This window comes from Acinetobacter sp. 251-1 (assembly GCF_030329305.1).
Lineage (GTDB): Bacteria > Pseudomonadota > Gammaproteobacteria > Pseudomonadales > Moraxellaceae > Acinetobacter > Acinetobacter piscicola_A.
In genome coordinates this window covers 1-115,343 of the sequence record NZ_JACANS010000012.1, presented here as the reverse complement: position 1 = coordinate 115,343, position 115,343 = coordinate 1, and the positions used below count along the sequence as shown (strand labels likewise).

Below are 115,343 nucleotides of genomic sequence, written 5' to 3'. Positions count from 1 at the left end.
CTTGAAGCAGCAATCACAGACAAAACTCGTTTAGTGGTATTGAACAGCCCTTCAAACCCAACAGGTATGATCTACACTAAAGCTGAATTAGAAGCTTTGGCTGAAGTGCTTCGTAAATACCCTGAAGTTATGGTTGCGTCTGATGATATGTATGAACCAATCCGTTGGGATGATGAGTTCTATAACATTGCAACTGTTGCACCAGACCTTTACGACCGCGTGATCGTGCTTAACGGTGTATCTAAAGCATATGCAATGACAGGCTGGCGTATTGGTTATGCAGCAGGCCCTGCTAAGCTCATCGGTGCGATGAAAAAAATCCAATCACAATCAACTTCAAACCCAACTTCAATTTCACAAGTTGCTGCTGAAGCTGCATTAAATGGTCCTCAAGACGTTCTTGAGCCAATGATTGAAGCATTCAAACGTCGTCATGACTTAGTGGTTAAAGGCTTAAACGACATCAACGGTATTACTTGCCTTCCTGCTGACGGTGCATTCTATGCCTATGCAAACATCCGTCCATTGATTCGTGCCAAAGGTTTAAAATCTTGCACAGAATTCTCTGCGTGGTTGTTGGAAGAAACTGGTGTTGCCGTTGTTCCGGGTGATGCATTCGGTTTAGGTGGTTACATGCGTATTTCTTATGCAACTGCTGACGAAGTGTTAGTTGATGCACTTGCGCGTATCAAAAAAGCCGCTGACTCAATCGAAGGCGTAGACGCTGCGATTGCTTCAATTGCTGCTGAAAAAGCTGCAAAATAATTTAAAGATTCAAGTAAAAAATCCGTCAACGTTGGCGGATTTTTTTATTGCATAAAGAACATTCATTCAAAATTATTTTAGCTGTTCAAAAATCAAAAATACCACTCAACAGCTAATGAGATAAAAATTTCAATCTCTTTTTAATGAGATCATTTGCTCCAGTCATTGTCTAATATTTTTAAATAGCTGACGGGTACATGCTCAGTCAACCAAACACCATTTTCAGCTTGATAAAATTTGAAGCCATCTTGATGCATTTGAATGCTATCAACTTGAAAAATCACCACTTTGCCATGTCGTTGACCGACTTTCCTAGCAGTGACTAAATCTGCTGATAAATGCACATGATGCCGGGTACCTGCGATTAAACCCTGTTGTAAAATGCACTCAACAAAGCGCGTTGCTGTGCCGTGGTAAAGCACATCGGACGGAGTAATAGGGTTGTAATCACGTTGTACTTGTGCAGAAGAGTGTCCCTGCACTGCGCGAATTTTTTGACCATCTGCGGAAAATTGAAAGCGCTTTTTATCATTATTTTCTACAATATCAAGTAATTCACCAAAACTCATTTTTTGCCGATGCTTACTCATTTGACTGAGGAGAATTTGGATGTCTGTCCAACCTTCGCGATCGAGTTGTATACCAATACTTGCAGGCTGATGACGCAGGACAAGGCTTAAAAATTTACTGCGTTGTCGAATTGCTTTTTCATTCGGTTTCATTTTTGTTTTCTATTTTTTAAAATATAGTGTTATTATGACACATTATTAGTTAAGTAAACAGTCTAAAGTGATCAACTATCACGTCATAAATTCGAACATTAAAGATTTCAAATTTTATATATAAAATTTAAAATATCAATTTTCTACCCACAAAAAAGATTTAATTAGCACCGAAAAGCATCTTTTCTGCAAAAGTCTAATGCAGAGCAACAATGATCGTGCTAAAATAAGAGAAATCGGGTGTGCTCCCGATTTTTTTATGCGGATTACTTCCGCGCTGACAGGATTTAGGTTTACAACATGCCCATTTCAGAGACATGGTTATTACCTGATGGTGTAGCTGATGTATTACCAGAGCAAGCGCAAGTAATTGAAACTTTGCGCCGTAGCGCTTTAGATTTCCTCGCTTCTCGAGGTTATCAATTGGTGTACACGCCGTTTATCGAATACATCGAATCTCTCTCTTCTCTTTCAGAATCGAATCAAGATTTAGACTTAGCCACTTTTAAAGTCATCGACCAACTCTCAGGTCGTTTACTTGGTGTGCGTGCCGATATGACACCACAAGTGGCTCGTATTGATGCGCATGTACATCCAGTAGAAGGTGTGGCTCGTTACTGCTATGCAGGAACAGTACTTCATACTAAACCACAGGGTTTTAATACCACACGTGCCCCACTTCAGTTGGGTGCAGAGTTATTTGGTTCGGACAGCATTGACGCGGACGTTGAAATGATCGATGTCATGCTCAGTTTGATCGAAACCGCAAATTTAGTTGAAGGTGTTCATCTCGATTTAGGGCATGTCGGTTTATTCCGCAGTTTAGTAAAACATGCCAATTTGAGCAAAACCACTGAGCGTCAACTTTCAGATTTATATCAACGTAAAGCACTCCCAGAACTTGCCGAATTTACCCAAGCATTAAAATTCGGTTCAGATTTTTATGCTTTAGGTCGTTATGCAAGTGATTTAACTGCATTACAAAGCAATTTAAGTGCTGAAATTTTACAAGACGAAGCATTTAAGCAAGCCTTCAATGCACTCGCAACCACACAAGCAGAAATTCAAGCACGCTGGCCAAATCTTCACATCGGCATCGATGTTGTTGAGTTACGCTCATATCATTATCACACAGGCTTAATGTATGCCGTGTATGCACCAAATCGTGCTGCACCATTAGCACAGGGCGGTCGTTATGATGGTATTGGCGAGCACTTTGGTCGTGCACGCCCTGCAACAGGTTTCTCGTGTGACTTATATGCACTCAGCGCAGGTCAATTCCAAGCAATGAAGCAAGTTGTTGCACCTAAAGGCACAGACACTGCTCTACTTGCCGCAATTGCACAAGTACGTCACAACGGTCTAAGCGTAATCCAGTTATTAGGTGAAGATGACTTAACATCAGTTCCCAATGCAACACATCAGTTAGTGAATGTTGCAGGTGAATGGAAAGTCGAACAAATTTAATCGCTTCACACCAATGTTCATGTCATTGGTGTGTGGTTTTCAATTTTAACAGCATGATGTAATGAGGCTATTATGGGCAAGAATGTTGTGGTACTTGGTACCCAATGGGGCGACGAAGGTAAAGGTAAAATCGTTGACCTGCTCACAGATCAGGCGGCTGCGGTTGTTCGTTATCAAGGTGGACATAACGCAGGTCATACGCTCGTCGTAGGTGGTAAGAAAACAGTTCTTCACCTCATTCCATCTGGTATTTTACGTGAAAACGTACTGTGCTTAATTGGGAATGGTGTTGTACTTTCTCCTGAAGCTTTGATCAAAGAAATGGACATTCTTGAAAAAGAAGGTGTTCCTGTTCGTGAGCGTTTACGTATTTCTCCAAACTGTCCTTTGATTCTTCCGCATCACATTGCGTTAGACCAAGCACGCGAGAAAAAACGTGGTAATGCGAAAATCGGTACGACAGGTCGTGGTATTGGTCCTGCGTATGAAGATAAAGTTGCTCGTCGTGCGATCCGTGTTGCAGATTTAGTCCGTGGTGGCGAACATCTTAAAGCACAACTTGAAGAGTTACTTGAGTACCATAACTTCCAGTTAACTCAATTCTTTGGTGTTGAAGCAGTTAAAGTTGAAGACGTAATTGCACTTTGTGACCAATGGCGTGAAGTGGTTGCTCCGTTAGTGATTGATGTCACAACTGAATTACATAATTACCGCAAAAATGGTCAAAACGTGATGTTTGAAGGTGCTCAAGGCTCACTTCTTGACGTGGATCACGGTACATATCCATATGTAACTTCATCAAATACAACTGCGGGTGGTGTAAGCTCGGGTTCTGGTTTAGGTCCTTTGCACCTTGACTATGTATTGGGTATTACTAAAGCTTACACAACACGTGTTGGTTCAGGTCCATTCCCAACAGAATTGGTTTATGACGCTGCGAACGATGTGGGCGATGCAATTGGTAAACACCTCGGTACTGTAGGTGCTGAGTTTGGTGCTTCTACAGGTCGTCAACGTCGTTGTGGTTGGTTTGACGCTGAAATCTTACGCCGTTCAGTTGATGTAAACTCACTTTCTGGTATTTGCTTAACTAAACTTGACGTTTTAGATGGTTTAGAAGAAGTAAAAATCTGTGTAGGTTATGAAGCTGCTGACTCTGGTTGTGTGGGTTCTTCTGATGCGCTTGCATTTGAAACTTTAAAACCAATTTATGAAACAATGCCAGGTTGGTCTGAATCTACTTTCGGTGCAAAATCACTTGATCAATTGCCTGAAAATGCAATCAACTATATCAAACGTATTGAACAATTGATCGAATGTCCAATCGACATCGTATCAACTGGTCCTGACCGTGATGAAACAATCGTATTACGTCATCCATTTGATGCTTAATACAGATCAGTTTTTAAAAAGAGCCTCTCTATGAGGCTCTTTTTTTGCCTTAATAAAAATATGTGAAAATTCAAGACTAAAGTTAGACGCTTTATGCCTTATATCCTGTGCATGAGCTTGTTACAATAAATCTTAAATCTGATTTTTCCCTACTAAAATTTTGAGAATATGGAATGCAAAAAAATATTTCAGGAACCATTTTTTATTCATCCCTCTTTGCCATCGGGGGGGCACCAACACTGGCGATGTTAATCATCCAAGCACAAACCAATAACCCTGAAATTATTCAAAATGTTCTGTTAAGTTTAACAATTTCATTAGCATGCCTTTTGATTCCGATTATTCTCATTCAAAACAGCATCATCTTTTTTCATCGCAACAAGCCCAATCTAAATGAAAAAATTAAACCCCTATGCACATTCTATTTCGTCCTTGATGCCCTATGCCTAGTGTATTGGTTAATAATTCAGTTTTTATAAGTGAAATTTACACAAATACTATGATTATGAAGCAATTTTACATACTCGTTCACAGCTAAAATCAATATAATCATACTTATTACTTTATATTTGTTGGAGCACATTATAATGAATAATAAACTCATGATGGGCATTTGTGCAGCAGGTTTAATTTCGCTTTCTGGCTGTACCACCATGGCTGATATGGCAGGTGCCGATAGCGCAACACTCAATGTTGCAGCAACGCAAGGTTTTAATAAAACTGTGCAAGAAGCACGCAGCAATAAGACATTGGATACATCATCCTCGACCTACAAACGTATCAATGCAGTATTTTTACGTTTAAAACCTTATGCAGATCAAATGAACCAAACAGGGACAAAATTTGATTGGCAATTGGCTGTACTCAAATCAGACCAAGTCAATGCTTATGTTGCCCCAGGGGGTAAAGTTGTATTTTATACAGGCATTGTCAATAAATTAGCACTCACCGATGCTGAAATTGCAGCTGTCATGGGACATGAAATGATTCATGCCTTAGAAGAACATGCAAAAAGTAAAATTGGTGCGCAAGCATTGACTGATTTAGCCTTACAAATTGGCTTAAGTGCAGCAGGTGATCGTGTAGGTCAACTTGGTACAGCTGCAGCACAATTAGGCTCACAAGTTGGCGTGGGTTTACCTTATTCACGTAGCTTAGAGAGTCGTGCCGACCAAGGTGGTTTAATGCTGATGGCAAAAGCAGGCTATAACCCGCAAGCTGCCATTACACTTTGGGAAAAAATGAATAAATTAGAAGGTGCAGGTGGTGCATCATTCTTATCTACCCACCCATCTAACGCTCAACGTATCGCTGCAATGCGTGAAAACCTACCTGCGGCACAAGCAATTTACAATAAACGTTAACGATCCACTCAAGATAGAAACTTTGCTTTTTACAAAAACCGAGCCTCTTTTGCTCGGTTTTTTAATGAGGATTTTGCACATAAATTGATGTAATCAGCTCATTATTATCTTTCAATACAGCTTCATGAGAATTAATACCATTGGACATGGACTAAAAAATGATTTTTTATCGCATCAAAAAATTACAACACTTATTTTAGATAATTTCTTTTTAAAAAATTGTGCATTTAATATACAAAAATGATTCTATTTTGCGATTTCCACTATTTAGATTTTAAATAGTTGTGATACTTAATATCATAATAAATAATACTAATACCATTTCTTATATAATTATGAGCTATTTTTTTAAGTAATATCACTTTAAACTTACCGAGATTCTTGACATAAAATGCCTATTTATTAAACAAAAAAATACCTCAAAAAGTTAATTTTCACACTCAAATTAATAGAAATTTTATATTATAAAATTGATCATTTTAATCAAAAAAGCTGAATTTACATTCAGCTTTTTCCACCTAAAACAACCATAAAATTGTATTTTATTTAAACAATTCTACGTTTCAAACCTGTCATCTGTAAAATACGCGTCGAGATTTCTTCGATTGACATTTCTGATACATTTAAGTATTTAATTCCTTCAGAAATGTAAATTCCTTCAACTGCACGTAGTTCCATTTGACATTGTGAAAAACTTGCATAGCGACTATTTGCCTTACGTTCAGTACGAATTGCAACCAAACGTTCAGCATCAATCATCAATCCAAACAACTTATGTTTATGCTCTTTCAGCACTGCTGGCAAGCGATTATCATCCAAATCTTCTTCCGTAAGTGGATAATTTGCAACACGAATTCCAAATTGTAATGACAAATAAATTGAGGTTGGAGTTTTACCTGAACGGGATACACCGATCAAGATTAAATCTGCTTTATCATAGTGGCGAGTGCGGGCGCCATCATCATTATCCAAAGCAAAATGCACAGCATCAATACGCGCCTTATAGGACTCAGAATCGGTCACCGCATGGGTTTGTCCGACTAAAGTTGTAGGTTGTGTACCCAAAACATCTGACAACTTACTAATAAGTCCTTCAAAAACATCAAGATTTACAGCATTTGCAGTATTAATAATATCTCGCACATAAGGGTCAACTAAGGTATCAAAAACTAAAGGTTGTTGACCGTCCTTTTCTGCGCGAATATTGATTTCCTCTACCACATTCATGGCTGCTTCTTCAGAGCTAATATATGGAATAATATGTATATCAAACTTGACATGAGGAAATTGTGCTAACAATGAGTGCCCAAGGGTTTCAGCAGTAATCGCAGTACCATCAGAAATAAAAAAAACGCTACGCTTTATTTGGTTACTTTCTGACATTAAAAATCTCCTCAAACATTTGTCTTAGCGATGTATAATCTTTATAGTAATGCCCATCTTACATGACTATGACTTAGTTGAATCAAAAAGCTGAGTTTTTTGTTATAATTTCACGCCAAGATAGTGATTAATACTGCATAAGTGGAGTAACAACTTTGGAAGCACGCGTAATCGGTCTAGAAAAACTAGGGAAACACGACGTTGAGATCGTGGGTGGTAAAAACTCTTCACTTGGAGAAATGATCAGTCATTTAGCAAATGCTGGTGTATCCGTACCTGGTGGATTTGCAACAACTGCTGACGCTTATCGTGAATTCCTAGAGCAAAGCGGTCTTAATGCTAAAATTAATGCTGAACTTGCAACATTAAATGTTGACGATGTAAACGCACTTGCTGAAACAGGCGCAAAAATTCGTCAATGGATTGTAGATACTCCACTTACAGCAGGACTTGAACAAGAAGTCCGTGAAGCTTTCACTGCACTTTCAAATGGTAATCCAAACATTGCCGTTGCTGTACGTTCTTCTGCAACTGCCGAAGACTTGCCTGATGCCTCATTCGCAGGTCAACAAGAAACGTTCTTAAACATCCGTGGAATCGACAACGTTCTGATCGCGATCAAAGAAGTATTTGCATCACTTTATAATGACCGTGCGATTGCTTACCGTGTACACCAAAACTTTGCACATGACATTGTTGCATTATCTGCAGGTGTTCAGCGCATGGTACGTTCTGAAACAGGTGCTGCAGGTGTCATGTTTACACTGGATACAGAGTCTGGTTTCCGTGAAGCTGTATTTATCACAGCTTCTTATGGCTTGGGTGAAATGGTAGTACAAGGTGCAGTCAACCCTGACGAATTCTATATTTCTAAACCACTTCTACGTGCAGGTAAACATTCAGTAATCCGTCGTAACCTTGGCTCTAAACACCAAAAAATGATTTATGGTGAAGAAGGTGCTGCAGGTAAATCTGTTGTTGTGGTCGACGTTGAAAAAGCTGAACGTCAACAATTTGCTTTAAATGATCTAGAACTTCAAGAATTGGCTAAACAAGCCCTCATTATTGAAGAGCATTATAAAGCGCCAATGGACATCGAATGGGCGAAAGACGGTGATGACGGTCAAATCTATATCGTTCAAGCGCGTCCTGAAACAGTAAAAAGCCGTGAAAATGTTGGCACAATGGAACGCTACCTACTTAAACAAAAAGGTACAGTGCTTTGTGAAGGTCGTTCAATCGGTCAACGTATCGGTTCTGGTAAAGTGCGTATTGTTACGTCTATTAAAGAAATGGACAAAGTACAACCAGGTGACGTTCTTGTATCTGACATGACTGACCCAGACTGGGAACCAGTGATGAAGCGTGCTGCTGCAATCGTAACGAATCGTGGTGGTCGTACTTGTCACGCTGCAATTATTGCACGTGAATTAGGTGTTCCTGCGATTGTAGGCTGTGGTAACGCAACTGAAGTCCTCACTGATGGTCAAGAAGTGACTGTTTCTTGTGCCGAAGGTGATACTGGCTTTATCTATGAAGGTGCATTAGATTTTGAAATTCAACGTAACTCAATTGAGTCTATGCCTGCACTTCCATTTAAAGTAATGATGAACGTCGGTAACCCTGACCGTGCATTTGACTTTGCACAAATTCCAAACGCAGGTATTGGTCTAGCGCGTTTAGAATTCATCATCAACCGTATGATCGGTGTGCATCCTAAAGCGTTGTTGAACATTGACAGCTTACCTCGTGAAACTCGCGCTGCTGTTATGGCACGTACTGCGGGCTACTCTTCACCGATCGAATTTTATGTTGAAAAATTAGTTGAAGGTATTTCTACACTTGCTGCTGCATTTGCTGACAAACCTGTCATTGTTCGTATGTCAGATTTTAAATCTAACGAATATGCGAACTTGATCGGCGGTAAATTGTACGAACCTGAAGAAGAAAACCCAATGTTAGGCTTCCGTGGTGCAAGCCGTTATGTATCAGACAACTTCCGTGACTGTTTTGAGCTTGAATGCCGTGCGTTGAAAAAAGCACGTGACGAAATGGGCTTAACCAACATTCAAATCATGATTCCTTTCGTTCGTACAGTAAACGAAGCGAAACGTGTGATTGAATTATTGGCTGCAAATGGCTTAAAACGTGGTGAAAATGGTCTTAAAGTGATCATGATGTGTGAATTACCAACCAATGCATTATTGGCTGAACAATTCCTTGAACACTTTGATGGTTTCTCAATCGGTTCTAATGACTTAACTCAGTTAACACTTGGTCTAGACCGTGACTCTGGTATCGTATCTCACTTGTTTGATGAGCGTGATGCTGCTGTGAAAGTATTACTTTCTATGGCAATCCATGCATGTCGTAAAGCAGGTAAATATGTAGGGATCTGTGGTCAAGGTCCTTCCGATCACCCAGATCTTGCAAAATGGCTCATGGAACAAGGTATTGAATCAGTTTCATTGAACCCTGACTCAGTGCTCGACACTTGGTTCTTCCTTGCTGAAGAAAAATCTAAAGCTTAATTAAGCGCAATAAAAAGACCCTCTCGTAGGGTCTTTTTTTATGTGTAAACATAAATAATAAGTTCTAGTAAATTTTTTTATTTTTCATCGATATTTTAAATTTGATGTAAATTTAATTTTCATCAGATGAAAAATCGAGTATACATAAGGGTTCAAAAAAGTAGATGGGTTAATTTAATGCTACGATATACCTATTTATCTACAATTTTTACGTTTTAGATTTTTTGAGAATGACGCTTTATGCAAATTTACTTGGCGAGAAATAATCAACAGGCTGGACCATATACACTAGAGCAAGTCAACCAAATGCTTGCCGACCAACAAATCTTACTCACCGATTTGGCTTGGCATCAAGGAATGACGGAATGGAAAGCTTTGGGTGAACTTACGCAAGGTAAACTTGTTTATGAACCTGTAGGTTATACGGCTCCTATTTCATTGAATAAAACTGAGCCTTTTTCAAATACGTCTACACCAACCCAATCTAGCAAAACACAGCAAAATGTTGAACTTGCACCATTGCATTCTCGTTTTTTTGCCAAAATTATTGACCTTTTACTTTGGTTACCCACATCAATTATTTTAGGCTTATTTTTAAACACCACCGAAATTCAAAAGCTTACTAGTTTGCAAGACCAAATGCTGAGCAAAGCACAAAGCAATGATGTCAATCAAGTTTTGGAAATCCAATCGCAAATGCTTGCACTCTTCCCTGATCAAGCATGGATTGCAATGTTTGGTTATATTTTTATCATGTTAGCAGTACAAGCTTATTTTCTTTCAAAATCCGGACAAAGCATTGGTAAAAAAGCATTAAAAATTAAAATTGTCGATGAAGAAAGCAATGAAAAGGTCAGCTTTTTACGCGTGTTCGTTTTACGTTCGATTTTGTTTATTGTGATTTATCGCTTTTTAGGTTTATTTGCGATTGTCGATTTGTTATTCGCATTCAGTAAAAAACGACAAACTTTACATGATAAGTTAGTTAAGACCAAAGTCATTAAGCAATAATTTTTTAGTTTTTTTTAAGGGATGCAAATGCATCCTTTTTTAATGCTATAGCTTTGATTTGAAAATACAAAATACTAGATAAACAAATAAATCCGAGTAAAAAAATTGGTTTTTGTTACAGTTATTTAAAGCCTTTTTACATATAGCTAAGTTTGTTGATATGAGGCATAATGCCCTACAACGTCTGGGTGTCAGATCATTGAGAATGTTTACTATTTGTAATTAATAGTCATTTTCAATCATGCGACACTTTAATCGCTATCCCATATTTAATAGGGAATGGGACTCTTCACCGAGGTTGTAAAATGAGACAAACGATTTTAGCTGTATTGTCTTTATCTACGATTGCCGCACTTTTAACAGGGTGTGGTGGTGATATGGTACTTCTAAACTCTAAAGGTCCAGTTGCTGAAGGTCAAAGTAACCTGATGATGACTGCGATCTATTTAATGCTATTGGTTGTAATTCCTTCGATCATTATGGCATTGTGGTTTGGTTGGAAATATCGCGCATCGAATAAAGACGCAGACTATAAACCTACATGGGCACATTCAACTGCAATTGAGATTGTAGTATGGGGTGTTCCTGTAATTATTATTGGTATTCTTGCGTATTTAACATGGTGGGGTTCACATAAATATGACCCATACCGTCCGCTCGAATCTGACAAAGCGCCTGTAACTATTCAAGTTATTGCTGAACAGTTTAAATGGATCTTTATCTATCCTGAACAACAAATTGCAACTGTTAACGAAATTCGTTTCCCTGAAAAAACGCCAGTTAACTTTAGAATTACCTCTAACTTTACAATGAACTCTTTCTTCATTCCTAAGTTAGCAGGTCAAATTTATGCAATGGCAGGTATGCAAACTCAGTTACACGTATTAGCTGATGAAACTGGCGTATATCGTGGTTTCTCTTCTAACTATAGTGGTTATGGTTTCACACAAATGCGCTTCTTGGCTCATTCTGTTACTGAACCAGAATTCAACAGCTGGGTAGAAGCAGTTAAAACAGGTCAAGGAACTTCAATTAATCCTGAAGCTCAACAAAAAACTGTTTTAGATGCAGCAGAGTTTGCAGCGCTTAAAGATGGTGACCGTTCAAAACATCAGATTGAGAACATGGTCAAAAATGCGCATACTCCAGAAGAAAAAGCACTTGCAGAAGAAGCTGAACGTAAAGGTCCATTCCCTACTAAGCCGTATCCTGTAACTTACTATTCTTCAGTTGAGCCTAATTTGTTCGAAAGCATTATCAATAAATACATGAGCAACTACCACGGTGCAGATCATTCTGCGCAAGCGGGCGCTGAACATGTTAATGCTGAACATGCAACTGCTTCAGTAGAGGAATAAGACATGTCTGTATTATTCGGTAAACTCAACTGGGACTCGATCCCTTATCAAGAGCCTATCGTACTGGTGACCATGATCATCATGGCAATCGGTGCTGCTGCGCTTCTTGGTGGTATCACCTATTTTAAAAAATGGGGCTACTTGTGGAATACTTGGTTCACTTCTGTAGACCATAAAAAAATTGGTATCATGTATATTATCGTATCTGTTGTCATGCTTGTGCGTGGTTTCGCGGATGCGATCATGATGCGTCTTCAACTGTTCCTTGCAAAAGGTGGCGGTGAAGGTTACTTACATCCTGACCATTACGACCAGATCTTTACCGCGCATGGCGTGATCATGATCTTCTTCGTAGCAATGGGTCTTGTTGTTGGTATGATGAACATCACTGTACCTTTACAAATTGGTGCACGTGACGTTGCATTCCCATTATTGAACTCTTTAAGCTTCTGGTTATTTGCTGGTGCTGCGGGTCTGATGATGGCATCACTTGTATTGGGTGAATTTGCTGCAACAGGTTGGATGGCTTATCCTCCTCTTTCAGGTATTCAATATTCTCCTGGTGTTGGGGTTGACTACTATATCTGGGCACTTCAGGTTTCAGGTTTAGGTACGCTTTTAACAGGTGTTAACTTCTTTGTTACCATCATCAAAATGCGTGCACCTGGCATGGGTCTTATGGATATGCCGATCTTTACTTGGACTGCACTTTGTACAGCAGTATTGATCATTGCATCTTTCCCTGTGTTAACTGCAACAATTGCAATGTTAACGCTTGACCGTTACTTCGATTTCCATTTCTTCACCAATGAGCTTGGCGGTAGCCCAATGCTATATGTGAACTTGATTTGGACTTGGGGTCACCCAGAAGTATATATTCTGATCCTACCTGCTTTTGGTATTTACTCAGAAATCGTTTCAACATTCTCTCGCAAAACATTGTTTGGTTACAAATCAATGGTATATGCGACTATCGCGATCACAGTTCTTGCGTTCGTGGTATGGTTACACCACTTCTTTACGATGGGTGCTGGTGCCAACGTTAACGCGTTCTTCGGTATCATGACCATGATTATTGCGATCCCTACAGGTGTGAAAATCTTCTCTTGGTTATTCACCATGTATAAAGGTCGTATTACATTTACATCACCAATGTACTGGACACTTGGCTTCCTTGTGACTTTCGGTATCGGTGGTTTAACTGGTGTATTAATGGCTGTTCCACCAGCTGACTTCTTAGTACACAACTCATTATTCTTGATTGCTCACTTCCATAACGTAATTATTGGTGGTGTGGTATTCGGTATGTTCGCAGGGATCACTTTCTACTGGCCAAAAATGTTTGGTTGGAAGTTAAATGAAACTTGGGGCAAAGCTTCTTTCTGGTTCTGGTTCTTCGGTTTCTATTTTGCATTCATGCCACTTTATATCCTTGGTTTCATGGGTATGACTCGTCGTCTGAATACATATGACAACCCTGAATGGGATCCATACCTTGCAATTGCATTCTTTGGTTCTATCCTTGTTGCAATTGGTATCTTCTGCTTCGTTATGCAAATTGTTGTGGGCTTCTTACAACGCGAAAACAACATGGACCACACAGGTGACCCATGGGATGGTCGTGTTCTTGAATGGTCTACTTCATCACCTGCGCCATTCTATAACTTTGCGCAACTTCCTAAGATCAATGGTATTGATACTTTCTGGAATGACAAAGAAAATGGTGTAGCATATGCACGTCCTACGAAATATGAAGATATTCATATGCCAACTGACCGAGCTGCTGGCTTTGTGATAGCAATGTTCATCACAGTAATGGGCTTAGCTTTGGTATGGCACATCTGGTGGCTTGTTATTGCAACTTTCTTAGGTGCCGTAATCAGTTTCATCGTAAGTTCATTTACGAAAAAAGTGGATTACTATGTACCTGCTGCTGAAGTAGAACGTATCGAAAATGAACGTTATGCTTTACTTGAAAAACACTTGAAGAAGGACTAAGACAATGGCTGAAGTACTTCATCACGATAACCATGGACATGATGAACATCATCACCACGATGATACCGACATCACTGTCTTTGGTTTTTGGACCTACTTGATGAGTGACTTGATTTTATTCGGTACACTCTTCATCGCGTTCGCTGTATTAAGCAGTCATATTCCACCTGGAACACCAAGTCCAAAAGATTTATTTGGTGAGTCTTTAGGTTTCGTTTTAACTGAAACTTTTGCTCTCTTGATCTCTTCTGTGACTTTTGGTTTTGCAGTACTTGCTTCATACAAGAAAAATGTAGGTCAAGTTTTAACTTGGCTAGCAATTACTTGGGTATTTGGTGCATCTTTTATCGGTATGGAACTTTATGAGTTTAATCATTTAGTTCATGCTGGTCATGGTCCAAGCACGAGTGCGTTCTTATCTGCGTTCTTTACTCTAGTGGGTACGCATGGTATTCACGTGACTTCTGGTTTGGTATGGATGCTCGTGTTAATGATTCAAATCAAGAAAAATGGTTTGACTCTACCAAATACACGTCGTCTTGCTTGCTTAAGCTTGTTCTGGCACTTCCTTGACATCGTTTGGATCTGTGTATTCAGCGTCGTTTACTTAATGGGAGTTATCTAATGAGTCACGATCATAATTCTGCAGGTGCTTCACATGGTAATGTGAAACAATATACGATTGGTTTTATTGTTTCTGTATTACTGACCATTGTTCCATTCTATATGGCAATGCATCCAGCTGACTTCGGTCGTGGTGCAATTGTAGCGACCATTGCGATTACAGCTGTAGCACAGGTTCTTGTTCAATTAGTCTTCTTCTTGCACATGAACTCTTCATCAGAACAACGTTGGAACGTAATTGCATTCATTTACACAATCTTGTGTATCGCAGTTCTTCTGATTGGTTCTGTATGGATCATGAACTACTTACATTCAAACATGATGCTCTAGGGTGTCATGTTGAAGAAGTATTTATTCCTGACTAAGCCAGGAATTCTCTTCGGTAACTTCGTTACCACTTTGGGCGGCTTTTTCTTAGCCGCTCAAGGTTCTGTAGATTTCCTCTTACTTCTCATTACATTACTCGGTACAACACTGGTGGTTGCATCAGGTTGTGTAGTGAATAATGTCATTGACCAAGACATTGACCAAAAAATGCAACGCACGATGAACCGTGCTTTAGTCAAAAAAACCATTAGCCCACAAATTGCTTTAATCTTTTCAGCAGTTTTAGGTCTTTTAGGCTTTGGCTTGTTGTGGTTTTTTGTCAACGCCTACGCATTTGGCTTTGCGGTATTGGGCTTTGTCGTTTATGTGATTTTTTATAGTCTTTGGACAAAACGTACAACCATTCACCAAACTGTGATTGGCAGTATTTCTGGTGCAAGTCCTCCTGTAATCGGTTATACCGCTGTTTCAAATGAATTTGATGTTGCTGCGCTACTGGTTTTCTTAGCTTATGCGCTTTGGCAAATGCCACATTCATGGGGAATTGCAGTTTACCGTTTTGATGACTATAAAAATGCAGGTGTTCCCATCCTTCCTGTGGCACGTTCAATTTATCGCACTAAAGTTGAAAGTTTGATTTATGTGATTTTGTTTGCTGCGGTGTTGAATGGTTTATATTGTTTTGGCTATACCAATATTTTCTTCTTGATTATCTTTAATGCGATGTCTGCATATTGGGTCTATCTGTCGATTATTGGCTTCAAAGCTGAAAATGACCAAGTTTGGGCAAAACGTTATTTCTTATATTCAGTAATTTTGATTACGGCTTTAAGTTTTAGCTTTAGTTTTACTTACACCTCCCCTGCACCACATTTACCCCTGTTTTAAAAAGATAGAGGTCACTCTATCTTTTTTATCAATGTAATCTCTTACCAAAAGAAACTCAGCCTTTCTTTTTTATCAATTCAAATACATCAATAAATCACACTTGAAAATAACTTCCAAAGCCCCCCTAAGTCTTTTAGTTTATATAAACACTGGAAAATAAAATATCAATAAAATGAGAGGATCAATCCAATGTCACAAAACCAGATCAAAGTCATTGCTTTCGATGTTTTTGGCACACTCGCTAGAATAAAACAGAAAATATCCCCTTATAAAAAATTCATTCAATGGTTACACAGGCAAGGACATACATCACAAATAAGCGATGCTGTCACCGTCATGTCTATAAATGGTGATTTTCAAGACATTGCGACACATTTAGGTTATCAAATTCCACCAGCATTTTTAGATGAACTCAATACTGAACTTCAGACAGAATTAGCGCAAATTGAACTTTTTGCAGATACCCTTCCCACCTTAAACCAGCTAAAAGAAAATGGTTATAAAATCGTGCTGTGTTCCAATTCAGCAACTCCTTATGGGATTCACATTCGTTCATTGATTACAGAGATTGACATATATGCATGGAGTTATGAAGTCCATGCTTGCAAACCAGATCCTGCCATTTATCAATATTTTATAGATCAACTTCAATGCACAGCTGAAGAGGTTTTATTTGTTGGTGATACACCACTGGCGGATATTCAAGGTCCAACAGCCTTTGGGATGTCTGCCAAATTAATTGACCGTAAAAATGGTCAAACGTTACATGATGTTTTAAACGACTATTTATAAAACCTAAGGAAAAGACATTAACTTATATTTTCTCCACTTCAATACGATGTATTGATAAATATTTCACGATTTATTTGTATTTAATAGCAAACTTTCCTATAATGAGCCCTCGCAAATTTTGCGACACAACCTGTCTGTTTACAGTTCAGTTGTGACTCCTTGCTTCATTCATATTTGGATGGGGCTGCATAAACCGTAAGGAGCTGACAATGCGTCACTACGAAATCGTAATTCTGGTACACCCAGACCAAAGCGATCAAGTGGTAGGTATGGTAGAACGCTATATCTCTCACATTAAAGATGCTGAAGGTCAAATTCACCGTCTTGAAGATTGGGGCCGTCGCCAATTGGCTTACCCAATTAACAAAATTCACAAAGCGCACTACATTTTAATGAACGTTGAATGTAATCAAACTACGCTTAACGAATTGGAAGAATTATTCCGTTACAACGATGCTATTCTTCGTAACGTTATTATTCGTCGTGAAAACGCTATCACTGAAGAGTCTTTATTGGCTAAGAGTGCTGAAGAAAAACGTGCGCGTAAAGCTCAACGTGAAGAAGCACAACAAGCTCAAGACTCTGCTGAAGCATAAGGAGAACACACATGGCACGTTTTTACCGTCGTCGCAAGTTCTGCCGCTTTACAGCTGAGAACGTTACGTACATCGACTACAAAGATATCGACACTTTAAAACAGTACATCACTGAAAATGGCAAGATCGTTCCTAGCCGTATTACAGGTACTAAAGCTCGTTACCAACGTCAATTAGCGCTTGCGATTAAACAAGCTCGCTACTTAGCGTTGATTCCTTACACTGACAATCATAAGTGAGGTTGAGCTGTGGATATTATCTTATTACAACGTATTAAAAATCTTGGTAAATTAGGCGATAAAGTATCAGTTAAAGCTGGTTACGGCCGTAACTACTTGATCCCTCAAGGTAAAGCAGTTGCTGCGACTGAAGCAAATACTGCTGCTTTTGAAGCACGTCGTGCTGAACTTGAGAAACAAGAAGCTGAAGTATTAGCTGCTGCTCAAGCTCGTGCTGACCAATTGAACGAAGTAAATATCGTAATCACTGCGAAAGCGGGTGACGAAGGTAAATTATTCGGTTCAATCGGTACGCGCGACATCGCTGATGCGTTAACAAATGCTGGTCTTGAAGTTGACCGTGCAGAAGTTCGTTTACCAAACGGTGCACTTCGTAACACTGGTGAATTCAACATCGCAATCCAATTGCATCACGATGTTGTTGCAGAAGTTCTCGTTACTATCGTATCTGAGTAATTTCGTACCAAAAAAAAGAGCATACTTTAGTATGCTCTTTTTTTATCTACACGTTTTAACCTCTTTTTTATTTCGTAGTTTATATCCCATTTATGACCCTATTTAGGTTATGCTCTTAGCCTATTTTGAATAAATACAGTCAAACTGACTAATCATTTGACCAAAGGTTCTCACGCTATGTCTCAGGCACCAGCCAAAGCTTCTGCAACTCCTTTTAACAAAGATGCAAAATCTACCGAGGCATCACAACAACTCAAAGAATTTCGCACGCCTCCGCATAATTTAGCCATTGAACAAGCGGTACTTGCGGCACTCATGACCGTTGCTGAGTCGTTTGAACAAGTCAGTGATGTTTTACATGAAAATGACTTTTATGCATCTCGCCATAAATATATTTTTCGTGCCATTGAACAACTTAACAAAGATGGTTCACCCTATGATGCCGTTTTGGTCAATGACTGGCTAATCAAACAAAATCTCCTCGAAGCGATTGGTGGTGAAGAATATCTTGTTCAATTAATGGCAGACTCTCCTGCAAGTTTCTATAACTTAGAAACTTATGCCACTAAAATTCGTGAATTTGCGACTTTAAGAAATATGATTAAAGTGGGCAATGAAATTTTACAAAATGCTTATGACACCAAAGGTCGTGAAGTCAGTGAAATTTTAGATTTAGCTGAAACTAATATTTTCTCGATTGCTGAACAACATAATAACAATGCCAAAGCACAAGGTCCAAAGCCGATTACTTCGGTTGTAGCAGATGTATTTGACAAACTCAATGAACTTTCTCAACTCGAAGGTAATATCACGGGTTTAACGACAGGCTTTGTTGAACTTGATAATAAAACTTCGGGCATGCAAGCAGGTGACATGATCATCGTGGCAGCACGTCCATCGATGGGTAAAACCACGTTTGCCATGAATTTGGTCGAAAGTGTTCTCTTTAACTGTGATTTACCCGCCCTCGTTTTTTCAATGGAAATGCCTGCCGACTCCATCGCCATGCGTTTGATTTCCTCATACGGTAAAGTCCACCAAGGTCATTTACGTGCAGGTAAACTCGATGGTGATGAATGGTCAAAAGTCACAGGAACCATTTTACAACTGCAAGAAAAGCATCTGTATATCGATGACTCTTCTGCCCTACCCCCAACAGAAATGCGCGCACGTGCACGACGTATTGCCAAACAACATGGCGGTAAGCTTGGCTGTATCATGGTCGATTATCTTCAGCTGATGAAAGTGCCTGGCATGGGTGATAACCGTGTGGGTGAGATCGGTGAAATTTCACGAAGCTTAAAAGCACTGGCGAAAGAAATGCAATGTCCAGTGATCGCATTGTCACAGCTCAACCGTTCTTTAGAGAACCGTCCAAACAAACGTCCTGTCATGTCAGACTTACGTGAGTCAGGTGCGATTGAGCAGGATGCCGATTTGATTATGTTTATTTATCGTGATGAGGTTTATAACAAAGAATCAAAAGAAGCAGGCACAGCGGAAATTATTATTGGTAAACAACGTAATGGCCCTATTGGTTCTGTTCGTTTAGCTTTCGAAGGTCAATATACCCGTTTTAGTAATTTATCACCTGAATATTACGCACAATATGATGATGAAGAGTAAAAATGAAGCATAAATCTTGCTTACTTTTTAAACCTATTTTTTCAAATCTTCACTTTAAAACAGTGACTGCAACTTATTTACAAAGTCTTTCCACCATCGTTTAAAACTTAAAAATGATTGAGGATGCTGAATATTTTCATTCATTTTTAGCGGTGGAAATGCTTTATTGAGTTGTTCACATGTTGGATATTTTTGTTGAAGTTGTGCTAAGTAATGCGATTGATCGTATTGTATAAACCCGTCTAAGATACCAATCGTTTTCCGATCCCCAATTGCACAATTTGCTGTCTGTCGATTCCAAGCTAAAAACGGCTGCACGGGTTTAGAAACACTGAGCTGATTATGAGCACAACTCAAAGTTGCAAATGAAGCAATTTGATATTGCTCAGGTTTAGCGCCATCGGGAGTATAGGCTAAACCTATGATCAAACTGTCCTTTTTAATATTTTGACTAGAAAATGTACTTTGCCATTGTGTAGGTTTTGCATAGTTAAATTGATCAATCCAAGAACGAAAAATAAATTGATCTGCACTCAATTGAACTGTAAAACTTCTTGAATCCCCCTGTGCAGCTTGAGAGGCTTGGAAACGTGCGATAAAAACATCTTTTGGAGTATGCGGCATACAAGCCATGCTTTGTTGTATTGAAAATATCGTAAACAATGAAAAAACTAACAAAATATAAAGCTGCATAAAGTAGACTCTATTTTTATAAAAATTTTAGTGATTCAAATCAATATTTTATCGTTATAAATACATATCAAACTCCGCATTCCAGCATTGTCCATATTTTCAAAAATTTGATCCAATATCGATCATTATACACATACTGCATCAGCCATTTTCAACATTTCATCTAAAAATGCTTTATCGCCTTGTGTTAACAGCCTGATGATTTCCCATTCGATTTTTAAATCTACAAGATTGATAATGCTGCTTTTAGACGTTCAATACTATTACGCCAAACAGCATAATCTTCGGTTTACCCCAAAGTTCATTTAATTCTGAGTCATCACTTAAAACCAAATCTAATGCAGTTTGCGCTTTTTCTAATACTTCTACTGAGGGTTGAAACCCAATAGAACTCACCCATTCATCAACTTGTGCTGTTGAAGCATTATCTTTTGTATTCCTTTACCTAATAATTTAGCCACAACTTCAGCAGCAGCCACAATCATAGAAGCTTCATCTGCCTCTAAATAATCTTTTTGATTTTCAATTGCACGATTAAAAACACGGGCTAAAACAGACTCATCATTTCCACCCTCGACAAGCTGATCCACCCAATCTAAAGCATCATCATTTCCAAACGGTTCGTGTGACCAAGCGCCCATTTTTATTCCTCATATACAATGATGTATTTTCAAATTGATAGCGTATTAAAAAATCAACGGATACAATAGAGCCAAGCGTTTTATTTATTTAAGCAAATGTAAAATCATGGTGATGATAGATAAATGATTTTCTATTTTCCCGATATAAAATATGGAGATCATCAAAAACATAAATGTTGATGTTTATTTCATAATGAACGGCATACAATAGACGCTAGTAGAAAGATCCAATCTGATCATTCAAAAAACGTGCAGCTTTGACTGCACGTTTATGTTTTTCATCTTCCTGAAGGAGTAATCAGGGTGCGCCAAGCAACAGTTTATATTGATAGCGAAGCTCTGCAATATAATTTAAACCGTGTTAAACAACTTGCCCCAACTGCTAAAATTGTCAGTATGGTCAAAGCCAATGCCTATGGGCACGGCGTAAAAGACTGTTTAGCCGCCCTCGCTGAAACAGATGCATTTGGTGTTGCTTGTCTTGAAGAAGCCTTAGAAATTCGTGCGTTGGGTTATCAACAGCCCATTACTTTAATCGAAGGTATTTTTAGTGCCGATGAAATGGCAGTGGTGGTTGAAAATAACATTGAAGTGATCGTACATCAGCAAGAACAATTGGACTGGTTACGCACTCAAAAAGATGCCTATATTGCTAAAGGCTTAAAAGTTTGGGTCAAATTGAATAGCGGAATGAATCGTTTGGGTTTTAAAGTACCTGAAATTATTGACGTCATCAACGCACTCAAAGCCGATGGTTTTACCTGTGTACTTGCCATGCACTTTGCCAATGCAGATGCTGAAAATCATCCCTTAAATGAACAACAAAAAAATCAATTTCTTCATGTAAAAGAAGCCTGCGCGCCCATCATGGGGTCTTGCTGTAACTCTGCTGCTATTTTTAAATGGCCTGAGCTTAATTTTGATTTTGTCCGTCCGGGCATCATGTTGTACGGTGCATCACCCTTTGCAGATCAGTCTGTCCAAGATTTAGATATCAAACCAGTGATGACTTTTACGGCTGAAATTATTGCCTTAAATTCGATTCAAGCAGGTGAATCTGTCGGTTATGGCTCTACCTTTATTGCCGAAACAGACATGGATATTGCCATTGTCTCAATTGGTTATGGCGATGGTTACCCACGCGCATTTCCAAAGCAAAATTATGTCGCAATCGACGGGAAACTCACTCCAGTGATTGGTCGTGTTGCCATGGATATGATTGCGATCGATATTACGGGTTTAAATGCACCTTTAGGAACCCAAGTTGAACTTTGGGGTAAAAATCGTTGGGTTGATGATGTCGCAGAAGCCAATGGTACAATTGGTTATGAATTACTCTGTCGCCTAAGTAACCGCCCTGTTCGTAAGAAAATCTAAATATTTATTGACTTAAAAATCCAAGCAAATGCTTGGATTTTTCTTCACAATTTTCAGTAAAAAGTTTAAGTTTAGAATATTTTTAGTTACTGAAAAAAATCCTCATTTGGTTTTGGTAAATCCTGTAAACCCTTTTTCAAAGTTTCTGACCATTGCTTACTAATATGCTGAAAATAAGGCTCTTCTTCATTGATTCGTTTCCCTTGCGGAATATTAAAAGCATCTTTTTGATACACCAAGCTATCTAATGGCATACCCACTGAGACATTTGAACGTAGCGTTGAATCAAACGAAATCAAGCTACAACGCAACGCCTCATCTAAAGGCATTTCATAGCTTAAAGCACGGTCTAAAATTGGTTTACCATACTTACTTTCACCAATTTGAAAATAAGGCGTATCACTAGTCGCAGAGATAAAATTACCTTGTGGGTAAATATTATAAAGCTGCATCTCTTCACCTTTAATTTGACCACCGACCAATAAACTACAAAAATAGTTACTCTGTTCCTGTGTATCTTCTGTAACATCAGCAATGACTTTACGCAAAGTTTGTCCAACCAAACCGGCCACATCAAACATGGTATTGACGCTATAGAGATTCGGCTCTTGTTTTAAGGTTAAATGATTATTTAAATGCCCAATCACTGCTTGTGTTGTCGCCAAATTGCCTGAAGTCTGAATACAAATAAAACGCTCACCGTCAACTCCAAAGGTATACAATTTTCGATAAACAGAAATATGATCGACGCCTGCATTGGTTCGTGTATCACTGATAAAGACCAGGCCATCTTTTAAACGGAGCGCACAACAATAGGTCATAGATCTTCCTTATTTTTTCTTACTGATACAGATTTTATTCACCCATATTCTAGGCACAAGCCAAGACTTGTACAATAGAATGCATCGACTCGAGTCCCCCATGTGAACGTACTCCTCGTACAGGTGCAACATCCCAATAATCTCGTCCTGTTGCGATATAAATATGTGAATTTGGCTGAAAAATTTGATTACTCACATCAAAGCAATACCATTTTCCTTGAATAAAAGCCTCTGCCCATGCATGACTCGCTAAGTGTGCCTGATCATTGACAAACAAATAACCTGAAACATAACGTGCAGGTACACCCAATGCCTTTGCCATCGCAATAAATACATGGCTATGATCTTGGCAAACACCTTGTTTTGCAGCAAAAGATTCGCTTGCCTGATGCCTCACTGTAGTTGTCGCAGGCATATATGGCATTTCATTTAAAATCGCTGCCGCTAAACGCTGTAAATTTTGCACATTAATATGAGTCACATATTGCTGAGCAAATTGCAACATTTCAGATGAACACTGCGTAAATGGGGTCACTTGTAAAAAGTGCATCGGATCCAATGCCGTGTCTATGCCAAACAAATTATGTTCATCAATATCCACCACACCTTGCGCCATAATCATCAAGTCCATATATTCAAAATGCTGTGTTGCAGTCATCCACATATTATCAAACTGATCTTTTTGACAAGTATTTTGCCCAGGAACACTGATATTCCAATGCAATACTTCCTGATGCCGATTACTCTGTGGCATCATTTTAATATACTGAATACTGTTTTTTGCAGGTGCAGTATATTGGTAATAGGTCTGATGATTGATCATAAGTTTCATGCGGCATCCATCTCAAAAAGGTTTTGTATGTGGTCGCTAAAATGATAAAAATGATTACAATCAGGCATCTTTTTCAATTGTTGCCAAGCCGCTGCTAAACTCGTCCACCCCAATACCCTAAATTGTTCAATCAGCACATCTAATTCTGTTAATACGGCTTGTCGGTTTTGTTGTAAGCGAATATGGCGATCTAATTGTTCAACTTTTTGACCTAAACAAAAAAACATAAATATATCTTCATCTGCTTCTGCTTCTGCTTCAAGCACATCATTACACTCAGCAGCAACATCACAAATATAACCCGCATGATTTTCAGCTTGTCGTAACAATTGATTCAATTCAGCAAAACAATGTGCGGACAATACGCCACGTAAATCATGAATATTATTCTTGGCATTTTGAAATTGTTGGTGAAATGAAAACGGTTGTTCTGGGTCTAAAATCAATTCATTTAATGAACATGCATCAAACGCAGGCAGACAAAATGCATGGGCATAGTGCCTTGCTGATTCATCTTCTGTAAATGGAAATAAACTGCATGCATATTGAATGCGTGTCAGATAGCGTCCTAACCAAAAAATATATTGTGCATTACTGCTTAATAAAATCATTGTTATTCTCCTCAGGTGAGTGTCAGTTATGCAATTGATCCAATACCCACGTGTCTTTAATTCCACCACCTTGGGAAGAATTAACCACCAATGAGTTCTTTTGCATTGCGACACGCGTTAAACCACCAGGTACAATTTCTGTCCGTTCAGGCGAGCTTAAAATAAAAGGACGTAAATCAACATGACGTGCGTCAATGCCATCTTCTGTCAATGTTGGCGAAATAGATAAATCTAAAATAGGTTGAGCGATATAAGCATGTGGTTCAGCAATCAACTTTTGTTTAAAGCAAGCAATATCAGCATCAGTAGCTTGAGAACCTATGAGCATCCCATAACCACCTGAACCTTGTGCTTCCTTGACCACTAAACGCTCCATATTCGATAAAACATAATCTAAATGTTGTGGATCTCGGCATGAATAGGTTGGAACATTCTTTAAAATCGCTTGTTCACCTAAATAAAACTCGATCATTTTATCCACATAAGGATAAATCGATTTATCATCAGCAACACCTGTACCAGGTGCATTGGCAATTACAACCTGTTGTTTTAAATATGCGGACATGAGTCCCGCCACACCTAATACACTTTCAGGTTTAAAGCACAATGGATCAAGAAAGGCATCATCAATTCGCCTATAAACTACATCAACTCGTTGTTTACCTCGGACTGTTTTCACATAAACCTTGTCGTTCTCAACATAAAGATCACTTGATGTTACTAAAGGAATACCCATTTCCCTTGCTAAAAAAGCATGTTCATAATAGGCACTGTTAAAACGACCTGGGGTAAGAACCACAATACAAGGTGAGTCGACATAAGCACTTTCGGCCAAGATTTGCTTTAATAAATTTGGATAATGCTCAATACCTTGTAAGTTAAGTTGACACAATTCAGGCATGATCTTTTGGCTAATTTTACGACTTTCAAGCATATAAGATACGCCTGAAGGTGTTCTTAAATTATCCTCCAGTACATAAAACTCACCCGCTTGATCTCGTACTAAATCCACACCACTGATTTGACTATACACTTTACCTTTGACTTGAAAATTCAACATGTGGGGTTGAAATGCTTCATGACTAAACACTTGTAGTTTTGGAATAATTCCAGCTTTTAGAATTTCAGCATGATGATAAATATCATCTAAAAATAAATTCAATGCTTGAATCCGCTGCGTACAGCCTGCTGCTATTTTCACCCATTGTTTTTTCGCAATAATACGTGGGATCAAGTCAAATGGAATGGTACGTTCAATATTTTCAGACTCGCTATACACTGCAAATGTGATGCCGTGATACATAAAATGAGACTTAGACAAATCATTGAGTTGATGCAATTCATCTAAACTATGTTGTGCTAACCAAGCTTCTAATTTTTGACGGATCTCAACCGACAAATGTACATCATCTGTCAATTCGTTAAAAAATTGGGTTTGAATTTGCGCCAATAAAGCTTTGCCTTGATATATGGATGCTATGTTTAAATCCAAAGTAGTTTGTTTTTCTAAATTGTCTAATGCCTCTACAGGCAGTGCAAAATGTTCAAGACTTAAATTTGTAGGGTGATCTTCTTTAAACATATAAACCTCTACTTTTGTTATAAAATGTTACTTTGTAGTAGCAAAAACAATGCCAAATAGACTAAACACATTGATTATTTATTCAGCATTTATTTACAGACTCAAGTGCAATTTTGCATGAACTTGTTTCAAAATATAGACAGACTTTTTAGGGATAAGCCTTGCTTAACGAGCTGATATTTTCTATTGTTATTCAGGTTTTATCTTTCATTCACTTATTTTCGTAATCGGATTATGTCTTCCCAAGAAAAAGAAACTTCAAACAGCCTGTACCGTCAGTGGCAAATTTTATCTCGCCTTTCTACTGGAAAATGGATGGGCACCCGTGAATTGCAAGAAACTTTAGAACGTGAAGGTATTGAAATCAGCTTACGTACCATTCAACGTGACTTGAATCAAATCTCACAACGCTTTCCAATCGAAAACAACAAAACAGTGCCACAAGGTTGGCGTTGGCGCTCAGATGCACCGATTCAGAGCTTACCGCACATGACCAGTTCACAGGCAGTGACCTTTATGATGGTTGAAGAACATCTTAACCATTTATTACCACCGAGTCTGATCGAAGAAATGAATCCATGGTTTGATCTCGCACGGCGGAGTCTTTCCACACAAAATAATGTGCGCCAGTGGGTTAACCGAGTACGCATCGTCCCTGCCAATCAACCTGTGATTCCCCCAATGGTTGAACGTCAAGCACAACAGGCGATTTATGAAGGTTTATTACAAGACAAACAAATCGAATGCGTTTATCGTGCACGTGGACATTTAGGTGAAGAGAAAACCTATATTTTAAATCCACTTGGCTTAGTGCAAAAAGGAGCCATTATTTACCTGATCTGTACCCGTCATGACAAATCCGAAGTGCAAACTTTTGCATTACATCGTTTTAAATCAGCACATGTTTTAGAAAGCCGGGCCCTGCATCCTGTGGATTTTGATATTGATGTCTATATTGACTCAGGCGCATTGGGTTTCCGTGTTAATTTCAATAAACCCACTGAAAATATTGAATTAAAATTGGTCATGCATGAAGATGATGCTCAATATTTTACTGAGAGCCAGCTGAGTAAGGCACAAAAAGTGAAGAAGCTCAATGATGAACTTTACGAAGTCAGCGCGGTTGTTCCTTTCACCTCACAATTGGTTTGGTGGCTAAGGAGTTTTGGTAAAAAATTGATTCGTATTGAACCTGTAGAAGTGTTTAATGCAGTGCATGAAATAGAATAAAAAAAAGAGCCCCCGCAGGCTCTTCAATATTCTTAATTTATTCTTGTTTTAAAAGATGCGAGTTTCAAATTTTCATTTGATACTTGCATTTAAAATATTGGAGAATGAAAAATAGCGCCTGAATATCAGCAAGCTAAATCGCCTGTATTAAATCGAATGCTCTTCATTGTCATGTCTGTTACCTCTCGTTTGAATGTAATTTTAATTTAGCCGAGTTTATTTTGATTGTGAAATAACCAATTTAGAAATTCTATTCTTAATTTATCTTAAACAATTATCCTGATATTTTTATCTTACAAATAAAAAAGTGACCATTTTCATGATCACTATTCACTCAACATTGCAAAATCCATGAATTACTTTTGCTTGGCTTTATAACGTGAGAGTACTGTCACTGCGACCGCAGATAAAATAATGCCTGGTGCACTTGCGATTAAAATACCTGTCGTTCCTAAGCCTAAAGCTAGAATTTTCCCTGTTAATAATGGTCCTGTCATTGCCCCCAAACGTCCAAGAGAAATTGCACTCCCCACGCCCGTTACCTTGCCAGCAGGTGAGTAAAAAATTGGGGAAATACCATATAAAATTGACTGACCACCCGTAGAAAACATACCTCCCAACACCCCTGCTACAATCAACAGCGCCAGCGAATGTGTGGTAAATAAAATCAACACAGCAACAAATAAACCCGTATAAATAATCACAGCCATTTGCCACAATTTAAGACGATCTAGTAAATATCCAAGTCCTAAGGTTCCAATGACAGCACCCACTTGGAATACTAACATTACCGTAAATGCTTCGCTTTTACTTAAACCTTGATCCATCAATAAATTTGGTAACCAACTGATTAAAATATAATTAATCATTAAGGTGAAAAAGAAGCTCACCCACAATGGCAATGTTTGTTTATAAGTATTATTTTTAAATAAAATCTCGTGCATGGCTGGAACAGGTTCTGCTGTTACTGTAACATTTTCCGGTGATGTTACTTTATCCTTTAAAATCAATGCCATAAATGGAAGCAAAATCAGAGGGGTAATTCCACCAATCAAGAAAATCGTTTGCCATTGTATATTTGGAAAGAAAATGGCGAGCCCTGCCACAAAAATTGCACCGACAGGCAAACCGCAATACATGAGACTATTTAATTTGCCTCGATTCGTATCAGTGGCTTCATCCCCTACGACTGAAATCATCGTCGGCATTGCTGCCCCTAGACCTAAACCCGTTACAAAACGTGAAATATATAAAACTTCTAAATTGGGCGCGAGTGCAGATAAGCTGAAAAACACACCAAAAATTGCAATAGATAGCATCAATACTTTCTTTTGCCCTAAATAATCTGCAATGCGTCCCCCAAAGAATGCCCCAAAAAGCATTCCAAAAACACCTAAACTAAAGACATAGCCCATTTGTATTTGGTCTAAACCAAATGTCGCTGCGATTCCTTTTGCTGCGATGCCAGGTGCTTGTAAATCGAATCCCTCAAAAAATGCGACCCAGAAACATAAAAATACAGTGAGTATTTTTTGCACCTTTGTTGACTGTTGTGCCATGATTGATCTCCATCAATAGTGAACAAACCGAATACCTAAGTGATTTGCTCGGCTATTGTGGAATCAAAGCCCAAGAAGACATAGCACGACAATGGTCGGATTTGCCGTAGGAAATAGCTTAATTTTTCAAATAAATAAGACTTAAAACTTAAATTATTAATCGCTATTACAAATAAATAGATATATTTATATTATGATTCAAATACTTATTCAAATAAAAGCTTTCACTAATTGAGCCATAGATAAAATCTATACACTTACTTTTCGTTGATGAATTGCAAATTCATCGACGTTGTCATAACGATTGCAATAATTTTTTCAATAAATTCTCCACGAGATCCTTAGAACGACGTAAGAATAATCCTCATCTCATTCGAATTTGTATTTAAAACCAATTCTTCAGCCAATTTTTCACCGCCGTTGTCTATAAACCCCTTGAAATGGTTAATTTTATATCAAACGCAAGCAATTATAGGGAAATATTGCATATTTCCCTTGACCATCTTCAGTTCCATCACTAAAATGCGTCTCAGATTCTCCAATAGCTCAGTCGGTAGAGCGACGGACTGTTAATCCGCAGGTCCCTGGTTCGAGCCCAGGTTGGAGAGCCAAATTCTAAAAACCCACTCTAGATTGAGTGGGTTTTTTATTTTTTAAGATTGTCTTTTATGTTTGATTTACATGAAATTGTATTTTTTGTTATCGGCTGTGCTGCTTGCCTCGCTTTTTTCATGATTTGTTTTGGTCACCATTTATTTAAAAAACAACAATATTATTCAAAACCTATTCTTACCCATTTTGAACAAAAAATGTTTGTGCGTTTAAAAGATGCCTTCCCCCAATATCATATCTTGGCTCAAGTTGCTTTTAGTGCGCTATTGACCAGTAAACAATATAAGTTTCGTGCTCGTTTTAATCGTAAAGTCACTGATTTTGTGATTGTGAATGATCATTTTCAAGTCTTAGCAATTATTGAGTTAGATGACCCAAGCCACATCGGACAAGAGCAACGAGATGCAGAACGCGATGACATGTTGCATGAAGCGGGTTATACCGTGTTCCGATATACCCAAATTCCAACCTTGCAACAATTAAGAAAAGATTTTAAAAATATACAATAAAGGCAACCCGATCGTGGATCGTATATAACTTTTAGCTCATGATTCAATACATAAAAAACTCTCCTTGATCAAGCATATTTCAGTGCTTTACAAGGAGAGAATATTTATTTCATTTAATTAAGGCTTTTGCGCAGTGCCATATTGGTCTGCCATGACTTCAACCAATTGATCTAATTTGATATATTTTTTAATCACCGCATCAATATCCGCTTTGCTCAACTGGGCAAATTCTTGATCACGTATCGCCCGATCTTTTAAGGTCTTTTGGTTTTGCATTTGTGGCACAAGCATTTGATGAATAATACGATCATCTTCAAGTGCAGTGACTCGTTTTTTCATAATACGTGCTTTGGCTGCTTCCACTTCTTGCTCGGTTACACCTTGATTTAAAAGTGCAGTAAAGACTTGATGAATCACTTGTGAAACTTGTGCAGATTTACCTGCTGTATAGTTGGCTTCAACTTTAATTGCACCCGAGTCAACCACATCATCTAGTTGTAACTGACTACCAAAACCATATACCAAAGCATTCTTTTCACGTAATTCTTTACCTAAACGTGAAGACAATTGTGAATCACCTAAAATACTGTCCAATACAATCAAAGCTGGAGCATCCTTATGATATGCGCCAACAGGAATCGTTAAAATACTTTGATAATTACCAAACTCTCGTTGCTCTGATAAAGCATGTACTCTTTGTGCTTTGTACTGATCAAAATCGCCACTTAAACGCACATATTTTTCTTTACTTTTCCAATTTCCAAGTTGTTGATTCAAAATATTTTCAATGTGCTTTGCATCATATTTACCTGTAATCGCAATTTGGGCATGTTGCGTTGCAAAGAATTTTTTATACAAATCTTTCACTTGCTGATTGGTCATTGCCTTAATTTGTTTTTTTGCAAGCTCAGGTTCATAGTGATAACGTAAATCCCCCGCTTTATAGGTTTCTAATAAACGAGAAATGGTCAAAGCTGCCACTGTTTCAGGCTCAGTATAAGGTCGATCTAAAGTGGCTAAACTTTGTAATTTAATCAAATCAAACTGCGATTGTTCAAATTTAGGATTTTTCAACACCTCAACAATATATTGGAAAAAGTCATCAAATTTTTCACTTTTCGCTGAAATTTGGATCTGAATCCCATTGTCTGCCGAAGTTGCTGTCGCCAAGCCACCTGCTTCAATCGATTTATCCGCAATGTCTTGCAAACTATATTTATCCGACGCTCTTAATAATAAATAAGATGTAAATTCAATAATTTCATCTTTGTTAAATAAAGATTCCGCTGTACCAAAACCGATATTTATTGTGGCATAGGTTTTGTCATCACGGGTTGTAGTTGGAAATAACGCATATTGCATGCCATTTTTTAGCGTACCACGCTGAATTTTTTGCTCAGTTTGATTTAACAATTGCTGAGACGTTTTTACATAGTCAGCAACTTCGCTTTTATATTCATCGACTGATTTTAATGGTTCTTCTGCAACCATTTGCTGATCTAAAGTTTTATTACTTTCAGTGCTTTGTTTCTGTTCCAAGGCTTTCTTTTGTGCTTCAGGTGTCGGTTGAATGTCACCGCTAAAACGATGTTGTGCGGTTAAAAATTCTTTCAACGTTTTATTGGTTTGCTCTACGGTTAGGGCTTGAATCGCTTGCTGATCTTTAAAATATTGCGCCCAATCACCATGCGAAGACACCACATATTCACTCAGCATAGAACCGACAGAAGTGGCACTACTCAGCAGATTATCTTGGGCATTTTTCATAAGATTTTTTACGCGCTTTAACTCAACCTCAGTAAAGCTTGGATTTTTTTCAATCTCTGAAATCAAAGATTGACTAATGCGTTTTTCATCATGTTTTGGTGAATAAATTGCCCCCATAAAGACCAAGTTAAAGTCATCATCTAACCATGTGGTCGATTGCACATTGGTGGCAATGCCTGTTTCCACCATATTGGAATATAAATGACCACTGGGTTGTAAGGTATATAAATAAGGCGCTAGTGCAAGTGCTGGCTGAATCGCTTGGTTTTTCCCATTCATATAGATATTAAACTTGGCTAAATCACTGCCCTTTTGTACTAAAAATTGGCGACTTTTCACGACCGCAGAATCTAACAGCGGAACTTGCGCTTGCTGTGGTAAGGCACGTGCAGGAATCGGGCTAAAGTTTTTATCAATTTGCTTTAACACTTCGGCTTTATCAAACTTACCTGAAATCACCATCACCGCATTATTCGGTGCATACCAATCTTTATAAAATTTATTTAACTCATTCATTTTAATCGATTGTAATTCAGATAAATCACCGATAGGTAAACGCCCTAAGGACTGATTACCATAGGCGGCTTTCCACATTTGATCCATCAACACCGCAAAAGGCTGATCCATACGCACTTCACGCTCACGCATGACGATGTTAATTTCAGACGGTACATATTTTTCTTGTAGAACTAATTTATCCATACGTTCAGCTTCTAAATAAATGATCTCATTTAAAGCAGCCGCTTCAGGACGTACGATATTGGTATATTTTGTTGAATAATAATCCGTACTTGCATTGGTCATTAAGGTATAACGGTCTAAACGGCGCTGAAATTCTTCGCCTTTGACATTTTCTGTGCCTTTAAATGCCAAATGTTCAAGTAAATGTGCTAAACCGCCTTTGCCTTTTGGATCATTTAAAGAACCTGTGAAATACACAGTATTCACAAAGACCTTACTCTCTTTATCATTGGGTGCCAATAACACCCGAAAGCCGTTGTCTAGCTTATATTCTTCAATATTATGTTCAGTTTTAACTAAAACCGTTTGTGCAGAGCCTGTTGCACTGATTCCCAATAAACAAAGTGATAAAGTGAGTTTTTTGAACCGCATTAACATAGAAATTCCAGATTTTTTTGAGAAATTTTAAAAACTTATAGATAGCTTATCTTAAAAAAGCCTGAAACAAATAAACAGTAATTTTTTGAAAACATAGCCGTTTTTTTCAACGGCTTTTGTTCTATTCTTGCTACACGACAATTAAATTCAGATTAAATATAAAGCTCTGCCTGCATATACAGTTTGGCATAGCCTGAAATTTCAATACGATTTTCATCCAAAATTTTGCAATATAGTTTTCCGCCTCGTGCAGATGCTTGATAAGCAATCAGTTGATTTTTGCCTAATTTTTCAGCCCATAACGGCGCTAAACCTGTATGCATAGAACCAGTCACGGGATCTTCATTGATACCTTTATGAGGTGCAAAATAACGTGCAACATAATCATATTGATCAGATGCGGCCGTAATGGTGACATCAGGCTGATCTTCGTGTGCAGTAATCGTGGTACTTACTTTATAACTTTCTGCTAACTTTTGGATAGCAACTAAATCTGGCACAGCATCAATGACCGCTTGTGCTGATTCAAGCACTAAAATAAATGCTTGTGCATTTTCATACACCGCTTGAATAGGCTGATCAATAACATGATGAAGTAAGTCTGGATAATCCTTTAGCGGTTGTGCTGCACGAATCGGAAAATTCATTTTGATTTTGCCATCTTCAGCTTGCTCAATGATAAATATTCCGAGATTTTTAACATGAAAATGAATAGTTTTTTCAACGGTATAATCTTTAAATAATACAAATGCAGATGCTAAAGTCGCATGCCCACAAAAATCAACTTCAAGTACAGGGGTAAACCAACGTATTTCAAAATGACTGTCATCAATTCTTTTGATAAAAGCAGTTTCTGCTAAGTTATTTTCTAAAGCAATATTCTGCATCAAAGCATCCTCTAGCCACTCATCTAAGACCAATACAGCAGCAGGATTTCCCTTAAATAAGTTTTGGCTAAAAGCATCGACTTGGTACATTTTCATGGTAAAACTCCTCATTTCCACTTATTTTAAGCCAAATCAAAAATGAATACAGATACAACATTTGTTTTTAAATAGATACAGATCTAAGTCCTATGCACTTAAACTTATTGTCATAATCAGCCGCTGCTTTAGAGATCAATCAATGTTATAACTCAGTATTGTTGGTAAAATAGTAGATATTTTATGAGAATAATCCATCATCTAATACCCAGTTTAATACTGAGTCTTTTTATGATTAGCCCCATTGTCCATGCAAAAAATACCACATGGATGGCAGGAACTCGCTATAAAGGACAAGTAACGGTCGTCATGCAAAATCATGCAAAGCTACGATGGAAATGTAATGGCAGTGTGTGTCGTGTGACAGGTTCTTTTGGTGAGCAGTTATCACTTGAAGCATGTCAAGGTTTGGTAAGACATACAGGACCCTTGCGATTTTATAAAAATACTCACGGTCAAATTTGGAGTTATAAATCTGCTGAATTGGCGCAGTGTAATGCAGTACACACAAAAAAGCATCAGTAAATTTCACTCATTTACTGATGCTCCACGGGCTTAAATGACTTTATATTCTAGTCATTTTAACGCAAAAGTTTAACGATTTGATAATTCCAAATCAGCATCATTGCTCAAAATAGCCTGATCTGTTTGTCCCATAAATTGGCTGGTGACCATACCTGCCGTCATTGAACCATTGACATTCAATGCTGTGCGTCCCATATCAATCAAAGGTTCAATTGAAATCAGTAATGCAACCAAAGTCACAGGTAAGCCCATAATAGGCAATACAATCAAAGCAGCAAATGTTGCACCACCACCTACACCCGCAACCCCAATCGAGCTTAAAGTCACGATACAAACCAGCGTCAAAATCCACACTGGATCTAAAGGATTAATCCCCACTGTTGGCGCGACCATGACCGCAAGCATAGCAGGATATAAACCTGCACACCCATTTTGACCAATCGTGGTTCCAAAAGATGCTGAAAAACTAGCAATCGACTCAGGCACACCCAAACGTTGCGTTTGTGCTTCAATATTTAAAGGAATACTTGCTGCACTTGAACGACTGGTAAACGCAAAAGTTAACACAGGTAATACTTTTTTAAAGAATCGCAGCGGATTAATTCCTGTCAAAGTTAAAATAATCGCATGGACAGCGAACATGATTGCCAATCCAAGATAGGATGCAACAAGAAATCCGCCCAGATTAATAATATCCACCATTTTAGAACTGGCAACGACTTTGGTAATTAAAGCAAATACGCCATAAGGAGTCAGTAACATCACCAAACGTACAAGTTTCATCACCCATGCTTGTAAAGTATCAATGGCGGTGACAATACGTTGCCCTTTCTCAGGTGCATCTTTGATCAGCTGTATACCTGCCAAACCTAAAAAAGTCGCAAAAATCACCACACTAATAATTGAAGTCGGATGTGCACCTGTCATTTCGGCAAAAGGGTTAGTTGGAACAAAAGAAAGAATAAAATCAGGAACATTCAGATCAGTGACTTTACCGACATATTCGGCATTAATTTTGGCTAAACGTTCTGTTTCTTGTGTACCTTGTATCAAACCTGCTGCACTTAAACCAAATAAATTAGTAACAAATACTCCCACTAATGCTGCAATAAATGTTGTAGTTAATAAAGTACCAATACTATAAATACTTATTTTTCCGAGCGATGAGGCATCATGTAATTTGATTACCGCATTTAAAATTGAAACCAAGACCAACGGCATCACCACCATTTGTAAAAGTTTCACATAACCATTACCTACAATGTTAAACCACTGAATAGATTCAGCTAAAATCTCAGGTTGTGCGCCATAGACCCAATGTAATGCTAAGCCAAAAACGACACCTAAACACAAACCAGCAAAAACCTTTTTGGCTAAACTCCAGTCGGTTTTTCGGGTTTGTGAAAGTAAATAAATGAGAGCTAAGAATATTAAAATATTCAAAACGAGTGGATAATTCATTTAATTTTCCAAAATTTCGTACTGCCCTATTATATTGCAATTCAGCTGTAGCCATGATTTTTTAGCACTTTTATATATAACACTGTACTTTTTATTGGCAGATGAATTATTTGTAATATCAATATATTCGACTATATATCTAAAAAATTGCTAAGCTTTTCTGAAAATAAAATAAATCACGCAAAAAATCTAACATAAAACTCAAACCGCAATCACATTTTTTCTACATTGAAAGAAATGAATATTTCACACCATTGATGCTCCGTTCATGTACAACAGAAATATCCTTTAAATAAATCATGTTTATGACTTGCCAAGTACCACGAAGAGATTTAGGGTGAGTTTAAATATTGACCGAAAGATAAAAAATAGCATGGATGACACTCAGATTAGTAAAATTAAACTCAGCCTTTTCCTGTGCTTAAGTACATGCCTAGGCATCGGCTTATTTCGCTTTTCCTACACAGCCCTATTACCCTCAACGCGCGAAAGTTATGAATGGACAACAAATTTTGCCAGTATTTTGGGCAGTGCCAATTTATTCGGTTATTTGATTGGTGCATTTGTTGCGATGAAATTACCACAAAATCAAAGCATGGCAAAATATCTACGCTACGCTGCTTTTACCGGAACAATGAGTCTTTTAAGCTGTGCCTTTGCTGACTTTCCCAAGCTTTGGTATATCGTCTGGCGCACGATTTCAGGCATCAGTGGTGGTTTGCTGATGATTCTTGCACCTAGTGTTGTTGTGCAATGTTGTGCTGCTCAAGATCGCTTAAAAATTAATTTTATTGGTTTTAGTGGTATAGGCATTGGGGTGCTGTTAGCAACTTTATTTATGCCATTTTTAGACCGTATCTCCACACAGATGGCATGGCTCATTTTATTTGCATTTGCCTTATTTATTTGCTTCATTCTTTCTTATTTACTCAACATTTTCCAACAGCATTTAAGCCGTATTCAGGCAGTGACACAACAAGGCAGCATCATTGATGGCATGTATTTTTGCTTATTGATCGTCTATTCATGCAGTGCTTTTGCCTATGTACCACACTCATTATTTTGGATTGACTATTTAAGGAATACATTGAGTCTTGATTTATATCATATTAATTTAAATTGGATTTTATACGGTTCAGGTAGTGCCTTAGGTGCGGTGACAGCGTATCTCTGTGCACGAAAGTTTGGGCATTTTAGCGCTTTGAAACTTTTATATAGCGCTTATGTGATTGCAATTATCATTGCGGTGTTCAATATTCACCCTATATTGACTTATACCTCATCATTTTTTACAGGTCTGCTGAATCCTGCGGTGGTATTTTTGACCTCCTATACCATTATGCATTTATATGGTGGAGCATATAAAAAACTATGGAGTATGGCGACTTTATGTTTTGCATTGACGCAATTGATTGGTGGTTTATGTTTTAGTGCTTTGCAACATTTTGATGTGTCTTATCATCAACAATTTGTTTTGGCGGCAACAGTTTTATTATTGGGAACGGTACAGTTTTTTGTCTATAGTTCACGAACTATTTTGCCTAAATATACACAGCATTAAGAGATTTTCTGATCCAAAAATATTTGAACTGTGTAGGAAATATTCCATCTATTTCCTACATAAAATCTAAATCAAGCATTGAATTTATACGACAATTCACAAAATTTGTTTTGATGATTTGCATATGTTTCATCACACAATTCTCAAAAATACAATTTTCAAAATGACAGTCATTAATCATCAGTGTAATCAAATTCGCACCAATAAAATGGCAATTTTTAAATTCTGACTGAGCAATAAACGCACCGCGTAAATTGCTCTTCACCCATGTAAAACCTGTTAAATTCAGCTGATTCAATCGCACTCGATGTAAATTCATCGCATTAAATTGATATTTTCCAATAAACACAGAACTTCTAAAATTTTGTTCAAACATAAAATCATACATCATTACCTCCCCTCATCGTTTTATCTCATTATTTTTAAATTACTTAGTTTTAAATCACTAAAAGACTTAATCCAATTGATCATCTATCTCTACAAGTTCAGCGTCAATAAAAAGCCCGCAAATTTTGCAGGCTCTGTTTGCGTTCTAAATCTTAATCCATATGTTGTATGATCGCATTTCCGAACTCAGAACAACGTAACAATGTAGCATTTTCCATTAAACGCTCAAAATCATAAGTCACAGTTTTCGCTGCAATTGCACCTGAAATACCCTTGATAATCAAATCAGCAGCTTCAATCCACCCCATATCACGCAGCATCATTTCTGCAGACAAAATGATTGAACCTGGGTTCACTTTGTCCTGACCTGCATATTTTGGTGCTGTGCCGTGTGTGGCTTCATATACAGCTATTGCACCACCAATATTTGCCCCTGGTGCAATCCCGATTCCTCCCACTTCTGCAGCCAAGGCATCAGAAACATAGTCACCGTTTAAATTTAAGGTTGCAATCACTGAATAATCTGCAGGGCGCATCAGGATTTGCTGTAAAAAGGCATCGGCAATCACATCTTTAATGACAATATCTTTACCCGTCTTAGGGTTTTTAATTTTCACCCAAGGACCACCATCGATTAGCTCCCCACCGAAACGCTCAATCGCAAGTTCATAGCCCCACTCTTTAAATGCACCTTCGGTATATTTCATGATATTGCCTTTATGAACTAACGTCACACTCGGCTTATCATTATCAATGGCAAATTGAATGGCTTTACGCACCAAACGCTGTGTACCCTCTTTAGACACAGGCTTAATGCCAATACCGCAATTTTCCTCAAAACGGATTTTTGTGACACCCATTTCTTCTTTTAAAAATTTAATGACTTTTTTCGCTTCAGGTGAATCAGCTTGCCATTCGATGCCTGCATAAATATCTTCTGAATTTTCACGAAAAATAACCATATCCGTCAATTCAGGATGACGTACTGGTGATGGTACACCTTTAAACCAACGTACAGGACGTACACAGACATAGAGGTCTAATTCTTGGCGCAATGCTACATTTAACGAGCGAATTCCCCCGCCAACAGGAGTTGTCAAAGGCCCTTTGATCGAGACTACATATTCACGCAAGGCCTCAAAAGTTTCTTCTGGCATATAAGTGCCATAAATTTTATTGGCTTTTTCACCGCAATACACTTCCATCCATTCAATGCAACGTTTACTTCCATAAGCTTTTTGTACGGCTGCATTCACCACATTTTTCATGGTTGGGGTAATATCGACGCCAATACCATCGCCTTCAATAAATGGGATAATGGGATGATTGGGAACATTTAAGGATAAATCTGCATTAACTGTAATTTTGCTGCCATCCGCAGGTACAACGATCTTTTGATAACCCATTGTGCAGGTGCTCCCTTTTTATAATTAGCATTTGTAAAATAAAAATAATTGCTCAGAAACGATTTGTTCCATCTGTGTTTATTTATAACAGATTAATCGAATTTGCATACTTTTGAGATTTATATCAGGAATAACTACATTTCTCTATTGAATGAAATACATTGTTTTTACATTGATCTCAATTCACGTCTATTTCTATGATCATTTTTATTTTAAATTCAATATCACATCAGGGTTTATAGCCCCAAATTGCTCATGTCTATTTAAATCAAGCTTTTCAAACAACAAATATCTATAGAGAAATGTGCAGAGCATCAAATTTAATTCTGTTATAATCCATAACATTCTGTGGGCTTCAATTTTTCCGCACTCCCACGCCCCTTTTTTAAATGGGTAAGTCAACGGTTCACCTCGTTCATGCCCCACGATATTTCTATTTAAACAGTTAATTTTATGAAAATTGTTATTCTCAATAAACCTTATGGGGTTCTCTCCCAATTCCGTAAAGATGAAGCCCACATGACCATGTCTGACTTCGTCCAAGATTCGACTTTGCGTTTGGCAGGTCGTTTGGACATGGACTCAGAAGGTTTGGTCTTTCTTACCGATCACGGCGGACTCAACCAATATATTACCAACCCTGCCAATAAAAAATTTAAAACCTATTTAGTTCAAGTCGATGGTGACGTGACTGATGAAGCTTTAGAGCAACTGCGTCAAGGTGTTGAACTCAAAGATGGTATGACTTTGCCTGCTAAAGCTGAAAAAGTTGAGCAACCAGCATGGTTATGGGAGCGTGATCCTCCTGTACGTTTCCGTGCCAATATTCCAACCTCTTGGATTGAAATTTCAATCTGTGAAGGTCGTAACCGCCAAGTTCGTCGTATGACTTCGGCTGTGGGTTTTCCAACTTTGCGTTTAATTCGGACGAAAATTGGTGCGATTGATTTAGTACAAATGGCTTTACAACCAGGGGAAACTAAAGAAATCGAACCTCTTTTATATCCTGACTTTCAAAATGTACCTGCGGAAGAACCTTATCGTTCACGTTCTTATGTGAAAAAACCGGGTGGTACAGGCGGTAAACCGATGGTTCGTAAAAATAAAGATGGCTCTGTGAAAAAGTCAGGGACAAAGCGTATTTGGCAGATGGATGAAAGTGAAAGACCAAAACGTAAAACTAATGGCACCACACGTCCAAACACTAAAGCACCACGTGGTCGGGGGCGTAACGGACGTTAAGTTTTAAGCTTTTAAAAAGCTCACACAGTGGGCTTTTTTAATTTTCTCACTTCGATAAGCCCATATTTTAATCATCATTCTAATTGATTTATTTTAAATCATCTAAATTTCAGCAGATATGTGTCTTGTCCTAGCGCTAGTAAAATGCTATTTATGATACATTATTTTATATTTAAAAATAATTAAGTATCACTAATAGGATTTTAATATGACACAGGATTTGCAAAAAAATGTTTTTGAAAATGATGCCGTGATGCAAAATTTAGGTGTTCATCTTAATCACTATGCACATAAAACAGCACAGCTTTCCTTAACCATTACGACTCAACACACGCAAGGACATGGAACATGTCATGGTGGTATCATCTTTACGCTTGCAGATAGTGCATTTGCGGTTGCCTGTAATTCTGAAACGACTGCGGTTGGGCAACATTGTACGATTAGCTATTTAAAACCAGCAAAAGTCGGCGATACATTAACTGCAAAAGCGCTATTCAAGGCCCCTAGCGGTCGTTCTGAAATTTACGATATTACCCTTACCAACCAACACAATGAAATTATTGCAGAATTTCGAGGTGTATCACGCATGGCCAAGAAGATTCAAAACACTTAATATGACCAAAAGCAGATAAGACAGAACAGATCACTCAATATTGCGCTAAACCTTTGAGCTTTTACAACACTGAAGTGCAATAGTTTTCTGAACTTAGACGTTCCGCCTATGGTTTTCTGTACAAAAAGCTTTAGGCTATAGCACATACTATTAAATGATCAGGATCAAGGTCAATGTCACAACAAGATTATGAAAATGGCTTAAAAGTTCGCACAGAAGTCATGGGCGAAAGTTTTGTAAAACGTGCACAAGAAAATACTGTGCCTTTCACACAACCTTTACAAGATTGGATTAATGAACATGCATGGGGTTCTACTTGGCAACGTGAAGGCGTGTTACCACGTAAATATCGCTCTCTCATTACCATTGCTTTTTTAACGGCGCAAAAAAGCCCAACTGAATTAAAAGGCCACGTGCGTGGCGCCTTAAACAATGGAGCAACTGTTGAAGAAATCCAAGAAGTTCTGTTGCATAGCCTTCCTTATTGTGGAGCACCTGCCACGCAAGAAGCTTTTCGTGCGGCACTCGAAGTAATTAATGAATACTCACAAACTAAATAGAATAGAAATAACAGAATAAGGCTAGTTCCAATCTAGCCTTCATAAACTATATATTTTAAATCTAAATTGTAGTTTTAAGCCCCCAAAATACACATCATTTAATGAGTCAATATCTTTATAGAGGGTTTCATTATCTTACTTAAAATTACTTCAGAATCGTCCAAAGGTGACTATGATCATGATCTTAATTTTTAGTCTTCAATGATCCAACTCATTCTATTAATGATGCAAATCTTCGGATTGGCTTTTTTGTGATAACCTTTTAGGCTATAACGCTCTAATGCTTTGGATTTTTGAATATGTCTGATCTCCCTATTTCAACTGAATTATATAACCGTGCGATGGCTGGCAACCGTAATGCTCAATTTGAACTTGCTGAAATTTATATGCAAAGTGAAAAAGATGAACATGTTGAATTAGCAGAAGAATGGGCACTCAAAGCCGCACAATTGGGGCATGTTGAAGCGATGTACTGGTTGGGCGAAGGCTATGCAGTCTATGCAAAAGATATGCTAGAAGAAGATCCTGAAGAAGCGAAAGCCTACTTTGAACATGCACATCGTTGGTTAGAACAAGCTGTTAAACACCATCACCCTGCTGCCATTTTTGAATTAGCCAATTTTTACCGCCGTGGGGATGTGGTAGAAAAGGATGTGGTTAAATCAATCGAAATGCTAGAACAAGCTGCTAAACTTGGCGAAGTACAAGCCATGCGTGACCTTGTCGCCATTTATGAACATGGTTTGGGTGTGGATATTAATGAAGCAAAAGCTGATTTTTGGGCAGAAAAAGTGCAAGCTGCAGAATAAAGGTAATAAGCTCATTGAATATGTTTTTCAATGAGCTTATTCATTCTGATCAAAAAGCTTCAAGATTAGACTGATCGCTTAATTCAAAAAATATAATGAAAGACATAATTTAACAGAACGAACATTGTGATTTCAAAGAATAGAAGAAGCTATCTAATCTCAGCTTACAAAATTAGGCATTGAGATACAGCTCGATGAATAAAGCAACAAGATCACATTGGAATCAAAGCAATTTCCAAGTACAATACGCCACAGTCGAGGGATGCTGCGACTTTCTTACAGGCACTAAATGTAAGATCGCTAGGCTCGACCATCGGTATTCTATTCAGATATACCAACAACGGCATCCGCGAACATACTGATCAATTTTTATTTTTATTAAGGAGATCGTGATGAACGCGGTTAATGCTTCATTTACAGATTATAAAGTTGCCGATATTTCACTTGCAGACTATGGTCGCAAAGAAATCAAACTTGCTGAAGCAGAAATGCCAGCTTTAATGGGTCTTCGTAAGCGTTATGCTGCTGCAAAACCACTTGCAGGTGCAAAAATTCTTGGCTGTATCCACATGACTATTCAAACTGCTGTTCTCATTGAAACACTGGTTGAATTAGGCGCAGAAGTTCGTTGGACATCTTGTAATATTTTCTCTACGCAAGACCACGCTGCTGCTGCAATTGCTGCTGCAGGTATTCCTGTATTTGCTTGGAAAGGCGAAACTGAAGAAGAATACGTTTGGTGTTTAGAACAACAGATTAATGTCAACGGCACACCTTGGGATGCCAACATGATTTTGGACGATGGCGGTGACTTAACTGCGCTTGTTCATGAAAAATATCCTGAAGTGATTGCTAGAATCCACGGTATTACCGAAGAAACAACAACAGGTGTTCAACGTCTGTATGAAATGCACCGCGATGGTACTTTAAAAGTTCCTGCGATCAACGTAAATGACTCTGTTACTAAATCTAAAAATGACAATAAATACGGTTGCCGCCACTCATTGAACGATGCAATCAAACGCGGTACAGATATGCTTTTATCTGGTCGTCGTGCGCTTGTAATTGGTTATGGTGACGTGGGTAAAGGTTCAGCTCAATCTCTTCGTCAAGAAGGCATGATTGTACGTGTCACTGAAGTTGACCCTATCTGTGCAATGCAAGCATGCATGGACGGCTACGAAGTTGTTGCTCCGTACAAAAACGGCGTACAAACTGGCAAGAAAGAAGACATCAACTTAGATCTTCTTCAAAACACTGACCTGATCGTCACAACAACGGGTAACTACCACGTATGTGACGCTGCGATGTTAGACAGCTTAAAAGCGGGTGCAGTTGTGTGTAACATCGGTCACTTCGATACTGAAATCGACACCAACTATTTACGTGGTTACAAATGGGTTGAAGTGAAGCCACAAGTACATCAAGTGTATCGTACAGAAAATGAAAACGATTATTTAATCCTTCTTTCAGAAGGTCGTTTGGTAAACCTTGGTAACGCAACAGGTCACCCATCACGTGTAATGGACGGTTCTTTTGCGAACCAAGTACTCGGTCAAATGCACTTATTTGCTGAAAAATTTGCTGATCTTCCTGAAGACCAAAAAGCGGCAAAAATCCGCGTAGAACTTATTCCTAAAAAATTAGATGAAGAAGTTGCTGCGGCAATGGTTGCAGGTTTTGGTGGTGTATTAACAACATTAACTCAAGAGCAAGCAGATTACTTGGGTGTTGCTGTTGAAGGTCCATTTAAATCTGAAGCTTATAAATACTAAGTTTTATAAATACCTCTCCCTAACCCTCTCCTGAGCGTACTTCAAGCACTGCTTTGAAGCTAAGCGCAAGAGAGGGAACTCTTCATTGTAAAAGTCCCTTCTCTTGCGCCATATATGGCTCAAGGAGAAGGTTAGGATGAGGGGATTTTTTTTAAATAAAAAGTATTTATAAAAAAGGACTTAAACATGACGAAACGTGTCCCGATTTCCTTTGAGTTCTTCCCAACCAAAACTGATGCTGGTGCGGAAAAGCTTAAAGTTGTTCATCAAGAACTTCAGTTATTAAATCCAGAATTTTTCTCTGTGACTTATGGTGCAGGTGGTTCGACTCGTGAACGCACATTGTCTACACTAAATGACTTTAATGGTAAAGGCACGCCTGTTGCTCCACATCTTTCTTGTATAGGTGACAGTAAACAACGTATTGCTGAATTGCTGGATCTGTACAAGTCACAAGGCATTGAGCGTATTGTTGCACTTCGTGGCGACTTACCTTCTGGTCAAGTGGGCTTAGGTGAATTACCTTATGCAACTGACTTAGTTCGTTTTATCCGTGAACATTCAGGTGATCATTTCCATATCGAGGTTGCAGCTTATCCTGAAATGCATCCTCAAGCAGACAGCTTTGACTTAGATATTCAGCACTTTTGTGACAAGGCTCGTGCAGGTGCAAATGCAGCACTGACGCAGTTCTTCTTTAATCCAGATGCGTATTTCTATTTTGTAGATCGCATTCAAAAAGAAGGTGTGGATATTCCTGTTGCACCCGGCATTATGCCAATTACCAATGCAAGCAATTTGATTCGTTTTGCAGATGGTACAGGTGCAGAAATTCCACGTTGGATTCGCAAACAGCTTGCGACTTATGGCGATGACACCGCTTCAATCAAAGCCTTTGGTCATGAAGTCGTTGTTAAACTCTGCGAACGTCTCATTGTAGGTGGTGCCCCAAGTTTGCACTTCTACACCATGAACCACACAGAACCCAACCGCCAACTTGTGCTAGATCTTGGTTTAGCATAAGTTTTTAAACTTCTTTCATACCTAATCTCTTTTTTCCCTGAGCAAATTGAAATGTATTTCAATGAAGCGCGAGAGAAACTGAATGAGGGATAAAAGTGAAAGAAGTTTTTTATTTCACCTATTTTGAGAGTAAAACCAAATGCCCCGTTTTTATATCGAAACTGATTTAGCTGTAAATACTACGGTTGAACTGACTGAAACAGTTTTTCATCATTGGGTAAAAGTTTTACGTGCACAAGCTGGTGAAAAAGCCACTTTGTTCAATGGACAAGGTGGCGAATATGAAGTGATACTAACAGATATTTCCAAGAAATCAGCCTCTGTTTCCATCAATGCATTTAATCCCAATAACCGTACTCCTGCTTTTACGACCTTACTCGGTCAAGTCATGAGTAAAGGGGATCGTATGGATTATGCCATTCAAAAAGCTGTAGAACTCGGTGTTTCTGAAATTCAGCTTTTAACTTCAGAACGCTGTGAAATGCGTCTTAAATATGACCGTGATCAGAAAAAATTGGATCATTGGCAAGGTATTGCCATTGCAGCATGTGAACAATGCGGAATGAATATTATTCCCAAAATTTTATCTCCAATCAGTTTAGAACAATGGTTCAAAACTGAGTTACCAACAACAAAGTTAGTGCTTGCCCCAAATAAAGAACAGTTGGATATACTTGAAAATTCAACTAAAAATTTAGTACTTCTTATTGGTCCTGAAGGAGGATTAAGTGAAACTGAAATCCAACTTGCAAACAAAAATGGTTTTACTAATTGGTGTATAGGAGAGCGTGTACTCAGAACTGAAACAGCACCCGTCGTTGCACTGTCTATTTTAAACTATAAATTTCAATAAATTTTGTCACTTTTTTTGTGAGTTGTATCGCAAAAACTATTGATTTCGCCAAAGAATATAAGTAATTTACATGTTTTAGAATGGAATATTTAAGTAATATTAAATGTTATATACAAAACCAAAGTTAAAAAAATATCCATATTAAGAAAAAGGCATTAGGAATGGTCATAGATGTTCAAGATGAACTTTTATATGCTGCACAAGTTAAAAGTGCAGCCATTCTTTTGCAACGTTTTCTTGTATGGCTATTTGCCATTATTGTCTATAACCAGAGTATCTATTATAGTTATTTTGAAGAATTATCATTCTCATTTACACTTTGGAGCATTATTGTTAGCCTCTTTCTGGGCGCTTCTTGGTTATTCATCCGCTCAAATTTAAATACAGCAACTTATAATAGCTTTAATTTAGATACATTATGTCAGTTGATCTGTTTAGTTGTAGGATGTAGCTTAGGTTTTGGTCTTTTTACATTACATTATTATGTCATTCTAGATACACCTCAAATTACAGAAACACATTTGCTTATTTTATCAACTATTTTAGTGTATTTAACATCAATCACTGCGATTTTTTATTTGAGTTGTCGTTTTCGTTACTTTTTATTTTTACTTATTCCATCCATCACGCCCTGCTTACTCTATAATTTTATCATTACAAATCCATTAAATACTTATTATCAACTTACTTTCAATCTTATTTTATTATTTATTTTGCTTATTGGTTTTATTACCCACAAACTACATCAAAAACTAGGATTAATTTCTTTCGATTATGATAATTTACTCATTAAATTTAAACAACAAATACAAGACACAAATCAATTACAAAACAAATTAAAACATGAAATTGATAAATCTGCTGAGATGCAAAATGAATTATTACTCAACAATCAACTCCTCGAGCAAAAAGTAAAAGAACGTACCTTTGATATTCATCAAATTAATGCTCGTCTAGAAAACCATCAAGCCAATTTAGCATTTGCACATGAAACTGCGCGCATTAATTCGTGGTTATGGAATATCGAAAAACGTACGATTGAGATTTTTGATACTAAAAATAAAATTTTATTCAATCAATTTGATGAACATCATACTCAAATTGATTCTCTCATTCATCCTGATGATCTTGAACATTATCAACATCAAATGCGACAACATCTACGAGGTAAGTCTGAACGTTTCGAAGCACGTTATCGCATCAAAAAAGACGATCAATGGTGTTGGATTCAAGATACAGGTAAGGTCATTGCTCGACATCCAATCTCCTATAAACCGATTCGTATGGTGGGTATTCACCGTGATATTCAAAAAGAGAAAAATGATCAAGAACAACTTAAACTTGCAGCAAATGTTTTTAAACATGTCGCCGAAGGTATTTTTGTACTTGACAATAATTTATGCTATTTAGAAGTGAACCCTTATTTTGAAAAACTCATTGGTTATAGTCAAAATGATTTAATGGGTAAACATCTATTTGATATCACTGTAAATAATAAAAAAGAAATTATTGAGCAACATTTTGACATTACAAAACAATTAGTTAATGATGGTGAATATGATGGAGAGTTGCAAATTGAATTTTTAACAGGAAAGAATTTAACACTATGGATTCATATTAATGCTGTAAATGATGAGAAAAATAAAGTTATTCACTATATTGGTATTATTACTGATTTAACTGAACGCAAAAAACAAGAACAACGTGTTTCTTATTTAGAGAATTATGATTTATTAACTGATTTACCTAACCGTTTTTATTTTAATTTACAATTACATCATCATTTAACAGACCCTAATAATTTATTACAAAACCTTGCAGTTATCCGTATTAATATTGATCGTTTCCGTTCATTTAATGAGTTTGCAAGTACTCAAGCGGGAGATATTTTACTACAAATCTGTGCCAAACGATTAAGACAATCTTGTCCTGATGCATTATTAATTTCGTATTTAAATAATGATGATTTTGCGATTATTTATAATTATGGACAAAATAAAAAAAATATTCATCAAATTGCAAAAAAACTATTAACTGCTTTTGAACATCCATTTAATATCCAAAATCAGGAGCATTTTATTTCAATTTCTTTAGGCATCGCCCTTTATCCAGAACATGGTCGTCAAGTTGATACACTCAATAGCCACTCTGAACAAGCATTGGCGGAAGCAAAAAGCTTAGGGGGTAATACGGCATATTTTTATACCAGCAAAAATTCTCAACTTTTACAAAAAAGTTTGAACTTAGAAGGTGACCTCAGACAAGCACTGAAAAATAAAGAGCTACTTGTATATTATCAACCAAAAATTTGTACAAAAACTGAAAAAATTTACGGTTTTGAGGCACTTATTCGTTGGCAACATCCTAAACTTGGATTAATCACGCCTGACCTATTTTTACCTATCGCAGAAGAATCTAGCCTGATTACTGAAATTGGGCGCTTTGTACTGTTCGAAACATGTAAACAAATTCGTATTTGGCAAGATTTAAACTTCGATTTCTTACGTGTGTCAGTGAATGTAGTCGCGCAGCAAATTCATCGTGGTGAACTCATTCAGGATATAGATCAAGCATTAGAGCTATATCAAATTTCAGGTGATATGTTAGAACTTGAAATCACTGAATCTTCCCTCATTGCAAAATCAGATAATGTGCTTAACTTATTACAACAAATTAAACAGCGTCATATTTCGATTTCATTGGATGATTTTGGTACAGGTTATTCATCATTAGCCTATCTGACTAATTATCCCATTGATACGTTAAAAATCGATAAAATATTTATTTCAAAAATAGAACAAGAAAAAGATCAAGCCATTGTGAGTGCGATTATTGCGATGGGTCAAGCCATGGGGATGAGTATTGTTGCTGAAGGTGTTGAAACCATTGAACAAATCAATTTCTTAAAAAAACATGGATGTCATATTATACAGGGCTATTATTATTCAAAACCGCTCTCTGCACAGGAATGTCTTGATTATCTGTTAAAATTCAAACTTGCTTCAGTTTATGATGCTTAATATAGATATGACATATACTTCTTATTGAAAAAGGTGGTTTTCTGACTGTCCGTATTGCTCAACAAATGGTATATTCAAGAAAATTTAGCCAAAATCACCAGCTCCCGCTGGTACACTGTAACAAACGAGATGTAAATGGACGATCAATCACTAAAACAGCAAGCCCTTTATTACCATGAATTCCCAAACCCAGGGAAAATCAGTGTCACGCCTAGCAAACAACTCGTTAACCAACATGATCTTGCACTTGCCTATTCTCCAGGTGTTGCTGCGCCATGTTTGGAAATTGAGAAAGATCCATCAAAAGCTGCACTTTATACTGCACGTGGAAATTTAGTCGCTGTTGTCAGTAATGGTACTGCTGTTTTAGGTCTTGGAAATATTGGTCCTTTAGCTTCAAAACCTGTAATGGAAGGTAAAGGTGTATTATTTAAAAAATTCGCAGGCGTAGATGTATTTGACATCGAAATTGCTGAAAATGATCCTGATAAAATTGTAGACATTGTCGCCGCTTTAGAGCCAACATTTGGTGGTATCAACTTAGAAGATATTAAAGCGCCTGAATGTTTCTACATTGAACAAAAACTTCGCGAACGCATGAATATTCCTGTGTTCCATGACGACCAACACGGTACTTCAATCATTGTAGGTTCTGCACTTTTAAACGCATTACAACTCAATGGTAAAAAAATTGATGAAATTAAAATCGTTGCATCTGGTGCAGGTGCTGCTGCCCTGTCTTGCCTAGATTTACTTTGTGCATTAGGTGCGAAGAAAGAAAATATCATTGTCGCCGATTCACGTGGTTTATTAACCACTAAACGTGAAGGCTTAGATGAGTCTAAAAAGCGTTATGTACAAGATATTGATGGCGCCCAAATTGCAGACGTAATTACCGATGCAGATATGTTCCTCGGTCTTTCTGCTGCAGGTATTTTAACCAAAGAAATGGTTAAAGTGATGGCGGCTGATCCAATCATCTTTGCATTAGCAAACCCAGATCCTGAAATTTTGCCTGAACATGCACATGAAGTTCGTCCTGATGTGATTATGGCAACAGGTCGTTCGGATTATCCAAACCAAGTGAACAATGCACTTTGTTTCCCTTATATCTTCCGTGGTGCTTTGGATGTTGGTGCAACCACCATTAACGAAGACATGAAAATTGCTTGTGTACATGCAATTGCACGTATGGCACATGTTGAGGCAGATGCTGCATCTTATGGTGAAAAATCTGCATCATTTGGTCGTGATTATCTAATTCCACGTCCACTAGATCAACGTTTAATTCTTGAAATTGCGCCAGCTGTTGCACAAGCAGCAATGGACTCTGGTGTTGCTAGCCGCCCAATCCAAGATTTTTCTGCATATCGTCAACGTTTGTCTGAGTTTGTTTATAACTCTGCACTCATGATGAAGCCAATTTTTGCTCAAGCAAAGTCTGACCCTAAACGTATTGCATATGCAGAAGGTGAAGATCTACGTGTGCTTCGTGCTGTGCAAATTGCAGTAGATGAAGATTTAGCGAAACCAATTTTGGTGGGTCGTACCGCAGTCATTGAAGCGAATATCAAAAAATTAGGCTTGCGTCTTGAAAATGGTGTCAATATCACCATTGTTGATCAAGAAAACAATCCTGATTATGAAAAATTTGCAGACGAATACTACAGTATCATGCAACGTAAAGGTGTAACACCTGAATACGCACAACGTGAATCACGCCGTCGTTCAACCTTGATTGCAGCAATGTTAGTCAGATTTGGACAAGCTGATGGCATGTTATGTGGTACCTATTCCAGCTATGACATTCACTTAGACTTTGTTAAAAATATCATTGGTCTTAAAGAGGGTCGTAATAATTTCTTTACTTTGAATGCTTTAATGCTCGAAGATCGCAACTTATTTATTGCTGATACCTATGTAAATACGAATCCGACTGCTGAACAACTTGCTGAAATGACCATTTTAGCGGCTGAAGAAGTTCGTCGTTTTGGTATGACTCCTCGCGTTGCTTTATTGTCACACTCAAGTTTTGGTTCAGATCAAAATGATCCTAGCGCACAAAAAATGCGTAAAGTATTTGAAATCTTGACTGAAATCGCACCTGAGCTTGAAGTTGAAGGCGAAATGCATGCCGATGCAGCTTTGGATGAAAATATTCGTCAATTTGCATTCCCGAACTCACGCTTCAAAGGTTCTGCAAACTTGTTGATCATGCCAAATCTTGATGCAGCAAACATTTCATTCAACTTGTTAAAATCAACTTCAGGTAATAATGTCACGATTGGCCCGATCTTACTTGGTGCCGCGAAACCAGTACATATCTTGACTCCAACTGCGACAACTCGCCGTTTAGTCAATATGACTGCATTAACGGTTGCTGAAATTCAAGAAAATGAGAAAGCTGCTCTTTAATTGCACGTTTACTCACATCTTGTGACTTGAGAAAACCTCTATTCTGTAGCATCATGGCTTGAAGAATAGAGGTTTTTTCATGCAAGTTTATTTAGTAGGCGGTGCCGTCAGAGATCATTTACTCGGACATCCCTATCACGAAAAAGATTATGTCGTTGTTGGTGCAACACCTGAACAACTTCTTGCTCAAGGTTATCAACCTGTGGGCAAAGATTTTCCTGTGTTTTTGCATCCCGAATCAAAAGAAGAATATGCCCTCGCCCGTACGGAAAGAAAAGCGGGACATGGCTACCATGGTTTTGAGTTTTTTACCGACCCCTCTGTCACCTTAGAAGAAGACCTCATTCGCCGTGATCTCACCATCAATGCGATGGCAATGGATGATGCAGGACAAGTATTTGACCCCTATCACGGTCAAGATGATTTAAATCATAAAATTTTACGCCACGTTTCAGAAGCTTTCGCCGAAGATCCTTTACGTGTATTACGTGTTGCTCGTTTTGCTGCGCGTTATGCACAGTATGGCTTTACAATTGCCGATGAAACCTTAGCATTAATGCGTCAATTAGCAGCGTCAGGTGAATTAAAAGCACTTACCCCTGAACGCGTATGGAAAGAAACCTCTCGTGCATTAATGGAAAACCATGCTGATGTTTATTTTCAGGTCTTACGTGATTGTGGTGCTTTAAAAATTCTTTTCCCTGAAATTGAAGCATTATTTGGTATCCCTCAGCGCCCTGAATATCATCCTGAAATTGACTGTGGCATTCATACGATGATGTCTTTGCAACAAGCCTGTAAAGCCAATTACTCTTTGGATGTACGTTTTGCCGTACTTGTACATGACTTGGGTAAAGCATTAACTCCGAAGGATGAATTACCTCGTCACATTCAACATGAAGAACGTGGTATTGCGCCTGTGACTGAAGTATGTGACCGCTTAAAAGTACCGACACAGATTAAGCAACTGGCTTTAGCAGTATGTAAAGAGCATTTAAAATGTCATCAGGCATTTACCTTAAAAGCTGGTACGTTATGGCGTTTGTTACAACGTTTGGATGTTTTACGCCGTCCCGAACGTGTCGAAGCATTTTTACAAGCCTGTGAATGTGATGCACGAGGTCGCTTAGGTATGGAAGATCGTGATTATCAACAAGCGGAGTTTTTATGGAAAATCACGCAACGTGTTCGTACCATCAAGGCTTCTGACTTACCTCCTGAGATCAAAGGTGCGGATATTGGTGAAATGCTCATTCAAAAACGGATTGAGGCAATTGCGCAGTTAAAGCATGAGTTAGGGCATCATAGTCATACGGTTTAATGAAAAATCCTCCCAGTAATGGGAGGGTTCTAACTTTTTAATCAATACTTTTATAAAAATGATTGCTAAATTTAAAGAATTGCAAGTCGTTAAAACGATCAAGGCTTTTGAAAATATTCCTACAGGTACAATAGGGACTATTTTATTCATTCATAATCATGAACTAGAGATTGCCTATGAGGTTGAGTTTATTGATCATTTAAATCGTTTTTATGAAACGATTGCTGTTCCAGAGTCATTTCTAAATCACTATATGCAAAATAATTAAGGAATAGAAAAATGGAAAATTTTGTTGCTGGGACTCAGATCGGGCAAATCATTTCTTCTTCTAAACTTGAAAATTTTGAACATTTACGTCAGCCACTCATTCAATATGCAATTCGTTATCAACGCAACTATCCATTTGATGTATTAGAGCAAGTTGCAGATGATTTAGAGAACTTAATTACAAAATCATCTTTTTCCATTGATCAAATTCAACCTGAAATTTTAGAAATGATTGAAATTGGACAAGGTGAATATTGTTTGAGTTTAAATGAAATATCCGAAGCTTTTGCAAAATTGACTAAAACAAGAATATTGACTAAAGACATTATTTTATTGATATTAAACCATATTTTTACAGCATACTCTTACAATCATTCAGTTGATGAATTTCTATCTAAAGAAGATAATTTCTTACAAAAGCTGATAAATATCTAATTCAAAAGGTAAAAATAAATGAAAATAGAACTATATCCCAACTTTAACGACGTCTTTACTGATGAAACACTAAAAGGAATTTTCTATCCTTTATGTAGCGTCATACTTGATCAATATCCAAATCAAATTTTTCATTTTATTTCTTCCAATGGGTTATGGATGAATGAAAATTTTGAAACTGAACATAATACTTTCCAATATACCCTATTTGAAATTATCGATCATAAATATAAATTTCATGGTGATGTAAAGTTATATCAAGGCTTTGAACATGCGAAAAATATTTTCCATGACTTGCAAAATGATTTCACACGCAATGGTCAATTATATTTGAAAAGTAAATTAAAAACGGAAGTCTATATTGACCAACAAAAACGGAATCTAAATTTAAAAACACATGATGATTTTGATCTAGACTACTATTTACAAACGTTTTATGAATTTTCTATTAACAAACTTTGCTTTGAATTAAATCAAGAGTTTGGCACATTCAGAGCTGTTATTGATGACTGGTCTAATGGGAATAAGACAAGCCCTATCGTTTATGATGAAACCACAAATACTTTAAAAGGTCGTTTGAATCATTATGAAATGCCTGAAATTAATCACGCAGATACTTTTAAAGTGATTGGTTCAATTATAGGATATGAATTTTTTACTGACGGTAATGATACGATTTTACATTTTGATGGTTCGAATCAAATTTTGTGTGTTAATTTTTATTCATAAAATTATGAATGGCTGAAATACCACCTTAGACTACAATCATTCCCATCATCATATTGAATAAAAATAAAATCTTATTTTTTAAATCAACATGTCCAATTCCATCAATCAGACATGTTTTCATTTATTCAATCACGACACATCCGCTGTGAAACTCACCACTTTTTCTAGCTGCATCTGATTTTGCACCACCATCAACAAACGGTCTATACCCAAAGCAATTCCTGAACATTCAGGCATATCTGGCAAAGCTGCTAGTAAATATTCATCAATTGGCATCACATGCAAACCAAGCTTCTCACGTTCATCATTATCTGCCTTAAAACGCCCACGTAACACATCGGCATCAATCAGCTCATCATAAGCATTGGCAAGCTCTAAACCTTCGATATAAAGCTCAAAGCGAGCAGCAACCAATTCACCATCTTCATCGGTACGTGTCTTTGCAAGCGAAGCTAATTCAGGTGGAAAATCCGTTAAAAAAATGGGTGTATCAAAACCTAAACTCGGCTCAACCATGTGCGAGAACAATAGGTCTATATAACCTAAGCGATCATCACCCAAATCTAAATTTAGACCTACACGGCGACAAGCATCTTTCAACTCTTGCAAAGTCGCTTTGAGTGGATTGAGATCCAAACGATCCATAAAAGCATGTTTATAACTATAAATGGTTGGACGAACTTCACCGAAACGCTGCGCCAAAACAACATTAAGTAAATCAGTCACTTCAAGCATCAAATCTTTCAGTGAAAAAGCAGGTCTGTACCACTCCAGCATCGTGAATTCGCTATTGTGTTTACGTCCATGCTCATCATCACGGAATACTTTACAGATTTGATAAATCGCCCCACTGCCACTTGCCAATAAACGCTTCATGGCAAATTCAGGTGAAGTCTGTAAATAATGTGTTTGTTTTTTACCTTGGACATGACGTTGCGCTTGAATGGATGCTAAATGAACATCGGTTACTCCGGCTTGTGATAAAACAGGCGTTTCAACTTCTAATACATCACGCTCGGTAAAAAACTGGCGAATCTGAGCATACATTTTTGCACGTGCTTTCAGTGCTTTTAAATCACAGGTCGGTTGATAATTCACCATAGACTCACTCATGCTTTTGGCCCACCATGTGCAGCCCATTCACGGCGTAAAGGATAGGTTTTACGTAAATGATCAAAGGCTTTTTGATCAACCTTACCCTCCTTCAACGTCGCCCTTAAATTTGCATCATCTCTTGAAATGTCATAAATCGTCGTTAGGTATTTTTTCAGTGTTTCTTTAATATTATTCCCGTAAAAATATTGTTCACTTACAGGTAACTGCGACTCAAATTTTTTATAAGCACTATAACCAAAGGTTTTACAAAATGCCTCATAAATCATCTGTGTACCACGTGCTTTACCTTCCAAGCTATAACCTGCGATATGTGGTGTAACAATCGTAATTAAATCTAAAAGACGTTCTGAAATTTCAGGTTCATGTTCAAATACATCAAGTACAACTTTGCGCCCTGTGTTGAGAATATCCTCAATCAAAGCTGCTTCTTCCACCACTTCACCACGCGCTGAGTTGATCAAAATTGTCTCAGGTTTCATCATTGCCAACGTTTCAGCATTGATTAAATGATAAGTCGCATGCTCACCTGTTTTAGTCAGGGGAACATGTGTCGTCACAGCATCGGCTTGTTTTAATAAGTCTTCGAGTGCAACGTGTTGAATATTCTCATGCTGAACCAATGGGTCAAAGCCTATCACTTTCCAACCTAAAAGTTGGGCCATATACGCCAAACGTGAACCAACATTCCCCAAACCAATAATACCCAAAGTAAACTGTTTACCCTGATCTAAAAATTGTGGGTTAAGATGCAATAATGCTGTGATCACATATTCTGCCACAGCTTGAGCATTACATCCTGCCGCATTTGACCAGGCAATATGATGCTTTTCTAAGCTTGAAATATCTAAATGATCTGTACCAATCGTGGCACTACCAACAAATTTAATTGCAGTATCTTGAATCAAAGCCGCATTCACTTTTGTAACAGAACGCACCAACAACGCTTCAGCATCTTTCACATCCTCATGTTTCAAAGTACGCCCTGCTGCTTGTTGAATATCCCCAAATTCTGAAAAAAAGTAATCTGTAAATGCAAGATTTTCATCTGCAATAATTTTCATAATTCATTCCAATGCAATAGTACAACTATGATAACGCTTTGTAAGAACACTGACTATGTGAATACCGTGCAATATCAAACAGAATTATGCTAGAAACTTTGCAGTGAGTGATTATTCATATCCGAATCATAACAATATTCATTGATGGGCATAAAAACGTACTGATTTCTTCCCTGTTTTTTCGCTTGATACAAAGCATTATCTGCAATCTTCAAAATATCTTTTCCTAAAATATTTTCTTTTCCTGTATATAACGTTAACCCGATACTAATGGTTAAATACTCAGAAATCTTAGAGTATTGATGCAGAATTTTTTGTTTACGAATTTGTTCTAATAATCTTTGTGCCACATTGATCGCAGCTTGAGCAGTAGAATTATTTAATAAAATGATAAACTCTTCGCCTCCGTAACGGATCGCAATATCCTGTTCTCGAATATTACTTTTTAAAACTTCAGCCACCGAAATTAATGCAATATCGCCTTGTTGATGCCCATAATGATCATTAAACAATTTAAAAAAATCAACATCGATAAACAATAATGCCAAAGGGCGATGCCGCTTTCTGGCTTGATATAAACTCTGTGCAAATTTTTGTTCAAAGCTCCTACGATTATCCAATAAAGTTAAAGTGTCCTGATGACTTAAACGCATTAAATGCTGATTTAAAGCCGCATATATTTTCTTATCTAAACCAATGATAATGGACTGTAAAAAACGAATTCGATCTGTAGAAATAGTCAAAACGGCAAGTCCTAAACCGACTAAATTTCCCAAAATCAAGACATTAAACAAAACCCATTGTGGAATATACTTTCCTATCATCCATAGACAAAGGCACGTAATCCCTGCGGACACCATACCTGCAATAAACGTATGACTTGGACGCAAACCTGAACAAATATAAGCAAACATTAATGCAAAAATGATAATTAATGTGCCGCGCCATGTCATAGCGCCTGATTGCGTCGAAAATAAAACGACTTGTACAATACTCAGCCCAACAATGACCACAGCTGTTACGACATAACAATAATAGGCTCGCCAAATAGGATGCTTTGCCATCAAATATACAGTGAGTAAGGCAATCCAACCTGTGGTATAGGAAATAAGTGTCATCAATACATCATGCTTTCGATAAATCGCTTCTGTAGTAAAATAGTTAATAGGTAAGCTGATGACTTCAAATAAAAAATAGCAAATTGTTGCTGGAAAAAATGCACGTATAATTAACTTTGTTAAACGTTCTTCCCGATCTTTCCAAAATTTATCTTCTAGCGTTTTAGAAAAAAGAGACATCATACATTTTGTTTGTTTTTTGAGTAAGCACTCGTATTCTTCACGTTGTCGTGTTAATGCTTGAATGTTTGCTCCACCACCTTCTAATTGATTATCCATTTATTTTATACATTCCATTATCTTATATTTTTTTTTTAACGATCAATAAAATCATCTCCCCTTAAGATTAACATTATAAATAATACAATGAAAACATGAATATAACACAAAAATAAAAAATAAATCACAGTTTTAAATTACAACAAAATATAAATCACATTTTTTATAAAAATAAAGTTAAATAATAATTAAATAATATTAACCAATGTAGTGGTTTTAAAAGAAAAATAGAGGTATATGAATACCTCTATATCTCAACATCATTCAACAGCTTAATCATTCCAAGAATTTAACCACAGCGCCCTCTTGTACTTTTCGCCCTAGATCATTTGCATCCCAGTTGGTCAGGCGAATACAGCCATGTGATGCTGTTTTCGAAATTAAGGACGGATTGGGAGTACCATGAATCCCAAAAGATGGCTTACTTAATGCGATCCACATATTGCCAACTGGACCATTTGGACCGGGTGGTAGAGTCAAAGGCTTTTTATTACCACCTTGCACAAAGTTTTTAGGTGAATAACCATAGTATGGATTTGCAGCCACTTTAACGACTTTATGCGTTCCTTTCGGAGAAGGCGTATCTGCACCACCAATTGTGGCAGGGAAAGAGCCCACCAACTGATTTAAATGGTTAAATAAGTAAAGTTGACGTGCGCCTTTATGTGCGACAATCAAAGTAATATCATCCGGTAAATCATTACGCACATTAGGCACAATAATTTTTTGCCCTACTTGATTAAAATTAGCTTTGGGATTGATTTGTCTTAGAAAATCTTCATCGATATGAAATTTTTCACCCAATAACTCAGTAATGCGCGTGTAATACAACCCTTTCATTTTGGCTTGTAATGCATAATTACGCGGAATACTTTTGGCAAAAGGACCTTTGAGATCTTGCGCAGTAATACTATATTCAATAAATGCTGGCTGTTTTTGGCGTGCAACAAGGCTATTCCAAGTTGTTTGGTTTAACACACCTGTAATTTCTAGACCATTCATCTGTTGATAAGCGGAAATGGCTTTTAAAAAATTTTTACCACTTTTTGCATCAATCGGACCAGGTGACGCATGCAAATTATTCAGCATCACCTGTGCACGCGCATAAGCAGGATATTGCCCGCGTGCCAGTTGTGCAGACCATACTGCATTGTTAATCGCATCTTTACTCCAACTCACAGTTGCAGCAGGTTTGACTTGTGTTGTTTTCTTCTCATCTTGTGCTGTATTGCCTGTTGTTGCATAAGCAGATGAATTCAACATCGTGAAGCATGTAAGTAACATGATGAATGGCACAGTTTGGCGCATTTTTTACTCTCTATTCATCCCATTTTAAAATATTAAAAAACAAATCTTTAGCTACTTATATGCAGTATATAGGATCAATTTTTTAAAATACCTTATCAATATAGTATACTTTATTCAAAGTAAAACTTATTAAAATATTTTATTTAATATCAATTTGTTAATTGTACTAAATATTCAAAAAAGCACAATAATCACCCAAATCAAAAACACTACAAAAGTGCGACATATTTAACACTTTATTAAGTAAAAAGTGAACGATTATTTCACTTTTTTATCATTCAAAAATCAACTAATTTTTGCGATCATTTAATATAAAGTTTTGATATAAAATCATACGTACTCTATCTAAACATTTTTCCATTGTTTTCAATATAATTGTATGCCTGTCATCTTATATATCATCGTTATTTTCAAAACTCAGCGTATATAATCAACCAACAACTACAGATTGATTAAAAAATATCTGTTTAAGACCTACAAATCGGTTTGATTTTTAGCAAGTCCAAAATAGCGGTTACCATTTTAGTTGGAATGGATTATCATCTACCTTATTTTTCAGTAAGAACTGCCTTGAACACGATTACTCTTCTTCAGCCCGATGATTGGCATGCACATCTACGTGATGGACTTGCTTTAAAACGTACTGTTCCAGATTTAGCTCGTCAATTCGCACGTGCGATTTGTATGCCAAATCTTGTTCCTCCTGTAAAAACAGTTGAAGAGGCATTGGCGTATCGTGAGCGTATTATGGCGCACGTCCCTGAAGGTTTAACTTTTGACCCACGTATGGTGTTGTATTTTACCGACCATACCGAACCTTCTGAAGTTAAAAAAATTAAAGACTCAGCACATGTTAATGCCATTAAACTTTATCCTGCAGGTGCAACCACCAATTCAGATAATGGTGTAAGTGACATTCGCAAAGTATATGCAGTCATCGAACAACTTGAAGAACATCAAGTTCCGTTATTGTTACATGGCGAAGTTACACATAATCACGTTGATATTTTTGATCGTGAAAAACGTTTCCTTGATGAGGTCCTCGCACCATTATTAAGACAGTTTCCAAACTTAAAATTGGTTCTAGAACATATTACGACCAGTGAAGCAGCGCATTTTGTGCTTGAACAAGATCGTAATGTTGCAGCAACCATTACCCCACAGCATTTATTATTTAACCGCAATGACATGTTAGTTGGTGGTGTTAAACCCCACTTTTATTGCTTACCTATTTTAAAGCGTCAAACACATCAACAAACTTTATTAGAAGTTGCAACGAGCGGTAATCCTAAATTTTTCTTAGGAACTGACAGTGCACCACATTCTAAAAATGCCAAAGAAAATGCATGTGGTTGTGCAGGTTGCTATAGTGCACCAACAGCGATTGAACTGTATGCACAAGCCTTTGACCAAGTGAATAAAATCGAACGTTTAGAAGGTTTTGCAAGTCATTTTGGTGCAGATTTTTATGGTTTAGCTCGAAATACTGAAACCATTACACTTGTAAAAGAAGATCAAGTGATTCCTGAAAGTTTTGACTATTTGGATGGCGAAAAAATTATTCCGTTGTATGCGGGTAAGACCATTCAATGGAGAAAAGTGTGACAACTGAAATACAGCCTGTAATTGCACAACGATTTCGTGGTTTTTTACCCGTCGTCGTTGATGTTGAAACAGCAGGTTTTAACGCCGATACAGATGCATTACTCGAAATTGCATGTATTCCAATCATCTATAATGCCGAGGGTGAATTTGTACCAGGTGAAGCGCATCATGCGCACATCAACCCCTTTGAAGGTGCAAATTTAGATCGGCGTTCATTAGACTTTATTGGGATCGATCCTTCGAATCCAATGCGCATTGCGATGGCTGAAGACGAAAAAACAGCATTAAAACGTATGTTTAAGGCAGTGAATGAAGTTCGTCGTCAGCAGCAATGCACACATGCTGTACTTGTTGGGCACAATGCACATTTTGATTTAGGTTTCCTCAAAGCAGCAATTGCTCGCACAGGGACTAAAAATCAGAATCCTTTCCATAGTTTTTCTGTTTTTGACACAGTCACTTTAAGTGCTGTGATGTTTGGGCAAACGGTATTAGCAAAATCATGCATCCAAGCAGGAATCGAGTTTGACGGTAAGGAAGCGCATTCTGCTTTATATGATACGCAAAAGACGGCTGAACTGTTTTGTTATATTTTGAACAAACTGTCTCCTCATCTACTTGACACTTTGATGGCGGATCAATAAGATAGCGCCATCTTCTAAACGACCCTATCGTCTAGAGGCCTAGGACATCGCCCTTTCACGGCGGTAACCGGGGTTCGAATCCCCGTAGGGTCGCCATCTATTTTGCTTCAGCATTTAAAATACTTTTCAATTTTATTTTCACATATTTACATTTGCATGATTTATGCACTATTTTTACCTCCAAATTTCAATAAATCACTGCTTTGAATGATGAATTTACATTTCAGGACTTGAAAAATAGCAATCACCCTCGATTTAATAGAACAAGACAAGCTTTTTGCATAAATGAAATGATATGAACAATCAAAACAGACCTGAAATAATTACCATTGATGATCAGAACTTCGGTAGTCATGTTGAACATTGGAGTTTACTCACGGACAACCCCACTACAGAAGTACCAAAATGGTTAGGTCTTGCTTTAGATGCACCTGTGATGCCGATGGGTTTATGCCAAAAAGAATGTGAGATGGATGAAAGTGCGTGGCTCATCCAAGGACCAAATGGCGAAAAAATCCAAGTCAGTCAAATTATTGCTGTCGAAAATAATAAACCTAAAGCCGTTAAAACAGCTTTTCCAAGTTTTGAAAGTCCTTATTCCATCCAAGCTAAAATTGACCGTATTATTACCTGTAAAACCAACACACAAGCCGTTTTACAACTCCAACTCGGTCAAAGTACCGTCTATGCATTTGACAGCCTTTATAGTGTTAACCATGCGCATTATCAACAATCACAAAGTTATCAAGTTCAACTCAATGCATGGGCATATGAGTTAGAAAAAGTTTCTGATCACGAACAAATCGTGGTTGATGATCCTGCTTCAATTAAACACCATCGTGCTTTAAACGATATTTTATCTGAAAATAATGGCGTAGCTCCTGAGAATCTACAAGAACTCTTAGATGCGTGGGAGCCTAAAACAGAAGCAGACAAAGAGCCTGTGACTGTCGATTTTTCAAAAATGGTGGCTTATCTCTACGGTGAAACATTAGGTCAAGAAGATGAGGCGTGGTTTCAAGGGAAAGTCGTGGGCAAAACCCACATGCAATTTATGCAGCAAGATTATACGCTTTATGACGTCACTTTGATTTTAGAAGAAAATCAGCCTGCAATTTTAGTACGAATCGCTACAAAAAATCCTGAATATAAAGATTTTGCAATTGGACAATATATCCGTGGCAATATTTGGATTCAGGCCAATATTTATACTGAAACTAAAAATGCTTAATCTGATGCCAATTGAATTAAAAAGCCCAGACTAGATTTGGGCTTTTTAATATAATTATGTAAGATCATGGACAGAATTCATCAATATCAACGCTTAATTTTATTGTTTATTTTATGTTAAAAAAAGACAAGAACAAAATATCTTGATAACGCTACAGTATTATTTTTTAACACCTATTCATCAACCTATCAGATCATTTGTCACATCTAAATATAAAAATAAACAACATATTTTTCAAAAACTTAAATTAAAATAATCAAAACTAAAGATTTATCTTTCATAAAATAAATATATTTTTAGACATTCACATACGCCATATAAATATCTGAACACATTTTAAATGAAGATTATTGCATCATTATTTTGGCATAAAGCAGCATTGATTTTAAAACTCAGATAAATAAGCACTTTATTTGCACATTTTTTTATGTTACAAATAGCCCGAACCGATAGATTTAACAATAATTTAAAATCCAGGCTCAGTGATGAAAATTATACCTGAACAATCACCCCATCTCATTCAACAAAATAGTGGATTTCGTTTACCTTGGGATAAAGGCGCATGTTGCTTTTTTGTCTTAGGCATATTTTTAGCTGCCATTATTTTTCATATTTTTGGGATCTTCCCAACAACTTAAATTTTTCAAGAATATGCAAAAAAAATCCCGCAAATGAAATGCGGGATTTTTATAACTTGATGTTTGAATGGTTAATTCAATCAATTAACCATGACGTTTTGCAAAGTCATCCATAAAGTTAATCAATGCTTGTACGCCTTCTAATGGTACAGCATTATAAATACTTGCACGCATACCACCTACTGAACGGTGACCAGCAAGGTTAAGCAAATGATTTTCTTCAGCTTCTTTCAAGAATAATTTATCCAAATCAGCATTTGCTAAAGTAAATGGTACATTCATGATCGAACGATTTTGTTCTGCAATTGGATTTGCATAAAAATCGCTTGAATCGATATAACCATAAAGTAATTTAGCTTTAGCAAGATTGGCTTGATGCATGGCATCCACACCACCCTGCTCAAGTAACCATTCAAAAACTAAACCTGATAAATACCATGCATAGGTTGCAGGTGTATTCACCATTGAATCATTTTTCGCTTGTGACGCATATTTCAATAAACTTGGAATTTCAGGTTTTGCTTGATCTAATAAGTCATCACGTACGATGACAAGCGTTAAGCCCGCTGGACCAATATTTTTTTGCGCACCTGCATAAATTAAACCAAATTTAGACACATCTAATGGTGCAGATAAAATACTTGAAGAAAAGTCAGACACTAATGGTTTATCTGTTTCAGGAATATTGGCAAATTGAATTCCGCCAATGGTTTCGTTATCTGCATAATGCACATAAGCAGCATCATTTGATAAGTTCCATTGGCTTTGATGAGCAATGGCTAATTTACCATCAATACTTGTTCCTGCTTCAATGATATTGATCTCACCATAACGCTGTGCTTCTTTGGTCGCTTTCTCAGACCAAATGCCCGTATGGATATAATCTGCTTTTGAGTTTTTGCCCAATAGATTTAAAGGAATCGCAGAGAACTGTAATGATGCGCCACCTTGTAAGAACAACACTTTGTAGTTGTCAGGAATATTCATTAATTTTCGAAGATCTGCTTCTGCTTTTTCAGCGACAGCCACATAGTCTTTGCTACGGTGACTCATTTCCATGATGGATAAGCCTTTACCACGCCAATCTAACATCTCTTGTTGAGCTTTTTCTAAAACGGCAGTAGGTAATGCAGCAGGACCAGCACAGAAATTGTACGCGCGCATGATTTTTCCCTTATTAAAGTGAAACGAATGAAATAGGCGCATTTAACCACAAATCGCCCTTTGTTGCAGCAGCTTTGTTAGTCAATCTTTCAATATGTTTCTGAATTTAGAGTTGATATTTCAATAAGAAAAATACAACTGCTTATTTTTTCACAATATGATGACTCGACTTATTATTTTGATCTTTCCAAGCCATTCTCGCTATTGTGGTGACTAAGCATCATAATGATCTATATATTACTTGTGTTTAACTACAAAAATTACACATGATAAATGTCGCTTTTAGATTATTTATTCTAGTCATTCAAGGTTAGAATAGTTTTAAATTTAAACAAATACTGATGATTTTGCAGATGAAATTAACGACGTATTATCCTAAAAAAATGTTATATGCATCGATGCAATTGGGTTGCTTATGTGTACTAAATTTAAGTTTAGCGATCCCGACATATGCAGAGAATCTTAGCTATGCTCAAGCTGAACAGTATTTACTTGAAAATTCATATACCTCTCAAGCCAATACAGCATTAGATCAGGCCTCAAAATTACAAGCCGATGCTGTGAAAAATATCGGCTTACCTCGTATAGACTTAAATGTACGTGCCTATAAATTTCATGCAGAAACAGATATTCCTTTGGATGGTGTTAAAAATAATTTAGAACAAACATTGTCTTATGGTGTAAATGAAAAAGTAGATCAATGGCAAACACAGCAGAATATACCCAACACCATCACAGACCCTTTAAAAGAAGGTTTAAATCAAGGCATTCATAGTGGCATTGGTTTAATTCCAGATAGCACTCATGTGGTGATGGAAGATGAAACCATACGCCCAACCGTGTCGGTGATGATGCCCATTTATACGGGTGGCTTAACCACCACCACCAAAAATATTGCCAATCTCAAAGCAGAACGCAGCCAACTCAACAGTAAGCAACAACAAGATACGCAACGCTTTGAAATGATTCAGGCTTATTTTAATGTGCAATTACAACAACAATTACTCAATGCTAGTGCTTTTAATTTAAATGCAATGCAACAACATTATAACAATGCTTTAAAACTTGAAAGGCAAGGTTTTATTAGCAAAGGGCAACGTATGCAATTTGAAGTTGCTAAAAATAATGCAACTCGTGCCGATCAAAATGCCACAGCAAACTTAGCAACCAGTCAATTTCAATTAAAGAATTTACTGAATAAATCATCGGTTGATCAACTCACCACACCTCTTTTTATTAACCGTTCACAACAGCAGAATATTGATCAACTATTAGCATCTTATCCGCAAAGTTCTCATTTAGTACAAAAAATGCAAATGGATATGCGCTTAGCAGATGAAAATATCAAACTGCAACAAGCAGCGAAAAAACCGACTGTTTTTGCTTTTGGCGAATATAGTTTAGACCAAGATCAAAATTGGATTGTAGGCGTGGCTGCTCGCTATAATTTATTTTCAGGGATTGATAAAAATAAAAATGTACAAGCAGCTGAACTACAGCGCTATGCAGCCAAACTCGGTACGGCTCGTACCAAACAAGAAATTGAAAATGTGATTTATAGTGCCTATCAGGCGATGCAAACAGCACAAATGAATCAACAATTATTACGTCAAAATGAAGCAGCAGCATTGGAAAACCTACGCATTCAAAGTTTATCTTTTAAAGAAGCTATGGGTACAGCCACACAAGTCATTGATGCACAAAATCAACTCAGCGCCCTTCAAACAGAAATGGCCATCAATGCCTATAAATACGTGATGTCTTTAGCCACACTTTTACAGAGTCATGGCTCTATTGATCAGTTTAAAACTTATGTAAATCAATCCAATACTGACTATATTCGCTAAAATGGGGAAAATAATGACACAACAACATGACCCAAAACTTGATAAAGTTGCAAAGACCGATGCAGCTATAGAACAGACTGCTGAACAGCATCCAGAGTTAACGGCACCCAATAACGCACAATCAGAGCAAATACATGCTGACCCCACACCAGTACAAACAACATCTACTGAAAAGGCAGCGAAAAAAACACCATTATTGATCATCGGTTTAATTCTTCTGATTGCCCTTCTCGGCTTGATTGCTTTTGGTTTATGGAAAGCTTATCAACCGAAAACCATTGATGTACAAGGTCGAGTAGAAACTGAAACCATCCATATCAGCACTAAAGTTCCGAGCCGTATCGAAGAAATTTTGGTCAAAGAAGGGCAAAATGTCACACAAGGTCAGGTTTTGGTGCGTTTAACCAGTCCTGAAATTGAAGCGAAAAAACAACAAGCTCTGGCAACATTACAATCGGCATTGGCTTTACAATCTACCGCAGAACGTGGCTCACAACAGGAAAATATCGACAGTTTATATGCCAACTGGCAGGCTTTAAAAGCACAAGAAGCGCTCGCATATACCACTTATCAACGTGGTTCAAACTTATTTAAGGAAGGGGTTATTTCCCGTCAACGCAGAGATGAAATGCATGCTGCAGCACAGTCCTCTCATCAAATGACTGAAGCTGCTTATCAACAATATGCACGTGCCAAACGTGGCAGTACCACACAACAAAAATCGAGTGCCGATGCACAAGTGCAAATTGCCCAAGCTGCGGTAAAAGAAGCCAATGCACTAGAAGCTGAAACCACGTTAAGCGCACCCTCATCAGGTACAATTTCTAAAATCTATGGTAAACCTTCTGAACTCGTTGCAATGGGTGTACCTGTCGTAAGCTTGCTTGAAACCGATGAACAATGGGTCAGTTTAAATATCCGTGAAGACCAATATGCGCAAGTTTATCAGAGCAAAATGCTACAAGGATTTATTCCTGCTTTAAACCGAACTGCCCATTTTAAAATCGAAAGTATCGATGCTGAAGGAGAATTTGCCACCATCAAAAATACACGTCAAACAGGAGGTTATGATGTACGTAGTTTTAAAATAAAGTTACTTCCTGTGGAAAAGATTGATCACCTAAAAATTGGCATGAGTGTCATTTTTAAGCTACCAGAGCAACAATAATATGTTTGCCTGCATGTTGCGTGAACTGCGCTATTTGATCAGTCATAAATGGGATCTCGCACTGGTGACGCTTGCCCCACTGTGTTTACTGATTTTATTTGCCAGCATGTTTTATACAGGTAAAGCAGAACATTTACCCATTGCAATCATTGATCAGGATCATAGCCAGCTCAGTTTAAATATTGAAAAATATTTAAGTCATAGCAGCACACTACAAATCTATGAAGTTTCTGACAATGTCGATGATATCGAAAAGTTGATTAACCAGACCAAAGTGTGGGGCTATGTGCATATTCCTGAGGGTGCTGAACAACGTCTCGTACAAGCACAAGATGCTGGTATTAGCATTGCCTTTAATCAGTCTTATTTTAGTATTGGCAATACGATTTCTTCAGCCATGTTAGTATCAACTTTACAAGGTGTGGCAGATTTTAGTAAAAATACTTATTTGGCAAATACACTTCCCTATGCCAATGTCCCCACAGCCAGCATTAAAATTTCTCCTTTATATAATCCAGACCTCAGTTACGAATTTTATTTAGAACCTTTTATGATTCCTGCAATCTTGCATTTGCTGCTATGTTGTTGTGTCGCATTTGCTGTAGGACAGGAACTCAAATCTAAAAGCATTTCAACATGGCAGCATCATCAAGGCTTTCTACAAGCAATTTTGGCAAAAAATTTAGTCTATGTTTTCATTTTTAGTGCTTGGACATGGCTTTGGATGTTTTGGCTCATTGAAATCCGCGGTTGGTTTGTAGCAGGTCAAGTGTGGCTCATTTTGATTGGGCAATTTTTGTTTTATTTGGCTTATGCCTTAATCAGTACCACAGTGGTCCTTGCAACACAAAATTTGTCGAAAAGTTTTGGATTTATCGCTGTATATGGCGGTTCATCTCTGAGTTTTGCAGGTGTGACATTACCATTAAATAATGCCCCTATTTTCACACAATTTTGGGCGAATATTATTCCCTACACGCCTTATGCAAAACTACAAACTGAACAATGGGTGGTTGGTAGCCCAATCAGTATTTCACTCATTCCACTACTGATCCTTGCTGTATATTGCATCTTTTATGCATTCGTCTCGGCAATCTTATTGAAAAAAATGACACAGAAATCATCACAAGGAGCTGCACATGTCTAAGTTCAGCAACTTTTTAAAACAGCTTTTTCGTGATTATCTACAAACTTTTAAGAATATTGCAGCAAATTCATCAATTTTAACCACAATGGTATTGTCAATTTTTTTATATAGTTTTTTCTACCCAACCGCTTACAAGGCACAACAAGCAGAAGCATTGCCTATTGTGATTGTCGATGAAGAACAAAGTTATTTAACGCATGCCATTATTAGCCAAGTCTATAAAAGTCCCAATGTGAAAGTTCAAGACATCACAGGTAATTTTGAAGAAGCAAAACACTTGCTACAGCAACAAAAAGCCGATGGGATTTTGTATTTACCTCAAAATTTATCGAATAGCATTGCACGCGGTGAAACAGGCGGGATTGGACTTTATCTTAGCGCAGCATATTTTTTAAAAACCAAACAAATCGGTTTAGGTTTAGCAACATCCATCGAACATACACTTGCTGAACATGCTGCAAAATTTGGACAAATTTCGCATTTTAAAGCTGCACTTTCAATCCATCAAATTCCTTTATTTAATACTCTTTCAGGCTATGGCAGTTATATTTTCCCTGCCATAGCCCCATTGATCATTCACCAAACTATTTTACTTGGCTTGTGCATGCTCATTGCAGGTTATCGTGAAAAATTTTGGCGTGCATCGCTCAGTGAGTTCTGCGGAATTTATTTTGCAGCACTCACCATTGGTTGCCTAGGTTGTTTTTATTTATTTGGTTTTACCTATTGGCTGTATGATTATCCCCATGGTGGAAATTTCACAGGAATGTTGATTGCTGTTCCAATTTATCTCAGTTGTGTGATTGGACTTGCGATGCTGCTTGCAAGCTTTTTGGACGTGTCTGAGCGTGCAGGGCATCTGTTGGTATTTACTTCTATTCCATTATTTTTATTGTCTGGTGCAGCTTGGCCGATCTCTGCTATGCCGACATGGATGCAATATTTTTCACATATTTTACCTTCTACACAAGGCATTAATCTGTTTATTCAACTTAATCAAATGGGTGTCCCCTTCGCTCTGATCATGCCTAAACTGATTTATTTAAGCACTTTGGCATTGATTTTATTGGTTTTAGCTTTTTATCGGGTCGCTTATATGTATAAAAAATAAGAATAAAAAGCCCAACTATAATTTATAAAATTAATTAATCTTACAAATAGAATTGAATAATTAAATAAAACTGAATTATTTTTATGCAATTGATAACAAATTTACATAAAAAAATTATGCTCACTACTTAAATAAGCGCAAAATACAGCATTTTCGAAATACTCTAAACGCTCAAAAGCTCCCAAATACAACTCCCACAGTTCTTGTCGGGGGATTTTTTTGTGTGTGTTTCATAGAGTTTTACTTTTTCGCCAAAATCTGAATTTTAAGGGCTCAGTATGAAGAAAATGAAAATTAGCCTTGCTTGGCAAATTGTTATTGCGCTCTTCCTCGGTGTTATCGTCGGGGCATTTTTGCACAATTCTCCTGAAATACGTGATGATATTGTTGCGAATTTTTTACAACCATTAGGTAAGATTTTTATTAATCTTATTAAAATGATTGTGATCCCGCTTGTGCTGTCTATGCTGATTTTAGGCATTGCAAATGCTGGGGATACCAAAAGTGTAGGTAAATTAGGTTTTAAAACCATTGTCTACTTTGAAGTGATTACCACTGTAGCCATCATCGTTGGTTTGGTTGCAGCAAATATCTTCCAACCTGGTGCTGGGATTGATATGTCGAAGTTAACGACTTCTGACATTTCACAATATCAACAGACCACACAAGAAGTTAGTGAACATGCCCATGGCTTGGTCAATACTGTTCTTTCATTGATTCCGTCTAATATTTTTGCGGCAATGAATGATGGACATATGTTGCCCATCATCTTCTTTGCTGTGATATTCGGTATTGGCTTAGGTTCTTTGGCTAAAGAAACCAAACAACCACTAATTGATGTGTTGAAAGCTGTTTCTGAAACCATGTTCAAAGTTACGCACATGATCATGATGTTTGCACCATTTGGTGTCTTCGGTTTGATCGCTGCAACCGTTGCTAACTTTGGCTTTAGTTCTTTAGTCCCACTCATTAAACTTGCATTATTAGTTTACGGTGCAATCTTCTTCTTTATCTTTATCGTGCTTGGTTTTGTTGCAAAATTCTGTGGTTTCAGTATTTGGACCATTATCAAAATCTTAAAAGATGAATTGATTCTAGCGTATTCAACTGCAAGCTCTGAGACCGTTTTACCACGTATGATGGAAAAAATGGAAGCTTATGGTGCACCGAAATCAATCACCAGTTTTGTTGTTCCGATCGGTTATTCATTTAACTTAGATGGTTCAACACTTTATCAAAGTATTGCTGCGATCTTTATTGCACAGCTTTACGGTATTGATTTAACGCTTACTCAACAAGTTGTTTTGGTATTGACCTTAATGATTACATCTAAAGGTATTGCTGGTGTACCGGGTGTATCTTTCGTTGTGCTATTGGCAACTCTTGGTAGTGTCGGTATTCCACTTGAAGGCTTAGCATTTATTGCAGGTATTGACCGTATTTTAGATATGGCACGTACTGTATTAAACGTCATTGGTAATGCATTGGCTGTTCTTGTCATCAGTAAATGGGAAGGTCAGTTCGATACAGAAAAGCAAAAATCTTATAACTTTGATGCAACACATTAATTTTTAAGATCAAAAAAACCACCTTCGGGTGGTTTTTTATTCTATAGCACATAAAATATCAACTGTGTCTTGTAATACTTTTTCACTCTCACTCAACAAAATATCTGCTTTCTGTGGCAATAAAACAACTTTAATCTTGCTTTGATCTGCATCTATCATACCTTGAGTGATAAAGCCTGATTTTCGCACACAAATCGACCAATGATAATATTGCGAACCATGTATCATTAGACTCTCAAGTTTCCATTCTCGTTGTCCTGAAAATTTTGCTACTCCTTGTGCATCTGTCAATTTTTGAATCTTTGCTATGGTATTCATCGCAGGATGAACCTCTGTAAGTAAAATAATTTGCACATTTGCTACTGCTTGACCATTTTCATCAACGACATTCACCTCAAATTCAGGCTTTAATTTTTTATAAACAGGAAAACACGCTGTCAATCCTAACGCTAAAATGATAAATAAAAGTGCATTCTTCATGCTTTAACCTGCATAGACACATACTAACTTGGAATTCCCCTGAGGTGTTTCTTCTAAAGTATTCTCAATATTCCAATCATTAGCCATTGCCTTACGTATGTGATACGTCACAGTAGACGGTTTACCCTCGAAAATAAAATAATAAGCACCTGATTCACTTTCTACAGTACGTATTCCTTGCAGCGCAATTTTAATCAGCTTTACACCATACACTTGCGTATTTACGGCAAAGTCATCTTGATCTACATTCTTAGTTTTATAATGTTGGTAGCCCTGCACTCCTAAATACTTATTTTTATCCAACTGTACTGTTTGCAAAGCTTTATTTACTTGAATATGTTTTTTATTTTGCTGATTCACATCATTTATAAAGTTGATCATAGGATTGGGCATTTCACAGTTTATGGATTGGCGATTAATCAGACTTTCAATTTTTATATCTTTCGCTGTTGTAAATTGCGTTGTCCAAAGACATACAAATGCCAATATTATTTTTAACATAGAAAGACCTTTTTAATTTTCAATAAATTATAGCCAATAAAAAAACCACAAATCTGTGGTTTTTGTGATTTTAAAAAATTATGCCAACATATAAGCAGTGATGATGATTAACATTTGCAATCCTAAAACGACTGCAAACCATTTCCATCCTTGTTGGCGCAATGCAACGCGATCTATACTTTGATCATTAACTGTTTTAATCATTTTGGCACCTCATTCATTCTTTACTGAATTGATAAGTTTTGGAGCAAAATCTGTCTATATAAAAACAATGTAAATTAAGCAAAAAATAAACCAAGTTTTGAAGTGTAACAATTTAAATACCTATACATATTCAATCTTCATTCATCTCTAATGGATACCCGATGTTAATAAGCTATCTGTGTTGGATCCATCGTTTCATCAAAGCACTCATTTCCTTCAGTTTTTATGAATTTTTGTTGTTTCAAGATAATACGTATAGACTTTCCATTTTGCTTTTTCAAATCAATTGATTTAGGCATTTCATAACCTTGTTTTGAAATACATAGATTCCAACTATAGACCTGAAAACCATGTATGAATAAAGTTTCCATTGCCCATTTTCTTTGTCTTTTGAACTCAACTTTACCTTGTGCATCTGTAAATAAACGATTAAAAACAGGCATAACATGTGCTGGACGCTGTGTGGTTTCCATCACAACTTTTGCATTTTTGATCGCTTTTCCCTGCTCATCAACGACTTCAACTTGAACAGGAGTCCGAATAGTTTGATAAACAGGATAACAAGCTTGTAATAGCCCACACATTAAGATAATAGAAAGCATGTGCTTTATTTTTATTATATTCATCCTTTTTATCTATGTATTATGCATAAAAAAGCCCCTTTCGGGGCTTTTCTATAGCAAATTGAATGGATCAATTAACCAATAAACTTACGGGCATTACGGAACATACGTAACCATGCACCATCCTCAGTCCATTCTTCAGGTTTCCAAGAATGCTGAATTGCACGGAAGTTACGCTCAGGGTGCGGCATCATAATCGTTGCACGACCATCTTTCGAAGTTACACCTGAAATTGCTTCAGGTGAACCATTCGGGTTCAATGGATAGTGTTGCGTTGCATTACCCAAGCTATCTACATAACGTAAAATTACTTGGTTGCCTGCATTCAATGATGCAAAATTTTCAGCAGACGTTTCTGCACGACCTTCACCATGTGCCACGGCGATTGGAAGAATCGAACCTTCCATACCTTCTAAAAGAATCGATGGAGATTTTTCAACTTTTACATTCACCACACGTGCTTCAAACATTTCTGAAGTATTACGGCGGAAACGTGGCCAATTGTCTGCACCCGGAATTAATGGCGCAAGTTGTGCAAGCATTTGACAACCATTACAAATACCCACAGAGAAGGTATTGTCACGGTTAAAGAATTTCTCAAACTGATCACGTAGTTTTGGATTGAACAATACAGATTTCGCCCAACCGCCACCTGCGCCCAATACATCACCGTAAGAGAAACCACCACATGCCACTAGACCTTCAAAGTCATCTAAATCAATACGACCTGAAAGTAAATCACTCATGTGAACATCGACAGTGTTGAAGCCCACTTTGTCAAATGCAGCTGCCATTTCCACATGACCATTTACGCCTTGTTCACGTAAAATCATCATGTTTGGACGACGTTCATTAATGTACGGCGCTTCGATTGGCTCGTTCAAGTCAAATGTTGGTAATGCAATCAGACCTTTATGTTCTATATTAGCAATTAGGCTGTATTCTTGATCTGCCGTTTCTACGTTGTCACGTAAGCGTTGGATTTGATGAGAAACTTCAGTCCATGCTTGTTGTAACTCAGCACGGCTTAAACTTAAACCATTCACAGTTAAAGTGTCTGTATCATTAACCGTACCCACCACTGCTATTGCATCTTTTAATTTAGATGCTGCAACTTCGTCTGCCAATGCAGCCCAATCCACTTTAGAAATTTGCAATACAGCCCCAATTTCTTCGGCAAATAGACTTTCAGTTGATTGATCTTCTAAAGCCACACCAAGACGTGCAGCAAACATCATTTCAGCAACTGTTGCGAGTAAACCACCATCACCGATGTCATGATACGCTTTGATCAAGCCACGATTGTTCCAGTCTTGTACCAATGCAAAGAAAGCTTTGAAGTCATCAAAACTATCTACATCAGGAGTCACAGAACCAATCGCTTTATACACTTGCGCCAAGATCGAACCGCCCAAACGGAATTGACCTTTAGACAAATCAATACGTACAAGCACTGAATCTTCATTTTTAAGTTCAGGTGTTAATGTCTTACGTACATCAGTCACAGGTGCAAATGCAGTGATCACACCTGACATTGGCGAAGTCACCGATTTATTTTCGCCCTCATCATTCCACGTAGTACGCATAGACAATGAGTCTTTACCGACAGGAATTGCAATACCCAGTGCAGGACACATTTCCATACCAATGGCTTTTACGCCTTCGAACAGTGCCTGATCTTCACCTTGCTGACCTGCAGCCGCCATCCAGTTTGCAGACAATTTAATGTCACTGATTTGGTCGATTTTTGCAGACATGATATTTGAAATCGATTCTGCAACCGATAAACGTGCAGAAGCAGCAGGATTTAACAATGCGACAGGTGGACGTTCACCCATTGCCATCGCTTCACCTGTGTAGCCTTGTAAGCTTGTGGTTGTCACTGCTGCATCGGCAACAGGAACTTGCCAACGACCCACCATTTGGTCACGTGCAACCATACCTGTGATTGAACGGTCACCGATGGTGATGAGAAATGATTTAGAAGCCACTGTTGGATTTTTCAAAACACGGAAAATTGCGTCTTTTAAATCCACTACTTTCGCAGCAGTGAAGTCATCACCTTTACGCTCAATGGTTTCATATGAACGGCTCATGCGCGGTGTACCACCAAGCATCACTTGCATTGGCATATCCACAGCTTTGTTGTCAAACAATGGATCATTGACAGTCAACTGACGTGCTTCAGTTGCTTCACCTAATACAGCAAACGGACAACGTTCACGTGCACATAATGATTCAAACAATTCTAAAGAGCTTGGACGAATCGCCAATACATAACGCTCTTGTGCTTCGTTTGACCAGATTTCCATTGGCGACATACCCGGCTCTAAAGACGGAATCTTACGCAAGTCAAGGATTGCACCAAGTTCGTGATCATTTACGAGTTCAGGCATTGCATTGGAAATACCGCCCGCACCGACATCATGTACAGATACGATTGGGTTAAAGTCTTCCATTCTCCAACATGCATCGATCACTTCTTGGCAACGGCGTTCCATTTCAGGGTTTTCACGTTGTACAGATGCGAAATCAAGGTTTTCACCGAGTTTACCGCTGTCTACAGAAGACGCTGCACCACCGCCTAAACCGATGAGCATTGCAGGACCACCGAGTACAATCAGTAAATCACCCGGTTGAATGGCATCTTTTTCAACGTGATCAGGACGGATATTCCCGTAACCACCTGCGATCATGATTGGTTTATGGAAACCTTTTACATCGCCATTGACATTTTGTTCAAAAGTACGGAAGTAACCGTTGAGCGCAGGACGACCAAATTCGTTGTTAAATGCTGCACCACCTAAAGGACCATCAATCATGATCTGTAAAGGTGAAGCCATACGAGATGGTTTGCCGTAGTTTTCTTCCCAAGGCTGTTCAAAGCCCGGAATATTTAAGTTAGACACAGTAAAGCCTGTTAAACCAGCTTTTGGTTTACCACCACGACCTGTTGCACCTTCATCACGAATTTCACCACCTGAACCTGTTGCTGCACCTGCAAATGGCGCAATCGCGGTCGGATGGTTATGGGTTTCCACTTTCATCAAAATGTGAGCCGCTTGGCTTTTATATTTATAAACGTGGTGACCTGTCGCTTCATCTTTTTTCGGATAGAAACGTTGTGTATCAAAACCTACGATCACAGAAGCATTATCTTTATACGCTGACAAGACATCTGTAGGTGATTCTTTATACGTATTTTTAATCATTTGGAACAAGGACAATGGTTGAACTTCACCATCAATTGTCCATTCAGAACCAAAAATTTTATGACGGCAATGTTCAGAGTTCGCTTGAGCAAACATCATCAGTTCGATGTCGTGTGGGTTACGACCCAATTTATTAAATGCAGCAACTAAGTAGTCAATTTCTTCATCAGATAAAGCAAAACCAAACTCAGAATTGGCTTTTAATAATGCATCTTTACCTTGACCGAGAATATCAATGGCATTTAACGGTTTTGGTTCAGTTTCTGAGAATAATGCAGTTGCGTCATCAATTTGATTGAAAACACTTTCAGTCATACGGTCATGTAGAACTTGCTTAACTGCATCTGATACTTCAGAAATACCCTTTAAAGTAAACAAAACACCGCGTTCTAAGCGGTGTACAGGCGTATTACAGTTGGCAAAAATATCAGTTGCCTTTGATGACCATGGCGAAATCGTACCGACACGAGGTGTCACTAAAATTTGCACTTCATCACTTACAGCTTGGCGAACGTCAAATGAAACGCCGTCATTTAAAAGCTGTAATGCAGATTGCTGTTGCTGCTCGCTGAGCGCTTGGTCAAACAGATAGACCCATTGGCTTTCTATTGATTGAACAGAACTGATAGACGATAAACGTGTTAATAGTTGTGTTTGCTTAAAAGAAGAATGTGCGGGTGCACCGGCAATGATAAACATGCTGTTTTTGGCTCCACGGGCAGGTTTAGACAACCCACCGCAATGTGACTTGAAGAGAGCGCATATTCTACTGTGAAAGCGCATTTTCAGCTAGTCATCTACAGCTTAAAAAATTAAGTTTTCTTTATTTAAAATGCGCTATTTACTTTGACTTTCAAGTTCAAACATGATTAGTAACAATTGATTAATATAGAACGATAAGCCCATTTTTCAGTTTATTATATTTATTTTCCCTCAGTCACTTCTTTAATAAATCGTTGCCATCTAGCTACTTTATTCTTTTTAATTTGCATTTCAACCCATATAGTGTCACTATAACACCTATTAAATCACAACAAAAATTGAAATGACTATGACCAAAATTAAGTTTTATAGCACACAAGATGAATTTGGCGAGTTTTCCAACTTTGCACATTTTCCGATCAAACTTGATGGAAAAATATGGCACACCACTGAACACTATTTTCAAGCACAGAAATTTGCTGATCCACAATATCAAGAAAAAATTCGTGCGGAAAGATCTCCGATGATTGCAGCACGTCTAGGACGTGACCGTAAACAAAAGCTTCGCAACGATTGGGAATCTATAAAAAATAATGTGATGAAAAAAGCCCTGATTGCTAAATTTACTCAACATGAAGATTTAAAAAATTTGTTAATTTCTACAGGTGAGGCAAAGCTGATTGAGCATACAGAAAATGATGCTTATTGGGGCGATGGTGGTGATGGCAAAGGTAAAAATTGGTTAGGTCTTTTACTGATGCAAGTGCGCAAGGAAATTGCGCCTTAAATTGTATATAGAACAACCAACAGATAAGGATCAAAGCGTCGCTTACGTTCATCGTCATCTGCATGAAAATTTATTTTGCGCTTTAAACAGGTGCTAGATACTCATAAATCCCTGAATTTTCCACAAAAGAGACTTGCCAATACTGTGGATTTTCTTTGTTATGCATAGGCTTCGTCACAAATAGACGATTATGTTCTGTATCTAAAAATATAAAATCAGCAGGTGCAAGATGAACTTCTTCCTCATAAGGCGGTGTCAACAATGTCCAACCTTGTGCAATCAAACGAGGCATTATGTTCTGCATAAACTGTTGTTCTGTCATATTTTGCTCAGCGATACTAAACTGAAATAACTTGTATGACATCTTTTGATGTTGCCATCTAAAATCCCAATACTTTATGGTTGGTAAAGCGGTACTAAAACCCAATTGTGCTTGCTGATAAAAATAAGAAAAACGTGGGGGTAATTGTTCTAAACGCTGTTCGACAGGAATATCATCGTATTTTAAGCGTACTTTTGGCTCGAAAGATGCTAAAAATTGTACAAACCCATAAAAGAACAATGCAATCAGTCCATAGATCGCAAAAGCAAAGAATTGTGCTTTTAACTCATCCACAATATTGCCATCATCTTCAGGAAATTGCTGATGAGGATCTTGCCCATCTGACATCCTATCTCTCCTACTCTTTTTTAATCTGAATATTGGAATATGCTATGCAACTCAACGCCTTTATTTTTATTGCTATCGAGGATAGATAGATTTTGGAGCATTTTCCAATTTTACCTGCGTCCCCATTCATCTTGATGAAAAAATATGATATAGCACAGAACATTGCTTCCAAGTACAAAAAACTACTGATTCAGCCTATCAGGAAAAAATTCGTAAAGCGACCTTTGCTGTAATGAAGATGGCAGTGGTCAAAATTGGTGAGGCAAGCTATTTATACGCATAAGAATACCAACACCACTTCAAAGCACCCCATCAGCAAACATTCAATACATTGGGATAATCATGTTATACAACGACATACTAGACTTTCTAAACAGCCATCACATCGACCATCAAGCCCTTCCATTCGAAGTGACTACGCACATCAATACTTTACTTGAGCCCTTATGGCGAGGATCGCAAGCTCAACTGGATTTTTCATCTTGCGCATCTGCACAAAAAATTGAATTCCCATGTAATGTCCCTATTGATCATGATGTTGTACAACAATTGATTCAACATCATCATTTTAGCATTTTGAAAACGACTCAGAGCATTTTATATTTTTCAGGCAGTTTACCTTGCCTACGTGTGAATACCTTGCAATTTCAACAACATCTTTTTGCCTTTATGGACGAGTTTTGTTATTTAGTCACGTTCTTTCTGCTTGACCCTCAATATCAGCAACACACATTACCCTCTATAGACACGTTCGTACTTTTAGAATGTAGCCCTTTTGATTATCTCTTTGGGCATGTAACACCATCCCCTTAAATTTAAATTTTATTTAAGCCTAAAAGACAAATTATGTCGCACAACCCAACGACTACCCTAGTACATTCACCGTAAATTTGGCATGATGCAAACAAGTAATTAATGAATAATGATAAATGACTCAAATGCGTTGGTTAGAACTGCTTTCAACAGTTCGTTTAGGTAGCAAAAAACAAAGTACAGAACAGGCACGTAGCCCATTTCATAAAGACTATGATCGCATTATATTTTCTCAAAGTTTTCGACAACTGAATCGTAAAACTCAGGTTCATCCACTCACGCAACACGATGGCATTCATACACGACTTACGCATTCCTTAGAAGTATCATGTATTGGTCGTTCACTCGGCATGCTTGCGGCAGAAAAAATCAAAGATGAACTGCCTGTTTGGATTTCCCCTGCCGATGTTGGTGCAATCATCCAAGCAGCATGTTTAGCGCATGATATTGGCAATCCACCTTTTGGACATGCGGGCGAATACGCAATCCGAGAATGGTTTGATGACGCATCACATACCGATTTTTTAAAAGATTTAAGCCCTGAGCAACAAGCCGATGTGCGTCAGTTTGAAGGTAATGCGCAAGGTCTACGTTTACTCACTAAAATTGATTACCATCCCAACGATGGGGGTATGCGTTTGACTTACGCAACCTTAGGGGCTTACTTAAAATACCCTTGGCTATCTAAGACCATCGAGTCACAAGGCAATACACCTGCCAACAAACGAGCTAAATTTGGTTGCTACCAAGCAGAAAAAGAAATTTTAAAGCAGATTGCAGATCAACTCGGTTTGATTCAACTCGGTGAATATCAATGGTGTCGTCATCCGCTGACGTATTTGTTAGAAGCGGCTGATGATATTTGTTATGCCCTCATTGACCTTGAAGATGGCATTATTTTAAATATGTTGTCTTATGAAGAAGTTGAACCAATTTTCCTCAATTTGTTGGGTGATTATGGTGTGCCTGCCGAACTGAGTATGCCCTACACCACATGGCAACAAAAAATTGCGGCTTTGCGTGGACGTGTCATGAAACGCTTAGTTGATGAAGTAACCACGGCTTTTGCTAAAAACCATTTCCAAATCCTCTCAGGGCAGCTCAAAGGTTCGTTATTGCAGTATTGTGCTGAAGATATTGAAATTGGGATTGAAAAAGCAAAGAATTTAGCACGTGAAAAAATCTTTGAACATCCGCAAAAGTCGGGTTTAGAAATTATTGCCCATCAAAGTTTGCAACATATTTTAGATGCCTTTATCCCACTCACTACACCAAATAAGACTTTGAGTTTTAAAGATGGACGTTTGATGTCTATTTTAGAACGTTTTGGTGCTCGTTTTAGTGATGATCATTATGACAATATTATGCAAGTTTTGGATATTGTGAGTAAGTTTTCAGATCATCAAGCGTATAATTTGGCTCAAGAACTACAAGGCAATAAGGTTGGGTTCTTTTAATTCGATTGAAAACTCAATATCTCGGATATGATTAAATGAATGAACGAAAACTTCCGCCTTTTGTTTATTATCTTTTGCCATTTGCTTTAGTTTTTTCTATATGTTTTGGTACATTCTATTTATTAGTGCATATAAAATCTGAGAATAAACAACCTGTAGTAGATCAAACAATCGAACAAATTTTAAAGGGTAAGCCTGATATTTTTCTTACATTATATAACGAGGCACTAAGTATTTTTCCAAAGTTTATTCATACTCCTAATAACGTAAATTTCTCATTATCACTAGGAGGTCCACATGGTAAAAACCATACATTGAAAATTACTATTCCTCAAAATGAACTCAGCATCATAGAATTTGAACAAATTTATATTCCTAAATTCAAGAAAAATGGTTGGGTTGAAAAAAAGAATGTTGGAATCATGATTTTTATTCAAGAAAAAAACCATACCCTGAGCTGCATTTACCGACCCAACATCAAAACTGCAAATAGTTGGTATATAGAATTTAAATCTGAAAAAAGTGTTTGTCTGTAAATTAGCAATGATTTTTTTGCGTTTAGAGCAAATGGCAACTAGTATTCAACCATGAACAAAATAAGTGAACACATGCAATGATCGGATGTCTTATTGGCGAAGTCCTCGCTTTAGAAGCACCTACTGTACTTTTAAATGTAAATGGTGTTGGCTATGAAATCGACACGCCACTTTCGACTTTTTGCCAACTGCAAAAAGGGCAAAAAGTCACATTATGGACACATTTAGCCGTCCGTGAAGATGCACAACTTCTTTATGGTTTTTTAAATCAACAAGAGAAAATCATTTTCCGTACTTTGTTAAAAGTAAATGGCGTTGGTCCTAAAATGGCTTTAGGTATTCTTTCAACTTTAAGTGTGGAAATGCTCGTTCATACTGTTGAAAATGGCGATGTTAAAACCTTGGTTAAAGTTCCGGGTGTTGGTGCAAAAACTGCTGAACGCTTAATGATCGAGCTACGTGATCGTTTTAAAGCATTTTCTACAGGTGCTGTGGCAAGCGGTACAAGTACCACACAAATTCAATTTACAGGCAACTCTGCTGTTGCAGAAGCCGAAGCCGCTTTACAATCTTTGGGTTATAAACCTGCGGAAGCACAAAAGCTGGTTAATGCTGCCAAAGGTGATTTTACTGAAGCAAGCGATATCATCCGTGCCGCTTTGAAGTCAATGAATAAATAAGTCAATCCTGATACATTAAAGATAAAGAGTTAGATTAATCATCCAATGCAAGACCGTTTAATCAGTGGTTCTGAAAAACCCGAAGATCATTTTGATCGCGCCATTCGTCCAACTTCACTCGATGACTATATTGGTCAGCCTGTGGTGCGTGAGCAAATGGAAATTTTTATTGGTGCAGCGCGCGGACGAGGCGAAGCCCTTGATCACACCTTAATTTTTGGACCACCGGGTTTAGGTAAAACCACACTCGCCAATATTATTGCCCGTGAAATGGGAGGAAATCTGAAATCCACTTCGGGTCCTGTATTGGAGCGTGCGGGTGATTTGGCAGCCATGCTGACCAATCTCGAAGAAGGTGATGTACTCTTTATTGACGAAATTCACCGCCTATCCCCTGTCATTGAGGAAATTCTCTATCCTGCGATGGAAGACTACCAACTCGATATCATGATTGGTGAAGGTCCTGCGGCACGCTCCATCAAACTGGATTTACCACCATTTACCCTCGTTGCTGCAACAACACGAGCAGGTTTACTGACTTCGCCTTTACGTGATCGTTTCGGTATTGTGCAACGACTTGAGTTTTATTCGGTTGAAGATCTGACCCATATTGTTTCACGTTCTGCCTCTCTTATGGATGTACCTACAACTTCCGATGGTGCAAAAGAAATTGCTCGTCGTGCACGGGGTACACCTCGTATTGCAAATCGCTTATTACGTCGTGTCCGTGACTACGCACAAGTCAAAGGTACAGGCGAAGTCACACAGGAAATGGCGCAACGCGCTTTAGATATGCTCAATGTCGATAAAGATGGTTTAGACACATTGGATCGTCGTTATTTAAGTATGTTATTGGAACGTTTCGATGGCGGTCCTGCGGGTGTAGAAGCTTTAGCTGCCGCTATGGCGGAAGACTCTGGAACCTTGGAAGACGTGATTGAACCTTATTTGATTCAACAAGGTTATGTCATGCGTACTGCACGTGGACGGATTGCCACCAATCAAGCCTATTTGCAGTTTGGTCTGACACCACCTGAACCCAAGAACTGATAATATCAAATCTGTCATCGGAAGCCTGTATACAGGCTTCTTCAGTTTTTAAGACTATAAAATCTATGTAACATTAGCATTTAAATGTATTAATGCTTTTTTATTAAAAAATAAAGTGTAGTTCATTCAGCTAGTCGTCATTTTCTTACAAAAAAATAACACTTCACCTATTTATTAAATTATAATTAACAATCTTTTAAATCAAATTTCCAAATAGTCTTGCACAAATATAAAAAAGGAGCATACACATGCTAAACTTTCCAATAATCGTGATTATTTCTATTAGTTTTTTTATTTTTGTTTTTTTATTTTACCGTTATCATCGTTCAAATCAAATTCATCTAGAAGCAACGCCTATTCCTCCTCAACAATCAATTGCAGATGATTTGCTTGAGTTTGATATTGAAATCAATAAAATTTTAAATAATCCACATTTATCGGAATCTGAAAAAGAACGCTTAACCAATGAGTATGCAGAAAAATATTTATCTTCGAAATCATTAGGTTAATTTATATTTAACACCATTTACTCACCTAAAAAGAATATACGAAGCAGACCATATGCATCGTATATTCTTTTTTTAACTGCTTATTTTCATGACTTAACAATGATGCATTTTTAGGTATAGGTTGATTCTTCTATACTGATTTATATACATAAAACAAAATATAATTGTTGCATAGAAATACGTCAGAATCTGCTATGGTACATCGGCAATACATTGCATCTATTAACATCCAACACCCCTAAATAAAAATAATCCTCCAAATTTTATATTTGGCTGAACATCGTACAAATGAGAATTTTTTTAAGCATTGAAATCTTGTGCCATTGGACAATAAAATCAGAATGCTAAACTGCAAACCATTGTAGCACTTCGTTTTGTATAGTTTTCAATCAATTAAACTACATCAAAATGCAAATGCTTATTTCATTGTAAATGTATAAATTGGAAATGGTCATGGCAAACAAATTTGAGTTTCAAATCCGTGTATATATTGAAGACACTGATGCAGGTGGGATCGTATACCATGCCAATCATATCCGCTTTATGGAACGTACCCGTACTGAATGGCTACGGGCATCAGGCATTGATCATTATTGGCATCAAAAAGACTATCACTTTGTGGTGCATAAAATAAATGTGAAATATATGCGCCCGATCCTCATGGATGATTTAATTACTGTTACAGCTCGTGTAGTTTCGTGTAAAGCAACGTCTTTTGTATTGCAACAAAATATTTATCGTGGTGAAATCATGCTTGCTTCTGGTGAGGTAGAATTAGCATGTCTAAGTACAGCAATGAAACCTCGTCGTATTCCTGATGAAATCCGCGAGTTGATTCAAAAAGAATTGGCTCACGAATAAAAAAAATTTACTTGGCACATGTAACTATGGCAACTCAACTCGAATCTTCTCTTCACGTTTCTGATTTAATTTTACAAGCAAGTCCTGTGGTACAACTGGTCATGCTGGTTTTGGTACTCGCGTCTTTATTTAGTTGGTATCTCATTGCCAAGTTACATATGGGCTATAAAAAAGCCCGCCAAGGCGATGATCATTTTCAAAAAATCTTCTGGTCTGGTGCAGAACTAAACACCTTATATAACAATGCTCAACTTAACTCTAAGCGTGATGGTTTAGAAGATATTTTCTATCAAGGTCTCAGTGAATTTTTAAAATTAAAAAAACGCCATGCAGACACAGCTCCAATGATTGAAGGAACTGAACGAATTTTACGTGTCGGTTTAAGCCGTGATCAAGGTCGCTTAGAACAAGGCTTAAGTGCTTTAGCCAGTATTGGTTCTGTTGCACCTTATGTTGGCTTATTTGGTACCGTTTGGGGAATTATGAATGCCTTTATTGGTCTTGCACAAGTCGATCAAGTGACTTTAGCAACCGTTGCACCTGGTATCGCTGAAGCTTTAATTGCAACTGCAATTGGTCTTTTTGCAGCAATTCCTGCAGTTTTGGCATTTAACCATTACACAGCCAAAGGTGAGGAAATCTATTCTGATCGTGCATTATTTGCTGAAGAAATGGTGGCGCTATTACAACGTCAGTCTGTGGGTTCAACACAGGAAAATGACTAATGGCAATTCAACGTTCGGGACGCTTTGAGCGCGTCAAAAAACCGTTAAAGAGCGATATGAATGTCGTTCCTTATATTGATGTCATGTTAGTTCTTTTGGTGATTTTTATGGTCACAGCACCCATGATCACCACAGGAATTGATGTTGATTTACCTCAAGCGAACAGTACACCTATTGAGTCCAAAGAAACGCTAGCCATTGTTACTTTAGATAAAGACGGGCAATACTTACTCAAAGATGATACACATAAAAATGAGTCATTGTCTTTGGAGCAATTAAAAGAAATTTTAACCCAAGCACAAACTGACTCAGAAACGAAACAACAAAAATTTAGTGTTTTAGTCAATGGTGATAAATCTCGCCCTTATGGCGATGTTATGAGCCTGATGTCTGCATTACAAGAAGCTGGACTCAATCAAGTTGGGTTACTCACAGAGCCATTAAAGTAAGTTATGAAAGATTTTAATCAGCCACAATCGAAAGAAACTGCGATTGCACTTGGATTTACCCTTGGTGTCCATGTGGTGGCAATTGTTGGCTTACTTTTTCTTGGCATGAGTAAACCACTTGAACCACCAAAGCAGATCAAAACTGTATTGGTCAAACCTGAAGACATCCCACCGCTAGAAGCTGAACCTTTAGAAATCTCAGATTCAGTTGAAACAGCAGACACGCATATTACTGAAAATATACAGCAAACTGCGGAACCTGTCGTGGATGCACCCAATATTCCAATTACATCTCCACCTCTTCCCACACCAACACCTAAAGTTGACATGCAAAAAGCAGCAGCGGAGGCAAAAGCCGCTGAAGCTGAACAAAAAGCGGCAGCAGATGCAGCAAAAGCACAAGCCAAAGCCGTTGAAACCGCACGCTTAAAGGCTGCTGAAGCTGAAAAAGCACGGCAAGAGGCGAATGAAAAAATTCGCCAAGCAAAAAATGAAGCTGAACGTGCGAAGGCTGAAGCAAATGCCAAAGCTAAAGCAGAAGCTGCCGCCGCTGCCAAACGTGAAGCTGCGGAAAAAGCCAAAGCAGAAGCCAATGAGAAAGCACGTCAGGCTAAAGCTGATGCTGCTGCAAAGGCTAAACAAGCGGCAAATGAAAAAGCCAAAGCCGATGCTGCTGAAAAAGCACGTCAAGATCGTGCAGCAAAATTAGCACAAGAAAAGGCTGCGCAAGCTGCAAAAGCCAAGCAAGATGCTGCCGAAAAAGCACGTCAAGCCAAAGCCGATGCTGCTGCAAAAGCTAAACAAGAGGCTGCCGAAAAAGCGCGTCAAGCCAAAGCCGATGCTGCGGCAAAAGCCAAACAAGAGGCTGCCGAAAAAGCGCGTCAAGCCAAAGCAGATGCTGCTGCAAAAGCTAAACAAGAGGCTGCCGAAAAAGCACGTCAAGCCAAAGCCGATGCTGCTGCAAAAGCCAAACAAGACGCTGCCGAAAAAGCGCGTCAAGCCAAAGCCGATGCTGCTGCAAAAGCCAAACAAGAGGCTGCCGAAAAAGCACGCCAAGCCAAAGCTGACGCTGCTGCAAAAGCTAAACAAGAGGCAAATGAAAAAGCCAAAGCTGACGCAGAGGCAAAACGTAAAGCAGATGCAGACGCCAAAGAAAAAGCTGCTGCTGAAGCAAAAGCATCTTCTGCCCAAAAAGCCAAAGAAGAAGCTGCAGCTAAACGTGCTGAAGCGAAAAAAATTGCTTCTTCTGCAAAACGTGATTTTACAAATAGAGTTCAGTCAGCATGGAGAGTTCCAAATAATACTACTGGTAAAAGGGTTTCAGTCCGTTTTACCTTGTCTGAATCAGGTTCTGTTAAATCCATAGTCATCACTTCATCTAGTGGTGATGAAGTATTAGACGCTAGTATTAAATCAGCTATCAATAATGCTGCACCATTCCCTATGCCTTCAGACCCTGATGCAAGAAGAGAAGCTTTAGTTATTACATCAACATTTACATCAACAAAATGATTTAGAAATTAAGCCCTGTTTCGGCAGGGTTTCTTTTTAGTATCTAAGGACAAATATATTGAATATTCAAAAATATGTATTGTTTATTTTATCTTTAGCATTTTTAATCCAGAGTTGTAGCACTGATCACTTCACTCAAATGAATTACTCTAAGCTATTGGATACATCTAATCTAATTGAGTCCGATATTACAACCCAAACTAAAAATCAAACTACAGAAAATGTAGCTATGGAAGTAAATAAAAAAGCTGAAACTCAAATAATCGTACCTTCTACCAAACGTGATTTTGTAAATAAAATTCATAATGCTTGGAGCATACCAGTAGGTCTTTCGGCGCAAAAAGCAACTGCTCGTATTATTTTAACCGAAAGTGGTGCTGTATCTTCTATTATTCTTGTAAATGCCTCTGATCCAATGCTAAAAGAAAGCATAGTACAAGCCGTTTACTCAGCTGCACCCTTCCCAATGCCGTCAGACCCTGATGCACGGCGTGAAGCACGCAGTTTTACAGCAAGCTTTACTGTAAAATAATCAGGTAAAAATCAACCTGACTTCGATCGGGTTGATTATTTTTTGCAAAAAATCACATTATTCTGCAAATCAATATCCTGTTATAAGAAAATAAACGAATATGCGTGTTTAAATCATTAAATATCAGATATCAGTTGATGATATAACCCTGATTTAATTCCCATTTTAATTCTTTTATTTTAAAATAAAACTATAGGTAGATTCACCTTTCGTTGATCTGCAGGTTGAACTGATCAATTTCATTTAACGCGCTCTAAAATTTACATAAATTCTAATATTCATACCCTCACAAATCAGTTAACATGTTAATTTAATTTCAAGTCCCCAAATAATATGTCATCCATATTTTCTAGTTTAAGTTATCCTAATTTCAGAAATTATTTTATTGGACATACGTTTTCTACACTTGGGACATGGATACAACAAGTTGCTCTTGCTTGGCTTGCGTATGAATTAACCCACTCAGCCCCTATATTGGGTTTAATTGCTTTTTTTGCTTTAGCACCACAACTAGTAGTGAGTCCATTTGTGGGTGCAGTCATAGATAAACTCAATAAAAGAAAGGCATTGATTTTTGTTCAATTTCTTTTTCTGATCCAAGCACTGCTGTTAGCAGTTTTGACCTATTTGGGTCTATTAAATCAGCTTGGCATTTTGGCATTATCGATTTTATTGGGTGTTTTAACTGCAATTGATACTCCTTTACGGCAGTCATTTATCAGTGATTTGGTTGATGATAGAAGTAATATTGCCAATGCATTGGCGTTAAATGCCATGATTTTTAATGCATGCCGTTTCATTGGTCCACCTATTGCAGGTTTGATTTTAGCTGTCAGCAATGCCTTGACCTGTTTTATTTTTAATGCTGTTTCCTATTTATTTTTAATCATTGCATTGCTCTTAATGAAAAATGTAGCGGTTCACCGTGTAACGGAGAATATACAAAAAGTATTTCTACAAGGTTATAGCTTTGTTTTTAAAAATAAAGAATATAGAAAAATGATGCTAAATATTGCTGTATTAAATCTCACAGCATCTAGCTATGTGGCACTCATTCCTGTATTTGCAAAGGACTATTTAAAAGGCAATGAGACCACTTTGGGCTATTTATGGGGAATGGCAGGTATTGGCTCTTTGATTTCTTCCTTAATTTTAGCCAAAACACAAAACTTTGAAAAAACTCAAACTCGCATTCAATACAACATGGGGTTTTGTGCGATTGGGCTGCTCTTACTTGGCACGCTCAATCTACAATTTTCGTATTATATTGCATTATTTTTATTAGGTTTCGGCATTTCCACAGCCAATGTTTCCACTAACATTCTCATTCAAAAAAATACACCCGCAGAGTTTCGAGGGCGCGTAGTCTCAATTTATACATCTACCCGCTTTGGCTTTGATGCTTTAGGTGGATTGGCAGCGGGTTTCATTGCCTCTTTCTTCGGTGCAAAATACACTATGCTTGGCTTTTGTGCGATTTTAACGATCTATTTATGCGTGTGTTTCTTTCAAAACAAAGCTCTTAAGAATTCATTTTGATCTTAGATAAATCATTTAACAATTCCATCAATTGTTGCATTTTTTCAGGTCCAAATTGTTCCTGAATATTTTTATATGATGCTTCCATTTTGGTTGCCTGTAGTTCAAAGCATTCCTTTCCAGCATCAGTTAAACTAATCAAATTGATTCGTTGGTCATGAATATCTTTGTCTTTTTGGATATTCCCTTGTTCGATCATCCGGTTTAAAATTCCTGTTAGGCTAGGTTTTAAAATACAAGCCAATTCAGCAAGTTGATTGCTTTCTAAAGTTCCATATTGGTACAAAATACGAATAATTCGCCACTGTTGTTCCGTTAAACCCCTTTCATTTAAAGCAGGTCTAAAATGAGACATTGCCGCTTCTCTTGCCTGTAAAAGCGCTAAGGTTAATGAAGGACGAATTTTTTTCATGAAGTCATTTTCTCAATAAACACAATTAATTTTAACATTTTCAGATCTGAAATATATCTTGGATTTACCCTAAATAATCATATAGATCAATTTATAAAAATTAAATAAAGCAATTTTATTCAAAAATAAGGGAAATAGTGACTATTTCCCTTATGATGTTTAGGATATCTTAAAACTTATAATTATAAGTCAATGCAACACGATTTTCTGTAAAATCAGGGCCAAAATCAGTTGTTGCTTTCGCATATAACCATTGGAAATTTAGCCCTTTAATATAAGTTTCAGGGATTTTATAAGACAATAACACATCCAATTCATCTTCCTTACCATCACGAATTTCACCTACATGTGCATTATCTGCTGTGTAATAACGTAATAATAAGTTTAATCCATCCAAGCCAATACCTTTCATATCATAATCATAACGGAACTGAAATGAACGCTCTTTCGGCTTAGAAAATACTGAAACCGTCCAATTGGCAAGGTAAAGTTGAGGTACCCAACCATTTAATGCAGGATATCCTGTTTCGCCAAATTGTTGACGATAACCCAAACCAAATTTATGGTTACCATACGTCAGTACATTCAGCGTTGAAATCACATCATTATCAATTTTTCCTGCTGCACTGTCCCCTGTGTCTCTTGTATTAAAATAATACAAATCTGAACGCAATGATAAATTATCTGAAAACTTTGGTTGATATGAAACACCAGCAAAGTGCTGATTATAAATATCTTCTAAACCACCATAAAAATAAGTACCAGTAATTTGCGGGGTAAATTTATGTTCGACACCAAACATATTAAAGCCATCACTATGAGCCACGATTTTACCATTAGTTAAGCTGAGGTCTTTATAATGATCATCATCACGTGCATTTACTTTGGTAATATGCCCAAGTGTAAGTTTCGTATCTTGAATATCACTACTTTCAAATACCGCACCTAAAAATGTGGTCGGTAATTGACGAGATTCATCTGTGTGTAGTACTGGGTTTTTAGGAATAATTTCACCTATTTTTAACTCAGACTTGCTCTTTTTCAGTTTCAGCGTTCCCCCCAATTTTAGTTGGTCTGGGTCTTGCGTTTGAGTGACAGGGTCATACGGCATAATGTAATTTGGTGCATGTTTATCTTCATTTAAACGTACCGCATAGCGTATAGATGCATCTAAGCCGACTTGCACAAGCTCATCATCGGTATAGCCTGATTTCGCAATCAGGCTTGCACTTTGTGACCAGTTTTCATGGTCTTTTACCACATTACCATCGTAATCTCGATCAACATAAAAGTTACGTAATTGTAATGTCGTTTCTGAATCTTTGATAAAGTCAGCATGAGCAGTTGTTAGCACTAATCCTTGCGCAACACAAATGCATGAAACGATGATTTTCTTATTCATAATCTATCCTTATTACTATGTTTTTAAGTGAAACTTTCACTTATGCACAAACACAATAGATTTCCTTTTCTAAAATTATTATGCCAATAAAATATAATTAACATATTAAGTTTATTAGCATAATCACCCCTGAATTGATTAAAAATTATTTTTTATGCCAGACCACGGGAGAAACAGCTTGTTCCGCTTCATGATCAGGGCCTAATGGAATACCTGTACGGTCTCGTAAAGATAATGTTGCAACTAAACCGATCAAGGTCATCACAGAAAGATAAATCGCAACAGAAGCAGTACTCCCTGTCAAATCAATCAACCATGTTGCAATTAAAGGAGAGAATGCACCACCTAAGATTGCACCAATAGCATAGGCAATAGATACTCCCGAGAAACGAATCGATGCAGGAAATAATTCAGAAAAATATGCAGACATTACGCCATACGTTAAACCAATTCCCATGGATAAAATACTCAATGCCACAGCAACGGAAGCCACTGTCCCCATGTTCACTAATGGGAATAATGCCAATACACCTGCCAATTGCATGATCCAACCAATGATATAAGTTTTTTTACGTCCAATTTTGTCTGATAATCCACCTGAGATCCAAGTAAATAACAACCAAACTGCTGCAGATAATGCCACACACATCAAGATTGGCGTACGTGCCATATGCAAAGCACCATCAGGATTGGTTGTATAGTTTTGAATAAAACCACCTGTCGTCATATACCCTACAGCACTGTTACCTGCAAACAATAAAGCCGTTAGAAATAGCAGTGTTGAGTGTTTTTTAAATAAGTCAAGGATTGGTGTTTCAGATGCAGATTTACGCTCTTTAATTTCTTCAAAGACTGGGCTTTCTTCTACTGTACGGCGAATCCAATGTCCAACAAACAATAAGACAATACTGAATAAAAATGGAATTCTCCATCCCCATTCCATGAATGCATCACCTGGTGCAATCACGCCACTCATCAATGCAAACATACCAGATGCAAGTAATAAGCCTAATGGCACGCCAATTTGTGGAAATGAACCAAAACGTCCACGACGATGGGTAGGTGCATGTTCTACGGCCATCAATACTGCACCGCCCCATTCACCACCTGCCGACAAACCTTGTAAAATACGTAATATCAATAACAAGATTGGTGCCATTACACCAATGGTTTCATAAGTCGGCAATAAACCAATCAATGCTGTAGATAACCCCATGCAAACAAGAGTCAAGACCAAAATCACACGACGACCATATTTGTCACCGTAATGGCCTGCTAAAAATGCACCTAATGGACGAAATAGAAAACTTAAGCCAACAGTTGCAAAAGCCAATAAAGTACCTAGTGCATTACCTGCTGGTGCAAAAAATGCAGTTTTAAATACTAAACCTGCGGCAGCTGCGTAAATAAAAAAATCGTACCACTCGACAGTTGTCCCAATAATCGTTGCAAATGCAACTTTCTTTTCATCTGTGGTCATTTTTTCTGTAGGAGCAACATATACTGATGATGTTGTCATTTCCTTCTCCCATATCCTTTTCAGATATTCCATTTCATTAATAGGTCGTCTTGTTTAATAAGCAATACGAACCTAAAAATCTAAGAATTTAATATTAATTAATATATTAACTATATAATTAAATAAAAATTCTACCCTTTTCGAAAACTCAACATATACACTTAAAATCCGTTCAAGGTATATGGTTGCGAATAATATATTTAACATATTAACTAAATATGTGCAATATTTAATAATTTTATTTTTAATAGTTAATCACGATTAAAACACAAAAATTCTCATATATAGAGAATTTTTGTGTTAATTCAGAGTGATTTAAGCTTTAAAAATACTACTTAAAATATTTAAAAAACTATTAAATTCCCATACACATATATTTTAGTTCCATATAGTCTTCAATACCATATTTAGATCCTTCTCGACCTCCACCAGACTCTTTAATCCCACCGAATGGTGCAATTTCTGTGGATATAATGCCTTCATTGATGCCCACCATACCATACTCAAGTGCCTCGCCCATACGCCATGCACGGCTTAAATTTTGAGTATACAAATAAGAAGCCAAACCAAATTCAGTATCATTTGCCATTTGAATGGCTTGCTCTTCGGTAGAGAACTTAAAAACAGGTGCTAATGGTCCAAAAGTTTCATCGTTTGCCACCAACATTTCAGGTGTAACATCCGCTAAAATGGTTGGCTCAAAGAATGTTTTACCTAAAGCATGGCGATGACCACCCGCCACAATTTTTGCCCCTTTTGATGTTGCGTCTTCAATATGTTCCTGAATTTTTTCAACTGCTTTTTCATTAATCAAAGGCCCTTGTTCTGCCCCTTCTTCAAATGCAGGTGCAACCTTCAATTTTTTCACCGCAATAGCTAATTTTTCAATAAAGGCATCATAAACTTTGTCTTGCACCAAAAGGCGGTTGGTACAGACACAGGTTTGACCACTGTTACGGAATTTTGAGGCAATCGCACCTTCAACAGCACGATCTAAATCAGCATCATCAAACACAATGAAAGGTGCATTTCCACCTAGTTCCATACTGACTTTTTTCATGGTGGATGAACACTGTTCCATCAACAATTTGCCAATTTGTGTTGAACCCGTAAATGAAACTTTTTTCACCGCAGGATGAGAAGTTAACACCGCACCAATCTCTCGTGCACTGCCTGTCACGACATTGACAACGCCTTTTGGAATACCTGCTTGTTCAGCCAAAGCCACCAAAGCTAATGCAGATAAAGGTGTTTCTGATGCTGGTTTAATCACTACCGTACAACCAGCAGCCAAGGCTGGACCGACTTTACGAGTAATCATGGCATTGGGGAAATTCCATGGTGTAATGGCAGCCACCACCCCCACAGGTTGACGAATCACCACCAAACGGCGACCTTGTTTATCGTGTGGGATCACATCGCCATAAGTACGTTTAGCTTCTTCGGCAAACCATTCGATAAAACTCGCACCATACAAAATTTCACCACGACTTTCGGTAATCGATTTACCTTGCTCGGTACTTAAAATAATCGCTAAATCTTCTTGATGATCGATCATCAATTGATACCATTTTTTAAGTAAAAGTGAACGCTCTTTTGCTGTAGTTAGTTTCCACGTTTTAAGTGCTTCATCTGCTGCTTCAACAGCCTGTTCTACCTGTTGAGTCGTGACCGATGGTACACGTGCAATTTCTTCACCTGTTGCAGGATCAGTGACCACAAAAGTTTTTTGATCTGTAGCAGAAACCCATTGACCATCAATAAATACTTGGTTTTTCAATAATGCTGAATTTGACAATTGCATCTACATTCTCCTTAATAGACGCTCGGTCCTTGTGGTGCTTTTTCTTCAATGTTTTTAAATTTACCAAGAAGTTGCTTCATTGACTTCATTAACAAACTTGTATCTACACCGACTGCAACGAACTCTGTACCTAACGCTAAATATTGTTTTGCAAGACTTTCATCTGCAGATAGAATACCTGCCGCTTTGCCTGCTTGTCGAATTTTTGCAATGGTATCGACAATAATCTGTTGTACATCAGGATGACCCGGATTGCCACGATAGCCTAGAGCAGCGGATAAATCAGCTGGACCAATAAAGACGCCATCAATACCTTCAACGGCTAAAATTGCATCTAAATTTTCTAAACCTTTTTTCGACTCAATTTGCACTAAAACACAAATTTCATCCTCGGCATGTTGCAAATAATCACCAATATTATTCCAACGTGATGCACGGGCTAATGCTGCGCCCACACCACGAATACCTTCAGGTGGGTAACGCGTTGCACTAACCATCAGCTCTGCCTGCTCTGCTGACTCAACCATCGGAATCAGTAAAGTTTGTGCACCCACATCTAACAATTGTTTAATGAGTGGCACACTGCCTGTCACAGGGCGTACAACGGCCTGACTTGCATAGGGTGCTATCACCTGTAACTGCTCTAAAATACTACGAATGTCATTTGGTGCATGTTCACCATCGATCAACAACCAATCATAGCCTGCATTGGCAGCAATTTCTGCACAGTAACTATTTGCTAAACCGACCCACATGCCAATCTGTTGTTGTGTTTTAAGCTTTTGTTTAAATGTATTTTTCGGATTTAACATGATCTATACCTCAACTGAATACGCAATTACATAAAACGAAATGCCACTGAACCCAGTTGGTCATAATCAATATGAAAAGTATCACCTGCTTGTGCAGCCACAGGACGGGTAAACGAACCGCCTAAAATAATTTGTCCTGCTTCCAAGGTCACACCATAAGGATGTAATTTGTTGGCTAACCATGCTACGCCTTTAGCAGGATGATTCAGTACTGCAGCGGATACACCCGATTCTTCAATCACGCCATTACGGTATAAAATCGCAGAAATACGACGTAAATCGAGTTCATTCGGTTTAATTGGACGACCACCTAACACAATACCTGCGTTGGCTGCGTTGTCAGAAATGGTATCAAATACTTTACGGGTAATTTTAGTTTCAGGATCAACATTGTGTAAACGTGCATCAATAATTTCGATAGCAGGAATAACATAATCTGTCGCATCCAACACATCAAAAATCGTACAATTTGGCCCTGAAAGTGGCTTACCTAAAATAAACGCTAACTCTACTTCCACACGTGGCACAATAAAACGTGACATCGGGATATCAGAGCCTTCCTCAAAGACCATATCATCTAATAATGCGCCATAATCAGGTTCGGTAATATTCGATGACACTTGCATCGCACGTGAAGTTAAACCGATTTTGTGCCCAACCAATTTACGCCCATTGGCAATTTTATGCGCCACCCATGCTTTTTGAATTGCATAGGCATCTTCAATGGTGATCTCAGGATATTGCAAAGAAAACTGACGCATTTGCGTACCTGATTTTTCTGCTTGATCCAGTTGTAACGCAAGTTCCTGAATTTTTGCTTTCTCTAACATCTCGATATCCTTATCTAGCCATTATTTTTTAAAAACTGGTGAATATTATTGGATTTAAAATTAAGAACAGGATCAAGTTCTGTCATTTCAAAAGAAATCGCCAATAAACGCTGATCTTTCAATGGCTGAAAAAATGCTTCAATTTTTTCAAATAATGCTGTTGCAACACGCTGTCGGGTTTCTAAATCTCGCCCAGAACCGACCTTTAAGGTCATATGGACAAAGGCGTAATCATGTAAACCATCTGCCATTCGAAATTTATCCATACGAATTGCACGGCTACGAATGCCACCTAAAGGGAAGATTCCTGTGCCACCTAAGAAATTATTCACTTGCTCGAATAAATCCTGAAAATCAACAGCATCTTCTAAATTTGCACTGTATTCCGCAATAAAATGTGGCATCAAAAATCTCCTTTTTATGATTTAAGCCATTGAATCAGGCAGTGGGAAAATCGCATTAATCTGCCCTGTACCTGAACTTGGAAATGCAGGTGTAATAATTTCTACAGCTTTGTCGTATTGATCCCAACCTAAGAGTCCAAGCAGCATTGCCGTGTCATGCATACCACCTTCGCCATAGCAGTATTCTGCATATTCAGGCAACATGTCAGTAAATTCTTTCCACTCCGCACGTTCCCACATGCCTACCACGTGCTTGTCGACTTGACGATCCCACTCACGGGTATATTCATCCATACCACGCTTATATTCACGATCCCAAATAAAACGATGTGATAATGAACCACTAGCAAATACCGCCACTGTACCGTCATATTTTTCAATCGCTTTGAGCAAACCTTCACCAAATTTACGGCTGTCTTGTAAATCATGTGAAGTTAAAAATGCAGAAACAGAGACCACTTTAAAATGTTTATCTTGGTTCATATAGCGCATCGGAACCAATGTGCCATACTCTAATTCTAAGCTTTCAATATTATGCGCTTGGGCACGAATCCCTGTTTTACAGATTTCCTCAGCCATCAACTGACCAAGTTCTGGATTACCATCGTAATCAAATTCCATATTTTGAATAAAATGCGGTAATTCATTACTGGTATAGACACCACCAAAATGTGCACCAGCATTGATATGAAAGGCACTATTGACTAACCAGTGACTATCAAAGACCACAATGGTATCGACACCTAACTGACGGCAACGGCGACCTATTTCTTTATGTCCATCAATGGCTGCCTGACGAATTCCGTTGGTCGGTCCCGGCAATTCTGATAAATACATGGACGGTACATGTGTAATTTTTGCAGCTAAAGCGAGCTTACCCATATTCTTTCTTCCTGAAATTTTAAAATACTGTATTTATTTCCCGAAGGGGGCGTTTACACACCCCATTTTGGTACATGATGTGTACCCATTGAAATACTGACGTTTTTAAGCTCGGTAAATACTTCAAAACTATATTCACCACCTTCACGACCTGTACCCGAACCTTTTACACCACCAAATGGTTGACGAAGATCACGCACGTTTTGACTGTTGATGAACACCATACCTGCTTCAATGCCTGCCGCTAAACGATGTGCTTTGGTAATGTCTTGTGTCCAAATATAAGACGCTAGACCATATTCGGTATCGTTAGCCAAGCGAAGCGCATCGGCTTCATCTTTAAATTTGATTAAACACACGACAGGGCCAAAGATTTCTTCTTGTGCAATACGCATACGGTTGTCTACGTCAGCAAATACCGTCGGTTGAATGAACTGCCCTTTTTGTAAATGCGCTGGCAAATTCAGAGGACGCTCTAAACCACCTGCAACCATGTTTGCGCCTTCTTCAAGACCAATTTTGATATAGCCTGTGACTTTGTCATAGTGTGCTTGCGTGATCATTGAACCCACTTGTGTGTTCGGATCTTGCGGATCACCGACAATGATATTTTTAGCACGACGCGCAAACTCTTTGACAAACTCATCATAAACCGATTCTTGGATGAAAATACGGCTACCCGCAGTACAACGCTCGCCATTTAAAGAGAAAATAGTGAACAATGCAGCATCTAAAGCGCGTTCTAAGTCAGCATCTTCAAAAATAAGCACTGGAGATTTACCACCAAGCTCCATAGAGTATTTTTTCAGACCCGCATTGGCCATGATCTTACGACCTGTTGCTGTACCACCTGTAAATGAAATAGCACGGACATCAGGATGTTTAACAAGTGCATCACCCGCAGTTGAACCTAAACCTTGTACTACGTTAAATACACCTTCAGGAATACCCGCTTCAAGTGCTAAGCGTCCCAATTCATTCGCCGTAATTGGAGAAAGTTCAGACATTTTGAGTACAGCAGTATTACCCAATGCTAAACATGGTGCAGTTTTCCATGTCGCCGTCATAAACGGGACATTCCACGGAGACACTAAACCACATACACCCACAGGTTGATGTAATGTGTAGTTTAGAAATTGGTCATCCACAGGATAAGTATGACCGTTCATACGGGTACACACTTCCGCAAAGAAGTTGAAGTTATGCGATGCACGTGGAATCAATACATTCTTGGTTTGATGAATCGGCAAACCAGTATCTAACGTTTCTAACTCTGCAATTTTTGCTACGTTTTGGTCAATTAAATCACCCAAATTGCGCATCAAACGTGCACGTTCTTTGGCAGGCGTTCTTGCCCATTTAGGTGCTGCCGCTTTTGCTGCTGCAACGGCTAAATCAATTTCAGCTTGTCCGCCACTTGCAACTTCACCAATCGCTTCCATGGTTGCAGGGTTATAGTTGGTAAATGTTTCTTGGCTTTCAACTTCTTTACCGTTAATCCAATGCTTAATCATGTCAAATTCCTTCTCTTATGCGTTTTGTGCAAAAAATTCTGTTTCAGAAATAATGTGGTTACGTAACTGCCCCACACCTTCAATCTCAACCACAACTTCATCCCCTGGGACTACATCTGACAACCCTTCTGGTGTCCCTGTCGCGATCATGTCGCCTGGTTGTAAAGTCATAAATGATGAGATGTATTCAATTAAAAATGGCACATCAAAAATCATATCTGCAGTCGTCCCTTCTTGACGAAGTTCACCATTCACCCAGGTACGCAGTTTTAAGTTATTTGGTGTCGGCACTGAGGCAGCATCAATGATGTACGGTCCAACTGGTGTCGTTGAATGACGGTTTTTTACGCGTAAGTTTGGACGATAATAATTTTCTAAATAGTCACGAATCGCATAGTCATTACACAAGGTATAACCCGCTAAATAATCTAGCGCATCTTCACGTTTGACATTTTTTGCCGTTTTACCAATCACCGCAACCAATTCACATTCATAGTGCATATAGTCCACGTTGTCTGGACGCCATGTATTTTTGTTGTGACCTGTATACGTGTTCGGTGCTTTAATAAAGATCAAGGGTTCTTTAGGTGGTTCAAAAGCCAATTCACGCGCATGGTCTGCATAGTTTAAACCCAGTGCAAACATGGTACCTTGTGCAGGTGGAAGCCATTCCACTTGTTGCTCAGTCAACACGTCACCTGAAGGTAATTTCACTTGTAAATCATCAAGAACTTCAACATTTAAAACTTCATTATTATAACGAATACGTGCAGTTTTCATGATTACACTCCCTGTTCCTGAACGGTATTTTCCACAGCACCCAATTGATCCACTTCAACACGAACCACATCACCTTTTAATAAAGCAGGGCGACCCAATGGTGTACCTGTGATGATAATGTCCCCTTCATTGAGCGGCATATAATCTGAAATTTCTTCAATGATTTGCGCAGGACTACGAATCCAATCCGAAGTATTCCCTGTCTGTTTTAACTCACCATTGACATAGACACGTAGTTCTAAATTTGCAACATTGTTGACTTGGTCTTGAGCAACCACATCACCTATGACACAAAAGCCATCTTGGCACTTTGCTTTAATTGCAGGACGATAGTAACTATCTTCAGGTAAGCTCAGCTCATTGATCACCACATAGCCTGCGATATGATTATTGGCATCTGCCTGTTTGACACGACTTGTTGCTTTTGCAATCACAATACCGACCGCAGCGCCTGCTTGTAAAACCTCACCCACACGCTTAACAACAAGCTGACCTGATTGGTTACGTGTGTTCGGTGTCTTAATAAAAAGAACTGGTTTAATGGGTTCTTTTACATAAGGTTTTTCATTAAATTGTGCCTGCAATGTGCTGTACAGTTTTTTATAATTCAAAGCAATACCAAAAATATTCCCTTGTTTTACAATTTGGTTCAGATCATTCATTTATGTTCTCGACTTAAATTCCAGTGTTCCCTACTAGACAAGAAACAATTTAGTTAACATATTAACTTTATAGTTAATATATTAACGATTTGCAAGTGATTTTTACATATTATTGTAAAAATCATGTTTCCAAAGGGTGTAAACGCATGAAAATCAATAAATATATAAATTTATGTTTTGAAAATTCTGTCACCAGAGCATAAATAACGAAGTTTTTCTATCTTTTCCAAATCCTTTACATGCTCTAGATCTATACAACATTACTTTGCATGCTGACTACTATATTATTGACATTTTTATTTTCAAACCATTTAAACCAGACTTAATGCTCAATAAACAGTGATATGCATATGGAAATGGGCTTTAATTTTCATCCCCTGCAGAACAAACTATAGCACCTCAAACGAAACCGATACATTCACATCAGGCTTATGTATATAGATTGAAGAAACATTATGGTTACAAATTGCGACGATATATAATGACATTAGGGTGTTATGCGCATGCTCTGTATCACTTGAAAATTTAACAACAACTGATGCACAGACTTGGTTAGGCATTGAGCAATATATTGAATTTATTAATAAAATAAAAAAATAAAGCACATGCTGAGATTAATTTTCTCAATCAAACCCTAAAACAGCTATTCGCTTTTACTGGCTCATTTTCCAAAAACAAGGGCTCTACAGCACACGACATAGATGATCAATTTCTATTTTTACAGTTTTCAAACTTATTTGAACTGTATTATGATCAACATCGGTGTATATCTGAACACAGCAACATATTGTATATCCGTGATTTACGCTTAAATGATTTATTCAAGCATTTAATAAGTCAATCCTGTAAAAATATATTGCTCAACGAACAATTCATGCGGCAAAATGTTTATTCTGTACCACCTCACTGCCCATCTGGAGTATCGCTTAGCCATTGGGCTTTAAAGATCCAGCTTATTTTTGTCGATTTTATCCTCAATACAGACATGAATCCTAAAACAGTTTCGAATAAAACATTATGCTACACCACCATAATGATCGTTTTAAATATTGATCTCAAGGATGATAATGGATAATCTCAACGATTCTTCTCTCCCGGCGACCAAATTAGTCAGCAGTCAAGGTAAAACTGCTTTTGAAACCATCTTAAATAATCCCAATGCTACCTTATTAGAAAGTATTTTTGTTGGTGAGCAACCCATTTTTGCAATTTGGGAAACCAACAACATCAAATTGATTGAACCTCAATTAGAAGAAATCTGCTTGACCTTTCATATTACAGGGAGCATTCGTGTACGAAATAATGTGATTGGACACAATAACGTTAAATTCAATTCAATCGCGCTCTATGGCTTAAATAGTTATGAGTGGAATCTCTATAATAAACTACGCTATGCCCATTTATACTTTTGGAAAGACATTGTGGCCTTTAATCCCGAAGAAATTGCACATGCCCTACAAAACAATGAGTTACATGGGATTAAAGATAATTGGGTTGAAGGTCTATTCAAAATGATTTTATCTTATAAAAATAGCGAAGAACGAAAAACCTTTATTTTAAAAATGTATCAGGAATGCTTTGCCCATCTTAAAGACAAATATTTAGATAACTTTCAAGAAAAAAATGTCATCACAGGAGGTTTTACTTCTTTTCAGGTCAAAAAATTACAAGAATTTATAGAACACAATTACATGTTTAAAATTAATATCGAAGACTTCTGTAACACGATGAATTGGTCACGCTCACATTTATTTCGTGAATTTAAAAAAACTTTTGGAACAACACCTTACAATTTTCTGAGTCATAAACGCCTCAGTATTATCAAAGAGTTACTTGCAGCAGGTCAGCCGATAGATCAAGTCTGTCAAAACTCTGGGGTTGAAAATATAAATAAGATTAATTATTTATTTCAAAAGCATATGGGTATATCTTTAAAAGAATATCTACAACAAAATCCCAAAGAAAAACTTTAGTGCTAATCTAAGCCCAATATCCTCCATACTAAAATATCTCTTTCAGATTTGGGCTTAGGATCATTACTACCATATCATCTAGATCAGATATCTTTTAATAATAAAAAATAATCTGATCCAGCCTCAAATACATGGCTTAAATATCAAGGACAAGCAGCTTGCCTTTTGCACTTGAACAACATGGGAAAATAGTTTTATTTTCTGCTTTTTCATCATCGGTTAAAATAGAATCTCGATGATCTGCTTCTCCTTCTAGGATTGGTGTTTCACAAGCACCACAAACCCCTTCACGGCAAGAATTCATCACATCACAACCATTTTTTAACAAAGCATCAAGCAAGGTCTCTCCTTGCACCACTTCAATCAATTTATTGCTTTTACGCAACTCAACAGTATAGGAGTTTTCTGTTGATGCTTCATGCTCTGCAACAAATGATTCATAATAGCAGTATGGGTACGATGTGTGATGAGATTTAAAATCATCAATCATCGCCTTTGGACCACAACAATAAAACTCTGTATTTTCAGGAGAATGTGCTTCAAAAACATGCGAAATCCGTTTACTTGTACCCTCTGAGTTAAGAATAATTTCAACATGATCTGCATATTGTGCTTTTAATTCATCAAAAAAAGCACATTTATCCTGAGCACGAGCAAAGTAATAGAGCTTCCAATGATCGGTCTTGACTTGTTCAATCATCGAAAGGATTGGAGTGATCCCAATTCCCCCCGCAATAAACACAATTTCATCTTTATCGCCATGAAATTCAAAATTATTACGTGGTTCAGAAATTTCGATAATCTGTCCAGCTTTTAGATTATTTTGATATCCAATTGAGCCACCACGACTGTTTTCATCGCGGTTGATCGCAACTTTATATGTGTTAGTCACATCAAAGTTGTTATATAGAGAGTAACTACGAACAGGAATACCCTCTACAATTAAATCAATATTTGACCCAGCTGAAAATGATGGCAATTGCACACCATCCACAGCAGAAAACTCATAACCTAAAATACCATCGGCTAAATAAGTAATTGTTTTTACTCTAACCTTTAGTCGCTCCATAACTTTACTCCTACCTAAATATTGAGTGAAAAAACACAAATCAACCCGCTATTTAAGCTGTTGCTTCCTCTGTTTTTTCATCCGCAGGATATAATTTAATACGACGCTCAGCTTCACGTGCATAAGCATGTTCTTTGATGTCTGCACCTTTTGGAATTAAATCAGCCAAGGCACGTAATGAACGATAATCTATTTCATCTGCAAAAACGCATTCTTTATCTTCAGTAGATAATTTAATTCGTTCTAATAAAATACGACGCGTACGAACAATGGCTAAGTCACCACTCCCTAAAAATTCACGAGTACGGTCTACAATCGGAATACTTTCAGCAACGGCATAATCTTCAAAAATTACCCCTGGAACACCAGTCCAACTTTTGCCTGCTTTCATTGCTTCACGGTCTTGTCCATAAAATGGCAAGCCTTGACGTGAAGCAGCAAAGTTATCATCGTCTTCATCCGTACCATCCATAGAGAAATCAGGAAGATTATCATTAATCGGTTGTCTAGCATCCCAATACACATACCACTGTAAGCTACGCGTATTATTAACAGGGATCACCATGATCACAAAACCTGCTTCTGCATCTGTTGTCCCAATAAAAGCGGTTCCTGGTGCAACATACTCAGTCACACGCAGATAATCTTGATCACCCGTTGGATTTTCACGAAGTGAATAAGAACGTAGACCGTATGGACGAGGTTCAAAAGTATATTTTGGTGTGTTATTTCCAGCTGTCAGTTGTAAACCATGTTGTGGAATATCTGCATTTGCAGTTGAATCGTTATGCAGTAAATTAATGTGCGCCGAATCCATTAATGTTTCAACATTTTGGAACCAATTCGCTTCATTATAAGATGCACGTGGACGTACATGAATGCTGTCTACTTGAGTAAATGCATAATCATTAAATTTAGGCGGCTCACCCTCACCGAGATACACCCATACGATTCCACCCGCTTCCCTTACGGGGAATCCTTGTCCTTTGACTTTACTACAGAAAGATTGGTCTTTTTCTGTAGGCATATTGGTACAGTTTCCTTCTGCGTCGAAACTCCAACCATGGAAAATACAGGTCAAACGGTTGTTTTCATTACGCCCCATCGCCAAGGAAATACCTCTGTGTGGACACGCTTCATAAAGAAAACCTACTTTGCCATTGTCACCACGGAAAGCCACATATTTTTCGCACAGCATTTCTACCTTTTTAGGTGTGCCGCCTGCTTCGAGCGCAGCACCACGTAATACAGGTAACCAAAATCTTTTCCAATATTTGTTTAATGCTGAACCTGGACTTACATCCGTAATTAACTCATTTTGTTCTTTGGTAAGCATAATGACTAGCTCCTTTGTCAATGTCTAATCACTATAAATTACAAGTCTATGAAAAATTCACCTATAGACTGCCGAATGAGACTTTTTAACAAATGGAGACTTTTTAATAATTAATACCACATTTAAAAGTAAATATAAAATATTGTTTTATAAATACATATTTAAATATTTTTTTTGATCATTTGATTTAAATTAAACTATTCTTTCCTTTAAAAATTTATTTTTTTATTCGAGCATATTATTTCAAAATATTTCTAAATATTAATAAGGGGAATAAATTAATGGCTATGCAAAACAGAGGCTTTCACTTCGTGAGGTAAATATATGCTTTCGAAGCTTAACATCAGTAAAAAAGTAAAAATTTCTGCAGTCAAATTTAACGCCAAAATTATAAAATCCATCAAATAAAGCTTGTGAGATATGCCTATATAAAATAGTACACCTCACCCGACTTAAAAGATCTAATTTTGAATTCCGATAAGCGCCTAAAACACTTATCGGAATACATTTCATACAACACCAGCAATATCCATTAAAATTTTAATGAAAATTTCCTTTTCACTTTCTGGATATTTTTCAAATACATCATTTTGATGGCTGTCTGCAATATCAAAAAGATAATGTGCTGTCTTTTTCCCTTTTTCAGTTAAAAGATAAAAACCATTCTGTTCAGTTAAAAGACCTTCTTTTGCTAAAATTGCTGCGGATTGCTCTACTTCACGCATTGGCATAGCAATATCACGCGGTAAATCAGCTTTACTAGACGAAGTACCGCTGCCCAAAACGAGTAATAAACGAGCCTCACTTGTTCTAAAGCCTGTAACTAACTGCTTAGGGATATAATCATTCTGATAAAATTTAAAAGCGCGGCTCATCAGGTAGCAAACATTGCGATATAAATGACCATGATGCATTTCACCTACACTATCCGCTGTTGGCTCTACAGTATCCTTCACCTGTAACAATGGATGTGGCGTAACACCTGAGTATGCACCTTGATGATAAACGAGCGGACTGCGACCTTCATCATGAAAATCAACCACCTTTCCTATGATGATCCAATGATCCCCTCCCTCTATAATCTGATGACGTTCACATTCAAAAACTGCAGAACAATGATCTAAAATAGGTACTGAACCTACCCCTTCACGGTAGCTTGTTCCTTCGTATTTATCTATATTTCGGCGTGAAAACTTATTAGACAACTCAATTTGCGAACCCGATAATATATTTACAGCAAAATGTGTGGCTTGCTCAAACACATGAAAGCTAGATGAATTTTTATCTATGCTCCATAAAATTAATGCAGGGTCCAACGAAACAGAGTTGAAACTATTTGCCGTAACACCCACCTTTTCTCCTGTTGCACTTTGCGCAGTCATAATAGTGACACCTGTCGCAAAGTTGCCGAGTGCTCGACGGAATTTTATTGGATCTATTGTTGCTGTTTCCTTGGCTGGTAATGTATTCATTATTGTCTCCTCAAGCTTTAATCCAATTCCTACTAGAATCTAGTGTCGTTCATCAGTTATATATCAAGCACTAAACGTGCAGATTTTGAACGTGAACAACATACAAGAATTTGTTCATTACTGGCTTTTTCTTCATCGGTAAAATACACATCGCGATGATCAGGCTCACCTTCAATCACATCGCACATACACGTGCCACATACACCTTGCTCACATGACATTTCTATTTCAATGCCTTCACGTGCTAATGCCTGTAAAATCGTTTCTTCAGCATTCACCATGATAATTTTGCCACTTTGTTGCGCAACAACTTCAAATGCATCACCACCTGTTTCCACATCTACTTGGAAATATTCTTTATGGATTTGATGCTCAGGAAAATGTTGAGTAGTTGCTAAATTAATCACCCAATCCATAAATCCATTTGGACCACAGGTATAAATATGGCTTTCTGCATCAATATTTTGAATTGCGGATTCAAAAAACTCACGGTGGCTTGCACCTTCAGATTTAAAATGAAAGGTTGTGAACTCAGCAAGTTGACCTTGCTTAAGCTCGTCAACGAAAGCAGATCGTTCAGGACTTGAACCACAGTAATGTAGTTCAAATGATGCACCCTCTTGTGCCAATTGATATGCCATAGTGATTAATGGCGTAATTCCTATTCCACCGCCAATCAGAACAGAATGTTTCGCTTTAGCTAAAGGAAATAAATTTTTGGGCTCACTCACCTGTATCTGCATCCCATCTTTGAGATCATCAAATGCAGAAACTGATCCACCACGTGATTCAGGATCACGTAAAATGCCTAAACGAAAAATACCTTGCTGATCTGGGTTTTGGCACAATGAATATTGACGCACCATACCATTCGGTAGATATACATCAATGTGTGCACCCGCTTCAATTTTCGGCAATGCAGAAGCAGTTGCTGACTCAAATTCCATGACAGCAACATTTCCCCCTTCTACATGGCGGTTTTTAACAACGACATCATAAAGTGTAGTCATTTTTTATCTCCCAACAATGCATCAGCTCAAGGCTTAACGCATAAATAATCCGCCATTGATATCCCAAGTTGCTCCCGTCACAAATGCAGCAGTTGGACTCGCCAACAAAGCACAAGTTTCCGCAATAAACTCCATGCTTCCCAATGCTTTCACTGGAATATTTTGGATAAATTGGGTCATCTTTTCATCTGAAACCACACTACGCACAATAGGAGATTCCATTGGTCCAGGTGCAATCGCATTCACTGTTACACCTTTGGCTGCGAATTCCTTGGCAAAAATTTTGGTTAAGGTCACAATGGCACCTTTAGTGGCTGCATAATGCGCACCTGTTGCAGTTCCCCCATTTTGCCCAGCTAAAGACGCCATATTGACAATACGACCATATCCCTTGTCAGCCATATATTGACCAATAATCTGACATGCTTGGAACGTACCACGCTGATTGACTTGTGTTACCCAATCAAAGTCAGCAGCAGTAATTTCAAGTACAGGCGTTGCCTTAGTCACAGTTGCATTGTTAATTAGAACATCTAGTTTTGAAAATTTTTGCTCAATCCACTGCACTGCTGCATGAAAATCTGCTTCGACAGATATATCCAATTTCAATGGAAATAAGTTTTCAGCAAATTGGCTTTTTCCTTGAGCAGTTTTAGCTTTTTCCAATGTACTTGCTGATAAAATCACTTGGTGCCCTTGAGCTGCGAAATATTGTGCAATGACATTGCCTAAACCTGAAGCGGCACCCGTCACTAAAACAACTTGTTTCATTTTTTTCTCCTAGAGAATGTAACTGATACCCGCTAAAGTATCGGTAGAATTAACTAAATTAATAATTTTACGATTAATTTTAAAACCTTGTGCTTCATCACGTACTAAATGAAAAGTGACATCAGCGGTATAATGTTTTAAATTTTCTTTACGAAACTCACGTAAGTTTTGTGCACAACGTAAAATAATTTCACCATTTTCATCTTTTAAAATACGCACACGAGATACACTACGTACAGTATTGGCCTTAGGTGCCGTTGAAATCGCTTCACCATTTTCTAAACGCTCAACACGTAGTTTGCGCATGTGATGGTCGTCATAAGCATAGTTCAAATTATTTTCGTAATCCGTCAATGTTGGATCAATCGGAATGATATAAACACCCTTTTCATTCCATAAATCTAACCAAGCATGATGCTCAGAATGATCCAACATATCTGCTTCAGCCCAAATAAAAGCCGTTACTTCATTGAGTAAATTTAAATCAATTTTCATGCTATTCCACCTTAAGCCGTCATCAACTTTTTCCACTGCTGATAAGCAGCGCGCATTCCCGTTTCTGCACTTACATCGCTTTTTACACCATCTTCAGTTTTCACTTCACCCGGTAAGCCACGGTTCAACATGATCCATAAATCATTCCCTGCATTTGCACCGTGTTGTACACGCTCCCATGCTTCCGCATCGTCCGGTGTACCGAAACCAAACGGACCTTGGAAATGCTCATGTAAACGTAAACGATATTGGTTCGCCACTTGTGGACCGCCATCCATCGTAATTACAGAATGGTGAATCTCGGTTTTTTCTACAGAAATTGGCTGCATCACACGGAAGAACGCCATAGAGCATGCAATATTCGGGAAAATATTGAGGTTAAAGCCTGTACCACCAACTGCACGGACAATACGACGTACTTCAAGTTCTTCATGACCTTCATCACGTAGCGCTTGTGCTAAGTCTTCAAAACGCTCTTGAATCGGACGCTCCATCAACTCTTCATCTAAATCAACCAATTCTGGAATCATCACCATCACACTGTGACCATTACCTAAGTCTTCAACAAAACCTGGTTGATTTTCAAAGTTAAATAGCTCTTCTGTTTTTTCATCAACAGAACTCAGGAATGATTTGTGTACCAATGGAAAATGATATGCATCCGTCGTATTTTCGAGCTGAATTTTCCAATTGCCTGGGAATGTAAAACGATGCTCACCAAGAACTTTTATCGGATAACCTGCTCCTTGTTTCATAAACAAATCGATCCATTTTTTTGCACCACCAAGGAAATCTTCCAAGGGTTCAATATCATGGTTGAATGAAGCAAAAATCATCCCATTGTATTCTTCAACACGTAGACTGATTAATGGAAACTCTGATTTATCTAAGCAGTCACCATAACTTTCAGGAGATGGTACACCACGTAAACTACCATCAAGTGCATAGCTCCACCCGTGATATGGACAAACAAAACTATTGGTCTTACCTTTTTTATGTTCACACACTGTCGCAGCACGGTGACGACAGCGGTTTAATAACACATGCACTTTCTTTTTTCGGTCTCGTACTGCTACGACAGGTTGTTTCCCAATATTCATGGTTTTATAACTGCCTGCATCTGGAATTTCACTGGCATGTGCTACCCAAACCCAAGTTTTATAGAAAATTTTTTCCATTTCATCTTCAAAGATTTGTGCATCTTTATAAAGTGAAGTATGGGCACGATCACTTTGTACAAGTTCGTTATAATCGTGTTCAGCATTGTGCATTGGAATAATACTGTTCATATCCATGATCCTTATCAATTGATTCTAAGCTTCGTTCTGGTTTGGTACTGGCAATTCGGCAGTGCTATTCCAGTGTGATATAGGGCGACTAAAAATATTTTCAGTCTGAAAATGTTTAATTTTCCAAGTCCCATCCTCTTGTTGCTGAAATTTGATGGTCAACTTGGCTGCATTAAGATGGCTTTGCCCATCACGAAAAGTAGAGGTTTGCAACATTAGCCATGAAGCTCGAGCTCGCTGCTCTACAACATAAATTTGCTCCGAACTCACAAAATGAGCATTCATAACAAAATGCGATTGTTGTTGCGTATAGCTTTTGAACATGGCATAGATGTCTTGCCATGATTCATAACGTCCAAATGATTTCGCATATTTTTCACCAATACCTTCCCAAATACTGTTTTGGTCAAATAAATCCATTAATTCATTTAGGTCAGTACTAGCATCCAAGCCATCACAAATTTCCATGTAACGATTGATGCAATTTCGAATAGCAGTTTCGGCTTCTAGTTGATTTAAACGCGCTAGAATAGCTGTCAAATTCATTTCATTCATCACGCAATACTCACTTCATCTGTTGCCATACAAACTTATAAATAACCAGGTGTTGGCTTTAAACCAAAACTAATGGAACCCGCATTTAATAAAGTTGCATCTCCCATAAAAGCATGCTGTGTGACAACATTAGTATCGTTCACAAAACGACTGAATATATTGTTTGAGTAAATTGCGGTCATACCTGCGAGCATTTGCATTTTGCGTGCAACACGTGCTGCGACACGTGCCGCATGAGTACATGACAAACGCATATCACTGATTTGTTGTTCCGTAGGTTGATTACCCGCTAAAATTTCTTGCCAAACAATATCCATGGCTTGATAAAACCAAGTGCGCGCAGCTTTAAATTCCGCTTCAGATTGTGCAAATTCATATTGTGTGACAGGACGATTTGCGATTTCAGCACCGCCTGTAATAGAAGATTTACCAGGTGCCAGCAATTTAAACTCTTCCAAAGCTGCTGCTGCGACACCTATTCCGACGACAGTTAAAACTTGGGTGGCTAAAGACAATGAAGGATATTTAAAAAAGGGTTCAGGCAGTTTTGATGGCTCTCCACGAATAAATGTCCACGCTTTGGTCACAAGTACATTGTCCACAACTAAATCATGGCTACCTGTACCTTTTAGCCCCACTGTGTCCCAAGTCATGTCGACTTTTACTTTTTTAGCTGGCATCACAGCCATCCGTGGTAAACCTTGCGCTTCATTATCTTTACGTGGAGAAATACCCACACCGACAATATCTGCTCCCATACAACCACTTGAAAACTTCCAGCGACCTTTAACAACAACACCTTCGTCCGTAATTTCTGCAGGTTGCGGAGGGAAAATACCACCAGCAAATACGACATCTGGTGAGTTCTTATACAAAATATTAAGTGTTTCTTCAGGTAAGCTCCCCAGATAAGCTGGACTCATACCGAAACTTGCCACCCATCCCACAGAACCATCTGCCATAGATAATTTTTCAATTAATTGACAAAATTCACTGGGTGATACTTCCATACCACCAAATCGCTTTGGTACCAAAGCACGATAAACACCAATTTTTTTTAGTTTTTCAATAATATCCTGACTGACATAAGCCTGATCATCAAACTCTCCTGTCACTGCACGTTCACGTATTTCCTGACAGAGAATATCAACAGCACCGCTCTGATCAGAGTTAAACACTTTAGATAAATCATTCATTCGCTAACTCCTTGTTTCTTTAATGTGCTGCGTTAACAATAAATTTTGCAATCGCACACAATTGCTCGTCTGCAGATCTTTTAGTGATAATTTGCAGCCCTACAGGTAAACCTTGCTTTGTTTCCAACGGAATAGTGATGGCAGGATGTCCAGATAGATTAAAAGGACGAACTAATGCAGTTAAATTCAAAAATGCTACGGTATTTTCTGCATCGATAACGCGTGGGGGAATCTGAGGTAAAGTGGGTAATAGCAATGCATCATATTTTTCAAGTAAGGCATCGATTTCTTGAGTAAATTGGGCTTTCACTTTTTCTGCCTGTTTTACTTGAACCAATGTTGTATCTGCAGCTTTTAATAAACGCCCTTGTACGTCAGCACCAATCAAACCTGTTTTTGTTAACTCACCATAGGCTTGCCAATTTTCATAATTGATGATTTGCATGCCTGCGTCATAAGCTGAATTGAAAGTCTTTATATCTACAGTGGGTAGCTGCATTTGAGCTTTTTTTAAAAAATCTTGAATTGTGTCTTGAACAACAACATCTGCCTGAACATTTAAAATAGCCAGTTGAGGTAAATCATCCTGTGTCATCGCATGAAAACTAGGATCAATAAATTGCATTGCGGTTTCAATCATTTCCACCGAATTTGCAAAGGGTCCCACACAGTCCAATGAACTATATTCAGGATGTACACCTTTACGACTCACTCGACCAAAAGTCGGTTTAAGTCCATATACACCACAACATGCTGCTGGCATACGTACAGAACCACCTGTATCTGTGCCTAACGTAAAATCTGCCAAATGAGCTGCAATGGCTGCTGCTGAACCACTTGAAGAACCACCAGGAATCAACTCCGGGTACTTAGGGTTAATCGGTGTGCCCAATGCATGATTAATCCCTGTAATTCCAAATGCAAGTTCGTGTAGATTGGTTTTTGCCGTGATAGTGCAATCATGTGCCAAAAGATTTTTGATGACTTGAGCATGTACCTGAGCCACAGCACTATTTTCAAGTGAACGGCTACCTGATTTTGTTTTATAACCTTGAATATCTATAGAATCTTTCACCATCACCGTGAATTTTCCTGATCCTATTTGCATTTTTTCTGCGATAATATTCATTCACTTTTCCATGTATTTTTATTTATATAAATACAATAATAGAAAAAGTCATGTAATTGTCAAGTTATTTTTATTTTAAAATCTAAGTTTTTTTCTTATTTTTTTGTATAATTGAAAATATTATTTTTTTTAACTAAATTAATACTATGCTCCAAAATTTAGAACAGTTTCTACCAAATAATGAACCTGCAAGTTTAAAAAACTATCCTTTTTTCTGGATTTCACAAGTGAATGGGAAATACTCACAGCTTATTGAAAAATCAATCAAAAAATTAGGAATTGACAATACTCGACGTAAAATCATTCTCAGTACCAACGCTTTGGGGCAGGCAAGTATTACAGACATTGCAAATTTATCGACACTTAAACTCACAACGGCAACTAAAGCCGTTTATCGCTTGGTGGAAGATCAAATTGTTGAAGTTTTTTCTTCTGAGCTAGATGAGCGGATTTCAATGGTGAAACTCACCGAAAAAGGTTTAGCGATGGTAGAACAAATTAATTTAATTAGTCAGGTGACACTATCAGGGATTTTGCACGCATTTGAAGAAGATGAATTAAAACTTTTAAATTCTCAGCTACAAAAAATATTTGATCTCATGCCTTCAAGCTAAAATCAACACACTAGATTCAAAAAACACTAAAAAACCATTGTCAAGACAATGGTTTTTTCAACAAATAAAATCATCATTTACATCTCTATAAGCGAATGACTTATGAGAGACAATTAAATTTTGGTTTTAAACCTGCTGTTGCAATGCGTTCTGCAAAAGTCTTGAGTACCGATAATTTATATACCTCAATATCTTTCGTTGCATAATCATAAAAACCCTGCTTTTCTCTTAAGCCATTTCGATTATTACGCATATTTTCAGCAATTATTTTGGGTGTTTGATACCGCTCACCCAGCTCTTTTTGTAAATATTGCGCAGCATAATACAAAATATCACCACCACCCCAATCGATAAACTCAAGGAGACCTAAAACAGAAAAACGTAAACCAAACCCCGTGCGGATCGCAATATCAATATCTTCAGCAGATGCCACCCCTTCTTCAACCATACGTGCTGCCTCATTCATTGCTAATGCCTGAATCCTTGGTACGATATAACCTGCTTTAGCATTACAAACCACAGGAATCTTACCTATTGTTGTTAAAAACATCTTAAGTTCAACCACAACTTCGTCTGCGGTCTGCTCAGAACAACTCAGCTCAACCAGAGGAATTAAATATGCAGGATTTAACCAATGTGCATTAATCACACGTTCAGGATGTGACAACATCAACGCAATATCAGTCACTAAAAATGTTGATGTGGTTGAAGCAACAATACATTGGGGAGAAATATACTGATCCAACCAACTGAAAATTTCTTGTTTAGTGTGTATTTTTTCGGGTACAGCTTCCATAATTAAATCACACTGTTTCAAAAACTCAGTCGATTCCATTTTTGCGACCAACTGAATCTTTTGTTTAATTTCTGCAATTTGATCTGCTTGTACAAATTGAATCCTTTGTAATAACATTAATTCTTGTTCAAGATCTTGCTCAAGCTGTTGCTGATACAGTATAAATTCTTGCGCCGAACGTTGTTTTGCATCAATTAATTTCACATGAAGACCTGCATAAGAAAAAGCAATCGCAATTGCCTTCCCCATACGCCCCGCACCAAGTACTGCAACCTGTTGAAGATTATTCATTTCACAGCCCCTGTTGCAAGATCTGCTGCATTTCTTGTTTTGACTTTGTCGCCAAACCCAAATGATCAAAAGTACGACCTTCTGCATATAAGTCACGACCTGTAATCGCTGAAGCAAGGCTAAGTAGGCCTTCTGCAATCGGTGTTTTAACACCAGCCCAACGACCTACTGAAACTAAAAATGATAAACCTAACCGTGTGTCTTCGAGCATATAACGATGCGTTTGCAGATTAATGTCTTCTCTCCAATCACCACTATCAGTCAACTTACCGTGAGCTCCACGACCATACATCCACTCATCACCTTCACCTTCCTTATTATAGTGATCTGAGAGTGGAAAATGCGGTGCACCATATCCTAAAGCCTCACGTACCCGCATACGCTCTGCATCTAATTGATTAGTTACTCGACGAATAGCAGGTTGTGTCCCTTCATTATGAATGTCCCATGTTTCAAAATGCTCAAGTGGTCCTGCATTCATCATAATCAATGGTGGATGGATAATCGGTCCTGCATTCATTAATGCGCCACTTAAAGCATCTTCAATTGGCTCTATACTTGGATAAGCCTGTTTTAAAATTTTAAATGCATGTTCTGCAAATTGACTTGGAAATACGCCCGTGGGTAAACGCGTCGCATAACCACTGACGATAATTTGATTTATACCGTGTTTACGTACCAAATAAGGCAAAGTACCCGTTTCTGCAAAAGCAACTTTTGCAGTATTTCCACTATCGTGGACTGCTTTTGCGAAGATAAATGTTCCAAATGTTGCAGGAGGTAAGTAAACCACTTGACCATCTTTAAAATAAGGAGCGGCTTGTTTTGACAACTCTAAGTGTGTCGTCGCAGGAAGTGGGATAATAATCAATTCGGCATGTTGAATTGCCTGCTGCAAATCCACTGATAAATTAATTTGGCTATTTTCAAAACCCACAGAGACAGAACGATTACCTTTAAAATCTTTAATATTCATTATCTTGGCTTGAGCAAGTTCAATCAATGCATCTTGGTCACGACGCCACAACACCACATCATGACCTTTCTCGGCCATATCCACCGCCGCTGCATAACACCCATGTCCACCACCGAGTACTGTAATTTTCATTTTTCATCTTCCTGATATGGTAATGCTCCCGAAAATTAAACGAGTTTAAAAGTAGAAAATCGACTAGTCTTTGAACAAGGAGATTTTCCATGAA

General features: G+C 37.7%; 108 protein-coding genes and 2 tRNA genes (1 of these 110 running past the window's edge). 61 read left to right on the top strand and 49 right to left on the bottom strand.

All coding sequences use genetic code 11. The features are described 5' to 3' along the window. Nucleotides 1-765, top strand: the 3' portion of a protein-coding gene (locus HX129_RS11640; RefSeq protein ID WP_180045118.1) for a pyridoxal phosphate-dependent aminotransferase. It extends 471 nt beyond the left edge of the window; only the last 765 of its 1,236 coding nucleotides appear in the window; its start codon lies off the left edge, out of view; it ends in the stop codon at nt 763-765. A gap of 149 nt (nt 766-914) precedes the next feature. On the opposite strand, the gene HX129_RS11635 is transcribed toward HX129_RS11640, so the two are convergent. Next, entirely contained in the window at nt 915-1,487 is a 573-nt protein-coding gene (locus HX129_RS11635) for an RNA 2'-phosphotransferase (protein WP_286434172.1), read from the bottom strand. Between the two features lie 300 nt (nt 1,488-1,787). Between HX129_RS11635 and HX129_RS11630 the strand changes: the two genes are divergently transcribed. The 4 genes from HX129_RS11630 to HX129_RS11615 all read left to right on the top strand — a co-directional run bounded on the left by HX129_RS11630 (nt 1,788) and on the right by HX129_RS11615 (nt 5,710). Beyond that, a complete protein-coding gene (locus tag HX129_RS11630; RefSeq protein ID WP_286434170.1) occupies nt 1,788-2,954 on the top strand; it encodes an ATP phosphoribosyltransferase regulatory subunit in 1,167 nt (388 codons plus the stop codon). Nucleotides 2,955-3,026: 72 nt separating this feature from the next. Next, nucleotides 3,027-4,346 (top strand): adenylosuccinate synthase, encoded by a 1,320-nt coding sequence (locus HX129_RS11625; RefSeq protein ID WP_286434168.1) that lies wholly within the window; start codon nt 3,027-3,029, stop codon nt 4,344-4,346. Between the two features lie 173 nt (nt 4,347-4,519). Next, complete coding sequence (locus HX129_RS11620; protein WP_130073159.1) at nt 4,520-4,825, top strand: hypothetical protein; 306 nt, start codon at nt 4,520-4,522, stop codon at nt 4,823-4,825. Nucleotides 4,826-4,933: 108 nt separating this feature from the next. Continuing rightward, nucleotides 4,934-5,710, top strand: a complete 777-nt coding sequence (locus HX129_RS11615) for a M48 family metallopeptidase (RefSeq protein WP_130073158.1) — start codon at nt 4,934-4,936, stop codon at nt 5,708-5,710. 546 nt (nt 5,711-6,256) lie between these two features. Here the strand turns inward: HX129_RS11615 and ppsR are convergent. Then, nucleotides 6,257-7,093, bottom strand: a complete 837-nt coding sequence (gene ppsR, locus HX129_RS11610; RefSeq protein ID WP_111859556.1) for a posphoenolpyruvate synthetase regulatory kinase/phosphorylase PpsR — start codon at nt 7,091-7,093, stop codon at nt 6,257-6,259. A gap of 155 nt (nt 7,094-7,248) precedes the next feature. Between ppsR and ppsA the strand changes: the two genes are divergently transcribed. From ppsA to dnaB, 12 genes are all read left to right on the top strand, one after another. Further along, a complete protein-coding gene (gene ppsA / locus HX129_RS11605; RefSeq protein WP_286436198.1) occupies nt 7,249-9,624 on the top strand; it encodes a phosphoenolpyruvate synthase in 2,376 nt (791 codons plus the stop codon). 240 nt (nt 9,625-9,864) lie between these two features. Next, nucleotides 9,865-10,635: an RDD family protein gene (locus HX129_RS11600; protein ID WP_174492388.1), complete on the top strand. Its 771-nt coding sequence runs from the start codon at nt 9,865-9,867 to the stop codon at nt 10,633-10,635. Nucleotides 10,636-10,940: 305 nt separating this feature from the next. Further along, nucleotides 10,941-11,993 carry a ubiquinol oxidase subunit II gene (cyoA, locus tag HX129_RS11595; RefSeq protein ID WP_130073155.1) on the top strand — a complete coding sequence of 351 codons (1,053 nt, stop codon included), beginning with the start codon at nt 10,941-10,943 and terminating at the stop codon, nt 11,991-11,993. A 3-nt stretch (nt 11,994-11,996) separates the two neighbouring features. Continuing rightward, nucleotides 11,997-13,991 (top strand): cytochrome o ubiquinol oxidase subunit I, encoded by a 1,995-nt coding sequence (cyoB, locus tag HX129_RS11590; protein ID WP_130073154.1) that lies wholly within the window; start codon nt 11,997-11,999, stop codon nt 13,989-13,991. A gap of 4 nt (nt 13,992-13,995) precedes the next feature. Then, a complete protein-coding gene (gene cyoC, locus HX129_RS11585) occupies nt 13,996-14,616 on the top strand; it encodes a cytochrome o ubiquinol oxidase subunit III (RefSeq protein ID WP_130073153.1) in 621 nt (206 codons plus the stop codon). After that, a complete protein-coding gene (cyoD, locus tag HX129_RS11580) occupies nt 14,616-14,945 on the top strand; it encodes a cytochrome o ubiquinol oxidase subunit IV (protein WP_065994860.1) in 330 nt (109 codons plus the stop codon). Before cyoC ends, cyoD begins: the two co-directional genes overlap by 1 nt. 6 nt (nt 14,946-14,951) lie before the next feature. Continuing rightward, a complete protein-coding gene (cyoE, locus tag HX129_RS11575; RefSeq protein ID WP_130073152.1) occupies nt 14,952-15,830 on the top strand; it encodes a heme o synthase in 879 nt (292 codons plus the stop codon). Nucleotides 15,831-16,019: 189 nt separating this feature from the next. Then, nucleotides 16,020-16,622: an HAD family hydrolase gene (locus HX129_RS11570; protein WP_286434161.1), complete on the top strand. Its 603-nt coding sequence runs from the start codon at nt 16,020-16,022 to the stop codon at nt 16,620-16,622. Between the two features lie 209 nt (nt 16,623-16,831). Then, a complete protein-coding gene (gene rpsF / locus HX129_RS11565; protein ID WP_035267614.1) occupies nt 16,832-17,218 on the top strand; it encodes a 30S ribosomal protein S6 in 387 nt (128 codons plus the stop codon). 11 nt (nt 17,219-17,229) lie between these two features. Then, on the top strand, nt 17,230-17,457 hold the full coding sequence (gene rpsR, locus HX129_RS11560) for a 30S ribosomal protein S18 (RefSeq protein WP_004719336.1): 228 nt from the start codon (nt 17,230-17,232) through the stop codon (nt 17,455-17,457). Nucleotides 17,458-17,466: 9 nt separating this feature from the next. Next, complete coding sequence (rplI, locus tag HX129_RS11555; RefSeq protein ID WP_065995237.1) at nt 17,467-17,913, top strand: 50S ribosomal protein L9; 447 nt, start codon at nt 17,467-17,469, stop codon at nt 17,911-17,913. 177 nt (nt 17,914-18,090) lie between these two features. Then, the gene (gene dnaB / locus HX129_RS11550; RefSeq protein WP_130073150.1) at nt 18,091-19,539 is read left to right on the top strand and encodes a replicative DNA helicase; all 1,449 of its coding nucleotides are present in this window, start codon (nt 18,091-18,093) and stop codon (nt 19,537-19,539) included. A gap of 54 nt (nt 19,540-19,593) precedes the next feature. Here the strand turns inward: dnaB and HX129_RS11545 are convergent, their stop codons facing one another. The 3 genes from HX129_RS11545 to HX129_RS11535 all read right to left on the bottom strand — a co-directional run bounded on the left by HX129_RS11545 (nt 19,594) and on the right by HX129_RS11535 (nt 20,873). Then, nucleotides 19,594-20,163, bottom strand: a complete 570-nt coding sequence (locus HX129_RS11545) for a hypothetical protein (protein ID WP_180045114.1) — start codon at nt 20,161-20,163, stop codon at nt 19,594-19,596. A gap of 315 nt (nt 20,164-20,478) precedes the next feature. Beyond that, nucleotides 20,479-20,628: a hypothetical protein gene (locus HX129_RS11540; RefSeq protein WP_213072953.1), complete on the bottom strand. Its 150-nt coding sequence runs from the start codon at nt 20,626-20,628 to the stop codon at nt 20,479-20,481. After that, nucleotides 20,625-20,873: a DUF4259 domain-containing protein gene (locus HX129_RS11535; protein WP_218946253.1), complete on the bottom strand. Its 249-nt coding sequence runs from the start codon at nt 20,871-20,873 to the stop codon at nt 20,625-20,627. The genes HX129_RS11540 and HX129_RS11535 overlap by 4 nt, the downstream gene beginning before the upstream one ends. A 303-nt stretch (nt 20,874-21,176) precedes the next feature. Between HX129_RS11535 and alr the strand changes: the two genes are divergently transcribed. Then, a complete protein-coding gene (gene alr, locus HX129_RS11530; RefSeq protein ID WP_180045113.1) occupies nt 21,177-22,250 on the top strand; it encodes an alanine racemase in 1,074 nt (357 codons plus the stop codon). Between the two features lie 86 nt (nt 22,251-22,336). Here alr and HX129_RS11525 read toward each other — a convergent pair whose 3' ends face one another. The 4 genes from HX129_RS11525 to HX129_RS11510 are packed head-to-tail and all read right to left on the bottom strand — an operon-like array spanning nt 22,337 to nt 26,096. Further along, entirely contained in the window at nt 22,337-23,071 is a 735-nt protein-coding gene (locus HX129_RS11525) for a proteasome-type protease (RefSeq protein ID WP_174492382.1), read from the bottom strand. A gap of 49 nt (nt 23,072-23,120) precedes the next feature. Beyond that, on the bottom strand, nt 23,121-23,903 hold the full coding sequence (locus HX129_RS11520; RefSeq protein WP_180045112.1) for a transglutaminase family protein: 783 nt from the start codon (nt 23,901-23,903) through the stop codon (nt 23,121-23,123). Next, nucleotides 23,900-24,514, bottom strand: a complete 615-nt coding sequence (locus HX129_RS11515; protein ID WP_286436197.1) for an alpha-E domain-containing protein — start codon at nt 24,512-24,514, stop codon at nt 23,900-23,902. Before HX129_RS11515 ends, HX129_RS11520 begins: the two co-directional genes overlap by 4 nt. Before the next feature lie 22 nt (nt 24,515-24,536). Continuing rightward, on the bottom strand, nt 24,537-26,096 hold the full coding sequence (locus HX129_RS11510; protein WP_286434154.1) for a circularly permuted type 2 ATP-grasp protein: 1,560 nt from the start codon (nt 26,094-26,096) through the stop codon (nt 24,537-24,539). A 234-nt stretch (nt 26,097-26,330) separates the two neighbouring features. On the opposite strand from HX129_RS11510, the gene HX129_RS11505 reads away from it, so the two are divergent. After that, entirely contained in the window at nt 26,331-27,326 is a 996-nt protein-coding gene (locus HX129_RS11505; protein WP_130073143.1) for a helix-turn-helix transcriptional regulator, read from the top strand. A 356-nt stretch (nt 27,327-27,682) separates the two neighbouring features. Here HX129_RS11505 and mhpT read toward each other — a convergent pair whose 3' ends face one another. Next, nucleotides 27,683-28,885: a 3-(3-hydroxy-phenyl)propionate transporter MhpT gene (mhpT, locus tag HX129_RS11500; RefSeq protein WP_286434151.1), complete on the bottom strand. Its 1,203-nt coding sequence runs from the start codon at nt 28,883-28,885 to the stop codon at nt 27,683-27,685. A gap of 535 nt (nt 28,886-29,420) precedes the next feature. Here mhpT and HX129_RS11495 point away from each other — a divergent pair. Continuing rightward, nucleotides 29,421-29,496, top strand: a tRNA-Asn gene (locus HX129_RS11495). A gap of 57 nt (nt 29,497-29,553) precedes the next feature. After that, nucleotides 29,554-30,006, top strand: a complete 453-nt coding sequence (locus HX129_RS11490; protein ID WP_180045109.1) for a DUF2726 domain-containing protein — start codon at nt 29,554-29,556, stop codon at nt 30,004-30,006. Nucleotides 30,007-30,123: 117 nt separating this feature from the next. Here HX129_RS11490 and HX129_RS11485 read toward each other — a convergent pair whose 3' ends face one another. Next, nucleotides 30,124-32,892 carry a M16 family metallopeptidase gene (locus tag HX129_RS11485; protein ID WP_286434148.1) on the bottom strand — a complete coding sequence of 923 codons (2,769 nt, stop codon included), beginning with the start codon at nt 32,890-32,892 and terminating at the stop codon, nt 30,124-30,126. A gap of 152 nt (nt 32,893-33,044) precedes the next feature. Beyond that, complete coding sequence (locus HX129_RS11480) at nt 33,045-33,875, bottom strand: PhzF family phenazine biosynthesis protein (RefSeq protein WP_286434147.1); 831 nt, start codon at nt 33,873-33,875, stop codon at nt 33,045-33,047. 231 nt (nt 33,876-34,106) lie between these two features. On the opposite strand from HX129_RS11480, the gene HX129_RS11475 reads away from it, so the two are divergent. After that, complete coding sequence (locus tag HX129_RS11475) at nt 34,107-34,400, top strand: DUF8200 family protein (protein ID WP_171457456.1); 294 nt, start codon at nt 34,107-34,109, stop codon at nt 34,398-34,400. 69 nt (nt 34,401-34,469) lie between these two features. Here the strand turns inward: HX129_RS11475 and HX129_RS11470 are convergent, their stop codons facing one another. Next, complete coding sequence (locus HX129_RS11470) at nt 34,470-35,861, bottom strand: L-cystine transporter (RefSeq protein ID WP_286436196.1); 1,392 nt, start codon at nt 35,859-35,861, stop codon at nt 34,470-34,472. A 373-nt stretch (nt 35,862-36,234) separates the two neighbouring features. On the opposite strand from HX129_RS11470, the gene HX129_RS11465 reads away from it, so the two are divergent. Further along, a complete protein-coding gene (locus HX129_RS11465; RefSeq protein ID WP_286434145.1) occupies nt 36,235-37,422 on the top strand; it encodes a YbfB/YjiJ family MFS transporter in 1,188 nt (395 codons plus the stop codon). A 55-nt stretch (nt 37,423-37,477) separates the two neighbouring features. Here HX129_RS11465 and HX129_RS17740 read toward each other — a convergent pair whose 3' ends face one another. Together HX129_RS17740 and icd are read right to left on the bottom strand one after the other, a co-directional pair. Next, nucleotides 37,478-37,741: a pentapeptide repeat-containing protein gene (locus HX129_RS17740; protein ID WP_353622017.1), complete on the bottom strand. Its 264-nt coding sequence runs from the start codon at nt 37,739-37,741 to the stop codon at nt 37,478-37,480. Nucleotides 37,742-37,961: 220 nt separating this feature from the next. Further along, entirely contained in the window at nt 37,962-39,215 is a 1,254-nt protein-coding gene (icd, locus tag HX129_RS11460; RefSeq protein ID WP_286434141.1) for an NADP-dependent isocitrate dehydrogenase, read from the bottom strand. Between the two features lie 453 nt (nt 39,216-39,668). On the opposite strand from icd, the gene HX129_RS11455 reads away from it, so the two are divergent. The 13 genes from HX129_RS11455 to HX129_RS11395 all read left to right on the top strand — a co-directional run bounded on the left by HX129_RS11455 (nt 39,669) and on the right by HX129_RS11395 (nt 54,277). Next, nucleotides 39,669-40,457, top strand: coding sequence for a pseudouridine synthase (locus tag HX129_RS11455; protein WP_130073134.1), 789 nt, complete (start codon nt 39,669-39,671; stop codon nt 40,455-40,457). Nucleotides 40,458-40,665: 208 nt separating this feature from the next. Beyond that, complete coding sequence (gene paaI / locus HX129_RS11450) at nt 40,666-41,070, top strand: hydroxyphenylacetyl-CoA thioesterase PaaI (RefSeq protein ID WP_286434139.1); 405 nt, start codon at nt 40,666-40,668, stop codon at nt 41,068-41,070. Between the two features lie 173 nt (nt 41,071-41,243). After that, nucleotides 41,244-41,630: a carboxymuconolactone decarboxylase family protein gene (locus tag HX129_RS11445; protein ID WP_130073132.1), complete on the top strand. Its 387-nt coding sequence runs from the start codon at nt 41,244-41,246 to the stop codon at nt 41,628-41,630. A 299-nt stretch (nt 41,631-41,929) separates the two neighbouring features. Beyond that, nucleotides 41,930-42,439: a tetratricopeptide repeat protein gene (locus HX129_RS11440; protein WP_286434136.1), complete on the top strand. Its 510-nt coding sequence runs from the start codon at nt 41,930-41,932 to the stop codon at nt 42,437-42,439. A 392-nt stretch (nt 42,440-42,831) separates the two neighbouring features. Continuing rightward, on the top strand, nt 42,832-44,214 hold the full coding sequence (gene ahcY, locus HX129_RS11435; RefSeq protein WP_130073130.1) for an adenosylhomocysteinase: 1,383 nt from the start codon (nt 42,832-42,834) through the stop codon (nt 44,212-44,214). A 186-nt stretch (nt 44,215-44,400) separates the two neighbouring features. Next, nucleotides 44,401-45,237, top strand: coding sequence for a methylenetetrahydrofolate reductase [NAD(P)H] (metF, locus tag HX129_RS11430; protein WP_286434134.1), 837 nt, complete (start codon nt 44,401-44,403; stop codon nt 45,235-45,237). Between the two features lie 139 nt (nt 45,238-45,376). After that, on the top strand, nt 45,377-46,090 hold the full coding sequence (locus tag HX129_RS11425; RefSeq protein WP_130073128.1) for a 16S rRNA (uracil(1498)-N(3))-methyltransferase: 714 nt from the start codon (nt 45,377-45,379) through the stop codon (nt 46,088-46,090). 161 nt (nt 46,091-46,251) lie between these two features. After that, the gene (locus HX129_RS11420) at nt 46,252-49,110 is read left to right on the top strand and encodes a sensor domain-containing protein (RefSeq protein ID WP_286434132.1); all 2,859 of its coding nucleotides are present in this window, start codon (nt 46,252-46,254) and stop codon (nt 49,108-49,110) included. Between the two features lie 135 nt (nt 49,111-49,245). Continuing rightward, entirely contained in the window at nt 49,246-51,525 is a 2,280-nt protein-coding gene (locus tag HX129_RS11415; RefSeq protein ID WP_130073127.1) for an NADP-dependent malic enzyme, read from the top strand. Nucleotides 51,526-51,604: 79 nt separating this feature from the next. Next, nucleotides 51,605-52,846 carry a multifunctional CCA addition/repair protein gene (locus HX129_RS11410; protein WP_174492368.1) on the top strand — a complete coding sequence of 414 codons (1,242 nt, stop codon included), beginning with the start codon at nt 51,605-51,607 and terminating at the stop codon, nt 52,844-52,846. 58 nt (nt 52,847-52,904) lie between these two features. After that, nucleotides 52,905-53,114 (top strand): hypothetical protein, encoded by a 210-nt coding sequence (locus tag HX129_RS11405; RefSeq protein WP_174492367.1) that lies wholly within the window; start codon nt 52,905-52,907, stop codon nt 53,112-53,114. A gap of 11 nt (nt 53,115-53,125) precedes the next feature. Beyond that, the gene (locus HX129_RS11400; protein WP_174492366.1) at nt 53,126-53,548 is read left to right on the top strand and encodes a hypothetical protein; all 423 of its coding nucleotides are present in this window, start codon (nt 53,126-53,128) and stop codon (nt 53,546-53,548) included. A gap of 18 nt (nt 53,549-53,566) precedes the next feature. Then, nucleotides 53,567-54,277, top strand: coding sequence for a hypothetical protein (locus HX129_RS11395; RefSeq protein WP_286434128.1), 711 nt, complete (start codon nt 53,567-53,569; stop codon nt 54,275-54,277). Between the two features lie 129 nt (nt 54,278-54,406). Here HX129_RS11395 and epmA read toward each other — a convergent pair whose 3' ends face one another. The 4 genes from epmA to HX129_RS11375 form a co-directional block, all read right to left on the bottom strand. After that, entirely contained in the window at nt 54,407-55,378 is a 972-nt protein-coding gene (gene epmA, locus HX129_RS11390; RefSeq protein WP_502872633.1) for an EF-P lysine aminoacylase EpmA, read from the bottom strand. An 8-nt stretch (nt 55,379-55,386) separates the two neighbouring features. Continuing rightward, a complete protein-coding gene (locus tag HX129_RS11385) occupies nt 55,387-56,454 on the bottom strand; it encodes a 4-phosphoerythronate dehydrogenase (protein ID WP_180045099.1) in 1,068 nt (355 codons plus the stop codon). Nucleotides 56,455-56,543: 89 nt separating this feature from the next. After that, a complete protein-coding gene (locus tag HX129_RS11380; RefSeq protein ID WP_286434123.1) occupies nt 56,544-57,851 on the bottom strand; it encodes a diguanylate cyclase in 1,308 nt (435 codons plus the stop codon). A 276-nt stretch (nt 57,852-58,127) separates the two neighbouring features. Beyond that, nucleotides 58,128-59,159: a L,D-transpeptidase family protein gene (locus HX129_RS11375; RefSeq protein ID WP_130073120.1), complete on the bottom strand. Its 1,032-nt coding sequence runs from the start codon at nt 59,157-59,159 to the stop codon at nt 58,128-58,130. A 570-nt stretch (nt 59,160-59,729) separates the two neighbouring features. On the opposite strand from HX129_RS11375, the gene pyrC reads away from it, so the two are divergent. The 5 genes from pyrC to HX129_RS11350 all read left to right on the top strand — a co-directional run bounded on the left by pyrC (nt 59,730) and on the right by HX129_RS11350 (nt 63,277). Further along, complete coding sequence (gene pyrC / locus HX129_RS11370) at nt 59,730-60,764, top strand: dihydroorotase (protein ID WP_130073119.1); 1,035 nt, start codon at nt 59,730-59,732, stop codon at nt 60,762-60,764. Continuing rightward, nucleotides 60,749-61,408, top strand: coding sequence for a ribonuclease T (gene rnt, locus HX129_RS11365; RefSeq protein WP_130073118.1), 660 nt, complete (start codon nt 60,749-60,751; stop codon nt 61,406-61,408). Before pyrC ends, rnt begins: the two co-directional genes overlap by 16 nt. Nucleotides 61,409-61,428: 20 nt before the next feature. Next, a tRNA-Glu gene (locus HX129_RS11360) sits at nt 61,429-61,504 on the top strand. Nucleotides 61,505-61,703: 199 nt separating this feature from the next. Next, entirely contained in the window at nt 61,704-62,639 is a 936-nt protein-coding gene (locus HX129_RS11355; protein WP_130073117.1) for a hypothetical protein, read from the top strand. Between the two features lie 485 nt (nt 62,640-63,124). Next, nucleotides 63,125-63,277 carry a hypothetical protein gene (locus HX129_RS11350; protein ID WP_174492361.1) on the top strand — a complete coding sequence of 51 codons (153 nt, stop codon included), beginning with the start codon at nt 63,125-63,127 and terminating at the stop codon, nt 63,275-63,277. 84 nt (nt 63,278-63,361) lie between these two features. On the opposite strand, the gene serC is transcribed toward HX129_RS11350, so the two are convergent. Continuing rightward, nucleotides 63,362-64,441, bottom strand: coding sequence for a 3-phosphoserine/phosphohydroxythreonine transaminase (gene serC / locus HX129_RS11345; protein WP_286434120.1), 1,080 nt, complete (start codon nt 64,439-64,441; stop codon nt 63,362-63,364). 398 nt (nt 64,442-64,839) lie between these two features. Here serC and HX129_RS11340 point away from each other — a divergent pair, with 398 nt between their 5' ends. The 5 genes from HX129_RS11340 (at nt 64,840) to gltP (ending at nt 71,282) form a co-directional block, all read left to right on the top strand. After that, a complete protein-coding gene (locus tag HX129_RS11340; RefSeq protein WP_286434244.1) occupies nt 64,840-66,288 on the top strand; it encodes a TolC family protein in 1,449 nt (482 codons plus the stop codon). Nucleotides 66,289-66,301: 13 nt separating this feature from the next. Continuing rightward, a complete protein-coding gene (locus tag HX129_RS11335; RefSeq protein WP_286434118.1) occupies nt 66,302-67,456 on the top strand; it encodes an HlyD family secretion protein in 1,155 nt (384 codons plus the stop codon). Nucleotide 67,457: 1 nt separating this feature from the next. Next, nucleotides 67,458-68,603 (top strand): ABC transporter permease, encoded by a 1,146-nt coding sequence (locus HX129_RS11330; RefSeq protein WP_286434116.1) that lies wholly within the window; start codon nt 67,458-67,460, stop codon nt 68,601-68,603. After that, entirely contained in the window at nt 68,596-69,714 is a 1,119-nt protein-coding gene (locus HX129_RS11325) for an ABC transporter permease (protein ID WP_130073112.1), read from the top strand. The genes HX129_RS11330 and HX129_RS11325 overlap by 8 nt, the downstream gene beginning before the upstream one ends. A gap of 278 nt (nt 69,715-69,992) precedes the next feature. Then, the gene (gene gltP, locus HX129_RS11320; RefSeq protein WP_130073111.1) at nt 69,993-71,282 is read left to right on the top strand and encodes a glutamate/aspartate:proton symporter GltP; all 1,290 of its coding nucleotides are present in this window, start codon (nt 69,993-69,995) and stop codon (nt 71,280-71,282) included. 36 nt (nt 71,283-71,318) lie between these two features. Here the strand turns inward: gltP and HX129_RS11315 are convergent, their stop codons facing one another. From HX129_RS11315 to purL, 5 genes are all read right to left on the bottom strand, one after another. Then, complete coding sequence (locus tag HX129_RS11315) at nt 71,319-71,762, bottom strand: Ig-like domain-containing protein (RefSeq protein ID WP_286436194.1); 444 nt, start codon at nt 71,760-71,762, stop codon at nt 71,319-71,321. Between the two features lie 3 nt (nt 71,763-71,765). Then, the gene (locus HX129_RS11310) at nt 71,766-72,263 is read right to left on the bottom strand and encodes a hypothetical protein (RefSeq protein WP_286434111.1); all 498 of its coding nucleotides are present in this window, start codon (nt 72,261-72,263) and stop codon (nt 71,766-71,768) included. Nucleotides 72,264-72,341: 78 nt separating this feature from the next. Then, a complete protein-coding gene (locus HX129_RS11305; protein WP_286434109.1) occupies nt 72,342-72,467 on the bottom strand; it encodes a KGW motif small protein in 126 nt (41 codons plus the stop codon). A gap of 164 nt (nt 72,468-72,631) precedes the next feature. Continuing rightward, a complete protein-coding gene (locus tag HX129_RS11300) occupies nt 72,632-73,093 on the bottom strand; it encodes a hypothetical protein (RefSeq protein WP_286434107.1) in 462 nt (153 codons plus the stop codon). Nucleotides 73,094-73,164: 71 nt separating this feature from the next. Then, nucleotides 73,165-77,001, bottom strand: coding sequence for a phosphoribosylformylglycinamidine synthase (gene purL, locus HX129_RS11295; RefSeq protein WP_286434105.1), 3,837 nt, complete (start codon nt 76,999-77,001; stop codon nt 73,165-73,167). A gap of 352 nt (nt 77,002-77,353) precedes the next feature. On the opposite strand from purL, the gene ybiA reads away from it, so the two are divergent. Continuing rightward, nucleotides 77,354-77,791, top strand: coding sequence for a riboflavin biosynthesis intermediates N-glycosidase (gene ybiA, locus HX129_RS11290; RefSeq protein ID WP_286434103.1), 438 nt, complete (start codon nt 77,354-77,356; stop codon nt 77,789-77,791). A gap of 82 nt (nt 77,792-77,873) precedes the next feature. Here ybiA and HX129_RS11285 read toward each other — a convergent pair whose 3' ends face one another. Then, nucleotides 77,874-78,461, bottom strand: a complete 588-nt coding sequence (locus HX129_RS11285; RefSeq protein ID WP_286434101.1) for a hypothetical protein — start codon at nt 78,459-78,461, stop codon at nt 77,874-77,876. 342 nt (nt 78,462-78,803) lie between these two features. Here HX129_RS11285 and HX129_RS11280 point away from each other — a divergent pair, with 342 nt between their 5' ends. The 12 genes from HX129_RS11280 to HX129_RS11225 all read left to right on the top strand — a co-directional run bounded on the left by HX129_RS11280 (nt 78,804) and on the right by HX129_RS11225 (nt 89,124). Next, the gene (locus HX129_RS11280; protein WP_286434099.1) at nt 78,804-79,274 is read left to right on the top strand and encodes a hypothetical protein; all 471 of its coding nucleotides are present in this window, start codon (nt 78,804-78,806) and stop codon (nt 79,272-79,274) included. A 116-nt stretch (nt 79,275-79,390) separates the two neighbouring features. Further along, on the top strand, nt 79,391-80,731 hold the full coding sequence (locus HX129_RS11275; protein WP_286434097.1) for a deoxyguanosinetriphosphate triphosphohydrolase: 1,341 nt from the start codon (nt 79,391-79,393) through the stop codon (nt 80,729-80,731). A gap of 35 nt (nt 80,732-80,766) precedes the next feature. Then, a complete protein-coding gene (locus HX129_RS11270; protein WP_130073104.1) occupies nt 80,767-81,267 on the top strand; it encodes a hypothetical protein in 501 nt (166 codons plus the stop codon). Between the two features lie 77 nt (nt 81,268-81,344). Continuing rightward, nucleotides 81,345-81,947 (top strand): Holliday junction branch migration protein RuvA, encoded by a 603-nt coding sequence (gene ruvA, locus HX129_RS11265; RefSeq protein ID WP_286434095.1) that lies wholly within the window; start codon nt 81,345-81,347, stop codon nt 81,945-81,947. A gap of 45 nt (nt 81,948-81,992) precedes the next feature. After that, nucleotides 81,993-82,997, top strand: coding sequence for a Holliday junction branch migration DNA helicase RuvB (gene ruvB / locus HX129_RS11260; RefSeq protein WP_130073102.1), 1,005 nt, complete (start codon nt 81,993-81,995; stop codon nt 82,995-82,997). Nucleotides 82,998-83,245: 248 nt separating this feature from the next. Continuing rightward, complete coding sequence (locus HX129_RS11255; protein WP_130073101.1) at nt 83,246-83,506, top strand: hypothetical protein; 261 nt, start codon at nt 83,246-83,248, stop codon at nt 83,504-83,506. A 453-nt stretch (nt 83,507-83,959) separates the two neighbouring features. After that, a complete protein-coding gene (gene ybgC / locus HX129_RS11250; RefSeq protein WP_130073100.1) occupies nt 83,960-84,367 on the top strand; it encodes a tol-pal system-associated acyl-CoA thioesterase in 408 nt (135 codons plus the stop codon). Nucleotides 84,368-84,393: 26 nt separating this feature from the next. Continuing rightward, complete coding sequence (tolQ, locus tag HX129_RS11245) at nt 84,394-85,092, top strand: protein TolQ (RefSeq protein ID WP_130073099.1); 699 nt, start codon at nt 84,394-84,396, stop codon at nt 85,090-85,092. Further along, nucleotides 85,092-85,541: a protein TolR gene (tolR, locus tag HX129_RS11240; protein ID WP_107007768.1), complete on the top strand. Its 450-nt coding sequence runs from the start codon at nt 85,092-85,094 to the stop codon at nt 85,539-85,541. Before tolQ ends, tolR begins: the two co-directional genes overlap by 1 nt. A gap of 3 nt (nt 85,542-85,544) precedes the next feature. Further along, complete coding sequence (tolA, locus tag HX129_RS11235; protein WP_286434092.1) at nt 85,545-87,053, top strand: cell envelope integrity protein TolA; 1,509 nt, start codon at nt 85,545-85,547, stop codon at nt 87,051-87,053. A 58-nt stretch (nt 87,054-87,111) separates the two neighbouring features. Continuing rightward, complete coding sequence (locus HX129_RS17795; RefSeq protein ID WP_372403277.1) at nt 87,112-87,585, top strand: cell envelope integrity TolA family protein; 474 nt, start codon at nt 87,112-87,114, stop codon at nt 87,583-87,585. Nucleotides 87,586-87,918: 333 nt separating this feature from the next. Next, entirely contained in the window at nt 87,919-89,124 is a 1,206-nt protein-coding gene (locus HX129_RS11225; RefSeq protein ID WP_286434090.1) for an MFS transporter, read from the top strand. Here HX129_RS11225 and hpaR read toward each other — a convergent pair. The 11 genes from hpaR to HX129_RS11170 form a co-directional block, all read right to left on the bottom strand. Then, on the bottom strand, nt 89,108-89,536 hold the full coding sequence (gene hpaR / locus HX129_RS11220; protein WP_130073095.1) for a homoprotocatechuate degradation operon regulator HpaR: 429 nt from the start codon (nt 89,534-89,536) through the stop codon (nt 89,108-89,110). The two genes, HX129_RS11225 and hpaR, sit on opposite strands and share 17 nt — an antisense overlap. Before the next feature lie 169 nt (nt 89,537-89,705). Then, entirely contained in the window at nt 89,706-90,938 is a 1,233-nt protein-coding gene (locus tag HX129_RS11215; protein WP_286434087.1) for an OprD family outer membrane porin, read from the bottom strand. Between the two features lie 145 nt (nt 90,939-91,083). Continuing rightward, nucleotides 91,084-92,457 carry an MFS transporter gene (locus HX129_RS11210; RefSeq protein ID WP_286434085.1) on the bottom strand — a complete coding sequence of 458 codons (1,374 nt, stop codon included), beginning with the start codon at nt 92,455-92,457 and terminating at the stop codon, nt 91,084-91,086. 355 nt (nt 92,458-92,812) lie between these two features. Next, the gene (locus HX129_RS11205; protein WP_130073092.1) at nt 92,813-94,261 is read right to left on the bottom strand and encodes an NAD-dependent succinate-semialdehyde dehydrogenase; all 1,449 of its coding nucleotides are present in this window, start codon (nt 94,259-94,261) and stop codon (nt 92,813-92,815) included. Nucleotides 94,262-94,272: 11 nt separating this feature from the next. Continuing rightward, a complete protein-coding gene (gene hpaI, locus HX129_RS11200; protein ID WP_180046222.1) occupies nt 94,273-95,073 on the bottom strand; it encodes a 4-hydroxy-2-oxoheptanedioate aldolase in 801 nt (266 codons plus the stop codon). Between the two features lie 26 nt (nt 95,074-95,099). Next, complete coding sequence (gene hpaH, locus HX129_RS11195) at nt 95,100-95,903, bottom strand: 2-oxo-hept-4-ene-1,7-dioate hydratase (protein WP_130073090.1); 804 nt, start codon at nt 95,901-95,903, stop codon at nt 95,100-95,102. Nucleotides 95,904-95,917: 14 nt separating this feature from the next. Beyond that, a complete protein-coding gene (locus HX129_RS11190; protein ID WP_130073089.1) occupies nt 95,918-96,307 on the bottom strand; it encodes a 5-carboxymethyl-2-hydroxymuconate Delta-isomerase in 390 nt (129 codons plus the stop codon). Nucleotides 96,308-96,328: 21 nt separating this feature from the next. Continuing rightward, a complete protein-coding gene (gene hpaD, locus HX129_RS11185) occupies nt 96,329-97,189 on the bottom strand; it encodes a 3,4-dihydroxyphenylacetate 2,3-dioxygenase (protein ID WP_130073088.1) in 861 nt (286 codons plus the stop codon). A 53-nt stretch (nt 97,190-97,242) separates the two neighbouring features. Next, on the bottom strand, nt 97,243-98,703 hold the full coding sequence (hpaE, locus tag HX129_RS11180) for a 5-carboxymethyl-2-hydroxymuconate semialdehyde dehydrogenase (RefSeq protein WP_130073087.1): 1,461 nt from the start codon (nt 98,701-98,703) through the stop codon (nt 97,243-97,245). Between the two features lie 15 nt (nt 98,704-98,718). Next, nucleotides 98,719-99,483, bottom strand: coding sequence for a fumarylacetoacetate hydrolase family protein (locus tag HX129_RS11175; RefSeq protein ID WP_130073086.1), 765 nt, complete (start codon nt 99,481-99,483; stop codon nt 98,719-98,721). 2 nt (nt 99,484-99,485) lie between these two features. Then, complete coding sequence (locus HX129_RS11170) at nt 99,486-100,145, bottom strand: fumarylacetoacetate hydrolase family protein (RefSeq protein WP_286434081.1); 660 nt, start codon at nt 100,143-100,145, stop codon at nt 99,486-99,488. 1,067 nt (nt 100,146-101,212) lie between these two features. On the opposite strand from HX129_RS11170, the gene HX129_RS11165 reads away from it, so the two are divergent. Then, nucleotides 101,213-102,118: a helix-turn-helix transcriptional regulator gene (locus HX129_RS11165; protein ID WP_286434079.1), complete on the top strand. Its 906-nt coding sequence runs from the start codon at nt 101,213-101,215 to the stop codon at nt 102,116-102,118. Between the two features lie 136 nt (nt 102,119-102,254). Here the strand turns inward: HX129_RS11165 and HX129_RS11160 are convergent, their stop codons facing one another. From HX129_RS11160 to HX129_RS11115, 10 genes are all read right to left on the bottom strand, one after another. Then, a complete protein-coding gene (locus HX129_RS11160; RefSeq protein WP_286434077.1) occupies nt 102,255-103,187 on the bottom strand; it encodes a PDR/VanB family oxidoreductase in 933 nt (310 codons plus the stop codon). Nucleotides 103,188-103,239: 52 nt separating this feature from the next. Next, nucleotides 103,240-104,523, bottom strand: a complete 1,284-nt coding sequence (locus tag HX129_RS11155) for a Rieske 2Fe-2S domain-containing protein (protein ID WP_130073082.1) — start codon at nt 104,521-104,523, stop codon at nt 103,240-103,242. 509 nt (nt 104,524-105,032) lie between these two features. Then, nucleotides 105,033-105,995, bottom strand: coding sequence for a p-hydroxyphenylacetate 3-hydroxylase reductase component (locus HX129_RS11150; protein WP_180046210.1), 963 nt, complete (start codon nt 105,993-105,995; stop codon nt 105,033-105,035). A gap of 56 nt (nt 105,996-106,051) precedes the next feature. Continuing rightward, nucleotides 106,052-107,005 carry a PDR/VanB family oxidoreductase gene (locus HX129_RS11145; protein WP_174492336.1) on the bottom strand — a complete coding sequence of 318 codons (954 nt, stop codon included), beginning with the start codon at nt 107,003-107,005 and terminating at the stop codon, nt 106,052-106,054. 33 nt (nt 107,006-107,038) lie between these two features. After that, nucleotides 107,039-107,776: an SDR family NAD(P)-dependent oxidoreductase gene (locus tag HX129_RS11140; RefSeq protein WP_286434073.1), complete on the bottom strand. Its 738-nt coding sequence runs from the start codon at nt 107,774-107,776 to the stop codon at nt 107,039-107,041. A 9-nt stretch (nt 107,777-107,785) separates the two neighbouring features. After that, the gene (locus tag HX129_RS11135; protein WP_130073078.1) at nt 107,786-108,271 is read right to left on the bottom strand and encodes an aromatic-ring-hydroxylating dioxygenase subunit beta; all 486 of its coding nucleotides are present in this window, start codon (nt 108,269-108,271) and stop codon (nt 107,786-107,788) included. Between the two features lie 11 nt (nt 108,272-108,282). Continuing rightward, a complete protein-coding gene (locus tag HX129_RS11130) occupies nt 108,283-109,560 on the bottom strand; it encodes an aromatic ring-hydroxylating oxygenase subunit alpha (protein WP_174492335.1) in 1,278 nt (425 codons plus the stop codon). A gap of 24 nt (nt 109,561-109,584) precedes the next feature. Then, on the bottom strand, nt 109,585-110,115 hold the full coding sequence (locus tag HX129_RS11125; RefSeq protein ID WP_130073076.1) for a nuclear transport factor 2 family protein: 531 nt from the start codon (nt 110,113-110,115) through the stop codon (nt 109,585-109,587). A 35-nt stretch (nt 110,116-110,150) separates the two neighbouring features. Continuing rightward, nucleotides 110,151-111,311, bottom strand: coding sequence for an acyl-CoA dehydrogenase family protein (locus HX129_RS11120; protein WP_286434071.1), 1,161 nt, complete (start codon nt 111,309-111,311; stop codon nt 110,151-110,153). 19 nt (nt 111,312-111,330) lie between these two features. Further along, on the bottom strand, nt 111,331-112,440 hold the full coding sequence (locus tag HX129_RS11115) for an amidase (protein WP_286434069.1): 1,110 nt from the start codon (nt 112,438-112,440) through the stop codon (nt 111,331-111,333). 146 nt (nt 112,441-112,586) lie between these two features. Between HX129_RS11115 and HX129_RS11110 the strand changes: the two genes are divergently transcribed. Then, nucleotides 112,587-113,054 (top strand): MarR family winged helix-turn-helix transcriptional regulator, encoded by a 468-nt coding sequence (locus HX129_RS11110; protein ID WP_130073073.1) that lies wholly within the window; start codon nt 112,587-112,589, stop codon nt 113,052-113,054. A 100-nt stretch (nt 113,055-113,154) separates the two neighbouring features. Here the strand turns inward: HX129_RS11110 and HX129_RS11105 are convergent, their stop codons facing one another. Then, on the bottom strand, nt 113,155-114,141 hold the full coding sequence (locus HX129_RS11105; RefSeq protein WP_286434067.1) for a 3-hydroxybutyryl-CoA dehydrogenase: 987 nt from the start codon (nt 114,139-114,141) through the stop codon (nt 113,155-113,157). Between the two features lies 1 nt (nt 114,142). Further along, nucleotides 114,143-115,249 (bottom strand): NAD/NADP-dependent octopine/nopaline dehydrogenase family protein, encoded by a 1,107-nt coding sequence (locus HX129_RS11100; protein WP_174492332.1) that lies wholly within the window; start codon nt 115,247-115,249, stop codon nt 114,143-114,145. Nucleotides 115,250-115,343: the final 94 nt, after the last annotated feature.

Excerpts from the sequence above, each read along its gene's own strand:
- HX129_RS11635 (WP_286434172.1), bottom strand. The coding sequence starts at position 1,487 with ATGAAACCGAATGAAAAAGCAATTCGACAACGCAGTAAATTTTTAAGC.
- HX129_RS11630 (WP_286434170.1), top strand. The coding sequence starts at position 1,788 with ATGCCCATTTCAGAGACATGGTTATTACCTGATGGTGTAGCTGATGTA.
- HX129_RS11625 (WP_286434168.1), top strand. The coding sequence starts at position 3,027 with ATGGGCAAGAATGTTGTGGTACTTGGTACCCAATGGGGCGACGAAGGT.
- HX129_RS11620 (WP_130073159.1), top strand. The coding sequence starts at position 4,520 with ATGCAAAAAAATATTTCAGGAACCATTTTTTATTCATCCCTCTTTGCC.
- HX129_RS11615 (WP_130073158.1), top strand. The coding sequence starts at position 4,934 with ATGAATAATAAACTCATGATGGGCATTTGTGCAGCAGGTTTAATTTCG.
- ppsR (WP_111859556.1), bottom strand. The coding sequence starts at position 7,093 with ATGTCAGAAAGTAACCAAATAAAGCGTAGCGTTTTTTTTATTTCTGAT.
- HX129_RS11600 (WP_174492388.1), top strand. The coding sequence starts at position 9,865 with ATGCAAATTTACTTGGCGAGAAATAATCAACAGGCTGGACCATATACA.
- cyoA (WP_130073155.1), top strand. The coding sequence starts at position 10,941 with ATGAGACAAACGATTTTAGCTGTATTGTCTTTATCTACGATTGCCGCA.
- cyoB (WP_130073154.1), top strand. The coding sequence starts at position 11,997 with ATGTCTGTATTATTCGGTAAACTCAACTGGGACTCGATCCCTTATCAA.
- cyoC (WP_130073153.1), top strand. The coding sequence starts at position 13,996 with ATGGCTGAAGTACTTCATCACGATAACCATGGACATGATGAACATCAT.
- cyoD (WP_065994860.1), top strand. The coding sequence starts at position 14,616 with ATGAGTCACGATCATAATTCTGCAGGTGCTTCACATGGTAATGTGAAA.
- cyoE (WP_130073152.1), top strand. The coding sequence starts at position 14,952 with ATGTTGAAGAAGTATTTATTCCTGACTAAGCCAGGAATTCTCTTCGGT.
- HX129_RS11570 (WP_286434161.1), top strand. The coding sequence starts at position 16,020 with ATGTCACAAAACCAGATCAAAGTCATTGCTTTCGATGTTTTTGGCACA.
- rpsF (WP_035267614.1), top strand. The coding sequence starts at position 16,832 with ATGCGTCACTACGAAATCGTAATTCTGGTACACCCAGACCAAAGCGAT.
- rpsR (WP_004719336.1), top strand. The coding sequence starts at position 17,230 with ATGGCACGTTTTTACCGTCGTCGCAAGTTCTGCCGCTTTACAGCTGAG.
- dnaB (WP_130073150.1), top strand. The coding sequence starts at position 18,091 with ATGTCTCAGGCACCAGCCAAAGCTTCTGCAACTCCTTTTAACAAAGAT.
- HX129_RS11545 (WP_180045114.1), bottom strand. The coding sequence starts at position 20,163 with ATGCCGCATACTCCAAAAGATGTTTTTATCGCACGTTTCCAAGCCTCT.
- HX129_RS11535 (WP_218946253.1), bottom strand. The coding sequence starts at position 20,873 with ATGGGCGCTTGGTCACACGAACCGTTTGGAAATGATGATGCTTTAGAT.
- HX129_RS11525 (WP_174492382.1), bottom strand. The coding sequence starts at position 23,071 with ATGACCTATTGTTGTGCGCTCCGTTTAAAAGATGGCCTGGTCTTTATC.
- HX129_RS11520 (WP_180045112.1), bottom strand. The coding sequence starts at position 23,903 with ATGAAACTTATGATCAATCATCAGACCTATTACCAATATACTGCACCT.
- HX129_RS11515 (WP_286436197.1), bottom strand. The coding sequence starts at position 24,514 with ATGATTTTATTAAGCAGTAATGCACAATATATTTTTTGGTTAGGACGC.
- HX129_RS11510 (WP_286434154.1), bottom strand. The coding sequence starts at position 26,096 with ATGTTTAAAGAAGATCACCCTACAAATTTAAGTCTTGAACATTTTGCA.
- HX129_RS11505 (WP_130073143.1), top strand. The coding sequence starts at position 26,331 with ATGTCTTCCCAAGAAAAAGAAACTTCAAACAGCCTGTACCGTCAGTGG.
- mhpT (WP_286434151.1), bottom strand. The coding sequence starts at position 28,885 with ATGGCACAACAGTCAACAAAGGTGCAAAAAATACTCACTGTATTTTTA.
- HX129_RS11490 (WP_180045109.1), top strand. The coding sequence starts at position 29,554 with ATGTTTGATTTACATGAAATTGTATTTTTTGTTATCGGCTGTGCTGCT.
- HX129_RS11485 (WP_286434148.1), bottom strand. The coding sequence starts at position 32,892 with ATGTTAATGCGGTTCAAAAAACTCACTTTATCACTTTGTTTATTGGGA.
- HX129_RS11480 (WP_286434147.1), bottom strand. The coding sequence starts at position 33,875 with ATGAAAATGTACCAAGTCGATGCTTTTAGCCAAAACTTATTTAAGGGA.
- HX129_RS11475 (WP_171457456.1), top strand. The coding sequence starts at position 34,107 with ATGATTAGCCCCATTGTCCATGCAAAAAATACCACATGGATGGCAGGA.
- HX129_RS11470 (WP_286436196.1), bottom strand. The coding sequence starts at position 35,861 with ATGAATTATCCACTCGTTTTGAATATTTTAATATTCTTAGCTCTCATT.
- HX129_RS11465 (WP_286434145.1), top strand. The coding sequence starts at position 36,235 with ATGGATGACACTCAGATTAGTAAAATTAAACTCAGCCTTTTCCTGTGC.
- HX129_RS17740 (WP_353622017.1), bottom strand. The coding sequence starts at position 37,741 with ATGAATTTACATCGAGTGCGATTGAATCAGCTGAATTTAACAGGTTTT.
- icd (WP_286434141.1), bottom strand. The coding sequence starts at position 39,215 with ATGGGTTATCAAAAGATCGTTGTACCTGCGGATGGCAGCAAAATTACA.
- HX129_RS11455 (WP_130073134.1), top strand. The coding sequence starts at position 39,669 with ATGAAAATTGTTATTCTCAATAAACCTTATGGGGTTCTCTCCCAATTC.
- paaI (WP_286434139.1), top strand. The coding sequence starts at position 40,666 with ATGACACAGGATTTGCAAAAAAATGTTTTTGAAAATGATGCCGTGATG.
- HX129_RS11445 (WP_130073132.1), top strand. The coding sequence starts at position 41,244 with ATGTCACAACAAGATTATGAAAATGGCTTAAAAGTTCGCACAGAAGTC.
- HX129_RS11440 (WP_286434136.1), top strand. The coding sequence starts at position 41,930 with ATGTCTGATCTCCCTATTTCAACTGAATTATATAACCGTGCGATGGCT.
- ahcY (WP_130073130.1), top strand. The coding sequence starts at position 42,832 with ATGAACGCGGTTAATGCTTCATTTACAGATTATAAAGTTGCCGATATT.
- metF (WP_286434134.1), top strand. The coding sequence starts at position 44,401 with ATGACGAAACGTGTCCCGATTTCCTTTGAGTTCTTCCCAACCAAAACT.
- HX129_RS11425 (WP_130073128.1), top strand. The coding sequence starts at position 45,377 with ATGCCCCGTTTTTATATCGAAACTGATTTAGCTGTAAATACTACGGTT.
- HX129_RS11420 (WP_286434132.1), top strand. The coding sequence starts at position 46,252 with ATGGTCATAGATGTTCAAGATGAACTTTTATATGCTGCACAAGTTAAA.
- HX129_RS11415 (WP_130073127.1), top strand. The coding sequence starts at position 49,246 with ATGGACGATCAATCACTAAAACAGCAAGCCCTTTATTACCATGAATTC.
- HX129_RS11410 (WP_174492368.1), top strand. The coding sequence starts at position 51,605 with ATGCAAGTTTATTTAGTAGGCGGTGCCGTCAGAGATCATTTACTCGGA.
- HX129_RS11405 (WP_174492367.1), top strand. The coding sequence starts at position 52,905 with ATGATTGCTAAATTTAAAGAATTGCAAGTCGTTAAAACGATCAAGGCT.
- HX129_RS11400 (WP_174492366.1), top strand. The coding sequence starts at position 53,126 with ATGGAAAATTTTGTTGCTGGGACTCAGATCGGGCAAATCATTTCTTCT.
- HX129_RS11395 (WP_286434128.1), top strand. The coding sequence starts at position 53,567 with ATGAAAATAGAACTATATCCCAACTTTAACGACGTCTTTACTGATGAA.
- epmA (WP_502872633.1), bottom strand. The coding sequence starts at position 55,378 with ATGGTGAATTATCAACCGACCTGTGATTTAAAAGCACTGAAAGCACGT.
- HX129_RS11385 (WP_180045099.1), bottom strand. The coding sequence starts at position 56,454 with ATGAAAATTATTGCAGATGAAAATCTTGCATTTACAGATTACTTTTTT.
- HX129_RS11380 (WP_286434123.1), bottom strand. The coding sequence starts at position 57,851 with ATGGATAATCAATTAGAAGGTGGTGGAGCAAACATTCAAGCATTAACA.
- HX129_RS11375 (WP_130073120.1), bottom strand. The coding sequence starts at position 59,159 with ATGCGCCAAACTGTGCCATTCATCATGTTACTTACATGCTTCACGATG.
- rnt (WP_130073118.1), top strand. The coding sequence starts at position 60,749 with ATGGAGAAAAGTGTGACAACTGAAATACAGCCTGTAATTGCACAACGA.
- HX129_RS11355 (WP_130073117.1), top strand. The coding sequence starts at position 61,704 with ATGAACAATCAAAACAGACCTGAAATAATTACCATTGATGATCAGAAC.
- HX129_RS11350 (WP_174492361.1), top strand. The coding sequence starts at position 63,125 with ATGAAAATTATACCTGAACAATCACCCCATCTCATTCAACAAAATAGT.
- serC (WP_286434120.1), bottom strand. The coding sequence starts at position 64,441 with ATGCGCGCGTACAATTTCTGTGCTGGTCCTGCTGCATTACCTACTGCC.
- HX129_RS11340 (WP_286434244.1), top strand. The coding sequence starts at position 64,840 with ATGCAATTGGGTTGCTTATGTGTACTAAATTTAAGTTTAGCGATCCCG.
- HX129_RS11335 (WP_286434118.1), top strand. The coding sequence starts at position 66,302 with ATGACACAACAACATGACCCAAAACTTGATAAAGTTGCAAAGACCGAT.
- HX129_RS11330 (WP_286434116.1), top strand. The coding sequence starts at position 67,458 with ATGTTTGCCTGCATGTTGCGTGAACTGCGCTATTTGATCAGTCATAAA.
- HX129_RS11325 (WP_130073112.1), top strand. The coding sequence starts at position 68,596 with ATGTCTAAGTTCAGCAACTTTTTAAAACAGCTTTTTCGTGATTATCTA.
- gltP (WP_130073111.1), top strand. The coding sequence starts at position 69,993 with ATGAAGAAAATGAAAATTAGCCTTGCTTGGCAAATTGTTATTGCGCTC.
- HX129_RS11315 (WP_286436194.1), bottom strand. The coding sequence starts at position 71,762 with ATGAAGAATGCACTTTTATTTATCATTTTAGCGTTAGGATTGACAGCG.
- HX129_RS11310 (WP_286434111.1), bottom strand. The coding sequence starts at position 72,263 with ATGTTAAAAATAATATTGGCATTTGTATGTCTTTGGACAACGCAATTT.
- HX129_RS11305 (WP_286434109.1), bottom strand. The coding sequence starts at position 72,467 with ATGATTAAAACAGTTAATGATCAAAGTATAGATCGCGTTGCATTGCGC.
- HX129_RS11300 (WP_286434107.1), bottom strand. The coding sequence starts at position 73,093 with ATGAATATAATAAAAATAAAGCACATGCTTTCTATTATCTTAATGTGT.
- purL (WP_286434105.1), bottom strand. The coding sequence starts at position 77,001 with ATGTTTATCATTGCCGGTGCACCCGCACATTCTTCTTTTAAGCAAACA.
- ybiA (WP_286434103.1), top strand. The coding sequence starts at position 77,354 with ATGACCAAAATTAAGTTTTATAGCACACAAGATGAATTTGGCGAGTTT.
- HX129_RS11285 (WP_286434101.1), bottom strand. The coding sequence starts at position 78,461 with ATGTCAGATGGGCAAGATCCTCATCAGCAATTTCCTGAAGATGATGGC.
- HX129_RS11280 (WP_286434099.1), top strand. The coding sequence starts at position 78,804 with ATGTTATACAACGACATACTAGACTTTCTAAACAGCCATCACATCGAC.
- HX129_RS11275 (WP_286434097.1), top strand. The coding sequence starts at position 79,391 with ATGACTCAAATGCGTTGGTTAGAACTGCTTTCAACAGTTCGTTTAGGT.
- HX129_RS11270 (WP_130073104.1), top strand. The coding sequence starts at position 80,767 with ATGAATGAACGAAAACTTCCGCCTTTTGTTTATTATCTTTTGCCATTT.
- ruvA (WP_286434095.1), top strand. The coding sequence starts at position 81,345 with ATGATCGGATGTCTTATTGGCGAAGTCCTCGCTTTAGAAGCACCTACT.
- ruvB (WP_130073102.1), top strand. The coding sequence starts at position 81,993 with ATGCAAGACCGTTTAATCAGTGGTTCTGAAAAACCCGAAGATCATTTT.
- HX129_RS11255 (WP_130073101.1), top strand. The coding sequence starts at position 83,246 with ATGCTAAACTTTCCAATAATCGTGATTATTTCTATTAGTTTTTTTATT.
- ybgC (WP_130073100.1), top strand. The coding sequence starts at position 83,960 with ATGGCAAACAAATTTGAGTTTCAAATCCGTGTATATATTGAAGACACT.
- tolQ (WP_130073099.1), top strand. The coding sequence starts at position 84,394 with ATGGCAACTCAACTCGAATCTTCTCTTCACGTTTCTGATTTAATTTTA.
- tolR (WP_107007768.1), top strand. The coding sequence starts at position 85,092 with ATGGCAATTCAACGTTCGGGACGCTTTGAGCGCGTCAAAAAACCGTTA.
- tolA (WP_286434092.1), top strand. The coding sequence starts at position 85,545 with ATGAAAGATTTTAATCAGCCACAATCGAAAGAAACTGCGATTGCACTT.
- HX129_RS11225 (WP_286434090.1), top strand. The coding sequence starts at position 87,919 with ATGTCATCCATATTTTCTAGTTTAAGTTATCCTAATTTCAGAAATTAT.
- hpaR (WP_130073095.1), bottom strand. The coding sequence starts at position 89,536 with ATGAAAAAAATTCGTCCTTCATTAACCTTAGCGCTTTTACAGGCAAGA.
- HX129_RS11215 (WP_286434087.1), bottom strand. The coding sequence starts at position 90,938 with ATGAATAAGAAAATCATCGTTTCATGCATTTGTGTTGCGCAAGGATTA.
- HX129_RS11210 (WP_286434085.1), bottom strand. The coding sequence starts at position 92,457 with ATGACAACATCATCAGTATATGTTGCTCCTACAGAAAAAATGACCACA.
- HX129_RS11205 (WP_130073092.1), bottom strand. The coding sequence starts at position 94,261 with ATGCAATTGTCAAATTCAGCATTATTGAAAAACCAAGTATTTATTGAT.
- hpaI (WP_180046222.1), bottom strand. The coding sequence starts at position 95,073 with ATGTTAAATCCGAAAAATACATTTAAACAAAAGCTTAAAACACAACAA.
- hpaH (WP_130073090.1), bottom strand. The coding sequence starts at position 95,903 with ATGTTAGAGAAAGCAAAAATTCAGGAACTTGCGTTACAACTGGATCAA.
- HX129_RS11190 (WP_130073089.1), bottom strand. The coding sequence starts at position 96,307 with ATGCCACATTTTATTGCGGAATACAGTGCAAATTTAGAAGATGCTGTT.
- hpaD (WP_130073088.1), bottom strand. The coding sequence starts at position 97,189 with ATGGGTAAGCTCGCTTTAGCTGCAAAAATTACACATGTACCGTCCATG.
- hpaE (WP_130073087.1), bottom strand. The coding sequence starts at position 98,703 with ATGATTAAGCATTGGATTAACGGTAAAGAAGTTGAAAGCCAAGAAACA.
- HX129_RS11175 (WP_130073086.1), bottom strand. The coding sequence starts at position 99,483 with ATGAAAACTGCACGTATTCGTTATAATAATGAAGTTTTAAATGTTGAA.
- HX129_RS11170 (WP_286434081.1), bottom strand. The coding sequence starts at position 100,145 with ATGAATGATCTGAACCAAATTGTAAAACAAGGGAATATTTTTGGTATT.
- HX129_RS11165 (WP_286434079.1), top strand. The coding sequence starts at position 101,213 with ATGGATAATCTCAACGATTCTTCTCTCCCGGCGACCAAATTAGTCAGC.
- HX129_RS11160 (WP_286434077.1), bottom strand. The coding sequence starts at position 103,187 with ATGGAGCGACTAAAGGTTAGAGTAAAAACAATTACTTATTTAGCCGAT.
- HX129_RS11155 (WP_130073082.1), bottom strand. The coding sequence starts at position 104,523 with ATGCTTACCAAAGAACAAAATGAGTTAATTACGGATGTAAGTCCAGGT.
- HX129_RS11150 (WP_180046210.1), bottom strand. The coding sequence starts at position 105,995 with ATGAATACATTACCAGCCAAGGAAACAGCAACAATAGATCCAATAAAA.
- HX129_RS11145 (WP_174492336.1), bottom strand. The coding sequence starts at position 107,005 with ATGACTACACTTTATGATGTCGTTGTTAAAAACCGCCATGTAGAAGGG.
- HX129_RS11140 (WP_286434073.1), bottom strand. The coding sequence starts at position 107,776 with ATGAAACAAGTTGTTTTAGTGACGGGTGCCGCTTCAGGTTTAGGCAAT.
- HX129_RS11135 (WP_130073078.1), bottom strand. The coding sequence starts at position 108,271 with ATGAAAATTGATTTAAATTTACTCAATGAAGTAACGGCTTTTATTTGG.
- HX129_RS11130 (WP_174492335.1), bottom strand. The coding sequence starts at position 109,560 with ATGAACAGTATTATTCCAATGCACAATGCTGAACACGATTATAACGAA.
- HX129_RS11125 (WP_130073076.1), bottom strand. The coding sequence starts at position 110,115 with ATGAATGAAATGAATTTGACAGCTATTCTAGCGCGTTTAAATCAACTA.
- HX129_RS11120 (WP_286434071.1), bottom strand. The coding sequence starts at position 111,311 with ATGAATGATTTATCTAAAGTGTTTAACTCTGATCAGAGCGGTGCTGTT.
- HX129_RS11115 (WP_286434069.1), bottom strand. The coding sequence starts at position 112,440 with ATGAATATTATCGCAGAAAAAATGCAAATAGGATCAGGAAAATTCACG.
- HX129_RS11110 (WP_130073073.1), top strand. The coding sequence starts at position 112,587 with ATGCTCCAAAATTTAGAACAGTTTCTACCAAATAATGAACCTGCAAGT.
- HX129_RS11105 (WP_286434067.1), bottom strand. The coding sequence starts at position 114,141 with ATGAATAATCTTCAACAGGTTGCAGTACTTGGTGCGGGGCGTATGGGG.
- HX129_RS11100 (WP_174492332.1), bottom strand. The coding sequence starts at position 115,249 with ATGAAAATTACAGTACTCGGTGGTGGACATGGGTGTTATGCAGCGGCG.